Origin of the sequence: Sulfitobacter marinus, assembly GCF_900116285.1 — a bacterium.
Taxonomy (GTDB): Bacteria; Pseudomonadota; Alphaproteobacteria; order Rhodobacterales; family Rhodobacteraceae; genus Sulfitobacter; species Sulfitobacter marinus.
In genome coordinates this window covers 455,833-571,175 of sequence record NZ_FPAJ01000002.1, presented here as the reverse complement: position 1 = coordinate 571,175, position 115,343 = coordinate 455,833, and the positions used below count along the sequence as shown (strand labels likewise).

The following is a 115,343-nucleotide window of genomic DNA, read 5'->3' as shown; positions in this document are numbered from 1 at the left end:
CGAGTGATCGCAATATCCTCGATGGCCGGATTGCGCGGGCTGCCCGGTGCCGCCGCCTATTCCGCGTCCAAACACGGGATGATCGGGTTGGTACGGTCGCTGGCCGAGGATTACATGGGCCAACCCTATACGTTCAACGCGATTTGCCCCGGCTATGTGAACACGCCGATCATCACCCGCAACACCGCATCAATTTCAGAACGCGCCGGCATATCCGAAGAGAAAGCCCGCGCGATCATGGTAAACTCAAACCCGCATAAGCGGCTGATTGAGGTCTCCGAAGTCTCAGCGGCAGCAGCGTGGCTGACCGGCCCCGGATCGCAAAGCATCAATGGACAATGCATTCAGATCACCGGCGGCCATATGTAACAGGGGTTCAGGTTTCATTAACCAACGTCCTGCTAAGGTCGAAAGATGGTTAATTTCCTTCTACTCCCCGCCCGCCTCTTGCGCGTTCCTCGTTGTTCAAACGGGGCGCGCGCAGGATGACACTGTCCTTCAAAAGCCGCCGCAAGGCTGCCAGATTACGCGATAATGGCGCAGGCTTTCCGCCGCTGCAGCGGCCCCAGCAGAACCCGCCCGGGTTTGTCTGGCGATCGCGGCGCAAATCAGCAGCCCCCGCGCCCCGTCATACCTTTGATTTCAGCTTCGCCTTGCGCCCGCGTCGCGCGTTACGCTGACTGCAACAACCCTTGCCGCTTGCCGTCGGCCCAGACCTGCGCCGCCGCGCCGAAACGCTGGAACAACGGCCGCGATACGGGATCATTTGCAGCATCCCATTCAGGATGCCACTGCACTGCAAGGGTAAAACCAGCCGCACCCCTAACATAGATTGCCTCAGGCGTCCCATCATCGGCGAAACCGTCGATGACAATCCGTGCGCCCGGCTCCTTGATACCCTGCCCATGCAAAGTGTTGGTCCGCACCTTAGTCGCACCCAAAACATCGTGAAAAACACCACCTTGGGTGAATGTCACATCATGGCGCAGCTCGAATTTCTCTTCGATCGTGCCGTCCGGGGGCATCCTGTGGTTCATGCGCCCCGGCAGATCACGTATCTCGGGGTATAGCGACCCGCCCATCGCGACATTGACCTCCTGAAAACCGCGGCAAACCCCGAAAAAAGGTTGCCCCCGGTCGACACATCTGCGGATCAGCCCCAAAGCAAGCGCATCACGCGCCCGGTCAAAGGTGCCATGCGCCTCCGTCTCCGCCTCGCCATATTCCTCGGGGTGGACATTCGGGCGCCCGCCGGTGAACAAAAATCCGTCACAGGTCTCCAGCAGTTCATCCACAGATACCAGCGCCGGATCGCTGGGGACAATCAGCGGCATACATCCCGACACCTGCGCCACAGCCACAGTGTTCATCGTGCCAGCGGCGTGGATTGGGTACTGATCGTTCAAAAGACTTGTGTTGCCAATGATACCGACGACAGGACGTGACATAGACAGCCTCAAACTTACGATTAGCTCAAAGCTTAGCGCGTCCTCCACGCGACCTCAACACCTCTTAAAATGCTATTTTTAGGCTTCCGCCTTCAACCCAGCAGCAGCAATCCCGGCCAATCCTGCCAGAACGTCATTGTCAGAAGTGTCGCCCGTAATACCAACCGCACCAATCACGGCGTCCTGATCATCGCGCAACAAAATCCCGCCCGGCACAGGCACAACTGCACCACCAAAGGCACCATTTACGGCCGACATGAAATAGGCCTGCGCCTCGGCTCGCGCCATTTGCGCACGCCCGGCCATGCCCAACATCACCGCGCCATATGCCTTGCCATGGGCAATCGCAAACCGTCCCGGTGCGGCACCGTCCTCGCGCTCGAACGCCTGTACATGGCCTCCTGCGTCCAAAACAACCACCGACAAGGGCTTTAATCCCAGCTCGCTGCCCTTTTTAAACGTCTGCGCAATGATAATCCGCGCCTGTTCCAAGGAAACCGTCATCCTAAACCCTTTTCATTTTGCCAAATAAACTCCGGGGAGCGCGAGGGGCTGGCCCCTCGCTCCCGTCCCGTCAACCTTGTGCGGCTTTCAATTCAAGCCGCCGCGCATGCAACACAGGCTCGGTATAGCCCGACGGCTGCACGCGGCCCTTCATCACCAGATCGCAGGCCGCCTTGAACGCAATCCCGTCAAACCCCGGTGCCATGGGGCGGTACAGCGGATCACCCGCATTCTGCCCGTCCACAACGGCCGCCATCTTTTTCAGCCCAGCCATCACCTGATCCTCGGATATCACGCCATGATGCAGCCAATTTGCCAACGCCTGCGCGGAAATCCGGCAGGTCGCGCGGTCTTCCATCAGGCCCACATCATGGATGTCTGGCACTTTGGAACATCCCACACCATGATCGACCCACCGCACCACATAGCCAAGAATACCTTGGGCGTTGTTCTCGATCTCTTGGGTGATTTCAGCATCGGACAGATTGCGCCCAGTCAGCACCGGAATGTGCAGCAGCGCGCCCAGCGTCGCACGGGGGCCGCCTGCTTTGATCTCTTCTTGGCGCGCCAGCACGTCGACCTGATGGTAGTGCATCGCATGCAAGGTCGCGGCGGTGGGCGATGGCACCCAGGCACAGTTTGCACCGGCTTTGGGGTGGCCGATCTTGGCCTCCATCATGGCTGCCATCATGTCGGGCATGGCCCACATGCCCTTGCCGATCTGCGCCCGGCCCTGCAAGCCGCAGGCCAGCCCGATATCAACATTGCGGTCCTCATAGGCGGCGATCCATTCGGCGTTTTTCATCTCACCTTTGGGCACCATTGGCCCTGCCTCCATCGAGGTGTGGATTTCGTCACCTGTACGGTCGAGGAAGCCGGTGTTGATAAACGCTACCCGTGATTTTGCGGCGCGGATACATTCGGCCAGATTGGCCGAGGTCCGGCGTTCTTCGTCCATAATACCCAGCTTGACCGTGTTGGCAGGCAGACCCAGCGTGTTTTCCACATGGGTGAAAATCTCGTCGGCAAAGGCGACCTCGGCGGGCCCGTGCATCTTGGGCTTGACCACATAGACCGAACCCGCAACGGAATTGCGCATCCCGCCGGTCTTTTGCAGGTCATGCATCGCGATCAATGTGGTGATCATCGCGTCCATCAGCCCCTCGCCCACTTCCAGACCGTCACGGTCCAGCACGGCGGGGTTGGTCATCAGGTGGCCCACATTGCGGATTAACATCAACGACCGCCCTTTGAGGGTCAGCGCAGATCCATCCGGCGCGGTGTATTCGCGATCGGGGTTCATGGCGCGCGTGATCTGCTGTCCGCCCTTTTCAAAGGTCTCGGACAGATCGCCCTTCATCAGGCCCAGCCAGTTGCCATAGGCAACAACCTTGTCTTCGGCATCCACGGCGGCAACGCTGTCTTCGCAATCCATGATCGTGGACAGCGCGGATTCCATCAGCACGTCCGACACATGGGCAGGGTCGGTTTTGCCAATGGCGTGTTCCGCGTCGATCTGCACCTCGATATGTAGGCCGTTATGCTTTAGCAAAACCGCAGTAGGTGCATCCGCCGCACCGCGGTAGCCCGCAAATTGCGCCGCGTCTTCAAGGGTGCCTGCACCTGACAACGCCAAAGCACCGTCCGAAACCGTGATCCCGGAAACATCGGCCCAGGACCCTGATGCTAGCGGCGCGGCCTCGTCCAGAAACGCCTTGGCCTTGGCCACAACCCGTGCACCGCGCGCGGCGTCATAGCCCTTGCCCTGCGGCAGATCGCCCAAGGCATCGGTGCCGTAAAACGCGTCATACAAGCTGCCCCAGCGGGCGTTGGCGGCATTCAGGGCAAAGCGGGCATTGGTGATCGGCACCACAAGCTGCGGGCCGGGCACAGACGCGATTTCAGGGTCAACGCCACTGGTATCGATCGAGAATGCAGGCCCTTCGGGCACCAGATAGCCGATCTCGCGCAGGAAGGTGGTATAAGCCACCGCATCATGATCTTGCCCTGCGCGTTCCTTATGCCAAGCGTCGATCTTGGCCTGCATGTCTTCGCGTACTTGCAGCAGATCGCGGTTCTTGGGGCCAAGCCCATGCACCAGATCGGAAAACCCCGCCCAGAAATCATCTGCATTCACACCGGTGCCCAGCAATGCCTGGGTCTCGATAAAGCGGACCAATTCGTCCGCGACCTGCAAGCCGTTCTTATCTGTGCGTTGGGTCATTGAATGCTCCTTGGGTTCCGTCAGCGATCGCTTTTGGAAATTCTTAAGAGGTAACACCCCCTTGGGCAAGCAGTATTGGTAAAATTATATTACCAATCCATCCTAGGCAGCGTTTTTCAATGAGACCTAACAAAGATCCATAAGACATAGGAAAAGGCAGGCCCTGTTGCCAGAACCTGCCCGAAATCTTTAAAATCAAAAACCTTTAGTTGCTGTCGGTCGTCACAGTTCCAACGGGTTCGGCCGTTGCGTCCACGCTCGCGGCGCCTGCGTCTTGTTCAATCACTGAAGCCTCTGTCGCCATGTCTTCACGTCCGTTGTCCACAACAAAGAACAACAGCAGCATAACCATCAGGACGCCAAATATCATCGCGCCCCTGATCCCCAGTAGGGCGGGCTTGTGTTGATGCTCTTGCTTGTCGATATTCGTATCGGGTGCTGACATAATCATTCTCCGGTTAATCGTTTCCTATTCCCGCCTTGCGGGTGGTTGGTTGCAGGATTAACGTCCCATCCGAACACTAAGTTCCGACACAAAGGAAAAATCATGCGCGAAGACGCCCATCAGACGATATACTTAGCCGATTACACGCCTTACGGCTTTATTATCGACAGCGTCGCGCTGCAATTTGACCTTGACCCGCACATCACCCGCGTCAAAAGCGCCATCGCCTTTCATCCCAACCCCGAGGCCACAGACCCCACGTTCCTGCTGAACGGGGAAAATCTGAAACTGATCAGCGCAAAAATCGATGGCAAGCCTGTCACACCCAAATTCACCGCAGAGGGCCTGACCTGCGACGTGCCTGATGGGCCGTTTTTATGGGAGGCCGAGGTTGAAATCGACCCGACCGGCAACACCGCGCTTGAGGGGCTTTATATGTCGAACGGCATGTATTGCACCCAATGCGAGGCCGAGGGCTTTCGCAAGATCACCTACTATCCCGACCGGCCCGACGTGATGGCCGTGTTCACCGTCACCATCAACGGCCCGCATCCGGTGCTGCTGTCCAATGGCAATCCGATCAGCACGGACACCCACAGCGCGCAATGGCACGATCCGTGGCCTAAGCCCGCGTATCTGTTCGCCCTTGTTGCCGGCGATTTGGTCGCACACCCGGGCAGTTTCACAACCAAATCTGGCCGCGATGTTGCACTTAACCTCTATGTGCGGCCCGGCGACGAAGGCAAATGCGCCTTTGGCATGCAGGCGTTGAAGGATTCAATGAAATGGGACGAAGAGGTCTATGGCCGCGAATACGACCTTGATCTGTTCAACATCGTTGCCGTGGATGATTTCAACATGGGCGCGATGGAAAACAAGGGGCTGAACGTCTTCAACTCCTCCGCCGTGCTCGCCTCGCCTGCAACCTCGACCGATATGAATTTCGAACGGATCGAGGCGATTATCGCCCATGAGTATTTCCACAACTGGACAGGCAACCGCATCACCTGCCGTGACTGGTTTCAGCTGTGCCTCAAGGAAGGGCTGACCGTTTTCCGCGACAGTCAATTCACCTCCGACATGCGGTCGGCCCCTGTGAAACGCATCGGCGATGTAATCGACCTGCGCGCCCGTCAATTCCCCGAAGATCAAGGGCCGCTGGCCCACCCCGTGCGCCCGGCAAGCTTTCAGGAAATCAACAACTTCTACACCGCCACGGTTTATGAAAAAGGGGCCGAAGTCATTGGCATGCTGAAATCACTGGTCGGTGATCAGGCTTATTCAGACGCGGTTGATCTCTATTTCGACCGCCATGATGGTCAGGCCTGCACGATCGAGGATTGGCTGAAAGTGTTCGAAGACACCACTAGCCGCGATTTGACGCAATTCAAGCGCTGGTATTCCCAAGCCGGCACCCCCTGTCTGTCGGTGACCGAAGACTGGGATCACGGCAAGCTGACGCTGAACTTTAAGCAGCACACCCCGCCCAGCGCCGCCACGCCGGACCCGCAGCCGCAAGTGTTGCCCATCGCCGTTGGCCTGATCGACCAAGACGGCGACGAGGTTGAGCCAACCGTGGTGCTTGAGATGACCCAAGCCGAACAAAGCTTTGTCTTTGACAACTTAGGTACCCGCCCCATCGCATCCGTGCTGCGCGGCTTTTCCGCCCCTGTTGTGCTGACCCAAGACCTAAGCGATGCCGACCGTGCCCATCTGTTGGCCCATGATACCGATCCCTTCAACCGCTGGGAACAGGGCCGCATCTTGGCCCGCAAGTCGCTGATCGCGATGATCCTTGAAGGGAAGAACCCGAACAAGGATTGGCTGCAAGGCATCCGCGCTGTGATCGGCGACGAACATCTTGATCCTGCTTACCGCGCCTTGATGCTGGGCCTGCCGTCGCAATCCGAACTGGCACGCGCCTTGGCCGAAGACGGCCATACCCCCGACCCCGACATCATCTATGCCGCAGTAGAGACCACCAGCGATGCGATGGCCAAATCCTACGCCAATCTGGTGCCGACGCTTTATATGCGCCACACAGTGACCGAAGCGTACCAACCCAATGCTGCGCAATCGGGCAAACGGGCGCTGGCCAATGCCGCCCTGTCGCTGCTCACCCGCACCGATGGTGGCACCGCAGCGCAAAAACAATATGACGCCGCTGATAACATGACCCAGCAGCTTAATGCCTTGGCCAACCTCATCCGCGTGGGCAAAGGCAGCACCGCCTTGCAAGTCTTTGAGGCACAATGGCGAAACGACCGTCTGGTGATGGATAAATGGTTTGGCCTCCAAGTCACCGAAGCGGACCCCGAAGACGCGCATGAAGTCGTAGAAACCTTGACCAAACATGCCGATTTCAACTGGAAGAACCCCAACCGGTTCCGGTCGGTACTGGGGGCCTTTGCCGCCAATCACGCCGGGTTCCACCATGCATCGGGTGCGGGTTATCGTCTGCTGGCCGACTGGCTGATCAAACTTGACCCCGTGAACCCGCAAACCACGGCGCGCATGTGCTCTGCCTTCCAGACGTGGAAACGTTATGATGCAAACCGGCAGGATATGATTAAAACCGAACTTGATCGCATCCTCGCGCAACCAAAACTTTCGCGCGACACCAAAGAGATGCTGACCCGCATAAGAGGCGCATGATAGATGCAGGCCGCCCGCCCCAGACCCGCGATATCCAGCGGTGAATATGGTGGCTGAAAGCTATAACTACGGACGGCGGGGGCGCAACTCCCTCGGCATTTCTGTTCTCATCTTACTTTGGGCTGCGTTGCTTTACGCTTGGGTGTCTCTCGACGCCGCGCCTCTGATCATCGGTGTCATCGGGATATGTTCGCTCCCCGCACTCTATGATGTTGTGGCGAACCCCGCTGCGGGTCTCAGCCTCAGCCCCACCAGCCTTACGTGGCATAGCGGCAACCGCACCGCCGAGATAAGCCTGCCCGAAATCAGCCATATTCGCCTTGATACGCGGCTCGACTTTTCGACCCGCGCGACTGTCATCCTCAACACGGGCCGCAAGCTCCGCATCCCGTACGAGGCGACCCCACCGCACAAGGCCTTTGAACAGGCTTTGAACGCGCGCAACTTGAAAACCGAACGCCATCACTTCAGCCTCAAGCAATGACCGCCTCGCTTCTCTGGCTCTAAAATATCCTCGCCGAAGGCATTCCGTCGTCGCATCCATCACAAAGCTGTGTTTTCAGCCACCTATCGCCCGACAACACCCTTGTTTCGGGTGTCCAGACCTTGCCAGAATTTAGCCGTAAAACACGCGGAAGCTGTAAAAACTTCTCAGATGAACCTTGGCAAAGCCATGTTTGCGCCCGAATCTCGGACCAGATTGATCTGACAGGATGCACACTCGAAAACTGGCGAACGGAAATTGGACGACAAATGCTGCAGATCAAGAACTTCTTCAAACGAAAGCAAACGTCTTTGACGCCGCAAGGTACTGCAGACAATGCCGCAACACCTTCTGTTCCTGGGGTATCGGAACAAGCCTCCCACGCCCCAAGCCGCCTGCACAGCGCCCGTCAGACCACCGGCCCCGCAGATGGGTCCACCGGCACAGGCAACGGCGTGCTAAAAATCGACTGCCCCAACCCCACAGCCGAGGAAAGCGCCCGTGACGGGTTTCAACAAACTGGGCAACGTCTGGTCCGTCAGGAAAACTGGGCAGCCCTCAGCCAACGCATCCGCGAATATGACCTTGCTGGCACCCTGACTTCGGGGTTGATGCCCGTCGCCGACCTGATCGCCTTTGGCGCGCGCGCCGATGTGGTTCTGGCCGCCGAACATGCCATCCGCGACAGCGACCGCCGCGTCGCCAAGGAAGTCCTGACCGGCATCGAAGAATTTGAACATGTGCTGGAAGAGCACCCCGATGACTACATCATTGCCTGCATTGTTGCGCAGGCCCATATCGATATCGGCTGGGCGTGGCGTGGCACCGGCTGGGATCAGGACATCGCCCGGCGTAATCGCGATGCGTTCGAGGCACATCTTGCCCGCGCTGACGATATTATTACGCCCTTTCTGGCGCAACATGCCAACAGTCCTTTGCTTGCAGCCACACATTGTGCGCAGGTCAGCGGCCCGGCCAGCAAGGATCGCGTGGCCGACAGATACGAACATTTGATCGACCTCAACCCGCTGAACCCCGGCCCGATGCGCGCGATGGGCAATCATCTGTTGCCACGCTGGTTCGGCAGCTACGCACAGCTTGAGCTTGAGGCCCGGCGCACGGCCGCCCGTACCCAACAGATTTGGGGCGCTGGCGGTTACACCTGGGTACAGTTCGACGCGATTTCATGCGATGACGAGGCATGTGCCAATCTGGATTTGCCGTTCTTTATCGACGGGCTACACGATATTTTGGGACGCAATCAAAACGCATACACCGCCAATCTTCTGGCGGCCTATTGCGCCAATACCATTGGTCAGGGTTTCACCGGAAACGACAAGGCAAACGCTGCCCGAGCCCAGATCGCGGGCTGTACCGAATGGATCGTCCGCGAACATCTGACAGAATTGCACCCGATGGTATGGGCCCATGCGGCACATGGGTTTGACAACAATCTGCGCATCAGCTCGCCACGCAAATTTGCAGCAGCGGGCCGTGACGACGCCATGCGCATTATGGCGGGCCTGTTCAAATCTGAAATCGCTGCGGGCAAACATATCGTTTTCACCGAAGACGGCCCCCAAGCGCACGCTTTTTAAACCGGCACGCTTTCGCGGCACGCCGGTTGCTATTGCCCCGCCGCGGCCAAGGCACCTCTTGCAGCACCCCGCCCCCTGTCTTATGACCAAGCGATGTTACCAAAGTTGCCAAAGGTGCCCCGATGCTTGACCTGACCTACGACACCCCCAAAGTCCGCACAATTGCCGGTGCCAAACATGATTGGGAATTGGTGATCGGGATGGAAGTCCACGCGCAGGTGTTGTCCAATGCCAAGCTGTTCTCGGCCGCCTCTACCAAATTCGGGGCCGAGCCGAACAGCAACGTGTCTTTCGTGGATGCGGCGATGCCGGGTATGCTGCCTACATTGAACGAATTCTGCGTTGAACAAGCAGTACGCACGGGGCTGGGCCTGAAGGCGCAGATCAACCTCGAAAGCGCGTTCGACCGCAAAAACTATTTCTACCCTGACCTGCCCCAAGGCTATCAGATCTCGCAGCTTTACCATCCAATCGTGGGCGAAGGTGAAGTATTGGTTGAAATGGGTGACAACACGGCACGTCTGGTGCGGGTGGAGCGCATCCACCTTGAACAGGACGCCGGTAAATCCATTCACGATATGGACCCGAACATGTCATTCGTTGACCTGAACCGTACAGGCGTTGCCCTGATGGAGATCGTCAGCAAACCTGACATCCGTGGCCCCGAAGAGGCCGCCGCCTATCTGACCAAGCTGCGCCAGATCCTGCGCTATCTGGGCACGTGTAACGGCGATATGCAGTCTGGTGCGATGCGTGCAGACGTGAACGTGTCGATTTGCCTGCCCGGCCAGTACGAAAAATACCAGGCGACACAGGATTTCGGCCATCTCGGCACCCGCTGCGAGATCAAGAACATGAACTCCATGCGGTTTATCCAACAAGCAATCGAAGTCGAAGCGAAACGCCAGATCGCCATCGTTGAAGGTGGCGGCGAAGTCACGCAAGAAACCCGGCTGTTTGATCCGGACAAGATGGAAACACGTTCCATGCGGTCCAAGGAAGAAGCGCATGATTATCGCTATTTCCCGGACCCCGACCTGCTGCCTTTGGTCATTGAACAGGCGTGGGTCGATGAGATCGGTGCGAACTTGCCAGAACTACCAGATGCCAAGAAGGCGCGTTTTATCAACGACTTCGGCCTCAGCGACTATGATGCTTCGGTATTGACGGCTGATCTGGATAGTGCGCGGTATTTTGAGGAAACGGCCAAAGGCCGCGACGGCAAGATGGCTGCAAACTGGGTGATCAACGAATTGTTCGGCCGCCTCAAGAAAGATGAAAAGACGATTAATGACAGCCCTGTCACCCCTGCCCAATTGGGCCGTGTGGTCGATCTGATCGCCTCTGACGCCATTTCCGGCAAGATCGCCAAGGACCTGTTCGAGATCATCTATACCGAAGGCGGCGACCCTGCGGTAATCGTCGAAGAGCGTGGTATGAAGCAGGTTACCGATACAGGTGCGATCGAGGCCGCCGTGGACGAGATCATTGCAGCGAACCCCGATCAAGTCGCCAAAGCCCGCGAGAACCCCAAGCTGGCAGGCTGGTTTGTTGGCCAAACCATGAAGGCAACGGGTGGCAAGGCGAACCCGAAAGCTGTGAACCAAATCGTGGCGAAAAAGCTGAACGGCTAAGGGAGACGCGGAATTTTCAAAAATTCCGACCCGTTTTCTTTCAAAGAAAACGGCGCGCCCCGCTGCCCTCAGCCACATCTTTCGAAAGGCTTTCTAATGGACACCCCTTTCCGCTCCTCCCCCCGGATCGTGAAACCTGAATGGATCGATTTTAACGGCCATCTGAACATGGCCTATTATTCGGTCTTGATGGATAACGCCGTCGATGATGCCTATACACAGATCGGTTTTGGGCCCGACTATCAGAAACAGGGCTGCACGACCTATGTGGCCGAATTTCACATCTGCTATATTCGCGAACTACATGAGGGTGCTCAGACCTATTGCACCTTCCAACTGTTGGATTTCGACGAAAAACGGTTCCACACTTTCACCGAGCTCTGGCACGAAGACGGCTGGCTGGCCGCCACCGGCGAGGCGTTGACCTTGCATGTTGATCAGTCCGGCCCCCGCGTCACCCCCATGCCGCAATCGATCCTGTCCAAGCTTGACGCGATGAAGCAAGCCCACAGCAGCCTGCCCTTTCCCGACCGTGCTGGCCGCAAAATCGGACTGAAAAAGTAACCGACAAGAAGCATCACCCGTTAAGTTGCAAAAGTAAAACACCCGACACGTTGTGCGGAAGTTCGTGATAGGCTAAGACGCAGCGAACAACGCCAAAGGACGGTCATGCCCCGCTACGAATACAAAGTCGTTCCCGCACCCAAGAAGGGCCTGAAGAGCAAAGATATCAAAGGCGCAGAAGCCCGCTTTTCCCATGCATTAGAAGTCCAGATGAACAGCCTTGCAAGCGAGGGCTGGGAATATCAGCGTGCGGAAACGTTGCCGTCTACCGAACGTGCTGGCCTGACCGGAACCACCCAAGCATGGCGCAATATGCTGGTGTTCCGCCGCCCAAACGCCGGCGACACAAGTGCGTTTAACCCAGAGCTATTGCCCGCACCGCAAGACGACGCACCGGCGCAAGATGGCCCGACTGGCGACGACAAGTCCGACGCGGAAAGTGCAGAGCAAAACACCGCGCCTGCTTCGACACCAGCCGCCTCTGAACAGCCCAAGTCGAAACAGCCCAAATCTGAACCGTCCACAAAAGACTAAACGTCGAGATCCAGCGCCAGCGCGTGAATACGGCCGATCAACTCGGCCCCCAAGGCCTGATGCACGGCCCGGTGGCGGGCAATCCGGTTCATGCCCTTGAATTTTGCGGACCTGATTTTTACGTTGAAGTGACTTTCGCCCCCCTCTTGAAAGCCCGCATGCCCGCGATGGCTTTCGCTATCGTCCACCACATTCAATTCCGTTGGCGCAAAGGCGGCTTCCAAGCGGTCGGCAATTTCTTGTGTTACTGACATTTTTTCGCAAAGCCCCCTTCAATCTGGCGCTGCAATCTTTAGAGTGATCGTCCTGAGTCGGAAAGGTCCATATCATGCCCAAGCCTGATCCCTTTGGATTCGACATGTCCGTGTCGTCTTCTAAAAAGAAAAACCCCCGTGGCCGCAGGGGTATGTCCGGTGCATCCGAGACATCGCAGCGGCTGTGTTCCCACGAGGGATGTCAAGAGCCCGGCAAGTACCGCGCGCCCAAGGCCCCCGATGTGCTGGACGATTATTTCTGGTTCTGCCAGCAGCATGTGCGGGAATATAACCTCAAGTGGAACTTCTTTGACGGCACCACCGAGGCTGAACTGAACGCGCAGCAATCCAAGGACAAAGTCTGGGAACGCACCACCAAACCGCTTGGCGATCCCGAGGCGCGCGCCTGGGCCCGTTTGGGCATCGAAGACCCCCATCAGGTGCTTGGCAAGAACGCGACCCAAAACCCCGGCAAAGGCCCCGCCGCCGGCCGCCGCCTGCCCCCGACAGAACGCCGCGCCATCGAGATCCTCGAGGCCAAGGACACATGGACCAAACCCGAAGTGCGCAAAGCATACAAGGCACTGATCAAGGTTCTGCACCCTGACATGAACGGCGGCGACCGCAGCCAGGAAGAACAGCTGCAAGAGGTCGTCTGGGCCTGGGACCAAATCAAAGTCAGCCGCAACTTTAAAGACAAATAACCGCGGCATCGCGCTCCCTTGGTCTGGCATGGACCAAGTGGCTGCGGTGCCCGGTTGACGCCCCCAGTTACGACTATCTGCGCATCTGCAGCGCACCGTCATTGCCGCAGATGCGAATTGGGCCTTTCCCTCAGGCTTAAGAAAGATATGTTGCCTAACGAAACCGCCCTGACCCGCAGGCGCGTATGATTATGAAGGACGACACAGCATGGCCGAGACCTCATTGGATCTTAACACGAAACCCACCAAAGAGATCTCCGTTCGCGAAGTCTTTGGCATTGACACAGACATGGTCGTTCACGGGTTCGAGGAACGCACATCCCGCGTGCCCGATCTGGACAGCACCTACAAGTTCGATCCCGATACGACGCTGGCCATTCTTGCCGGGTTTAACCACAACCGCCGCGTTATGGTGCAAGGCTATCACGGCACGGGTAAATCCACCCATATCGAACAGGTGGCAAGCCTGCTGAACTGGCCGTGCGTCCGCGTCAACCTTGATAGCCACATCAGCCGGATCGACCTGATCGGGAAAGACGCGATCAAGCTGGTCGATGGTAAACAGGTCACCACCTTCCAAGAGGGCATCCTGCCTTGGGCACTGCGCAACCCGACTGCGATTGTGTTTGACGAATATGATGCGGGCCGCGCCGACGTTATGTTCGTGATCCAGCGTGTTCTTGAGGTCGACGGCAAGTTGACCCTGCTGGACCAGAACCAAGTGATTGAACCGCACCCCTATTTCCGCATTTTCGCGACCGCCAACACCGTTGGTTTGGGCGATACCACGGGCCTCTACCACGGCACCCAGCAGATCAACCAAGGTCAGATGGACCGTTGGTCGCTGGTCGCCACGCTGAACTATCTGTCGATCGAGGCCGAAACCCAGATCGTTCTGTCCAAGAACCCGCATTACAACACCGACAAGGGCCGCAAGACGATCAAGCAGATGGTCACCGTGGCCGACCTGACGCGCACCGCCTTCATGAACGGCGATCTGTCCACCGTGATGTCGCCACGTACCGTCATCGCATGGGCCCAAAACGCCGAGATTTTCCGCAACGTCGGCTATGCCTTCCGCCTGTCCTTCCTGAACAAATGCGACGAGCTTGAGCGCCAGACGGTTGCCGAGTTCTATCAGCGCCTGTTTGACGAAGAACTGCCTGAATCAGCGGCCAGCGTGAGCTTGGGGTGACCCCAAAAGGAGCCCCCATGCACATCGGATTAATCGGCGGCATCGGAGTTGCAGCAACAGTTGTTTATTACCAGCGGCTCACTGCGGCTGCCCAAGCCTTGGGCGGCCCGTTGCAACTGACCATTTCGCATGGCGACGTCCAAACGCTGATCCGTAACAATCTTGCGGATAACAGGGACGCCCAAGCCAAGGTTTACGCCAAGGCGATTGAACAACTTGCAGCCGCAGGTGCTGATTATGTAGCGATTACCTCGCTTGGGGGGCATTTTTGCTTTGAAGAAACCCAAGCGGTCTCGGCACTGCCTCTGATCTCTGGGGTGGCACCTTTAGATGCTTATTTCCAAAAGCGCGGCATCGGCACGGTGGGTATTCTTGGGACTAAGGTTGTGATGAAGACGGGCCTTTATGGTCAGTTGCGCCAGACCAAAGCAGTGGCCCTTGACGACGAGATTGAACATTTGGCGCAAAGCTATCAGGATCTGGCCGTCGCGGGCCATTGTACCGATGAAAAACGTGCATTGTTTATGGACGCAGGCGCACGGCTGGTGTCTGATCGCGGTGCCGATGCAGTTGTCTTGGCAGGCACCGACCTGAACCTTGCCTTTGATGGGCGCGCCACCGATTATACCGTGATTGATGCGTTAGATGTTCACGTGGATATTCTGGCGCGACTGGCAACAGGGCATATCACTTTAGAACAGGCCATGGGGAAACCAGATGACTAAACCTTCCGACAACCCCGCCGACGCGTTCAAAAAGGCGCTGGCCGAAGCGACCAAGGTCATGTCGCATGATCCGGACGTTACGGTCAGCTATTCCGTTGATCCTTCTGGCATGTCCGGCGACGCGATGCGTTTGCCGCAGGTCAGCCGCCGCATGACCCGTGACGAGGTGTTGCTGGCCCGTGGCACCGCCGATGCGCTGGCCTTGAACCGACGCTATCACAACGGCCAAACCCATTCGAAATACCTGCCCAACGGCGACATGGCCCGCGAGCTGTACGAGGCAATGGAAACAGCACGTTGCGAGGCGGTGGGCGCGCGCAACATGCCCGGCACCGCAGGCAATATCGACGCCAAAATCAAATATGATGCCCTGCGCAAGGGCTATGATCAGGCCAAACAGCCCAGCGACGTGCCACTGGCCACCGCTGCCGGATACCTTGTGCGCCATCTGGCCACGGGCCGCGACCTACCCCCTGGCGCGGCCAACGCGATGGAGTTGTGGCGCGGATATATCGAAGATCAGGCTGGCGGCACGCTAGAGACATTGAACGAAACCTTGGACGATCAAGCCGCATTCGCACGGTTTGCGCGCAAGATGATCGTTGATCTGGGCTATGGCGACCAGCTGGGCGACGACCCGGACCAATCAGAAGACGACCAAGACAGCGCCGAGGAAGAAGGCACAGAAGAAGAGCAAGATCCGGATAGCACCGGTCAGGATGACGATGACGACGAACAGGCCGAAGCCTCGCCCGAGCAGTCGCAGGAGCAACAGCAAGACGAATCCCAAGCGCAAGTATCGATGGATGACATGGCGGATCAGGAGCTTGGCGACGAGGCTGAAATGCCAGATGGCGACGCCCCGATGGAACCGCCTGCCCCGCCGCAGGCATCAGACGCGGACCCCAATTATCTGGTTTATAACACAGAGAATGACGAGGTCATTGGTGCCGAAGATTTGGCTGAACCAGCGGAACTGGAGCGCCTGCGCGCCTATCTGGACCAACAGCTTGAACCGCTAAAGGGGGCCGTCAGCCGCCTTGCCAACAAGCTGCAACGCCGTTTGCAGGCCCAGCAAAACCGGTCTTGGGAGTTTGATCTGGAAGAAGGCACTCTGGACGCGGGCCGTCTGGCGCGGATCGTGGCGAACCCCACCACGCCGCTGTCGTTCAAGATGGAAAAAGACACTGAATTCCGTGACACCTGCGTGACGTTGTTGTTGGATAACTCTGGCTCCATGCGCGGGCGGCCGATTTCCATTGCGGCTATTTGCGCTGATGTTCTGGCGCGCACGCTGGAACGCTGCAACGTCAAGGTCGAGATTTTGGGCTTTACCACACGCGCTTGGAAAGGCGGCCAAGCCCGCGAAGCATGGCTGAACGAAGGCCGGCCCGTGCAACCCGGCCGTTTGAACGACCTGCGTCACATCATCTATAAATCCGCCGACGCCCCATGGCGGCGCACGCGGCCCAACCTGGGTCTGATGATGAAGGAAGGATTGCTCAAGGAAAACATCGACGGCGAGGCGCTGGAATGGGCACACCGCCGGATGATCGCCCGCCACGAGTCGCGCAAAATTTTGATGGTGATCAGTGACGGCGCACCTGTCGATGACAGCACCCTGTCAGTGAACCCCGCCAACTATCTGGAAAAGCACCTGCGCGATGTGATTGCCATGGTCGAAAAGCGCAAGGCGGTTGAACTGCTGGCGATTGGTATCGGCCATGACGTGACGCGGTACTATGACCGCGCGGTCACGATTACCGATGTTGATCAACTGGCCGGTGCCATGACCGAACAGCTGGCCGCGCTGTTTGACACCGATCCCCGCGCACGGGCCCGCGTCATGGGCATGCGCCGCGCGGGCTGAGACGGCAGGACGCTCCGCGGGGAGTTTATTTGGCAAAATGAAGAAGGACTTGCGTCATGTTTCAATCGTTTGAGGTGACATCGAGGCCTGAACAGGGGCCACCACGCTTGGCTGCATTGCGTGCTGAATTGAAGGCCGAAGGGCTGGACGGTTTTCTGGTGCCGCGGGCAGATGCGCATCAGGGTGAATATGTGGCCCCCCATGATGAACGGCTTGGCTGGTTGACCGGGTTCACCGGATCGGCGGGGTTTTGCGCTGCATTGATGGATGTGGCGGGCGTGTTTATCGACGGGCGCTATCGCACGCAGGTCAAGGCGCAGGTGGCGAATGTTTATACCCCCGTGGCTTGGCCAGAGGTGTCTTTGGCAGACTGGCTGCAGGCCGAACTGCCGAACGGCGGGATCGTCGGGTTTGATCCTTGGCTGCATGCTGTAGGTCAGATTGAACAACTTGAGGTCGCCTTGAAAGGCAGCGGGATCGAGATGCGGCGTTGCGAGAATCTGGTGGATCGGATTTGGGAGGATCAACCTGCCCCACCCATGTTCCCCGCCAAACTGCACCCGCTAGAATTTGCAGGGGAATCCCACGCCGACAAATGCGCGCGTTTGGCCGAAGATCTGCGGAATAAAGGCGAAGCGGCCGCTGTGATCACCCTGCCCGACAGCCTGTGTTGGTTGTTAAACATCCGCGGCGCTGACATTGCGCGTAATCCGGTTGTGCACGGTTTTGTTATTTTGCACGAAAGCGGCGCGGTTGATCTGTTTGTAGCGCCTGAAAAGCTCGCTGATCTGGCTGATCATTTGGGCGATGGTGTCACGGTGCATGAACCTGATGCCTTGCTGGGATATCTTGAAACCCTCGCAGGGCCGATCCGGTTGGACAAAACCACCGCGCCGGTGGCTGTTGCCGATGCTGTTGGCGATCGTGCATCATGGGGCGATGATCCCTGCGCCCTACCCAAGGCCTGCAAGAACGAGGCCGAAGTGGCAGGATCAGCCGCAGCACATCTGCGCGATGGGGCGGCGCTGGTCGAATTGCTGGCGTGGCTCGACGCACAAGCGCCCGGCAGCGTGACCGAGACGCAGGTGGTTGCACAGCTAGAGGCCTGCCGCCGCCGCGACAACGCGCTTCAGGACATCAGCTTTGAAACCATCGCGGGCACCGGCCCCAACGGCGCGATCATGCATTACCGCGTGACCGAGGAAACCGATAGCACGCTTGAGGAGGGTCACCTGCTGGTGCTGGATTCCGGCGGGCAGTATCTGGACGGCACGACTGATATCACCCGCACCATTCCCATCGGTGCCGCCCCGCTAGAGGCGAAACAAGCGTTTACCCGTGTGCTTGCCGGGATGATCGCGATGAGCCGCCTGCGCTGGCCGCAGGGCCTTGCGGGCCGTGATATCGAGGCGATTGGCCGCCTGCCCCTGTGGATGGCGGGACAAGATTTCGACCACGGGTTGGGCCACGGCGTTGGCGCATATCTTAGCGTACATGAAGGGCCGCAGCGGTTGAGCAAAATCAGTACGGTGCCGCTGATGCCCGGTATGATCCTGAGCAACGAGCCGGGATATTACCGCGAGGGGGCCTTTGGCATCCGGTTGGAAAACCTGCTGGTTGTGCGCCCTGCGCCCGATCTGCCCGGCGGCGACGCACATCGCAAAATGCTGCATTGGGAAACACTCAGCTTTGCGCCCATCGACACACGCTTGGTTATTGCCGATATGCTGGACAGTGCCGCGCGCGACTGGCTGAATGCCTATCACCGCGACGTCGCGGAAAAGATCGGGCCACGCCTATCCCCTGAGGCAAAACTATGGTTGGATACAGCAACTGCGCCAATCTGAGCGCCACATATTTCAGTCATTTTAGGGAGGCCGGTCCGAGATGTCAGACCATATCAAGATCTTGAAAGCCAATGGCACGTGGACAGTCCGTGCTGGCGGTGCCGTGCTTGCCGAAACCAAAAATGCGCTGAAGCTGCGCGAGGGCGACCGCGATGAGGTGATCTATATCCCACGTGGCGACATCGCCATGGCGTTTCTGGACAAGACCGATAAGATAACCCATTGCCCGCACAAAGGCGATGCGACCTATTATTCGGTCGTCACCAAAAGCCGCACATTGCAGAATGTTGCGTGGTCATATGAAAATCCCAGCGACCAAGTCGCTGAGATCAAAGGGCATCTAGCCTTTTACAACATGCCCGAAGTCACCGTCGAGCAAATCTAAACCTTTAGACGTTCAGCAACCAACTGGTGTCTGCGCCAAGAACGGCGGCATCGGTATTTTGCATGATCACCACCACATTTCCCTCGACGACAATTTCGCTGTCGGTTCCGTTTGCCGCGGCGCGAATTTCGAATTTGCCATCGCCCGGCGCAAATGCCGCGGGGGAGGTTTGGGTTTCTTGCAGGTACAAGCCGTCTTCAGTCGGATCGAAATCGGTCACGATCACCGGCGCTGTGCCCACCTGATCATAGCCGATGGCGTTGATCACATCCGCGCCTTCGCCGCCGGTAACAATGTCGCCGTTGTTGGCGCTGACCGTGTCATTGCCTCCGCCCCCGATAATTGTGTCGGCCAAAGTATCGGAAACACCTGTGACATCACCGGCAAAGTTAAAGTCGTAGCCGCGGATCACATCGTCGCCGGCACCGCCATCCATGCTGTCTGCCCCGGTGCCCGACAACAAAAAGTCGTTATCGTCACCGCCCAACATGGTGTCATTGCCCGGCCCGCCAAAGATCGTATCGTTGCCCGCGCCGCCCGCAATAACATCGTCGCCTCTATTACCAGCCAGCTTGTCGGCACCGTCGCCGCCAGAAAGTGTATCATTGCCCGGCCCGGCATTCAGCGTATCAGCGCCGCTACCGCCTGACATGTCGTCATTACCGCCGCCACCGCTAAGCAGGTCGTCCTGGGTGCCGCCAGCCAGCACGTCATTGCCGCCACCGCCATATAGCGTGTCATTCAGCCCGCCGCCCAGCAGCGTATCATTCCCGATATTACCGTTGAGCAAGTCATTGCCGCCTTGCCCCTCAAGCAGGTCATCGCCCTTCAGGCCGCTCAAGGTGTCATCACCAGTGCCGCCCCACAAGCTGTCGTTGCCTGCACCACCATTCAGCCCGTCGTTCCCAACGTTGCCGTAAAGTTCGTCATTGCCATCATTCCCCGCAAGGTAGTCATTGTCGCTTCCGCCTGACAGCGTGTCATCACCGCGGCCGCCAAAGACAGTATCATCGCCAGCGTTGCCTTGAATATCATCAGTGCCTGATCCGCCATTCGACAGATCGTTGCCCGGTCCGGAGCGCAGCACGTCATTGCCCCGGCTCCCGAATAGAGTGTCGTCCGACCCGTTTCCGAACAGGGTATCGTTGCCACTGCCGCCATCCAGAGTGTCTGCGCCCCTGCCCCCTGTCAGGGAATCACTGCCGCCAAAGCCACCGATGCTGTCATCGCCATAGTTGCCCAACACGACATCGTCGCCGGAACCGCCATCCAACGTGTCGGCACCATTATTGCCCAGCAAGGTATCGTTACCCGCGTTGCCGCGCACAACATCGTCGCCTTCTCCGCCAGAAATCGCGTCATCGTTACCATAGCCTGTCAGCAGATCTGCGCCGTCCCCACCTGCAATGATATCAACACCGGGGCCACCGTTGATCGTATCGTCACCATCATCGCCGTAGCCCAGGTTGTCGCCACCGCCCAGTGAAAGAACGTCGTTGCCGGTACCGCCAAACAAGAAATCGTCGTTACCAAATCCGTTCAATGTATCGTCGCCTGCAAGCCCTTGCAAAAGATCACCGCGGCCCGAGCCATTCAAAACATCCTCATCATCGGTGCCGGATTGGCGGTTCACGTCATCAAGGTCGGCATCATCCAATGCGCTAGGATCAACAACACCAGAAAGGCCAAAAGCAGCGAGTACGGGCAATAAGAGCAGGCTAAGCATCAAAATATCTCCACTAAAATAATTTGCCTAAAACTACGTCGTTATTAACCTTCTGTTAAGGCTTATTTCTGACACAATTGAACATTCGAGGGCTGAATTCGTGAACAATCTCACCCCAAATCAGAAACTGTGTTCGACACAGCCACAATAATCGATACGAATCGCAGTTGCTTTGATCAGGAATGTTCTTCAGCTGCGGTTTCCGCGAGCGCGCGATTATAGGCTTTCAGCGCGTCGACATGGAACAATGCGCCCAGCAATTCCGGCGGGGCATCAGCGCTAAGGGTGACGACAGGAATGAACGCACGGCCTGATTGCTCAAAGATCGGCATCGCGGCCTCAAGGGTGGCGGTGCCATCGATATATGTGCCCTCGCCGATCAGCTCCCAGCAGGCATCATCATCGGCAGCCCTCGGGTCATCACGACTGCGCATAATCCGTGCAGCCATGAACATCGCCAGCAAATAGGCCTGCGGCCCCGCTGCCAAATGCACACCGCGCCGCTCCATCTGTGTCAGAAAGAAACTGCGATCGACGATGCGCGACGCAAAAGCCGTGGACATACTGACCGCGATCATCACGGCCAAACCGGTTTGCCAATCGCCCGTCAGTTCAAACACAATCAGCGTGGTCGAAATGGGCGCGCCCAAGACAGCGGCGGCCACGGCCCCCATCCCCGCCAAAGCATAGAGCGACGTGACCCCCGATACATTGGGAAACACACCCGTTGCGATCAAGCCAAAGGTCAGCCCCGTCAACGCCCCCAGCATAAGAGAGGGCGAAAACACCCCGCCCCCCATACGCCCGCCTAAGGTGATCGACACGGCGATGATCTTGAGCACGGCGAAAACGAATGCCTCGTTCAGCAACATATCACCGGTCAGCGCCCTGGTCGTGGTCTCATACCCCACGCCGATGATATGCGGATACCAAAGCGCAATACAGCCCAGCAACGCGCCTGCAACAGCGGGGCGTAAATAGCGGGGGAGCTTGGATTTTTCCTGAATATAGTTGCCAATGTCTTCGGCCCAGAAAATGCTGCGCATCAGGATCACAGCCACCAGCCCGCAGGTTAGACCCAAAAGCAGAAACGCCGGCAATTCCGCGTAAAACGCGACATCCCCAACCGTGGGCAGAGCAAATTCCGTGAGGCCGCCAAATTCTATCCGGTTGATCACCGTCCCCGCAGCCGAGGCGATGACGATAGGCGCAAAGGCATGCACCGCGAAATGGCGCAACACGACCTCGAGCGCGAAAAGCGCCCCGGCAATGGGCGCGTTAAAACTGGCGGACACACCCGCCGCTACGGCACAGCCCAATAGATCACGGCCGGTGATGCCGCTGGCGTTAATCCGGCGGCTGATCAGGGTCGAAATCACACCTGCAAGATGCACAACCGGCCCCTCGCGCCCCGACGATCCCCCCGTGCTCAGCGTGATAAGGGAGGCGGCAGCCGAGGCAAGACCAGCGCGGGCTTCAACCCTGCCATCATGCATGGCCGCCCCCAAGATGACGTCGCCCACACTGCGCGCACGGGCATCGCGCGTAAATATATGCAAGATCACCCCGACAGTTAGCCCGCCAATGGTCGGGATCAGAACGACCCAATACCAATCAAGACTGCCAATAAAGCTGTGCAGATGTTCGACATCTTCAGTTCCGTAAAGAAACGCCTGTATCAGGTTGATACCCTTGCGAAAAAGCAAGGCTGCGAAACCTGCTGCAATCCCCACGATCAAGGCGATAAACCAAAATGTAACCTTGCCGGGGCCCTTTTCACGCAACACGTCCCAGCCCGTTCTCGCCTTGCTGCAAGCGACATCATATTGCTGGGTCAGATAGGGGCGCGGATTCACGGGCATGGCTACTTTTGATAAAGGCTATACCCTGTCTAAGACACAGATGCCGTTAGGAAAACCCCCGCATTATGCCTTCGCGCTTTAGGCCGCAAATTGATCGCCCAACAGCACCCGCGCTGCGGCCCGTGCTGCTTCTGTAATCGTATCGCCCGATAGCATGCGCGCGACCTCGTCAACGCGCTCGGCTTCGGACAACGCGGTGACGGTGGACAGGGTCATGCCCTTTGACACGGCCTTGGACACCCGCCAGTGATGCGCGCCCAATGCAGCCACCTGCGGCGAATGGGTCACCACCAACACCTGCCCGCCTTGCGACAGCGCGGCCAGCCTGCGCCCGACCGCATCAGCAGTCGCCCCGCCAACGCCACGGTCGATTTCGTCAAAGATCATCGTGAGCCCGCTTTGACCCTTAGTCAGGACAACCTTCAGCGCCAGCAAAAAGCGGCTTAGCTCGCCACCGGATGCGATCTTTCCCAAGGGACCAGCGGGCGCACCGGGGTTGGTGGCCACGGTAAATGACACCGCATCGCGGCCTTCGGGGCCTGCGGCCTCCGGGGTGATCTGGGTCTGGAATACCGCGCGCTCCATCTTGAGCGGTGCAAGCTCTGCGCCGACGGCCTTGTCCAGCTTGCCAGCAGCTTTGGACCGGGCCGCTGATAGGGCATCAGCCGCCGCGTCATATGCGCTTTGTGCATCGCGCACGGCTTTTTCCAACTCGGCCTGTGCCGCTTCGCCTGCATCAAGCGCATTCAGCTTGCCGCGCAATGTATCGGCAAAGCCTGCCAGGTCATCGGGCTGTACATCGTGCTTGCGGGCCAGACCGCGGATCGCAAACAGGCGTTCTTCGGTTTCTTCCAGCTCAATTGGGTTGAACGACATGGTGTCAATCGCAGCGACGACACCTTCCATAGCCTCATCCAGTTCGACCATCGCCCGTGACAGCGCGGCCATCGGGGCCTCAAGCGTGCCATCAGCCCGATCAGCGACACCATCCAACCAGCGCAAAGCATCGCCGAGCTGGGTTTCAGCACCGCCCTGCCCCAGCATTTCGTAGGCGTTCACCACGTCCGAGCGGATCTTCTCGGCCCCTTGCATCAAACGGCGGCGGGCATCCAACTGCGCCTCTTCACCTTCTTGCGGGTTCAGCTTGTCCAGCTCGCCCACGGCATGGCGCAGGAATTCCTCTTCTGCGGCAATGGCATCGCGTTCCTCAGCGGCCTTGGTCGCAGCCTTGCGCGCCGCAGCAAGGGCAGACCAAGCCTGCCGCACCTTGTCGCGCAAACCCGACGCCTTGGCAAAATCATCCAAAATCGCGCGGTGACCTTTGGGGTCCAGCAAACCGCGGTCGTCGTGTTGGCCGTGCAGCTCGACCAGCGTTTCGGATAGCGCCCGCAACACTTCGCCAGAACAGCGACGATCATTGACCCACGCGGTTTTGCGGCCATCGGATGCATTGATCCGGCGCAGGATCAGTTCCGAGCCGCCGGGCAAACCGGCCTCTTCCAATACGGCATGGGCTGGGTGGCTACTGCCCAGATCAAACCACGCCGTGACCTCGCCCTGATCTGCCCCTTGGCGCACCAGATCGGCACGACCGCGCCAGCCCAATACAAAGCCCAAGCTATCAAGCAAGATCGATTTGCCCGCCCCTGTCTCGCCCGTCAAAACGTTCAAACCCGGCTGGAACGCAAGCTCCAGCCGGTCGATGATCAACATATTGGAAATATCTAGGCCGCGTAGCATGGGTCCACTTCCATATGGGACGCTTTGATCGCGCCCGTCAGATCCATTCGCCCTTGATGGTCTGGCGATAAATTGCCGTCAGCCAGTTGTCCCCAAGCGATCGCATTTCCAAGCCTTTGCCGGTCAGCAGCTTATAGCTGGCCTCGTACCATTCCGTAGACTGATAGTTGTGCCCCAAAATCGCACCTGCGGTCTGTGCCTCGTTGGTCAGGCCCAGCGACAGATATGCCTCGACCAAACGGTGCAGCGCCTCTGCAGTATGGCTAGTCGTTTGGAAATCTTCGACCACGACGCGGAAACGGTTGATGGCAGCAGTGTAGTGATCACGGCGCAGATAATAGCGCCCGACTTCCATTTCCTTGGCGGCCAGATGGTCAAATGCCAGATCGAATTTCAACACGGCAGAGCGCGCATATTCGCTGTCGGGATAGACTTCGATCACCTGACGCAAGGCTTGCAACGCCTGAAAGGTCAGCCCCTGATCACGGCCGACTTCGTCAATCTGGTCGTAGTAGCTGAGCGCGAGAAGATAGCTGGCATAGGCCGCATCGTCATCATCGGGAAAGAAATCAATGAACCGCTGCGCTGCCGACCGGCTGTTGGGGTAATCCTGATCCTGGTGAAAGGCAAAAGCCTGCATGATCAACGCCCGCTTGGCCCATTCCGAATAGGGGTACAACCGCTCGATCTCAGAGAAATATTCAGCGGCCTCCGCCGGGCGTTTGCGATTCAGTTCAAATTCGCCCCGCTCGTAAATCTGTTCGGCGCTATAGGTTTCCAGCGGGATTTCTTGGGGGTTGAAAAAGCTGTTGGTGATGCGACCCGTGTCTTGCAGGCCACCACACGCCCCCAACGCAGCAATCACAACCACCGCACCAATCAACCGCTTGCGCGACTTTGCAATTGTCATGCCCTAAACCCTCGCTTCATTATTCAAGCCACGCATTGTGATACGACTTTGCCGGTGACTACCACAATAGATCACGCAACAAAACGATGATTAAACCCACAAGACAAAGTCTTATCGTTATCAACTTGATCTTCGAAGCTAGGAGTAACTAAGCTGAAGAGGAGTTTCAACTCTTCAACAGCGCAGGGTCAGGCAACCTCGGGGATTTCATCCCAAACAAGGCCATAGCCTGGCAAGCACTGCGCCATCTCGGGATCACATTCAATCAAACGAACAGCGCCCGGGGTCGCGAATAACGCCCGCAAAAGCGTGTTGGTCAACGAATGCCCCGCGCGCACGCCTTTATAGTGGCCGATCAAAGGGGCCCCTGCCAAGGCAAGGTCACCCAAGGCATCCAGCATCTTGTGGCGCACAGGTTCATCCGCATGACGCAGACCGCCCGGGCTGACAACTTTGTCACCGTCAAACACGACAGCGTTTTCGCCGGAATTCCCACCAAGCGCCAGACCGTTGGCCTGCATCTCGTCCACATCCGCCTGACGGCAGAACGTACGACTGTCACAAAGCTCGCGCGCGAAAGAACCATTGTTCATCACCAGCGATTTTTGCTGACGTCCAATCGCGGCATCTACGAAATCAATCTCAAAGTCGATCCGCATCGTATCGCTTGGCGCAATCGTTGCAGATGCATCGCCATCCATCACGGTGACGGATTTCAACACTTCGAATGCCATCACTGGGGCAGACAGGACGCGCACACCGCGCTGCATGATGCCGCGCACAAAAGGGGCCGCAGAGCCGTCAAGGATCGGAACCTCGGGGCCGTCGATTTCGATCAGGGCGTTGTGAATACCGCAACCTGCAATCGCCGCCATCAAATGCTCAACAGTGGACACTTGCACGCCCGCTTCGTTTTCAAGCTTGGTGCACAAGGGGGACCGGTTTACCGCATCCCAGCGCGCCGGAATAAGACGATCGCCAATTTCAAGATCCGAGCGGGAGAACCAGATGCCATGATGTGCACCAGCCGGACGGATCGTCACAGTCGCGGGAAGGCCGGAGTGAAGGCCCTTTCCGGTAAAGCTGATTGCCGTCTTAATCGTTGTCTGCACGTGAAACCCCAAATGGTCGGAAACGTCTGTGTAAGGTGAACAATCTCCTATCGGCGGGGTTCCGGATGCTCAATTCAATCATTGCTACGGTCTGAAACATGAGTGTTACAATTGGGCGCAAACACGCGCATAACCGCATAAACACATGTTTCCAAATTATAATATGGACCGAAAATCGCCCTAATACATTTAAACTGTGATCAGTTTTAAATGAAAAAGCTCACGGGTTTTCGCATAACGTTACAAAGTTTCAGCCGCCTGCTGCTACAATCTCCTACGGGATTCGCGGCCCATAATGCAAAAAGACCGCCCCTAAGGACGGCCTTTTCAATCATGTGTCAAATCGTCTTGGCGAGTTAATTCGCCTGACGACGCAGGAACGCAGGGATCTCGATACGCTCTTGGTCTTCGTCATGGGAATCGCGCGGTTGCGGCGCTGCGGAGGAACCCCGTGATTGCACTTGCGGCTGGTGGCGTGCCGGACGCTGCTGCGCCTCTGGCTCGCTGTGGCCGGTCATCCGGTTGATCAGCGAATTGATCCCGAAACGCTTTTCGCTCTGCTCTGGTGCAGGTTGCGGGCGTTGTTCTTGTGGACGCTGCTGACCAGCGGCTGCAGGCGCTGCTTTCTGAGCCGCGGCACGCAGGCGTGCCAAGGCTTCGGGCGATGGCGTACCGGGGGCTGGCGCACGGGGCGCGACAAAGGCTTCTTGATCTTGCGCGTTGTGCGTTTCTTCGCGGCGCGGCTGCAAGGATGTCACCTCGGGGCGATAGGCAGGGGGCGGCAGATCATCTGCTTGCCCTGCATCTTCGGCAAAAATATCGTCATTGCCGGTATCAGTCGACCCGGCTTCTCTAAAAAGCGGCGGCTGCTCGTCTTCGTATTCTTCTTGAACCGCAACAGTCTGAGGGGCTTCCTCGGCGGCGGGTGCAGGTACTGTTTTTTGTTGCAGAGGCTGCGACATGGACCGGCGTGGCACGGGCATTTCCGTGTTCACATCAACCGCATCGATACCCGTAGCGACAACGCTTACGCGCATAAGGCCACCCAGTTCGGTGTCCAGCGTAGAGCCGACGATGATGTTTGCCTCTGGGTCGACTTCTTCGCGGATGCGATTTGCCGCCTCGTCCAGTTCGAACAGGGTAAGATCGTGGCCACCGGTGATGTTGATCAGAACACCCTTGGCACCGCGCAGGCTGATTTCGTCCAGCAGCGGGTTGGCGATGGCTTTCTCGGCGGCTTGGATCGCGCGATCTTCGCCTTCGGCCTCGCCTGTGCCCATCATCGCCTTGCCCATTTCGTCCATCACGGCGCGAACGTCAGCAAAGTCGAGATTGATAAGACCGGGGCGGACCATCAGATCAGTTACGCCTTTAACACCTTGGTACAGCACATCATCCGCCATGCTGAACGCTTCGGTGAACGTGGTTTTTTCATTCGCCAGACGGAACAGGTTCTGGTTGGGAATAATGATCAGCGTATCAACGACCTTTTGCAGGGCTTCGACACCCTCCTCGGCCTGACGCATGCGCTTGTTGCCCTCGAACTGGAACGGCTTGGTCACAACACCAACGGTCAGAACACCCAATTCACGTGCGGCTTGTGCAATGATCGGCGCGGCCCCTGTCCCGGTGCCCCCGCCCATACCAGCCGTGATAAAGCACATGTGCGCGCCAGCCAGGTGATCAACGATCTGCTCAATGCTTTCTTCGGCAGCGGCGGCCCCGACAGAGGCCCGTGCACCAGCGCCCAGACCTTCGGTAACCTTAATGCCCAGCTGAACGCGAAGCTCTGCTTTGGCTTGCTGCAACGCTTGCGCGTCCGTGTTCGCAACCACGAAATCAACGCCATCGAGGTTCTTCTCGATCATGTTGTTCACGGCATTGCCGCCTGCGCCACCAACACCGAAAACGGTGATCCGGGGTTTCAGGTCACCCTGTCCGGGCATGGAAAGATTCAATGTCATTGTGCCATCCGCCTGTAAATTTATTGCCCGCTCACGGGGCATTTAGTCCGTTCATTTGCCCCTAGCGTATAGAGGTTAACGGCATGCGTCACCCAAAAAACACAGTTTTGACACAGTATCTGGGCATTTTTTTGCCGATTCTTACCTGATTTGCCCCGATGCACTGCATCTTGGGGTTACCAGTTGTCTCTAAACCACTTGACCGCGCGCTTTAACGAACGTGCCGGATAGCGGTCTGCTGGAATGTCGAAATCCCACCATTCATCCTGCGGGTGGGCCGCAAACAGCGCCAACCCCACAGCCGAGGCAAAGCCCGGTCCGGTCGCGGCCTGTGGCAACCCGTGCACGCGCAACGGACGGCCAAGGCGGACCTGATGGCCCAATATTTTGGACGCCAACCCGTCAAGGCCGGGGATCTGGCTGCCGCCACCGGTCAAAACAATCTGCTGGCTCGGCAAATGATCAAACCCTGCTGCGTCCAGACGGGCGCGCACTTCCTCCAAAATCTCTTCTACACGCGGACGCATAATGCCGATCAGCTCGGCCCGGCTCACGGTGCGACGGTCATGTTCATAGTCGCCTGTGTCGCCGCCGATATCGATCATCTCGCGGTCATCCATCCCAGTGGCGTGAACCCCGCCATAAAATGTCTTGATCCGTTCCGCGTTATTGGTCGGCACCTGCAATCCCATCGAAATATCGGATGTGATGTGATCTCCGCCCATGCGCACGCTGTCGGCGTATATCATGTGTTTGCGGATAAAGATCGAAACGGATGTGGACCCGCCGCCCAGATCAATACAGGCAGCGCCCAGTTCCTGTTCGTCTTCCACCAGCGACGAAATGCCCGACACATAGGCGGAGGACGCGATCCCCGCCAGTTCGAGATCACAGCGTTTAATACAATGTGCAAGATGCTGCACGGCGGCGGCATCGACGGTCAGCATGTGCATATCGACCGACAGCGCATTGCCCAACTGCCCGCGCGGGTCAGACAGGCCCGACCGGTTATCAATGGCAAAGTTCACGGGCTGCGCGTGCAACACTTCGCGGTTCTCGCCGTATTCGGGAACGTCGCAACTGGCCAAGACCTGCGCCACGTCCTGTTCGGACACGACCTGCCCTTCCAGATCAATCTGCGCATCCAAGCCATAGCTGCGCGGTTCGGCCCCCGAGAAACAGGCGATCACGTGATCCACACGGATGTTGGCCATCTTTTGCGCGGCCTGAAGGGCGGTCCGCACGGCACGTTCGGTTTCTTGCATCGCGCAAATTTCACCAAAGCGCACACCGCGTGAACGGGTGGTCGCTGCACCAATGACGCGGAACCCCGATTGCCCGGCAAGCGATCCGATCTCGCCCTCTTCCGAAATGGGGCTGGCCCCGTCAAACCGCAGGACAAGGCAGGCGATTTTCGAGCTGCCCACATCTAAAATGGCCACAACGCCGCGCTGCATCGCAAGCTTGCGCATGTGGCGCATCGACCGTTGACTGTCGTAAAGATCCATAACGTTACTGTCCCGAAATTTGCCTGATGCGCCACCATTCTTGGGTGGCCTCTTTATTCATTTGTACGGTTGGCCTTTGGGCCAGCCGCATGTCGACCCGTGCAACATCACGTGTCAGAACCTCTTGCGCGCCTTCCAGCGCGATAACCCGCTCCAACGCCTGAATGGCCCCGGTTTCGGGCAGTAGAATGCGCTGTTCGCGGTCCAATACGACATCCCAGCGGCGTGCGCCCATGCGGATAAAGCCACGCAAACGGTCACCCAAGGGGGCCGCAACCCTCAAAAGGTCCAGCGCCTCGGCAATGCTGACATTTGCCGCTTCACCCGCCACTAGCGGCAAGTCGGGGCGATCCGTGCGATGCGCCAATCTGCCTATATAGGTGCCGCTCTCGTCGATCAGCGCCAGACCGTCCTGCGTGCGCCACACGGCAACGGCCACGCGCGGCTGCACCTCGACATGCAACAAACCGCCCGGCTTCACCCGCAAGCTTGCCTGCTGGACGCCCGGCAGTTGCATAATCGTGGACCGCATCGCGGCCAGATCAAGGTCAAAGGAACTGGTGGGGAAATCAATCGGCACGGCGGCGCGCACATTCGCGGCCAGTTCGGGCCCTGCCCCGTCGATCGCCATCAGTTTGACCATGAACTCGGGACGCTGCTGGATGCTGGACCGTAGGCTGGCATAGCCATCGGCAATCTGCCCCCGCCGCGCATCATCGGCCAGATAGACCGTGCCCGCAAAAAGCGCCAAACAAAACGGAACACCAAAACGCAGACCAAACAGGAAGGCCGGGGTCAGCATCAAACGCTGCATGCGCCACGCCCAACGGGACGGTGCCGGATCGGCCTTGAAGGCTCTGGCGGGTTTGACGCGGTTTATCAGCGATTGCATGATGCGTCCTCCACCATCCAGGCGCAAAGTTCGCCAAAGGAAATCCCGACCGCCTGCGCCTGTTCGGGCGACAATGATGTGGGGGTCATGCCGGGCTGGGTGTTTGTCTCAAGCAGGATCAGACCTTCGGCACCGCGGCTTTCATCCCAGCGAAAATCCGTGCGGCTGACACCGCGACAGCCTAGCGCGTTATGGGCGCGCAGGGCGTAATCCATGCACAGTTCAAAAATCTCTTGGGGAACATCGGCGGGCACCACATGGGTTGATCCGCCCTCTTTGTATTTCGCGTCATAATCATACCAGCCGGTGGTCAGGATATCCGTCACCGTCAGTGCGCGTTCACCCATCACCGTGGTCGTCAGCTCACGACCGGCAGCAAAGCGTTCGACCATCACCTCGGCTGGCATATCCGCGTCAAGCTGCGGCGGGCCGTTGTTTTCGATATCAATCAGATAGACACCGACGGACGAACCTTCGTTATTGGGTTTCACCACATAGGGCGGGTCCATCACATGGCGCGCGCGCACATCTGCGGCAGAAGCGATGATGCTTTCCACAATCGGCAACCCGGCAGATCGGAACACTTCTTTACTACGCTGTTTATCCATGGCCAGCGCCGAGGCCAGCACACCCGAATGGCTGTACGGGATGCCCATCCATTCAAGAATACCCTGAACGCAGCCGTCTTCGCCCCAACGGCCATGCAGGCAGTTCAATACAACATCGGGGGACGCGGCGCGCAGATCAGCATAGAGATCGGGGCCGGCGTCGACCTCAATCACGCTGAAATTCCTATCCCGCAAAGCAGCAGCGCATGCACGCCCTGTTGAGAGAGACACATCCCGCTCAGCGGAAGGGCCGCCCATCAATACCACCACTTTCGGGTCTGTCCTGCTCGACATGCCCACTCAATGTGCCTTTTTAACTGGGTCTTATTGACCCTTTTTATTATGTAGTTTGCCGCAACGCGGCACCGTGCCTGAGCGTTCGCGCGTTTATTTTTCGCCGATACGCATAATTTCCCACTCTAGCGTGATACCGCTGGAATCGTAAACCTTTTTTCGCACCTCTTCGCCCAATCCTTCCAACTCTGCGGCAGTTGCGCCACCGGTGTTGATCAAGAAGTTCGGGTGTTTGGGACTCATTTGCGCCCCGCCCAAGGTGGCACCGCGCATTCCGGCGTCGTCGATCACCTTCCACGCCTTCAGATCATGACGATCATCGGCCTGCCCAGTGCTGGAAAACCCAGCCGGATTGCGAAAGGTGGAACCGGCGCTGCGGTCTTTGGTCGGTTGCGTCTCATCACGCTTGCGCAGTTGGGTTTCCATGCGCGCATGCAGCGTGTCTGGATCGCCCTTTGGCGGGGCAAATGTGGCCGAGATCACGACACAGCCGTCGTCCAGCGTGGTCTGGCGATATTTAAAATCAAGGTCCTGCGCCGTGAGCGTGACCAGATCGCCGCTACGCGTAATCGCCTGCGCGCTAACAAAGTGATCGGCCGTATAGCTTCCGTAGCACCCTGCGTTCATCCGCACAGCGCCGCCAATACTGCCAGGGATTGTGCGCAGGAACGTTAGATCCAATCCCGCGTCCGCCGCCTTGCGGGCCACATGGGCGTCCAGTGCCGCCGCGCCTGCAATCACGTGATCGCCGTCAATCTCGATCTGATTAAAGCCGCGGCCCAGCCGGATCACCACCGCACGCAAACCGCCGTCACGCACGATCAGATTAGACCCCACGCCCATCGGGAACACCGACACGGTTTCGGGAAGCGCGCGCATAAACGCGGCAAGGTCATCGGCATCAGCAGGCTGGTACAGATAATCCGCCACACCGCCGACACGCAGCCATGTCAGATCGCTAAGCGGGCGTTGCGAGGTCAGCTTGCCGCGCATGTCGGGGAATGAAATATCTGTCATGCTCTGCGAGGTATCGCTGTTTTCGGCTGCCGTCAAACGGGCGGGTTTTCTGGAAACGGGTCAATCGTCACAATGCGCTTTCAGCGCGTTACTCGGCCGGGCCTTGAAGCGCCATACGGCGCAACCAGCGCATCAGATAAACCAGCGGCCAACGCAGCACCGAACACCCCGCCACCAAAACCAACATGCCGATCCATGGACCATGCTGCATTGTTACATATCCCAAAATCGGAATACCCACTGCCGTCAACGCATATGCCGCACGCCAGTGATTATCCGGGCTGGGGGTCAGGGCAATGATATTGGCGATCACGGCCCATAGACAGGCAAGCGTCAGGGAAAGGGTCATCTTGGCACCTCGATTTTACGTCCGCGCAGCCTTGCCAACAAAAACAGCAAAGGATTGCGGAACATAGACACATAGGCAGCAAGAGCGATCACACTAAATACAAACCCAACTTGTAAACCAATCACAATGATCAAAACCGGGCCCGCGACCAACAGGATCGCCCCCGGAATAAACTGTATGCGCAACGGCAAGGTGGCGACGGTGGCAGACAGGAAAACCCACATTAGACAAAGCCACGCCAGCGTCATGACATCACCTGAGGTTCAGGCCGCCCCACCATTCAGGCCGCACCCTTTTTCAGCGCTTCTAACGCGGCCGGCAGCCCGTTGGCCCAAGCGCTGATCGTACCCGCCCCAAGGCAGACCACCATATCGCCCGGCCCCGCTTGTTCCTGAACCAGACGGGCAAGGTCTTCTTCGCTGTGCACCGCGCGGGCGTGGCGGTGGCCATGACGGATAAGCCCTGCCACCAGATCATCGCGGCTGGCCCCTTCGATGGGATCTTCGCCAGCGGCGTACACTTCGGCAATGCCAACGACGTCAGCGTCGTTAAAACAGGCGCAGAATTCTTCGAAATGGTGGTGCAGACGGCTGTAGCGGTGCGGTTGATGCACGGCAATGACCCGCCCTTCGGTTGCCTGACGCGCGGCCTTTAGCACGGCGGTAATTTCAACCGGATGGTGGCCGTAATCATCAATGATCGTCACACCGTCCACTTCGCCCACCTTGGTAAAGCGGCGGTTGACGCCCCCGAACTCGGCAAGGGCGGTGCGAATTTCTTCGACCTTCATACCTAGGTGCCGCGACACGGCGACAGCGGCCAAGGCGTTGGACACGTTGTGATCGCCCGGCATTGGCAGGGTGCAATCCTTGATCACGATATCTTCGGCCTGAAACTGGATGTCGAAATGTGCCACGCCTGCTTTGTAATGTAGGTTCACGGCGCGCACATCCGCTTGGGCGTTAAATCCATAGGTCATGACACGGCGGTCCGATATTTTCCCCACCAACGCTTGGACTTCGGGGTGGTCGATGCAGCAGATCGCCAGGCCGTAAAACGGAATATTGGACACGAAATCAAGGAACCCTTGCCGCAACCTATCGAAGTCGCCCCAATGTTCCATATGTTCGGGGTCAATGTTGGTTACAATCGCAATGGTCGCGGGCAAACGGTTAAAGGTGCCGTCGGATTCGTCGGCCTCAACCACCATCCATTCGCCCTGCCCCATGCGCGCGTTTGATCCATAGGCGTGGATAATCCCGCCATTCACGACCGTCGGGTCAATGCCGCCATGCACCAGCAATTCCGCAACCATCGTGGTGGTGGTCGTCTTGCCGTGGGTGCCTGCAACAGCGATGTTGGATTTCAGGCGCATCAATTCGGCCAGCATTTCCGCCCGGCGCACAATCGGCAGCCCGGCAAGGCGCGCGGCGTCCAGTTCAGGGTTCCCCGGTTTGATCGCCGAGGAAATCACCACAACCTCTGCGTCTTTGATATTCTCGGCTTGTTGCCCCTCGAACACCATAGCACCCAGTTCGACCAAGCGATCGGTGATCTTTGTCGCCTTCAGGTCAGACCCCTGCACACGGTAGCCGTGGTTCAGTAACACTTCAGCAATGCCCGACATGCCGATGCCACCAATGCCGACAAAATGGATCGGGCCCACATCGGTAGGAAGCTTGGTGGCTGCGTTCATGCTGAGGATCCTTTTTGTGCCAAATATTCTACCAGTTGCCCCAGTTCTTCCGCCGCCCGGGGCTTGGCCGCCGACAGGGCCGCCTCGGCCATTTGCTGGGCACCGGCTGGGTTCGACAGCACCATCTCGATTTGTTTTGTCAGGTGATCCGGCTCGGACAGGTCCTCGGGCACCAAAATAGCTGCACCCGCAGACACCAACCCGCGCGCATTGGCGGTTTGGTGATCGCCCGTCGCTGCGGCATAGGGGATCAGGATCGAAGGGCGGCCAATGATTGACAGATCGGCAACGCTGGATGCCCCCGCCCGGCTAATAATCAACTGCGCCTCAGACATGCGTCGGGGCACATCGTGGAAAAACGGTTGAACGTCTGCGGTGATACCGTTTTCGGCGTAAAACTCAGATACCCGCTGCGCATCTTCCTCGCGCGCCTGATGGCTGACACGGATATTGCGCAGCATCTCCATCGGCAATTGTGCGATGGCGGGCGGAACAACTTCGCTTAGGATACGTGCGCCTTGGCTGCCCCCCATCACCAGCAGTTCCATCGGGTAATCGCCCGGTTCAATATAACCGGCACCGGCCCGATCCAGAACGGCAGCACGCACGGGGTTTCCCACATGATAGGTCTCGACACCGCCGGGTAGGACCGTCGGCCAGACGCCACAGGCAACCGCATCAACGCGTTTGGCAAAAAGCGTGTTCACCCGGCCCAATACGCCATTTTGTTCGTGGATCATCCGGGGGATGCGCAACATCCACGCGGCGGTCAAAGACGGGATCGACGGATACCCGCCAAAGCCGACAATCACCTTGGGTCTGTCAAGCAGCATGCCAAAAACCGCGCTAACGACACCGCCGAAAATGCGAAACGGAGCCAGCGCTTTGGCCATCAGCCCGCCACGGGCAAAGGTCGCGCTGCTGATCTGTTGAATTTCGACCGCATCCGGGAAACCGCTGGTATAGCGTGCGCCCCGCGCATCGGTCGACAGTTTGACGCGCCACCCCTGCTCCAGCATCACCTCGGCCAGAGCCTGTGCAGGGAACATATGCCCCCCCGTACCACCGGCAGCAATCGTTAACAGCGGAGCACGTTTATTCATCGGCCACGCCCCCGACCCAACAGATCAGAAATCTGGCCCTGCGGCCGTGTTCGGGTAAAGGCCAGCAACATGCCAACTGCAATGCCAGATGCAATCACCGACGATCCACCATAGCTCACAAAGGGCAAGGTCATGCCCTTGGCCGGCAGTAACCGCACCGCAACACCCATGTTGATCATCGCCTGAACGCCGAACATGCAGGCCAGACCGGTTCCGGCCAGACGGATGAACGGATCACGTTCACGCATCAGGCGCAGCAATGATCTGACCACCACAACAGCGTATAGAATGATCACAGCCATCACCAAAATCAGCCCGTATTCCTCTGCGGCGACAGCGATAATAAAGTCGGTATGCGCATCGGGCAGCGACCATTTCACCTGACCCTCGCCCACACCTACGCCGAACAAGCCACCCTCGCGGATCGCATCCGTTGCATAGCCAAGCTGCGTGCGCGGGTCCACGTCGGGCGACAAAAACCCGTCAATCCGGCGGGCAAAATGTTCAGAATTCGAATAAGCCACCGTGCCGGCGATCACGACCATTCCGGCCATCCCCACCAGCAACACCAGTGGCGCACCGGCAATGAAATACATCACGCCCCATCCGAACAACACCAGACAGGCCTGCCCGAAATCGGGCTGCAAGGCGAGCATCAGCACAATCGACACACAAAGCGCAAAGGACCATGTCTTGCCAGGCGGCCCGTTGATCTCGGCAGAGGCGGCCATCATCCAGGCCGACACAACCACAAACCCCGGCTTCAAAAATTCGGACGGTTGAAAGGACGCAAAGCCCAGCGAATACCACCGCATCGCGCCTTTGCCAAAGTCTGTTCCAAAAAACGGCAATAACGCCAAGGCGATGAAGGATAGCAAAAACCCGATCACCGCAAGCCTGCGCACCAAGGTCGGCGACATCATTGACGTCAGCAGCATCGCGCCAATCGCCACAAATCCGAATACAGCCTGACGCTGGACATAATGAAAGGACCCGAACCCGTTCTTGGCAGCCAAGGGTGGCGACGCCGCCAGCCCTAACAGCATCCCGACGGCAAAAAGCATGAGGATGCAAAACATGCCCCATTTGTCGATCGTCCGCCACCATTTTGGAAGGATGGGTTCGCCGTCCCGCACCGGAACTGCGCCATAGACCATTTCTGTCATGGTAACTGCCTTACACTGCCTCAACACGCCCCTTTTCGGGATCTGCCTATAACTATAGCGCGAAATGCCCAACGGCGCTAGCCCGTTTTCACTGTCCCTGCGCAAAGCTGCGCATGGGATCGGGGCCTTGACCACCCTGCCCACCTCAGGCAAAGCGCGCAGCATGCAATATGATACCGTGATCCTTGGTGCCGGGGCCGCCGGAATGATGTGCGCGGCCCATGCGGGCGGGCGGGTGCTGCTGGTTGATCACGCCAAGGCCCCCGGTGAAAAGATCCGCATTTCAGGCGGCGGGCGCTGCAATTTCACCAACATGCACTGCACCGCTGATGCTTTTATCTGCGCCAATCCGCATTTCCCGAAATCCGCGTTGGCGAAGTACACCCAGTGGGACTTCATCGAACTCGTCGATGCCCACGGCGTTAAATGGCATGAAAAGACCCTTGGCCAATTGTTCTGCGACACCTCCGCCAAGGAAATCGTCGCGATGCTGCGCGGGTTGATGGACAAGGCCCAGGTGGATCTGCGCCTGCAAAGCACGCTCAGCGGCATCCGCAGAACCGGCAACGGCTATGCGATGGCACTGACCACGCCCGACACCAGCACGAAAATCACTGCCACCCATCTGGTTATCGCCTCGGGCGGCAAATCGATCCCCAAAATGGGGGCCACCGGCCGCGCCTACGAGATCGCAGAAAGCTTCGGCATCCCTGTCACGCCCACCCGCGCGGGCCTTGTCCCCTTCACCTTCACCGATGCCCGCTTTGCCCCGATCTCAGGCACCGCCACGCCGGCCCGGGTAACCGCCGGTGGCACGTCGTTTGACGAGGCGCTCCTGTTCACGCACCGCGGCCTGTCAGGCCCCGCTGTCCTTCAGGCCTCCAGCTATTGGCACGATGGTGCCCCCATCACCCTCAACTTGCTGCCGCAAAACGATTTGTTCCCCAAGCTCCGCGATCAGCGCCAAACCTATGGTCGTCGCAACTTCACGACGGAACTGGCCAAACACCTGCCGGCCCGGCTGGTTGATCACCTTGCGACCCAATTCGATCTGACCGGCAATCTTGCCGATTGGTCCGATGTCCGGTTGCAAACCCTCTGTGACACACTGTCAAACTGGGAAATGACCCCCTCGGGCACCGAAGGCTACCGCACGGCCGAGGTTACACTCGGCGGGATTGACACCGATGCGCTGTCCTCCAAAACGATGGAAGTCAAAAACACACCCGGTCTCTATTTCATCGGCGAAGCCGTGGATGTCACAGGCTGGCTCGGCGGCTATAACTTCCAATGGGCATGGTCATCAGGCATGGCCGCCGCGCGCCATATCGCTGGACAGGCTTAACTTCCAAATGGACTAAAATCCCGGGGGAGCAGCCATAGGCTGCGGGGGCAGCGCCCCCACGCCATCCTCACAAAAACTTCTGCACCTGTGCTATAAAATCATCCCCGCGCCGCTCGAAACTATCATATTGATCAAAGCTCGCCGCCGCAGGGGCCAACAGAACAACATCGCCAGCCTCGGCCTCGGCCACAGCCCGCGCCACGGCAACGTCCATCGTGCCGCAAACTTCGGCCTCGACCCCCAGCTTCATCGCGAATTGCGCCGCCTCGCGCCCGATCACATAAGCCTTGCGCACAGTCTCAAGGGGCTTGGCCAAATCGCCCAAGCCGCCTTCTTTCTCAAGCCCGCCACAAATCCAGCGAATGTTCTGAAAGGCCGCTACCGCCTTTACTGCGCTATCCACATTGGTGGCCTTACTGTCATTGACGAAACGAATGCCGCGCAGCTCACCCACAGTCTGGCTGCGATGCGGCAAGCCGCCAAAACTGTGAAATGCCGCCTCGATCACCTTGGGCGCAAAGCCCAGCGTCCGACACGCCGCATAAGCCGCGCAGGCGTTTTGATGGTTATGCGACCCCGGCAGTCCTTCAACCTTGCGCAGATCAATTGACGCCACCTGCTTACCATTGCGCATTTCGGCCAGAAACCCTTTACGCGCAAAGACATTCCAGCCCAGACCCGCCAGCTTGCGATCCACCGACACACGGATAACGCGGTCGTCCGCTGCCCCCTCGGATAACTGCCCAGCCAGAAAACGGCCCTCCGCCTCATCCACGCCAATGATCGCACGGTCCGGACCGCCCTCGGCGAACAAGCGACGCTTGGCCGCAAAATACCCCCCCATGCCTGCATGCCGATCCAGATGATCGGGGCTGAGGTTGGTAAAGACCGCCACATCCGGCGTCAGATTACGCGCCAGATCGGTCTGATAGCTCGACAGCTCCAGCACCACGACCTCGCCATCAATCGCAGGATCGATATCCAAAACGCCGCGCCCGATGTTGCCCGCCAGTTGCGTGGGCCGGCCCGCATATTCCAAGATGTGATGGATCAGCGCCGAGGTCGTCGATTTCCCGTTTGATCCGGTCACCGCAATCACCTTGGGCATCTGATCGAAATTGTCCCAACCCTTGGTGGCAAAGCTTTGGAAAAACAGCCCGATGTCATTATCAACCGCAACGCCCGCGTCTTGGGCTGCCATGATCACCGGATTGGGCGCGGGATAAAGATGCGGAATGCCGGGGCTGACAATCAACCGCGCCACATCGGCAAAGGCACGGCTCTTTAGCAGGTCAAGGCATTCAAACCCTTCGGCCTGTGCCTTTTCGCGCGCCGCCGGGTTGTCATCCCAACACACAGGCACCGCACCGCCCGCGACCAAGGCCCGCGCCGCAGACAACCCCGAACGCCCCAAGCCCAAAATCGCGACCCGTGCGCCCTGCAAACCCTGAACTGGTATCATGCCCGATCTCCTGCTAGCGATGCTCCTTGAATGCGCCCTAGGAGCCTGACATGTCCCCTCTGCCAGATATTCTGTCCCAGCTCAACGATGACATGCGCCGCGATGATGACTGGGGCGCTGTGGCCAGCTATATCCCTGAGCTCGCACATATCGACCCCGCGCAGTTTGGCATCGCCGTCACCACGGCAGATGGCGAGGTGTTTACCGCAGGCGATGCAGAAACGCCGTTTTCTGTGCAATCGATCACCAAGGTGTTCACCCTCGCCATTGCCTTGGGCCGCTCAGGCGATCAGCTGTGGCGGCGCGTTGGACGCGAACCCTCAGGCAAAGCGTTCAATTCCATCGTTCAGCTCGAACAGGAAAACGGACGTCCGCGCAATCCTTTCATCAACGCAGGCGCGATTGTCACCACCGATGAAATCCTCACCGGCCGCCTCCCCCGAGAGGCCCTGGCCGAAATTCTCCAGTTCATCCGCGCCGCCGCCGGCGATGAAAATATCCACATCAACGATGTGGTCGCCCGCTCCGAAAAATCCCATGGCCACCGCAATTTCGCGCTGGCGCATTTCCTTGCGTCCTGTGGCAATCTCAATAACACGCCGAACAAAACCCTCGGCACCTATTTCCACCACTGCGCCATCGAGATGTCAGCCCGCCAGCTTGCCATGTCCGGACGGTTTCTGATCGAAACAACGAAACTGCCCCGGCTGATCCGGCCGCCACGCATCCGGCGGCTGAACGCACTGATGCTCACCTGCGGGCATTACGATGGCTCCGGCGATTTTGCCTACCGCGTGGGCTTGCCCGCCAAATCAGGCGTGGGCGGCGGCATCCTTGCCATTGTGCCCGGCGTCGCCAGCGTCGCGGTCTGGTCACCGGGTCTCAACCGCTATGGCAATTCGAAAAAGGGCACCGAAGCCATGGCCAGCCTTGCGCGCGACATGGGCTGGTCCATCTTCTAACACCGTTTCATTTTGCCAGATAAACTCCGGGGGGATCGGCCAAAGGCCGATGGGGGCTGGCCCCCTCTTCCCCTTTGAAACATACGACCGGCCTGCGCCTAGCGCACTTTCAAGGTCGCCAAACCGATCATCGCCAGTATCAACGAGATGATCCAGAACCGGATCACGATCTGCGGCTCGGCCCAGCCCTTTTTCTCATAGTGGTGATGGATCGGGGCCATGAGGAAAACCCGCTTGCCGGTGCGTTTGAAATACAGCACCTGGATGATCACCGACAGGGCCTCGACCACGAACAAACCGCCTACAATGGCCAGCACCAACTCGTGCTTGGTGGCAACCGCAATCGCACCCAAGGCACCGCCCAAGGCCAGCGATCCGGTGTCGCCCATAAACACGGCCGCAGGCGGTGCATTATACCACAAAAACCCAAGGCCCCCGCCAAAGATGCCAGCGGTAAAGATCAGGATCTCGCCCGTGCCCGGCACATAATGCACATCCAAATATTCGGTGAAATCGACCCGGCCCACGGCATAGGCAATCACGCCCAACGCCCCAGCTGCGATCATCACCGGCATAATCGCCAGCCCGTCCAGACCATCGGTCAGGTTCACCGCATTGGCAGACCCAACGATCACGATTATTGAAAACGGGATAAACAGATAGCCAAGGTTGATCAGTGTATCCTTGAACACCGGCAACGCCAGCTGGTTTTGCAAATCCGCAGGATGGTACTGCGCGGCCCAGAATGCGGCGATCCCCGCAATGATAAGGCCCAACAAAAGGCGCAGCTTGCTTGAAACACCCGCCACGGTCTGCTTGCTGACCTTGGCGTAATCATCCGCAAATCCTATCGCGGCAAAGCTGACGGTGACGAACAGGATCATCCAGACAAAGGGATTGTCGAGCCGCGCCCATAGCAGGGTCGACGTCAGCAGTGCGCCCACGATCAGCAACCCCCCCATGGTCGGTGTGCCCGCCTTGACGAAATGCCCCTCGGGGCCGTCATTGCGGATCGGCTGTCCCTTGCCCTGATGTCTGCGCAACACCGAAATCAGCGGCTTGCCGAACAGGAACCCGAAGATCAACGCTGTCATAAATGCGCCACCCGCCCGAAACGTGATGTAGCGGAAAAGGTTGAAGAAATCGCCGCCGTCCGACAGCAGGGTCAACCAATAGAGCATTATGCGTCTCCTCACTCAAATTATTATGGGCTTTAGCCCTGTTCTTTATTCGGCTCCGGATGGCCCATTTTACGGATCGCGTCAACGATCAGGCCCAGTCTCATAGACAATGACCCCTTGGCCAGCACCACATCACCACTGTCCAGATGGCTTGCCAATCCGGGTAGCAACTCCGCCGATGTCTCGGCCCATTCGCCCCGCTGATGCGCGGGGATCAGATCATATAGCGACCGCATCAACGGCCCCACACAATGAATGACGTCCAGTTTCTTGGTCGCGTCGAGATGGGCCAATCCGGCGTGTAGTGCGATCTCGTCACTGCCCAATTCCTTCATATCGCCCAGATATGCGATCCGCCGGCCCTTGCTGACACGGCCAATGTCATGGGTCACTTCTGATGCGGCCAACACCTCAAGTGCTGCGGCCATCGATGTGGGGTTGGCGTTATAGCTGTCGTCGATCAGGCTCAGCGTCATGTGAAACTCGACCGGGTCAAGGTGGATCACCTCGCGCACGCCGCGCCCCTTGTAGGGCGTCCAACGCCCCAAGGACACCGCCGCCAGTGCCAGATCGGCCCCCATCGCCTGTGCTGCAGCCAGCGCGCCCAAGGCGTTCATCGCAAAATGCCGCCCCGGCGTGCCGATCTTGAACAGCAGCGGGGTGCCATCGGCATCCGCTTGCACGACTGTCACATCGCCTTGGACCTGCACGTTTTGCAATTTGAACTGGAAACCATGCTCTCCGAATTCGACCTCGCGCAGACGGCAATCTACGGCTTTGGCCATCAAGATCGCCGCATGTTCGATGTCGGCATTAATCACGGCCACACCGCCCGGCGCCAACCCATCGAAAATCGCCGCTTTTTCAACGGCAATACCTGCGACGTCATCGAATGCCTCTAAATGTACGGCAGCGACCGTCGTCACCATCGCCACGTCCGGCTTGGTCAAGATCGCCAGCGGAGAGATTTCGCCGGGGTGGTTCATCCCGATCTCGATCACGGCAAATTCGGTATCAGCGGGCATCCGCGCCAATGTCAGCGGCACGCCCCAGTGATTATTGTAGCTGTCAACGGACGCATGTGCCCGCCCCTGATCGGCGAAAATTGCCAGCAGCATTTCCTTGGTCGAGGTCTTGCCAACGCTGCCCGTCACTGCGACCACTTTGGCCTGTGTGCGGGCGCGGGCCGCGGCCCCAAGCGCCTCAAGCCCCTGCAGCACATCATCGACGATCAGCAAGGGCGCATCATCTGCAACGCCTTCCGGCACATGGCTGACAAGCGCCGCCCCTGCGCCCTTTTCCAGCGCCATTGCCACAAAGTCATGGCCGTCGCGCACATCTTTGAGTGCGACGAACAGATCTCCTGTTTGGATGGTGCGGGTATCAATAGACACGCCATCACAAACCCAGTCGCCAATCGCGCGGCCTCCGGTGGCTTTTGCCGCCTCTGCTGCAGTCCACAAGCTCATGTCAGTCTCCCGTCCAGTGCTGCAACGGCAACGCTGGCCTGTTCCACATCATCAAAGGGCAAGACATCGTCGCCGATGATCTGCCCGGTTTCATGGCCCTTGCCCGCGATCAGCAACGCGTCACCGGGGCCAATGGCATCAATCCCGCGCAAGATCGCCTCGGCGCGGTCGCTGACTTCGGTCGCGTCCGGCGCGCCGGTCATGACGGCCGCACGGATCAGCGCCGGATCTTCCGAGCGTGGGTTATCGTCGGTCACAAAGACCAGATCGGCATGTTCCGCCGCCGCCTGCCCCATCAAGGGGCGTTTGGTCGTGTCACGGTCGCCGCCTGCGCCCACAATCGCCACCAAACGGCCCATCACATGCGGGCGCATCGCCTGAAGCGCCGTGGCGATGGCATCGGGCGTATGGGCGTAATCGACAAATACAGCGCCGCCATTATCGCGTGTCGCGGCCAACTGCATCCGGCCGCGCACGGTGGTCAGATGCGGGATCGTGTCGAACACATCCGCAGGCTCCGCGCCGCACGCAATAACCAACCCCGCCGCCAGCAAAATGTTATCGGCCTGAAACCCGCCAATCAGGTTCAGCCGCTTTTGATAGGTCTTACCGCGCCAGTCGAACCGCAAATCCTGCCCGGTTGCGTCAAAACGCTGCCCCGTCAGATGCAGATCGCCGCCGTCCCGTCCTACGCTAATGACCTCACAGCCGCGCGCACGGGCAATAGCGGCCATATCAACGCCTTTGGGATCATCAATGTTGATGACCGCTGTGCCATCTTCAGGCAACACCCGCGAGAACAACCCGGCTTTGGCGTCGAAATACGCCTCGAATGTCTCGTGATAGTCCAGATGATCCTGCGTGAAATTTGTAAACCCCGCCGCTTTCAGCGTGACGCCGTCAAGGCGGCGCTGGTCCAACCCGTGGCTCGACGCCTCCATCGCGGCATGGGTGATGCCGTTCGCCGCTGCTTCGGCCAAGGCGCGGTGCAAAGTGATCGGTTCAGGCGTCGTATGGGCCAGCGGCGCGGTCCATGCGCCCTCGACACCCGTTGTGCCAAGGTTCACGGCCTGCAATCCCATTTCAATCCAGATCTGGCGGACAAAAGTACTCACGGATGTTTTGCCATTCGTACCAGTCACCGCGATCATCGTGGCAGGCTGTGCGCCGAACCACAGCGCGGCAGAGCGCGACAGCGCCTCGCGCGGGGCATCAGTAACCACCACTGCGGTGCCGGTATCGGCCAGCACATCGGCGGCAAGTGCCGCACCTTTGGCATCAGTCAACACCGCAGCAGCACCCATGCGCAACGCATATTGAATAAACTCGGCCCCGTGTACTGTGCTGCCCGGCATGGCGGCAAACAAATATCCGTCTTTTACCAGGCGGCTGTCCACGGCGATGCCCGTGATCGTCGGATTTGCCTCTCCCCTTGCGGTCAGACCAAGCGAAGAAAGGGGGACGGCCTGTGTGCCCATGGGGGACGCTCTTTTTATCAATTGCTGCTCGACAGCGTTATATCAGCGGCGCTGCCCGGTTCAACAGTTGGTCGAAGCCCCAACAAGGGCGCGATCCGGCGGATCATCTCGGCGGCGACGGGCACAGCCGTCCAACCCGCCGTACGGCGCGGTTCCTCGCCGGATGTTTCAACAGGCTCGTCCAAGGTCACGATCAACACATATTTGGGGTCATGGGCGGGAAACATGCTGGCAAAGGTGTTGATCACCTTGTCTTCCAGATATCCACCACGGGGGCCGGGTTTATCCGCCGTGCCGGTCTTGCCGCCCACGTGATAGCCGGGCACCTCGCCAAAGCTGGCCGTGCCTTCGGTCACAACGGCGCGCAACATCATCCGGGCGTCAGCTGCGGCACCTTCGGACATCACCCTTTCGCCCAGTTTGGGGCCGTTTTGTTTCAGCAAGGTCGGCACGATTTTGCGGCCGCCATTTGCGATTGTCGAATATCCAGCCGCAAGATGCATCGGGCTGGAAGACAAGCCATGCCCATAAGAAATCGTGACGGTGCTGAGCTCTTCCCACCGCTTGGGCAGCAATGGCTTGCCGCCCGAAGCTTCGACGATCTCGAATGGGGTGGGTTCAAAGAAGCCGAGGCTTTTGAGGAATGCCTGCTGCCGTTCTGCGCCGATCTGCATGGCCAGACGCCCCGAACCCCGGTTCGAACTGTTCACAATGATACCGGTAACCGTCTGTTCGCCATAGTTTTTATTCTGGAACTCACCGATCCGGAAACCGCTGACTTTCATCGGACCGGCGGTATCAATCACCGTGTCCGCCGTCACCAGCCCCAGATCAATGGCCTGAGCAGCAGGGAAAATCTTGAACACTGATCCCAGCTCGTACACCCCTTGGACCGAGCGGTTAAACAGCGGGCTGTCCGACGCATCCCCGGTAACAGCCGCATGCGGGCGATCATTTGGATCGAACGAGGGCAAGGACACGGCGCTGATCACCTCGCCGGTATGCACGTCCATCAAGACTGATGTCGCCCCCTTGGCGTTCATCAGTTTCATACCACCATACAAAATACGCTCGGACGCGGCTTGCACCGTCATATCCAGCGACAGCTCCAGCGGCTTGTTCCCATTTGCAGGGTCGCGCAGATAATCGTCAAAGTATTTTTCCGCACCCGCAACGCCAATCACCTCGGCACCGTGTACGCCCTCTTTGCCAAAGCTGGCACCGCCCATGATATGCGCGGCCAGAGGGCCATTCGGATAAAGACGCATATCGCGCGGGGCAAAAAGCAGACCCGGCTCGCCGATTTCATGCACGGCTTGCATTTGTTCTGGGCTGATTTTCTTTTTGATCCAAAGGAACTTACGCTTGCCAGTAAAGTCACGCACCAGACGATCGTGATCCAGATCAGGGAACACGTTCATCAGCTTGCTGGCGGCCCGTTCGGGGTCAATCATGTGATGCGGCTGCGCGTAAAGAGCGTGGGTTTCAAAATTCGTGGCCAGCAGGTTGCCGTTGCGATCAACGATATCGGCACGGGTGGCCGAGATCACGGAACCGGGGGCCGCCGCGCGTGGCTCTGTCGGGTCGGTCGTCGCCATAACGCCCATGCGCGCACCCACCACAGTAAAGGCGCAGAAAAAGAACACACCCAGCACCAGCAACCGCCCTTCGGCACGCTGGCGGGCGCTGTCGCGCATCTGCTCGTGACGGATACGGGTATTTTCACGTTCAATCGCGTCGGGATTTTCGCCCTTTTGGCGGGCCTCAAGAATGCGGGCCAGTGGACGCAGCGGGGTGCGGATCATTCTGTGGCCTCCATCGTGGACACATCGACGCCTTGGGTGATTTCAAACAGCGGTAGTTCGGGCAGCGGCGGATAGCCGACCTGATCAATTGCGCCAAACTGGTCGGGATGCAGCGGCAACAGGCCCAGCCGGTCAAAGTTCAGCTCGGACAGATCGCGCAGACGCTCTGGCCGGTTCAGATAGGCCCATTCGGCGCGCAATACGGCCAGCCTGCTATGGGCCTGACGGATATCCTGACGCAGCTGGTCCGTATCGCTCAGCGCTTGCTGCGTGGCATAGTTTTCACGGTAGGCCCAAAAGGCGAGGCCGATAACCGACAAGGTGGTCAGAACATACAGAACGGCTCTCATGACTGTATTCCTTTGACGATGGGCATGCCGAGCGATTTCGCATCAACCGATCCGGCCGGCGCATCGGTGCGAATGGCAACGCGCAGCTTGGCCGAGCGGCTGCGCGGGTTTTCCTCAAGTTCTTGCGCGTCTGGCCCGATGGCCTTGCGTTTCAGGATTTTGAATTGCGGCGGAACGGGTGCGGCTTCGGGGGCAAAGCGATTGGCATTGCCGCCTGCCCCTGCGCGCGCCGTAAGGAAGCGTTTGACCATCCGGTCCTCGACCGAATGAAAAGTCACCACGGCCAGTTGCCCGCCGGGTTTCAGCGCGCGTTCGGCAGCCATAAGCCCTTCGAACAATTCGCCATATTCGTTATTCACCGCGATGCGCAGCGCCTGAAAACTGCGGGTCGCAGGGTGCGACTGACCAGGTTTTGAACGGGGCAAACAGCCCTCGACCAACCCTGCCAATTGCAGTGTCGTAGTAATCGGTGCCTCTTCACGGGCACGGACAATCGCCTTGGCAATACGACGGCTGGCGCGTTCTTCGCCGTATTGGAACAGAATATTCGCGATGGTTTCTTCTTCGGCCTGATTGACGATATCGGCGGCTGACGTGCCGTTCTGGCTCATCCGCATGTCCAGCGGACCGTCGCGCATGAAGGAAAAGCCGCGTTCAGCCAGATCAAGCTGCATCGACGAGACGCCCAGATCCAGCACAACCCCATCAAGATCTTGGGCATAGGTGTCCATCTTTGAGAACACACCCTGCTGCATGATGATTTTGTCGCCGTAATCCGCCGCCCAGCTTTGCGCCATCTCGAACGCCAGCGGGTCGCGGTCGACGGCAATGACCTGATCCGCACCTGCGTCAATCAACCCGCGCGTATAGCCACCGGCACCAAATGTGCCATCCAGCCAGCGCCCCGTGACAGGGGCAACTGCTGCCAAAAGGGGGCGTAGCAGAACCGGCGTGTGGGGGGCTGAGGGGGTATCAGAGGCAGCGGTCATATCGCTTAGGCCTCCGGCTTACCGTCCAGAAAGGCCATGGGATCGAAGTCTTCTGGCAATTCATCCAGCCATTCTTCTTCGCGGGCTTTTTCCTCGGTATCATAGGTTTCAGGCTTCCAAATCTGGAACGTGTCACCGGCAGCGATAAAAAACGCCTCGCCTTCCAGGTCGATTTTGCTGCGCAGTTTGGCAGGCAGGACCAGACGGCCGGTTTCATCGACAGATGTCGGGAAAGACTGACCGTGGAACAGGCGTTGCAACATCTTGCGTTCCATTGATCCACGCGGCAGCGCGTCGATTTTGTCATCAACCTCGTCAATCGCCTGCATGGTGTAGCATTCAAGATAGCTGCGGCGGCTGTCGCCATAGACGATGACCAGCTCGGGCGTGCCGCCGTTTTGCCAATTCGGATCACCGGCTTCCAACACACGACGAAAAGAGGCCGGGATAGACACCCGCCCCTTCGTATCGACCTTGTGTTGGCTTTCGCCTCTGAACCTGCGGCTCACGTGTCTGTCCCTGGCTACGGCGCGCTTGCGCCAAAAATTCGTTTCCCCTGTGGTAGGCGTAAAAACGGCGGGTTGATCTGCTGCCACTGATCAACCCGCCGCCCGTCCCGCTTTGCGGGAAAGTCCGACTGCACGCGCCACCTGGGGGGATGTCTGCTCGCTCGCGCGCCGGATTCTTGGTCTGATGAAAGCGAGGTGCCTGTATGAACCTGCTAGAGTTTTATTTGGTCGATGGGGTCGTTTGGTGCCCCTTGTCTCGTTCTCATCCGATGCACTAGGGATGCCATGGGAATTCATGGGCGTCTATAGTTTTCTTTGGGAAAAGACACAGGATATGGTTTTACACAGGGCTGAAAAACAACATGTAGGGTGTCGACCCACTCCAATTTGCACCTCATACTGTGCAAATGAAAAAAAATGGCACAATATATAGTATTTCAGGTTTCAGCCCAAAATTTCCCACCAAATCCCAATAAAAATACACCCTCAGATTTATCCACAAGGCATGTTTATTCTTTGTTCTCAAATTGGACAACAAGGTGCAACTGTTTTCAGCGCAAAAACACCAAGCCCCAAGACAATAAAAGGCTTATGAACGAATCACCTGACCGCCAGCACATGCGGCCTCATGAAAATTCCCATGAAGTCCCATAACCCTCAATATCCGCCGGGTGAGGGTTTGAAACATTAAACAAATTTACAAAGCCAAGGGGCCACGTGCACAATCCCAACCCAGCCTAACTTTTCCAAATGGCGTTTTTCTGTTATTTCTGTGCCCGCATACTCATGCAGTCATCAGTTTTTTAAAAAGTAGCCCGTTTTCTCAGCCCTTGGCTGAAGACCTCAAAACACTTTGAAAGGACACTGACGTGAAACATCTTCTCTTTCTCATGGCGCTAGCCACCCTACCCAACGGTGCAATGGCAGAATTTTATACTCGTACCACCGATCAGTTCGGCATCATCGCCACTGATGTCGGCCCGGACTTTCGTGTAGCTGCAATGTGCACGGTATCGGCCGGAGAGGTCGCCAGCAAAGCCGACTGGGCCGAGTGGATTCCGCAGATCGGAAATACGTTGTCAAAAGCGGTGGATATCGCATCGCTCGACAAGGGGGTATCGGTGTGCGGCTTGCGTCATTCCGAAAAGGCAGGCGTTTCTGTAAGTCGTGCAGATACACGCGGCTTTAACCTGGAAATCCGCACCTATAAGGACGGAAAGAAAATCGGCGAAGTGTCCCCATCCGTCATGTGCGATAAGGGCCCCGTCAACTTTTTCGGCATTTGCTTTGAAATGGCCAAGCTTAAAGACAATGATGGCAATGCCGAAGCCGACGGCATCGCGGCCTGCGTAGATGTGCACGCGACGAATGTATCCTCGACCCACTCAATTGTGCTGGGTGCCGGAAAAATGCCCGCAAACATCAAAACAGGCATGCAAGATGAAGCGGCTGCGATAAAGGAAACCACCTGCAGCGAACGTAGCGATTGGGTTGAATAGCAACCCTAAGCCATACCGCCCTTGATCAACCCTTCTGCGATGCGCGCGTAGGCTTGTGCCATCGGGCCGTCGCCCGCGGCGACGGGCGTGCCCGCATCCCCCGCAAGACGGGTTTCCAGATCAATGGGCAAGCTGCCCAATAATGGAACGCCAATTTTCTCGGCCTCGTCCGCAACGCCACCATGACCAAAAATCTGATGTTCTGACCCGCAGTCAGGGCAAACAAACATCGACATATTCTCGATCAGGCCAAGAACGGGCGTTTTGAGGGTGTTGAACATGTCGATGGCCTTGCGCGCATCAATCAGCGCCACATCCTGCGGCGTCGACACAATGATGGCCCCAGACAATTCCGACTTGGTACATAGGGTCAATTGCACGTCGCCCGTACCGGGCGGCAAATCGACCAACAGCACGTCCAACTCCCCCCATTCAACCTGCCCCAACATCTGCTGCAATGCGCCCATCAACATCGGGCCACGCCAGACAACGGCCTTGCCCTCTTCCATCATAAAGCCGATCGACATCAAGGTGACGCCATGGGCGTGCAAGGGAATGATCGTTTTGCCATCCGGCGACGCGGGGCGTTTGTTCACCCCCATCATGCGCGGCTGGCTGGGCCCATAAATATCTGCGTCCAGCAACCCGACCTTGCGCCCTGCCCGCGCCAAGGCCACGGCGATGTTGGAACTGACGGTTGATTTCCCAACGCCGCCTTTTCCGGACCCGATGGCCAGAATACGCTTTACCCCGGTCGGTTTGGTTGGTCCGTCTTGAGGCTTCGGATGGCCGCCAATCTTAAGGCTAGGTGCCGGTGCCTTGGGGGCCGGGCCGTGGGCCGTCAGAGCAACGGTAACCGTGCCTACACCCTTTATCGCCTTCACCACCTGCTCTGCCGCGTCGCGCAAGGGGGCCATCTGCGCGGCAACTTGCGCATTCGGTGCCTCGATCACAAACCGGACGGCATCACCCTCAACCGTCAAAGCACGGACCAAATCATGCGCAAGGATGGATTTCCCATCCGGCAAGGTGACTCGCTGCAGTTCCGCTTCGACTTGGGCTTTGGTAATGGGCATCGGTTATTCCTTCTTATCGACAGCTTTGACATGGCAGTTTCTACGTAAACCACAAGAGGGCGTCACAATACTGCGCATATCACCAGCAAAAGCGCAAAACTTCGCCCAAAAATTAGCCATTTCCGCAATGTTTGCGCTGCATAGCAGCATTGCAAAATTTTTTATTGTGCAGATGCAGCAATTAGGTCAAAAAGGTTTCAGGAAAGCGCTAGTCGCTAACCAACAGAAAGACCAGACGCATCCATCCTCCTCCCGGATGTTTCTGTTTAGGCGGCGACACCTTCCTCCTCCCTGGTGTCGTCGCCATTTTTTTATTTTATCACAAATTTTCAGGACGTTACGTCAACTTTTCGTATGCATTTGCTGCATAGCGGCATTGTCGATCTGTGTATTGTGCAAGTGCAGCATCTTCCTACATATTGGTCACAACAGAACGAAACACAGATCAAATGAAAGAGGTGCTGAGATGGCATACCTTAACGCAACTACCGCTCCTTCCTTGGCAGATCGCTTTAACGCCGTCATGTCCATGATCGCCACGCGCCGCAAGCAGGCTCGTGTGTACCGCGCCACTTTCAACGAGCTGAGCTCTTTGTCGAACCGCGAATTGGCCGATCTGGGCATGTCGCGTTCGCAAATCCGCAGCATCGCTCTGGAAACAGGCCGCAACGCTGCCTAAATGAATTGAGATCGGACACACGCTTCCTCCCGGATGTGTGTCTGTAGAAGGCCCGCGGTTTCTTCCTCCTCCCTGAAACCGAAGGCCTTTATAAACGTCTCCTTCCTCCTTTCCTCCCGATTGGATTGGAGACGTCGATAAAGTCGGCGGTGCTTTCCTCCCAAAGCACCGCCGTTCTTGTATCTGGAGGATGCATATTCCCTGCGTTTGGCTTTGAGCCCATCATTTATGTGCGGGGCTATGGTCCGCTTTGCGGACTAAGCCGACCTTGACCACCACGTCCTTGCTCATCTTCGGAAAGCGGCTAAGTTGACTGAAATTGGTAGGGTTTTTCAATGTTCGATCAGTATTTTGCGGGTATTCTTGTCGCTTTTGGCGTTTTCGTGATGGGAATGTTTAGCCCTGGCCCAAACATAATGTCGATCATTGGAACATCCATGGCCGTCGGTCGCTCATCCGGCAAGGCGTTGGCATTGGGCATTGCCAGCGGTTCGTTCATCTGGGGAACCTTGACACTCTTCGGGTTAACGGCGCTGTTAACGACTTATGCAGGTCTTTTAACCTTCATTAAGATTGCAGGTGCCTGTTACCTTCTTCTTCTTGCTTACAAAGCATTTGCGTCTGCCTTGAAGGGCAAAACCATGCAAGTGAAGGGCATTACAGTCGACGGTGGTTTTGGGCGCTATTACCGCAGGGGACTGCTGATCCAGATGACTAATCCAAAAGCCGCATTCACATGGCTTGCGATCCTATCCCTTGCTCTGGATCAAACCGCACCGTTCTGGGTCGGGGGTATAGTGGTCGCCGGAACTGGGATAATCTCGATAGTCGGTCATCTGGCATATGCGATAGCGTTTTCAACGGCACCGATGGTCAATGGATACCGAAAGGCACAGCGTTGGATTGATGGTGCGCTCGGCTCGTTCTTCACTTTCGCAAGCTATAAAATTGCCACCTCAGATCTCTAATTTCGCTGTACGTATGGGCTCAAACCTGACCTTCACAATCCGCGGAAAAGCAAGTGAACCCGGTAACAGATCAGAAAACCAACACCAGTATCCCCCTACCCCCGTTCAGCACGTTTGCTAGGCAACCCCGGCCAACACCGATCCAAAAACCTACACCCGCTGAAAAATCTGTTGGTTTTGCCCGTCAGCCGTGGTTAAACCTGCATATTACCTTGGCAATAAAGGCATTGCGCGCTGCTGCTTGGGTGAGCGGAGCCTTTCTGCTCACACTCCGGCCTTACCGGCCCCGCGCGTGCAACTGGCTCCTTTCATATGTCATCAGGCGGCGCGCCGCCAAAGTCGAAGGGTAAAACCATGCTACACAACGATAATCTTGAACAATGGGACCGCGAGAATTTCTTTCACGCCTCGACCCATCTGGCTGAATTCGCACGAGGCAACATCCCGCAGCGCGTGATCAAAACTGCCTCCGGCGTGCATATCGAGGACCGCGATGGCAACCGGATGCTGGATGCTTTCGCCGGATTGTACTGCGTGAACGTCGGCTATGGCCGCCCCGAGATCGCCGAAGCGATTGCCGATCAGGCCAAAGAACTCGCCTATTACCATTCCTATGTCGGCCACGGCACCGAGGCGTCGATCACCCTAGCGAAGATGGTGATGGACCGCGCGCCCGATCACATGTCCAAGGTGTATTTTGGCCAGTCTGGGTCCGATGCGAACGAGACCAACATCAAATTGATCTGGTATTACAACAACATCCTTGGTCGTCCGAAGAAGAAAAAGATCATCTCGCGCTGGCGTGGCTATCACGGTTCGGGCCTGATGACCGGATCGCTCACGGGGCTTGACCTGTTTCACAAGAAGTTCGATCTGCCGCTGGCACAGGTGATTCACACCGAGGCACCGTTCTATTTCCAGCGCAAGGATCTGGGGCAAAGCGAAAGCGAATTCGTCGCCCATTGCGTGGCCGAACTTGAAGCGATGATTCACGCCGAAGGGGCCGACACCATCGCCGCCTTTATCGGTGAACCCGTTTTGGGCACCGGCGGCATTGTACCGCCCCCCGCCGGCTATTGGCCCGCCATCCAAGAGGTGCTGGACCGTCACGACATTCTGCTGGTCGCGGATGAGGTTGTTACGGGTTTTGGCCGTCTGGGCACCATGTTCGGGTCCGATCACTATGGCATGCGCCCCGATCTGATCACCATCGCCAAGGGGTTGACCTCTGCCTATGCGCCGCTGTCCGGGTCAATTGTGTCTGACAAAATGTGGGCCGTGCTGGAAAAAGGCACCGATGAAAACGGCCCCATCGGCCACGGTTGGACATATTCCGCACACCCCATCGGGGCCGCTGCGGGTGTTGCGAACCTGGAATTGATCGACAAACTGGGTTTGGTCGAAAACGCAGGCACTGTCGGCACATATCTGAACACCCAGATGCGCGCCGCCCTTACTGATCATCCCCACGTGGGTGACGTGCGCGGCGAAGGGATGCTCTGCGCAGTCGAATTTGTAGCCGATAAGGACAGCCGCAGCTTCTATGATGCCGCCGACAAAATCGGGCCTCAGATCGCTGGCAAATTGCTAGAGCAAAGCAACGTCATCGCCCGCGCCATGCCCCAAGGGGACATCCTAGGCTTTGCCCCACCGTTCTGCCTGACCAAGGACGAGGCCGATCAGGTTGTTACCGCGACCCATCAGGCCGTGGCATCCGTTCTGGGCTAAATCTGCGCTGACATACTCATGGGGCGTGGCATCGACCGCGCCCCATGATCCCATCCTTTAAAACGGCACGTCGTCCGATCCGGTCAGAAACCGCGATACGACCTTTTTAATCCCGGCTTTTTCAAACTCGACCTCAAGCTTGTCGCCTTCGATCCCGATCACCGCGCCATACCCGAATTTCTGGTGGAACACGCGTTCGCCCATGGTGAAACTACTGACCGCCGCCATATCTATGGTCACATTACGTGTTTCCTTGGGCTGGCTCATCCCGCGATCATTGCTGCGCGATTGCAGACGCCGCCACCCGGGGGAATTGTAAACATTCGCCTCGGCGGCCTTTTCGTGCAGATCGGATTTCGGCATGGCAGCACCATACCCACCGCCATAGAGGCCAGGCGGGGTTAGGACATCCACATGTTCCTCGGGCAATTCATCGATAAACCGCGATGGCATCGCGCTTTGCCATTGGCCAAACACCCGCCGGTTCGCCGCGAATGAAATGGTGCAGATTTCCTCGGCCCGCGTGATGCCGACATAGGCCAAACGGCGCTCTTCCTCGAGGCCCTTGATACCGCTTTCATCCATGGACCGCTGCGACGGAAACAGCCCGTCGTCCCATCCCGGCAGGAAGACGGCAGGGAACTCGAGACCCTTGGCGGCGTGCAGCGTCATGATCGACACTTTCTCGCCCTCGCCGTCCTGTTCGTTGTCCATAATCAGGCTGACATGTTCAAGGAACCCTTGCAGATTTTCGAACTGCTCCAAGGCCTTGACGAGTTCCTTGAGGTTTTCCAGCCGCCCCGGTGCCTCTGGCGTTTTGTCGTTCTGCCAGAACCCCGTATAGCCGGATTCGTCCAGAATAACCTGCGCCAGCTCGACATGGCTGATCTCGGGCGGGCCGTATTCATAGCGGGCAGTCGGCGCGCCATCATCAATCACAGAATTATCGTCAATCTCGGTGCGAATGCGCGGCCCGCGCGCCATCTCGCCCCAGCGTTCGATCCCATCAATCAGCAGCCGCAACTGCGCAGCCCCTTTGCCGCCGATCCCGCCATTGGCCAGCAAAATCCGCGCCCCTTCCACTAGGTTCACGCCGTTTTCACGGGCTGTTTTCTGGATATTCTGTTGCGCCTTGTCGCCCAGCCCGCGTTTAGGTGTGTTCACAATCCGCTCGAACGCCAGATCATCATCAGGGCTGGTCACAACGCGGAAATAGGCCATCGCATCGCGGATTTCCAAGCGCTCGTAGAATCGCGGCCCGCCGATGACGCGATAGGGCAAACCGATGGTCAAAAACCGGTCCTCGAACGCGCGCATCTGGTGCGAGGCACGCACAAGAATCGCCATTTCGCTTAGCCCAAATTTTTGGAAAGCAGGTTCGAGAGAAAGACCCTCCTCCTGTCTGGTGGTCAACTCCCACAACAAATCACGCCTGCTGTCATCTACCAAGAAGCTCTCGTACTCCTTTAGCCGTCCTAGTAATTCTCCAATACTATTAACCCCCCTCAAAGCTTCGAGTTCTCCAAGGCGAGATATCTCATCCTTTACTTGCTCTGTGCGGGAGTTCTCCCTTCGTGTTGCCAAGGCAGAGCGTCCGCTTTGATGAGCTTCGATATCATCGCTTATCCAGCGGGCCTCTTCCTCGCCGTCCCAATGGCCAATAAGACGAACTTGTTCACCTTTCCTGGCCGCCGTCCAAAGCGTTTTGCCCAACCGCCCCTCGTTGCCCGCAATCACGCCAGACGCAGCGGCCAGAATATGCGGGGTAGACCGGTAGTTCTGTTCCAGCCGCACCACATGGGCCCCGGGAAAATCCGTCTCGAACCGCAGGATATTGCCCACTTCGGCCCCCCGCCAGCCATAAATCGACTGGTCATCATCACCCACACAGCAGATGTTTTTATGCCCCGACGCCAGCAACCGCAGCCACAGATATTGGGCGACGTTGGTATCTTGGTATTCGTCAACAAGGATGAATTTGAACCAGCGCTGGTATTGCTTCAGCAGGTCCTCGTGTGTCTGGAAAATAGTCACCATATGCAGTAGAAGATCACCGAAATCGCAGGCGTTCAGCTCTTTCAGGCGTGCCTGATATTGCGCGTAAATCTCGGTGCCGCGGTTGTTGTACAGCCCGGCATCGGCACTTGGCACCTTTTCCGGCGTCAACGCGCGGTTCTTCCACCCGTCGATGATCCCTGACAGCATCCGCGCGGGCCAACGTTTGTCGTCAATCTCTTCGGCCCTGATCAACTGCTTGAGCAGTCGCAGCTGGTCGTCCGTGTCCAGAATGGTAAAATTCGACTTCAACCCCACCAGCTCCGCATGGCGGCGCAACAGTTTGACGCAGATCGCATGAAATGTGCCCAGCCATGGCATGCCTTCGATGCTTTGCCCCAACATACCACCCACGCGGTTCTTCATCTCGCGCGCGGCTTTGTTGGTGAAGGTCACCGCCAAAATCTCGTTCGGTCGGGCGCGGCCGGTGTTCATCAGATGCACGATCCGCGCGGTCAACGCCTTGGTCTTGCCGGTCCCCGCGCCCGCCAACATCAACACAGGGCCATCCATCTGTTCAACGGCGGCCCGTTGCGCAGAGTTCAGCCCGTCCAGATAGGGTTGCGGGCGCGCGGCCATGGCGCGGGCTGATAAAGATGCGCCTTCAAAGGCGTCCATTTCGTCGAAATCATTCATGGCCCATAACCTAGCGCGCAAAGCCACCAAATGAAAGACACGTTCGCAAAATGTTCTTTGCCGGAATTTGCGAAATCCCGCCTGTTTATCCTGCGGTGTCCGCGGCCCCTTCGTCGCAAAAGGCGGCTGGACAATACGCCAGCGCCCTGAGCAAATACGCCCATGGATTTACACGCAAGCTATCCCGAATTATCCGATCTGCGCCGCCGCGCGAAACGGCGGATACCGAAATTTGTCTGGGAATACCTCGACAGCGCCACAGGGGCCGAAGCGACCAAGCAACGCAACCGGCAAGCGCTGGACTGCATCGGATTCATGCCCTCCATATTGCATGGCGAATTCTCTCCCGATCTAAACACCCCCTTGTTCGGAAACGACTTTACCCTGCCCTTCGGGATCGCCCCCCTTGGCATGTCAGGCCTGATGTGGCCCGATGCCGAGGGGCATCTTGCCCGTGCCGCCGCGCGCGCGCGCATCCCCTATTGCCTGTCGACCGTCGCCACTCAAAGCCCCGAAGACCTTGCCCCCCATATTGGTAAAAACGCTTGGTTTCAGATGTATCCGCCACGAGACCCGGACATTCGCACCGACATGCTCAACCGCGCCAAAGCGGCGGGTTTCAACGGGCTGATCTTAACCGTCGATGTTCCAGTGGCCAGCCGCCGCGAACGGCAAACGCGGTCTGGTCTGACCAATCCACCCCGCCTGACCCCGCGCCTGATGGCGCAGGTGGCGACGCGCCCTGCTTGGGCTGCGGGCATGGCGTGGCGTGGAATGCCGCATATGCGAATGCTGGATAAATACAAAAGCACAAGCACCGAAGGCCTGTCTTCGACCGCCCATGTCGGCTACCTGCTGCGCACCTCGCCAGATTGGGACTACGTCAAATGGCTGCGCGACGCCTGGGAGGGGCCTTTCATCATAAAGGGCGTGCTGCGCCCCGAGGACGCCACCGCGTTGGAAGCCATAGGTGCAGACGGTATTTGGGTGTCAAACCACGCAGGCCGGCAATTCGATGCGGCCCCGGCTTCCATCGATATGCTGCCCGCGATACGCGCCGCCACCACCCTGCCTATCGTCTTTGACAGCGGCGTTGAAACCGGCCTCGACATCCTGCGCGCCTTGTCTTTGGGGGCGGATTTCGTGATGATGGGGCGCGCATTCCACTACGCGCTGGCAGCTCTGGGGCCAAAAGGCATCGACCATCTGATAGATATCTACACCAAGGATCTGATCGCCAACATGGGTCAAATGGGCAGTAAAACACTGCGTGACTTACCCCAGCCCGTCGATCTTGCGCCGCCCGGTTTGCTTCCAAATGGGCTTAAATCCCCGCCGGAGGCATAAACTTCCTTGCACCTTGCGGCAAACAAACGCAACTATGCTGCACTGCCGCAAAAACCAACCCGGGTCCGGCCCCTACCGCCGCGCCCAAGTCAGCGTAACCAAGGCGAGGCCCGATGACCGACTTCAAAAAAATTCTAATCGCTAACCGTGGTGAAATTGCCATTCGCATCATGCGTGCGGCGAATGAGATGGGCAAAAAGACGGTCGCCGTCTTTGCCGAGGAAGACAAACTGGGCCTGCATCGTTTCAAAGCCGATGAAGCATATCGCATCGGCGCGGGGTTGGGGCCCGTCGCGGCGTATCTGAGCATTGATGAAATCATCCGTGTCGCCAAAGCATCAGGCGCGGATGCGATCCATCCGGGCTATGGTCTGCTGTCGGAGAATCCCGATTTCGTGGATGCGTGCGAACAAAACGGCATCACCTTTATCGGGCCGCGCGCCGAAACCATGCGCGCCCTTGGTGACAAGGCCAGCGCGCGCCGAGTCGCGGTCGAGGCGGGTGTGCCGGTCATCCCCGCCACCGAAGTCTTGGGCGACGACATGGATTTGGTCCGCAAACAAGCGGCCGAAGTGGGATATCCGCTGATGCTTAAGGCGTCCTGGGGCGGCGGCGGGCGCGGCATGCGGCCGATCAACTCCGAAGACGAACTTGAAGAAAAGGTTCTCGAAGGCCGCCGCGAGGCCGAAGCCGCCTTTGGCAATGGCGAGGGCTATCTGGAAAAGATGATCCTCAAGGCCCGCCACGTCGAAGTTCAAATTCTGGGCGACAAACACGGCGAGATTTATCACCTGTTTGAACGTGATTGCTCCGTGCAGCGCCGCAACCAAAAGGTCGTTGAACGCGCCCCCGCCCCCTATCTGACCGAAGAACAGCGCGCCGAGATTTGCGAATTAGGCCGCAAGATTTGCGCCCATGTGCATTACGAATGCGCCGGCACTGTCGAATTCCTGATGGATATGGAGGACGGCAAGTTCTACTTTATCGAGGTAAACCCCCGGGTTCAGGTCGAACATACCGTCACCGAAGAAGTCACCGGCATTGATATTGTGCGGGCGCAAATCTTGATTGCCGAAGGCAAAACAATTGCCGAGGCGACGGGCAAAGCCAGCCAAGCCGATGTCCAATTGAACGGCCACGCGCTACAAACGCGGATCACCACCGAGGACCCGCAAAACAATTTTATCCCCGATTACGGCCGCATCACCGCCTTTCGCGAGGCCACGGGCATGGGCATCCGTCTGGATGGTGGCACCGCCTATTCCGGCGGCGTGATCACGCGCTATTACGACAGCTTGCTGGTCAAGGTCACCGCCAAGGCGCAAACCCCCGAACAGGCCATCGCGCGGATGGACCGTGCCTTGCGCGAATTCCGCATCCGTGGCGTGTCGACCAACATCGCCTTTGTCGAGAACCTGCTGAAACACCCGACCTTCCTCGACAATACATATCACACCAAATTCATCGACCAGACGCCCGAGCTGTTCACCTTTGAAAAGCGCCGCGACCGGGCGACCAAGGTGTTGACCTATATTGGCGATATCACGGTAAATGGGCATCCTGAGACCAAAGGCTTTGAGCGTCCCGCCGCCACAGTGCGCGCGCCGATGCCGCCCCAGCCAAAGGCCGAGCCGCAGATGGGCACCCGCAACCTGTTGGAACAAAAAGGACCGCAAGCGGTCGCCGACTGGATGGGCCAGCAGCGGCAATTGCTGATCACCGACACGACCATGCGCGACGGGCATCAATCCTTGCTCGCCACCCGGATGCGCAGCCATGACATGATCAAAGTCGCCCCTGCCTATGCTGCCAATCTGCCCGCGCTGTTCTCGGTGGAATGCTGGGGCGGCGCGACATTTGATGTGGCATACCGGTTCTTGCAGGAATGCCCGTGGCAACGCCTGCGCGATCTGCGCGCTGCAATCCCGAACATTATGACGCAGATGTTGCTGCGCGGATCGAACGGTGTGGGGTACACTAATTACCCCGATAACGTGGTCCAGGAATTCGTGCGCGTCGCCGCGACCGAAGGTGTCGACGTCTTCCGCGTATTCGACAGCCTGAACTGGGTTGAAAACATGCGCGTCGCGATGGATGCCGTGATTGATAATGGTAAAATCTGCGAAGGCACCGTGTGCTATACCGGCGATATCTTTGACCCCGATCGCTCTAAATATGACCTGAAATATTATGTCTCGATGGCCAAGGAACTCAAAGCTGCCGGTGCCCATGTCTTGGGTCTGAAAGACATGGCCGGCGTGTTGAAACCAAACGCCGCCAAGGTGCTGATCAAAGCGCTGAAATCCGAGGTCGGCCTGCCGATCCACTTCCACACCCATGACACCGCTGGCGTTGCAATTGCCACCATCATGGCCGCCTCCGAGGCCGGTGTTGATGCGGTCGATTGTGCAATGGACGCCCTGTCGGGCAATACATCACAGGCCACGCTGGGTTCTGTCGTCGAGGCACTGAAACACACCGACCGCGACACCGGCCTATCGATGGATGCTGTGCGCGAGGTGTCTAACTATTGGGAAGACGTCCGTGGCGAATATGCTGCGTTTGAAACCGGCATGCAGGCCCCATCCTCCGAGGTGTACCTGCACGAAATGCCCGGTGGCCAGTTCACCAACCTCAAGGCGCAGGCCGCATCGATGGGGCTGGACGAACGCTGGCCCGAGGTCGCCAAAACCTATGCTGACGTGAACCAGATGTTCGGCGATATTGTTAAGGTCACACCGTCGTCGAAGGTCGTCGGGGATATGGCCCTGATGATGGTGTCCCAAGGGTTGACCCGTGACCAAGTCGAAGACCCTGATGCGGAAATGTCCTTTCCCGACAGTGTCATCGACATGATGCGTGGCAATCTAGGGCAACCTCCCGGTGGGTTCCCTACCAGCATCGTGAACAAGATCCTGAAGGGCGAAAAACCCAACACCGAACGCCCCGGCGCGCATCTGCCCCCTACCGATCTTGAGGCCACCCGCACCGATCTGAAAGAGCAGCTGGAAGGGGCCAATGTCGAAGACGACGATCTGTCGGGGTATCTGATGTATCCCAAGGTGTTCCTTGATTACATGGGCCGCCACCGCACCTACGGCCCCGTTCGGGTGCTGCCGACCCGGACGTTCTTTTACGGCATGGAACCGGGCGAGGAAATTACCGCCGAAATCGACCCCGGCAAAACGCTGGAAATCCGCCTGCAAGCGCTGAGCGAAACCAACGAGGATGGCGAGGTTAAGGTGTTCTTTGAGCTTAACGGCCAGCCGCGCGTCGTGCGCGTGCCAAACCGTCTGGTCAAAGCGACCACAGCACAGCGGCCCAAGGCTGAAACCGGCAATCCCAACCACATCGGCGCACCAATGCCCGGTGTTGTGGCATCGGTCGGGGCGGTCGTGGGCCAGCAGGTCAAAGCGGGCGACTTGCTGCTGACCATCGAAGCAATGAAGATGGAAACCGGCATTCACGCCGAACGTGATGCCGTCGTCAAAGCGGTGCATGTCGTTCCCGGCGGCCAGATCGACGCCAAGGATCTGCTGGTAGAGTTGGAGTAGGCGCATGCGTCTCTCCGCCCTCACCCTGATTGTGCCCAGCTATGACGAAGGCATCGCATTTTACTGCAATGTCATGGGGTTTGAGCTGACGCAAGACGAGGACCAAGGTCACAAACGCTGGGTGCGCGTCACCCCGCCGGGCGGCGACACAGGGTTTATCCTGGCCGAACCAGGAGACGCAGCGCAACGCGCGGCGATCGGCAACCAAGGGGCGGGGCGCGTCTGGCTGTTTCTGGAAACCGATAACTTCGCTGCTGACCACGCACGCCTGTCGGCGACTGGGGTAACATTCGAAGAAGCCCCCCGCCATGAGCCGTATGGCATTGTAGCCGTCTTTCGCGACGCATTTGGCAACCGCTGGGACCTGATCGAGCCGCGCTGAACATTAGTCTACGCCGTCCGCGCCCTGTCCCGACCGGCCAGATGCAATCTGTCGCATTGTTTGGCCGCTGATCTGCCCTAAATTAGGCGCGTACTTCAGGCTAACCGGACCCGCCTCATGCCCTATGAATGGAAAACTGCGCCCAATGCCCGCCGGCAGGAACTGCGGCTTTGGCCGCATCAGTCGCTGCCACCCAAAGGGTTTGCCGCGTTCATTCTGGTGACCTTTACGATGATCCTGATCCCGACGCTGCCGCTGCTGGGCACCGCGCTGCTCTGGACCTTACTGCCTTTTGTCCTGGCGGCAGTGGCGGGCATGTATTTCGCCCTGCAAGGCAACCATAAATCCCGCCAGATCGAAGAGGTGTTCACCCTCACCGACGACACAGTGCACCTGTCCCACACCACGCCAAGGGGCGATGTGAAGGAATGGGACTGCAACCGCTATTGGACGGTGGTCACGAAATACGAAAAAGACGGCCCCGTGCCGCATTACGTCACCCTGCGGGGCAAAGGCCGCGAAGTCGAGATTGGCAAATTCCTAAGCGAGGAAGAGAGGATCGCCCTGTTTGACGAATTGAACCGCTCGCTGTTGCGCACTTAGCTCAGGCGGTCTTTGACCTTGGGGCCGACAGCGCCGAAATCCATCTGGCCGGTGTATTTGCCCTTAAGCAAACCAATCACCTTGCCCATATCGCGGATCGACGTTGCACCAACTTCGGCAATGGCATCATCCACAGCTTTGGCGCTTTCTTCTTCGGTCAGTTGCCGGGGCAGGAATTCTTCGATGATCGCGATTTCCTCACGTTCACGGTCTGCAAGGTCCAGACGGCCACCTTCTTCATAGGCGCGCACCGATTCCATCCGCTGTTTGGCCATCTTGCCCAGAATCGCCAGAACCTCCGCGTCGCCGACACCCTCTTCGCCACCATCTGCACGCGCAGCGATGTCTTTGTCCTTGATGGCGGCGTTGATCAAACGCAACGTAGACAGCCGGTCTGCGGCCTTGTCTTTCATCGCCTGTTTCATCGCGTCCGTGATGCGTGTGCGCAGTTCCATTGCTATCGTCCTTCGACCAATGCGGTGTAAGCTGCGCAACATAGACAATTCCCACAAAACAGGCAATGGCACAGGCCTCAGGTAAGGCATTGCTTTTAAACGATATATCATTTTCCACATGGTATTGACCCAGCCCGCCGCCGGCTTTAGATTGCACCCGTTTAGCCCCACCCATCTGCCTTTGGAGGCCCTCCCATGACTGCGCCCGCATCCACCCGCCCGACCGCCTGCCTAGCACTTGCGGACGGATCGATTTTTTACGGCATGGGCTTTGGCGCAACCGGGCAAACCGTGGCAGAGCTGTGTTTCAACACCGCGATGACCGGCTATCAGGAAATCATGACCGATCCGTCCTATGCCGGGCAGATCGTCACCTTTACCTTCCCACATATTGGCAACACGGGCACCAATCCTGAAGACGACGAAACCGGTGATCCGGTCGCCGCAGGCATGGTCGTGAAATGGATGCCGACCGACCCCAGCAGCTGGCGCTCGGTTCAGCCGCTATCCGAATGGCTGGCCAGCCGGGGCCGCATCGCAATCGGCGGCGTCGATACGCGTCGCCTGACCCGCGCCATCCGCCAGCAAGGCGCACCTCATGCCGCCCTCGCCCATGACCCGGACGGCAATTTCGACATAGAAGCACTGGTCGCAGCCGCCCGCAGTTTTGCAGGCCTCGAAGGGGCCGATCTGGCCAAAGACGTGACTTGCGCACAATCCTACCGCTGGAACGAGATGCGGTGGGCCTGGCCCGACGGTTACGCCCCGCAAACCGACGCCAAACACAAGGTAGTTGCCGTGGATTACGGTGCCAAGCGTAACATTCTGCGTTGTCTTGCCTCGGCTGGCTGCGACGTGACTGTGCTGCCTGCATCCGCCACATATGAAGATGTGATGGCGCATAATCCCGATGGCGTATTTCTGTCCAACGGCCCCGGCGATCCGGCGGCGACAGGCGCTTACGCCGTTCCCATGATCAAGGAAGTCATCGCAAAGACCGACCTTCCGGTGTTCGGGATTTGCCTTGGTCATCAGATGCTTGCCCTCGCTCTTGGCGGTGGCACAATCAAGATGAGCCACGGCCATCACGGTGCCAACCACCCCGTCAAGGACATCGAAACCGGCAAGGTCGAGATCACGTCGATGAACCACGGTTTTGCGGTCGATGCACAATCCCTGCCCCAAGGCGTTGTCGAAACCCATCAGTCGCTGTTTGACGGGTCGAACTGCGGAATCCGCATGGAAGGCCGTCCGGTCTGGTCCGTCCAGCACCACCCCGAGGCAAGCCCCGGCCCGCAAGACAGCTTTTACCTGTTTGAACGTTTCGCCGCTGCGATGGCCGAACGCGCGCTTGAGACCGCATAGTTTGCCAGCCATTAAGACCTGATTAAGCTTACCCGCTGCATCCTGTCCCCTTGCATCTAAGGGGATTCTCGGTTGAGCGACCTGCATCTAAAGTTTACCACGCCCGAACCGGCAACCCGGGCCCAATCGCATCTGCCCTTGGGCCGGATACTGGTGAATTCGGGTGCCATTGATCAGGCCGATCTGGTGCGCGCCCTGCAAGAGCAAGAACGCCTGAACGTCCCGCTGGGCGAGTGCCTGATCGCCAGCGGTACGATAACCCCGGCGCAGCTATGTGCCGCGCTGGCGACACAATATAACCTACAACATATTGATCTTGCCGTTGATCCGCCAAAACGCACCATGGCGCAGCATCTGGATGCGCTTGATTGCTTGAAGTATGGCATCGTTCCGTGGCGGTCCTTGGGTGACACGATTATGATCGCCATCAGCAACCCGGATCAATTTGAACAGATTGCCCGTCAGCTCGCCTCCCCAGGGGTGAGCCTACTGCCGGTCGTTGCCGACAAGAAACAGATTTCCGAAAGTATAACAGCACTTTACGGCGCAGACCTTGCCCAACGCGCCGCCACTCGCGTGCCCCCGATTGAAAGCTGTCGCACCTGGCGCGAAGACGCCAGAGGCCGGCGCGCATGGTCCGTGGGCATCTTGGCCTTACTGGCAATCGTACTGATATTGGAACCTGCTTGGGGCTTTACCACTATCCTCTTATGGGCGCTTTGCAGCAGCATCATGACCGTCTCCTTGCGTACAATCGCCCTGTTCACCCATGTCTTTGAACCCAAGCTTCCCCCTCGCCCGACACTCGACATCGGACCCGAACCGGATCAAATCTCTCGGCCCTATGTTTCCGTCCTTGTCCCCCTGTTCCGGGAAAAGGAAATTGCGGGGGCCTTGATCACGCGGCTGGCAAAACTGACCTATCCCAAATCATTGCTTCAGATCATGCTGGTGCTTGAAGAAGGCGATGATATGACCCGCGACACCATTGCCCGTACCGCGCTGCCCGCATGGTTTGACGTGATCGAGGTTCCGCAGGCGAATAATTTGCGCACAAAACCTCGGGCTATGAATTATGCTTTGGATTTTTGTAAAGGCAGCATTATTGGCGTCTGGGATGCCGAGGACGCACCCGAAGTAGATCAAATCGATCGCATTATTCAGCATTTTGCCCACGCCCCCAAGAATGTCGTATGCGTTCAGGGGATGCTTGATTATTACAACGCGCGCACCAATTGGATTTCACGCTGTTTTACCATCGAATATGCCGCATGGTGGCGCGTGGTTCTGCCGGGCATTGCGCGGCTGGGGCTTATTGTTCCCTTGGGCGGGACAACGCTATTTTTCCGCCGCAGCGTGCTTGAGGAACTGCGCGCCTGGGACGCCCATAACGTGACCGAAGATGCCGATCTGGGGGTCAGATTGGCCCGGCACGGCTATAAAACCGACCTTTTGCCCACCGTCACCTATGAGGAGGCAAATTTTCGCGCCTGGCCGTGGGTCAAGCAGCGTTCCCGCTGGCTCAAGGGTTTTTTGACGACATGGTGCGTGCACATGCGCCAGCCGCTCAAGCTGATAAAGCAGGTGGGGTTTCTGCGTTTTCTCGGGCTGCAAATCTTGTTCTTGGCCACAGTAAGCCAATTCCTTTGTGCGCCTTTGCTTTGGTCTTTTTGCGTTACCTTGGTGGGCCTGTCCCACCCTGTCGAAACCGTCCTCGGCGCTCAGATACTTAAAGGGTTGTTCTATTACTTTATTTTCGCAGAGCTCCTGAATATTTCCATCGCCATTCGCGCAGTGCGCGGCAGTAAACACAGACACTTGATACCTTGGGCGTTCGGCTTGCCGTTTTATTTTATACTGGGCACATTCGCCGCGTATAAGGCGCTATACGAGTTCATCTTTGACCCGTTTTACTGGGACAAAACCGAACACGGCGTCCCCCACAAAACCGAAGAACAATCCGACGCACGAACGCCCGTTCCCGCCGGTTAGCCCTCTTCTTCGCGCCGCGCAGCTTCTTGTTTGAGGCGGGTCGTGAAGGCCACCGAAATATGCAAACGCAGCGCTTCGTCCGCGCCATCCTCGTCACGCTGTTCAATCATACGCACGATCTTGTCATGCTCGGCTTGGGCAATATGGCCGCGCCCCTCAACCGCGAGCGACGATGTCGCCATCAATGCCATCGACCGATGTACCAAATCCAATTGCTGCACCAGATACCTGTTGTGGGACGCCAAATGGATTTGCCTGTGAAACCGCCGGTTCGCCCGCGCCAAAGCCGCCGGATCGTCGCGCAGGTCGTTATCTGCCTCGACCATATCGCGCAGTACGCGGACTTCTTCGACAGTCGCATGACGCGCAGCAAGCCGCGCGGCCAGCCCCTCCAACTCTCCGCGTACAACATACAGCTCGGCGGTCTGGTTGTGATCCAACGACGCCACAATCAGACTACGGCCATCGCGGGTCAGCAGGGATTGTGTCTCAAGCCGTTGTAATGCCTCGCGAATTGGGGTGCGCGAAACACCGAACCGTTCCGCCAGCTCGCTTTCAACCAAACGATCGCCTGGTCTATAGGTGCCCAAATCGATCGCCTCAAGGATCATGGCATAGGCATCTGTCGGTCCGGGTCTGGGCGCGGTCATCGGGTCACTTTCATTTTGCTTGTGGGCACTCTATCCCCCGCGTCCATTTGCGCAAGCCCGTGATCTTGCGCATGGCTGCGACCAAGCGTAGCTAGGGCATATGCCAAAGCACGCTTTTTCTCACGTGAATACTTGGGTCTTTGACCTGGATAACACGCTTTACCCGCCCTCGGCGCGTCTGTTCGACCAGATAGAACAGCGGATGACCCATTGGGTGATGAATGCCCTTGATGTGGACCACGCCCGCGCCAATTACCTGCGCAAACATTACTGGCACAGCTATGGCACAACGCTGGCCGGGCTAATGCGCGAACATGATATGGACCCGGCCCCCTATCTGCATGATGTGCACAACATTTCCTTTGACGCGCTGGCGCCCGACCCCGTGCTGGCCGATCGCATCCGCGCCCTGCCCGGACGGCGCATTATCTACACCAATGGCACCGCACCCTATGCCGAAAAAGTGGTTGCAGCCCGCGGTTTGACCGATCTGTTTGACGCGATCTATGGCGTTGAACATGCACAGTTTTTACCCAAACCCGAACGCGCCGCGTTCGAGCATGTGTTCACCGCTGACAAGCTGGACGCCACCAAGGCGGTCATGTTCGAAGATGACCCCCGCAATCTGGCGGAGCCGCACGCCATGGGCATGGGCACGGTGCATGTGGCCGCTGAGCCCGAGGCCGCCGATCACATTCATTTCCACACGGATGATCTTAGCGCTTTTCTCGGGCGGATCACGGGCTAGCTTTCAGGGATGACGATGGATTGCGATATTCTGATTTCGGGTGGCGGTATCGCCGGTCTGACGGCGGCAGCGGCCTTTGGCAGCGCCGGTTTCAAGGTGATCTGCGTAGACCCCGCCCCGCCGATCACCGATGGTGATACCGACGGGGCCGATCTGCGCTCGACCGCGATGCTGCAACCTGCACGCCGCGTGCTTGAGACAGCAGGCATCTGGAGCCATCTCGAAAACCACGCAGCCCCCCTGCAAATTATGCGCATTGTCGACGCTGGCGGCACCGAAGCAGAGCCCCGCGTCATCCGGGAATTCAACGCGGCCGAGATTTCGGATCAGCCCTTTGGCTGGAACTTCCCCAACTGGCTGCTGCGCCGTGCCCTCCTGGATAGACTGGCCGAACTACCAAATGTCGACTTTCGGCCCGGCACAGGGACCACATCACTGTTCACCCGCACTGCCGAGGCCCGCGTCGGCCTCAGCGACGGCAGCCGCATTACCACGCCTTTAGTGATCGCCGCAGATGGCCGCAACAGCCCCATGCGCGAGGCGGCGGGCATCGATTTGACCACCTCCGGCTATGGCCAAAGTGCTGTGGTCTTCGCGGTTACACATCCCGTGCCCCATGAAAATGTATCGACCGAAATCCACCGCACCGGCGGGCCATTCACTTTGGTGCCCTTACCCGACCGTGACGGGATGCCCTGTTCTGCCGTGGTCTGGATGGATAGTACGGCAGAATGCAAACGGCGTATGGCGCTGGATGCAAACGCGTTTTCCGACGAAGCCACCCTGCGCAGCTGTCATTTATTCGGCCCACTGACACTGGCCACTGCGCGCAACGTCTGGCCGATTATCTCCCAGCATGCCGCGCGTCTGTCCGGTGAACGCATCGCCCTGATCGCCGAGGCCGCCCACGTCATGCCCCCCATCGGCGCGCAGGGTTTGAACATGTCGTTACAAGACGTCGCGACCCTGCTGGAATTGGCACAGGCAAACCCCGCCGATTTGGGCAGCCAGAAAATGCTGGGTACCTATCACAAGGCGCGCTTTGCAGACATTATGCTGCGGGTGCGGGGCATTGATCTGCTGAACCGTGCCAGTCAGGCCAGTGCCCCCATTGCCCGCGATGCCCGCGCAACCGGGCTGAATGCACTATACGCCATGGCCCCGGTGCGCAAAATGCTCATGGAATTGGGGTTGGGCATGCGGCAAGGTTAAGACCATGCCGCATTACACTGATTTTACAGAACCTTATCTACTACACGCGCCAAACGGGCCAGCGTCGCATCGACGTCATAAAGCTTGTCTAAGCCGAACAGCCCCAAGCGGAACGTCTGGAAATTATCCGGCTCGTCGCACATCAGCGGCACGCCGGCGGCAATCTGCATCCCCTCCGCCGCGAAAGCCTTGCCGTTTTGCACCGATGGATCCGTGGTATAGCTGACCACAACGCCCGGCGCGCCAAAACCTTCGGCGGCAACCGACACTACACCGCGATCGGCCAGCATCTTGCGCACCCCGTCGCCCAAACGCCACTGCGCCTCTTTCAACCGCTTAAACCCATAAGCTTGGGTTTCTTTCATGGTGTCGCGGAAACCGCGCAAGGCATCGGTGGGCATCGTAGAATGATAGGCATGCCCGCCATCTTCATAGGCCTTCATGATGCTGTGCCATTTGCCCAGATCAAGCGAAAAACTGTCCGACTTGGTTTCGGCCAACCGCGCCACGGCATGCTCCGACATCATCACCAATCCGGCAGAGGGCGACGCGCTCCAACCCTTTTGCGGGGCCGAGATCAACACATCCACGCCAAGTGCCTTCATATCAACCCAGGCACAACCCGACGCGATGCAATCCAGCACCATCAACGCGCCCACCTCATGGGCCGCATCAGACATCTGCTTGATATAGTCATCCGGCAGGATCACGCCCGCGCTGGTCTCTACATGGGGCGCGAATACCACCTGCGGCTTTTGGGTCCGGATCGTATCGATCACCTCATCAATCGGGCATGGCGCAAAGGGCGCAGGCGTGCTGTTGCCCTGCATCCGCGCCTTGAGAACGGTGGCATTGCCGGTCAAATCACCACTTTCGATGATCTGGCTCCAACGATAGGAAAACCAGCCGTTGCGTACGACAACCGCCTCGGCGTTGCGGGCGAACTGGCGGGCCACGGCCTCCATCCCGAACGTACCACCACCGGGTACAATCGCCACGGCGTCAGCGTTATACACCTCTTTCAGCATGGCGCTGATGTCGCGCATCACGCCCTGAAACGCCGCCGACATGTGGTTCAACGACCGGTCGGTAAAGACGACCGAGAATTCTTCGAGGCCAGTGGGGTCTACAGTATTTAACAAAGCTGGCATGGGGGTCTCCTTTTCTTTGCGCGCAAGATACAGCGCCGCCTGCCAAAGTTATAGGCCCAATGGCCCCGCAAGACGTTCTTCACTTAGCAGCACATTGGCCTCAACTGCCCCGGCCCCCGGCAAGGTCATAATCCGCCGCCGCAAGACACGTTCAAAATCGGCCAGATCCCGCGCGACAACCCGCAAACGGTAATCATAAAGCCCTAAAACATGTTCAACCGTTTGCACTTCGGGGATCGCAGTGACCGCACGCTCGAAATCCTCAAGGCTCACACGCCCTTTGGTGGCCAGCTTGACCCCCAGAAACACCGTCACGCCAAAACCCAAGGCCTCACGGTTCAGGCGCAAGTGCTTACCGCGCAAAATGCCCGCATCTTCAAGCCGTTTGATCCGCCGCCATGTGGCAGGCTGGGATAACCCCAAATGCCGCCCCAAAGCCCCGGCACTTTGTGTGGCATCCCGCGCCAGTGACCGGATCAGATGATGGTCAATCTCGTCCAGCTGGATCATAGCGGCAGCGCCTCGTCTGATTTGATCCGCGCCACATGCATCAACGCCTCAATATCGGCGATATGGGGAAGGGTCAGGATCTTGCCACGGTAAATCGACTGATAATGCGCCATATCGCGGGCAATGATCGACAGGCGCACGTCAACGCGCCCCAGAAACGTCTGGATTTCAATCACTTCTGATACGTCGCGTGCTGCGACCAGAAACGCATCAAACGCATTGCCCTGGGTCTTATCCAGTGTGATCCGCAGCGACACCTCAACACTATAGCCAAGGGCCGCCCAATCCACGCTCATCCCGACGCCCTCGACAATGCCTGCCTCTTGCATGCGCACAATGCGCCGCGCGACCTTGCCAGCGGTCAACCCCACCCGATCGGCCAACTCACCCGGGCTTAGCCCCGCGTCTCCCTGCCAATGACGCAAAATGCGCCTATCTTCGTCATCAAGCATGATTTTTCCATATTTCCATATAACCACGCATTACCATCTTCATTTTGCCAAATAAACTCATAATCCGACAATGGTATCACTCAGTTCATCAGTTATAACACTTTCAGATTTCAACGAACCCGAAAGGACGCCCCAATGCGCGTTTATTATGACCGTGACTGCGACGTTAACCTGATCAAGGATAAAAAAGTCGCCATCCTCGGCTACGGCTCCCAAGGCCACGCCCACGCCCTGAACCTGCGCGATTCCGGCGCGAAAAACCTCGTCGTTGCCCTGCGCGAAGGTTCCGCCTCCAAAGCCAAAGCCGAAGGCGAAGGCCTCAAGGTTATGGAAATTTCCGAAGCCGCTGCTTGGGCCGATGTGATCATGTTCACAATGCCCGACGAATTGCAGGCCGAAACCTACAAAAAATACGTCCATGACAACATCCGCGAAGGCGCAGCCATCGCATTCGCCCACGGCCTGAACGTGCATTTCGGCCTGATCGAGCCCAAAGAAGGTGTTGACGTAATCATGATGGCCCCCAAAGGCCCCGGTCACACCGTGCGCGGCGAATACTCCAAAGGCGGCGGCGTGCCCTGCCTTGTTGCCGTCGACAAAGACGCCTCCGGCAAAGCGCTGGAAATCGGCCTGTCCTATTGCTCCGCCATCGGTGGTGGTCGCTCCGGCATCATCGAAACCAACTTCCGCGAAGAATGCGAAACCGATCTGTTCGGCGAACAGGCGGTTCTGTGTGGCGGCATCGTTGAACTGATCCGCATGGGCTTTGAAACACTGGTCGAAGCCGGCTACGAGCCCGAAATGGCCTATTTCGAATGCCTGCACGAAACCAAGCTGATCGTTGACCTGATCTATGAAGGCGGCATCGCCAACATGAACTACTCGATCTCGAACACTGCTGAATACGGCGAATATGTTTCCGGCCCGCGCATCCTGCCCTACGCCGAAACCAAGGCCCGTATGAAGGACGTTCTGACAGACATCCAAAACGGCAAATTCGTACGTGACTTCATGCTGGAAAACTCTGTTGGCCAGCCGTCGTTCAAGGCAACACGCCGCATCAATGACGAGCACCAGATCGAACAGGTCGGCGAAAAACTGCGCGGCATGATGCCGTGGATTTCCGCCGGTAAAATGGTCGACAAAGCCAAAAACTAAAACAGCCGAAGGCCCGGGATACCCACCCCGGGCCTCTTTCTTTTAAGGTAAAACCACCCCCCAACGTCTTTTCAGACCCCAAGCCCCGGGCGTTATCTCAGCGTTGCCCACCAAAGGTCGCCCAATGCAAAACGCCCCCCAAATTACGGCCAGCAGCTGGCTGATGATTGCCCTACTGGCCTTCATCTGGGGCGGGACATTCATGGTCACCGAAATCGCCCTTACCGGCATGACCCCGTTCTGGATCGCGGCCAGCCGCGTTAGCTTCGCGGCACTTGTGATGACAGCCATATGGTCCCTGCGCGGGTTCCAGCTGTTTACTGCGCCGCCAACCAAGACCGACCTCACCGCCCTGCTTTTCATAGGCGCCACCAGCTCTGCTGTGCCTTTCTCCCTGCTTGCCTGGGGCCAGCAATATGTAACATCGGGGTTTGCTGGCGTCTCAATGGCCGCCGTTGCTCTGATCATTCTGCCGCTGGCCCATTTCTTTGTGCCAGGCGAACGGATGACGCAGCGCAAAACGCTTGGTTTTGCCATCGGCTTTATCGGCGTAACAATTCTGATCGGCTCCCAAGCGTTCGAAAGCACCGGGGCCGCCCTTGAAACCGCTGGCCGTTTCGCCTGTATCGGTGCGGCCAGTTGCTACGCCCTCAGCTCCCTCGTGATGCGCCGCCTGCCACAAGTTGACGCCATCGGCCTCGCGACAATCCTGCTTATCATCGCAAGCGTCATCATCATCCCCACCGCATTCTTGGTCGAAGGGGTCCCGCCGCTCCCATCTGCCGAAATCCTGGCTGTGCTGGCATTCCTCGGTCTGATCCCAACCGCCGCCGCAAATTTCCTGCGCGTCTTGGTGGTGCGCAGCGCAGGGCCGGTTTTCATGTCTTTGGTAAATTATCAAGTGCCCGTCTGGTCTGTCTGCCTCGGTGCGCTGATCCTCAGCGAACCTTTGCCTGCCTCGCTTATCTGGTCCCTCGCCCTGATTTTGGCAGGCGTCGCCCTCAGCCAATACGGCGCGCTCCGCAGATTGTTCACCAAGCAGCAAACCTGATTCCAAATGGCAAAAAATCCTCGCCGAAGGCATCGACGCGCAAGGTACGGACCACCCCTTTGAACTGGCACGGTAAGGCCGCAACAATCACACCCAAATAAATCGAATGCGCTTTTGCGCGCCTTTAGGTCCGAACGGATTGGGTCACGGCGTCGACAACCATATCGACCGCCCGCGCCATCAAGGCCGCATCTTCATGCTCGGCCATCACGCGGACCAATGGCTCGGTGCCCGATTTTCGGATCAGCAAACGCCCGTTGCCAGCCAGATCGGCTTCGGCTTGCGCAATTGCCGCCTTGACCTGCGCGTCATCCAATGGTGTCTGACCTACGGCAAAGCGTACATTCTTCAGAAGTTGCGGAACGGGTTCAAAGCTGTGCAGCAATTCAGACGAAGCTTTGCCCGACCGGATCATTTCAGCCAAGAACTGCAGCCCCGCCATCAGCCCGTCGCCGGTGGTTGCGTGGTCGGTCATGACGATATGACCGGACTGCTCTCCGCCCAAGTTGAACCCGCCTTCGCGCATCCGCTCCACGACATAGCGATCACCGACGGCGGTGCGTTCCAATTGCACGCCGTGGCCTTGCAAGAACCGCTCAAGACCGAGGTTGCTCATCACAGTGGCCACCAAGGCATTGTTGTTCAGGCGCTTTTCCGCGGCCCAGCGCGACGCCATAAGCGCCATAAACTGGTCACCATCACCGACATTGCCAGCCTCATCGATCAAGATGACCCGGTCGGCATCGCCATCCAGGCAAATACCCACGTCGGCCTCGTGCTCAACCACAGCCGCGGCTGCCCGTTCGGGGTGCGTCGATCCGCAATTCTTGTTAATGTTGAACCCGTTTGGCTCAACCCCGATCGAAACCACATCGGCCCCCAATTCCCACAGGGCTTCGGGTGCCACACGATGCGCCGCGCCATTGGCACAATCAATAACCACCTTTAACCCGTCCAGCCGCATGCTGCGCGGGAACGATGATTTCACCCGCTCGACATAGCGAAAACGTGCGTCGTCAATCCGTTTAGCGCGGCCGATCTTCTCTGACGGGATCAGCTCGACACCGTTGGCGATCAGGTGCTCGATCTCGGCCTCGACCGCATCGCTCAACTTGAACCCATCAGGGCCGAAAAACTTGATCCCGTTGTCGGTGGCGGGGTTGTGGCTGGCCGAAATCATCACGCCCAGATCCGCCCGCATCGACCGCGTCAACAGCCCGACCGCCGGGGTCGGTACAGGGCCAAGCAGCAGAACATTCATCCCCGAAGATGTCAGCCCCGCCGTCAGCGCGTTTTCAAACATATAGCCTGACAACCGCGTGTCCTTGCCAATTACGACCCGGTGCACACCGCTGCGGCTTTTGCTGAAATAGCGGCCCACTGCTGCGCCGATTTTCAGGGCAACCTCGGCGGTCATCGGATAGACATTCGCCGTGCCGCGAATACCGTCTGTTCCAAATAGCTTCGTCATAAAATGCTCCCAGAATATGCGGCATGCCATAGCGAGACAGCTTGGTGGGTTTCAGCCACGTCATGTACACGCACCAATTGCACACCTTGCGCCAAGCCTGCAAGGGCAACGCCTATTGACCCGGCGGCGCGGTCTGTTGCCTTTGGTGCATGACCCAAAGTGCCAATAAACTTTTTCCGGGACGCCCCCAGTAAAAGCGGCGTGCCAAGCCCATGAAACAGGCTGATCCGCGCCAGGAGCGCAAGATTGTGATCCAGCGTCTTACCAAATCCGATCCCCGGGTCAGCAAGGATCGCACTGCGCGCAATTCCGCCGACCTCAAGCCTTCTGATCCGACGTTCAAGCGCATCATAGACGTCCAACAGAACGTTTGAATAGCTGGGGTTCAAGTGCATTGTTTCGGGGTCACCTTGCGCATGCATCACACAGACCGGCAGCTGATGTTTTTGGCAAAACGGGCCAAGGGCTGGATCAAAGCTGAACCCGGAGACATCATTGACCAGATCAGCCCCCATCGCCACCGCAGCTTCGGCCACCGCCGCTTTGCGCGTATCAATCGAAATCGGCAGGCCCAGGCCCGCTGCACGCAGCGCGCTAATGGTGGGGGCGGTACGGTTGATCTCGACTTCAACCGGCACAGTCTGCGCCCCCGGCCGTGTGGATTCGCCACCAACGTCGAGAATATCCGCGCCCGCTTGTGCCATCGCCTGCCCTGCCGCCACCGCATCACCTAGGCCCTCATGTCGACCTCCGTCCGAGAAACTATCGGGCGTCGTGTTCAGAATTCCCATGATGCGGGGCCGGTCCAACGACAGGCCTGCAATCGGCGGCCGGGGTGTGGTCAGCCGTCCTGCCACCTCTGGCGGCAAGTCCTGCGCGGCGATCACCCGAGCTGGCGCGTCGCGTGACAGGACCTCGACATGGGTAAACCATCCCCACCCGGCTGCCAGCTGCACGGCACTATTGGGCCGTGCAGGCCCGATCTGAACAAGCGGTCTGAAATAGTCGATCATGGCGCTAAATCTGGTCCTGATCGACAGCCACCATACGCAAAGGCACCGATGCCTGTTTTGGCAAGTCGGTGCCAAAAACCAGCATCTCGGTCGCGTCGAATGTGGCGGCAAACCACGCGGCCAAAGCGACCGCATCACGCGGCTGTGCCGATGGGGTATCAACGCTGTCCAACACGATCTTCGACGGGGCCCAAACGCTGGTCTGGCCATTCTTCATCGCCCAGTCCAATTCTGTCCGAGTTGAAACAACAACACATCGATTGTCCTTGGACGCCAAAACCCATGCGTTCTGTTCAATGGCAAGCAGATCGATCCGGCGCTGCGCCATTTTATGGGCGACCTGCGGTGCGGGGGTATCGGACGCCCCAACACACAGGATCAACGGACGGCCCAACTGTTCAAGCTGGTCCAGCCACCCCGTCAGATAGGGCGAAGTAATCGCGGCATTGCACAGATACACCAGCTCGGGATGCGGCACCTCGGCGGCATCGGAACGCGTGTCGGGGGCGTCATCACGGGCGCGGACGATTTCAACGCCCAAGGCACCGGGGCCCCGATCCAGCTTTTCGATACGGACGAACACACGCATCGCCTGACGTTCCAGCAAAATCCGGTCGGCGACACGTTCGGCAAGGGTTTCCAGCAAGTTCAGCCGTTCGTCCGCCAATTCATAGGCAATCGCCTCGGTCACGCGGTCATAGGATAGAATGCGATCCACGTCGTCGTCCACGGGGCCGGTCAACGGTTGCACCTCGACAACGATGTTAAAACATATGCGCTGCGTCACACCACGTTCGGCCTGAAAGGCACCGATTTCCACCTCGACGATGTGATCACGCAGGGAAATACGGTCAAGCGGCTCAGGCCCCGCGGTGGCGGCGGCACGCTCGGACGGGTGCGCAAAGGCAAGCCTTGTGTCGGTGGTCATCATGCGGGCCTTTACATTTTCACGGTCAAGGCGATCCTAGACCGCTTGCCTGCATGTAACAAAGCCAGTTGCGGCTGGCTAGACCTCAAAGACGACGGCGGCTGACGCTTAGTTAGACGCGGTGCGTACACCATCGCGGTAAAACAGATGAACGCCGATTTTCGCAGTGCGGGTAAAAACACGCGACCAGCGCGGGCTGACGGCGGTGGTGTGGTAATATGTGGCCCCATCAGTCAGCGATGGCACCTTGCCATCCAGCACCGCACGCGCGATTTTGCTGACGCGGTCATAGGCACGTGGTTCGGCAATCACTTCGGCATAGCCGTCACAGGTGTAGGTGAACTGGCACTGGTATTTTCTGCCGGTACCCTGATGGATCACCTTGCAAAGCGACCCGGGGAATTCATCGGATTTGACACGGTTCAGGATCACCTCGGCAACAGCGAACTGTCCTCTGACCGTCTCGCCGCGCGCCTCAAAGTAAAGCGCCTCGGACAGGCATTTCCACTGTTCTCCGCCAGACGCCTTTGGCTGCTCTGACAGCCAGCTGCGGGTAAACTCGATCTCGTCGGCCGATGTGTTCTCAGCGATCATACGCTCGAGCCGCTCTGATCCGACGGCTTGCAGCCCTTTCGACTCAATCTCGGCCAGGGTTTCAGCCTGTTGAGAATTGGCAAACGCAGCCAATGGCATCGAAAGGGACAGCGCCGCTGCGGCGCAGAAAGACAGGAATGTAGAACAACGCATAGAGCGCCTCGCAGGTAATTTCAGAGACGCCGATTAGACAATGGGATCGCTTACGTAAACCCTAAGTGGGCAAATTGCGCGAATTACCGCCCAAAAATACCAAATATGGACAGATGAGATCCGAAAACTACCCTATCTTGTGTTCAATTGCGAGTTGAGCCGCCGCCAATCGGGCCACAGGAACCCTGAAAGGCGAGCAGGAAACGTAGTCGAATCCTGCTTCTCGGCAAAATGCAATCGATTCGGGGTTGCCGCCATGCTCTCCACAGATCGACAAAGTGATGCCCGGCTGGGCCGCCCGACCGCGCGATGCGCCCAGCTCCAACAGCTCGCCCACGCCGTCTTGGTCCAGCATATGAAACGGGTCTTCGGGGAACACCCCTTGCTGCACGTAAGTCGACATAAACCGTCCCGCATCATCGCGGCTTAGGCCGTATGTCATCTGCGTCAGGTCGTTTGTCCCAAAGCTGAGGAACGAACAATGCGGCGCAATTTCACCGGCGCGCAGGGCAGCACGTGGTGTTTCAACCATCACCCCCAAACGATAGGTGAACGTGGCACCGCGTTCGTTGCGCACATCCGTGGCGATCTTGTCGATGCTGGCCTTGACCAATTCGACCTCTCGCCGCGCCGAAACCAGCGGGATCATAATTTCGGGCACCACCGGGTCGCCATCGCGGCTGGCCTCGATCGTGGCCTCGAAAATCGCGCGCGCCTGCATCTCGTATATTTCGGGCACGGTCACCCCCAGACGCACGCCGCGCAAACCCAGCATCGGGTTGTATTCCGACATCGCGTCGATCCGGCGGATCACGTCAGACAAGGGCAAATCCAACGCTTCTGCCAGATCGCGTTGCCCTGACCGGTTGGCGGGCAGGAATTCGTGCAAGGGCGGATCGAACAACCGGATGCATACGGGCTGGCCCTGCATAATGCGGAAAAGTTGAATAAAATCATCTCGTTGCATCGGCAACAGACGTTCCAGCACCGCCCGGCGCTCTTCGCTACTGTCCGCAAAGATCATCTCGCGCATCACGGTCAACCGGCTGGGATCAAAGAACATATGTTCAGTCCGACACAGCCCGATCCCATGGGCATTGAAGTTACGGGCGGTCTGGGCATCGGCAGGTGTGTCGGCATTGGCGCGAATACCGATATCCGCCGCCTCCTCCGCCCAATCCATCAATTTCTGGAATGTCGCATCCAGCAGCGCCTCAAGCATTTGCGCGGCCCCCGCCAGAACTTCGCCCTTAGTGCCGTCAATGGTGATCTCGTCACCGGCTTTGAACACGCGGCCATCCGGGGCGATAATCTGCCCTTTGACCAGATCAAACGTCATAGACGACGCGCCAACGACACAAGGCAGGCCCATGCCCCGCCCGATCACGGCGGCGTGGCTGGTGATCCCGCCGCGTTCGGTCAGCACCGCTTGGGCTGCATGCATGCCGCGAATATCCTCGGGCGATGTTTCGCGCCGCACCAGAATGCATTTCTCGCCCCGCGCCGCGCTGGCCTGCGCGTCATTCGCGTTAAACACGATCTTGCCCGTCGCAGCACCGGGGCTGGCGGCAATCCCGCGCCCGATCAGGTCACGCTTAGTGCGCGGATCGACCTGCCGGTGCAGCAATTCGGTCAACGTGCGCGGCTGCACACGCATCAATGCTTCTTCGCGCGAAATGATGCCTTCCTCGGCCAGCGCCACCGCAATCCTGACCGACGCCCGTGACGACCGTGACACGCGCACACCATCAAGGATAAACAGCTCTCCATCCGAGATTACAAATTCCAGCTGCATTTCGGCACGCAACCGCACGCGCATCAATTCGGCGTTTTGCTTCAACGTTTCAAAGGCTTCCGGCGCGTGCTCCTCAAGCGAGGGGCCACGTGGATCGCGGGTCAGATACATCGCATCTGCATCACTTTGCAGGGCGTCACGCCCCTGCGACTGGCTGAGATAGCGCCCCGTGATCTGCGGCAATCCGGTTTCGCTATCGACCAGTTGCAACACACCCGACCCGCACAAGCCCGTTCCGACACCAAATGCCATTTCCTGCACGATCAGCCCAAGTCCCGCATCGGCAGGCGCGCCCTTTGCCTGCCGCAACAGACGTGCCGACGTGCCTTCCCACGCCCGGGCCATTGAACTCAGCACCGCCGTTAACTGCGTCACGCGATCTTGGGGGAATGCTTCTTCGGTCTCCTGCTCATAGGCGCTCAGGGATTGTTCCAACGCGTCGCGCCCGTCACCGACCACGTCGTCGAACATATCGGGGTCAAGCCGCGCAATGTTGACGGCATAGGATTGCACGAACCGCGTATAGAGCGCCGAGGCAGGCCCCTCGCCCATACGGTCGCAATATTCTTTGAACCGCGCGTCGTTCATGCCGATGTTCAGAACAGCCCCCGGCCCGCCCCAATCAGGGTCCTGACTGGACGGGCGCACACAAAGCAGCGCCCCTTTGGGAAATTCGTCCGCAACAGCCTGCAAATCCGGCATCCGGCCATTTGCGATCTCGTGCACCACATTGAACGGCAGCGTGACCGTACGCGGCACCGGCAGATCCAAACGCACCAGACGTTGCAAACACTTTGCCCGCCCGCCATGGGTTTCTGTGGCGATGGGGGCGGTCTGGGTTACCAGCGTTGTCATGGGCGTTTTCTGCACTGCGGCACCTTTTTGTTTGTGCGCAGCATAGGCTTTCAGTGTTGTCTGGCAAGGCTTGATGCGCCCTGCCAGACCAAAGAAGGTGACTGTTAGCCGTCGATTTTGGTCAGGTCCGCGACCGAGCTACAGATGGCGCGGATGCGGCTGAGCAGGTTCAACCGGTTGCGCCGCACGGTGCTGTTGTCGGAATTTACCTGCACCGCATCGAAAAACGCATCAATCGGCCCGCGCAAGGATGCCATGGCGGACATGGCGGCGGTAAAGTCTTGCGCCGCCATCGCCGGATTGATCTGCGCTTCGGCTTTATCAAGCGCGTCGAACAATGCGCGTTCTTCGTCGGTTTCCGCAAACTTGATGTCTGCACCATAGGAGTATTCGACCCCATCCGCCGCTTCCGCTTGGGACAGGATGTTATTGGCGCGCTTGAAGCCTTGGATCAGGTTTTCACCGTCGTCGGTTTTCAGCGTTTCGCTAAGGGCTTTGGCGCGTTTGACCAGAAGGGTTAGGTCGTCGTTTCCTTCCATCGCAATGCAAGCATCGATGATGTCGTGACGGACGCCTTGGTCCTTGAGGTAAACCTTGAGGCGGTCGTGGAGGAAGGAGAGGAGGTCGGCGGCTCTATCCTTCGCGACCTCAAGTTTTTTCCTTAAATTTTCGCCAGTTGTTTTGAGTTCTTCGGCTTTACTACCGAATTCACTTCTCATTTTGTCGCCAACAAATTTTGCCAAATCCGGTGTCATACGATTGGAAGGCAACTGATCCAACAATTTCGCGCGTTCGTTGAACTCGGCCATAACGTCGATTAATTGTTCACGATCTTTTTCATCGTAACCGATATGCTCCGCAATCAATGCCATCAGGTGTGAGTACATAAACGGGTGTCGAACATCATTCTCAACCAAAATCCGAATAACACCCAACGCAGCACGTCTCAGCGCAAAGGGGTCTTTCGACCCTGTCGGCTTTTCATCAATCGCCCAGAACCCGGTCAGCTTGTCGAGCTTCTCGGCCAATGCCACGGCGATAGAAACCGGCGCGGTCGGTACATCGTCCGACGGGCCAAGCGGCGCGTAGTGGTCTTGGGCGGCGTCGGCGATGGCGTCGGATTTGCCCGCAGCCTTGGCATAATAGCTGCCCATAAGCCCCTGAAGTTCGGGGAATTCATAGACCATTTCGGACGACAGATCGGCCTTGGCAAACCGTGCGGCCTCGCGGGCCTCGACTGCATCGGCACCGACCATCGGGGCCAGTTCGCCCGCCAGTGCTTCCATGCGCGAGATCAGCTCGGCCTGTGTGCCCAGCTTGTTGTGGAAGGTCACGTTCGACAGACGGTCGACCCATGTCTGCATGCCCGCATCAGATTTGGCGATGCGCAGGTCGTTCTCCCAAAAGAATTTGGCGTCCGACAGACGGGCGGAAAGCACCTTTTCATTACCCGCCAAGATCGTAACACCGTCATCAGCAGTGGTGCGGTTCGCGACAGTGATAAAACGCTCGATGCGGCCAGACTTGGGGTGGCGCACGGAAAAGAACTTTTGATGTTCTTTCATTGAGGTCTGCAAAACCTCGGGCGGCAGATCAAGGAAATCATCGCCAATCCGGCCCATCAACACCACAGGCCATTCCACCAGCCCTGCGACCTCGGCCAGCAGACCTGCGTCCTCGACAACCTCAAGCCCATTGGCAAAGGCCATATTGGTCGCGTCATGCCAGATCGCATCGCGCCGTTCGGCCGGGTCCAGCACCACAAAGGCGCGTTTCAGCTTGGCGGTGTAGTCGTCGAAATTGCTGACGGTGATGGTGTCAGGCGCAAGGAAACGGTGACCACGCGTGGTGGCCCCTGCTTCGATTCCGTCAACTGTCATTGGCACAACCTGCGCGCCGTCCTCGGCTGTCAGGATGCACAGGATGGAATGCAGCGGGCGCACCCAACGCAAGGAACCGGTGCCCCAGCGCATGGATTTCGGCCATGGGAAATTGCGGATCGTGGTTTCAAGCACCTCGGCCACAATCTCGGACGCGGGGCGGCCCGGCTTTTTGATCATCGCGAACAGGATGTTGCCCTTGGGCGTTTCACGTTCTTCCAGTTGGTCGCGGGTCAGACCAGCACCGCGCAAGAACCCTTCGATGGCTTTTCCCGGCGCGTCGGCCTTGGGGCCTTTGCGTTCTTCGGTGATGGACGGGCTGGCGTCCAGCATGCCCTCAACGGTCAGGGTCAAACGGCGCGGCGTGGAAAATGCAGCGGCTGAGGCATAGGTCAGCCCCGCCTCGACCAAGCCATTCGTTATCAGTTTTTTCAAATCATCAGCGGCCCGCGCCTGCATCCGGGCGGGAATTTCTTCTGAGAAAAGCTCAATCAGCAGGTCGGGCATCAGTGGTACCTTTCGGTTGCCGCGTTATGTGGTGCGGCTAAGATTCTTTTGCGCTTCGCGCGAGGATATTTAAGAGCCAGAGAAGGCCCCTTATTGGCCGGATTTCGCGGGGCAGCTTTCGCCCACGACGGTGCCGTCATAGGATTTTTCACCGCAATCGTTCAGTTCATGCCAGATATAGCCCTGACCGTCTGATGTGATGGCGACAACACGGTCCACGCCGTAATGGACGTTCTTTTGGCTTAGGAACGTTTGGGCCGTACCGGCGTCCAGCGCTTCCCCAATCGCTTTGGCATCGAAACAGTCAAACCACCCCGGCGCATTGCGCGGTTCGATCTTGTCGGTCGCCACATAGGTTTCCGACAGCGTGGCAAGGCTGGCTGTGGTGTCAAAACAGGCGCGGTAGCGGATCGGAGAGCTATCCGCGTCAATGGCACGAAAGTTTTCTGTCGCGATGGGTTCGGGCAAGCCTGTTGCGAGCGACACCAATTCAACGCCGTTTGGCGGTGTTGGGGCGTCTTGATAGTAGCCGTAGATCTGGAGGTAGTAGAGCGTCACGCCCGCAATCGCTGCTGCGGCCAGGATCACGCCCCCGACGATTTTGCCGTTCATGCTGCGTCCTCGCTCCAGCCGCCTGCGCGGGTTTGAACAAAGGCGTCAGCGCAGGCTTTGGCCAAGGTCCGGACGCGCCCGATATAGGCCTGGCGTTCCGTCACCGAAATAACCCCGCGTGCGTCAAGCAGGTTAAAGATGTGGCTGGCCTTGATACATTGATCATAGGCCGGATGCGCCATGATAATGCGTTTGCCGGTTTTGGGGTCTTGAGCGTCTTGGGACAGGATCGCGTTACATTCGTTTTCCGCCTCGACAAAGTGGTTCAGCAGCACCTCGGTATTGGCCACGTCAAAGTTCCAGCGCGCGAATTCTTCTTCGGTCTGTTTGAAGATGTCACCATAGGTCAGCGGGATCGGCGCGTCGGGGCTGTTGAACGGCATGTCCATCACGTGATCAACGCCCAGAACATACATGGCAAGGCGTTCAAGGCCATAGGTCAGCTCGCCCGAGACCGGGTGGCAGTCGTGTCCGCCGACCTGTTGAAAATAGGTAAATTGCGACACTTCCATGCCGTCGCACCAGACTTCCCAGCCCAAGCCCCATGCACCCAGCGTCGGGCTTTCCCAGTCATCCTCGACAAAACGGATATCGTGCAGCGCCATATCGATGCCGATCGCCTGAAGAGATCCCAGATACAGTTCCTGCAGGTTGGGCGGGCTTGGTTTGATCAACACCTGATACTGGTAATAATGCTGCAAGCGGTTCGGGTTTTCGCCATAGCGGCCATCGGTTGGGCGGCGCGACGGCTGCACATAGGCGGCAGCCCACGGGTTGGTGCCCAAGGACCGCAATGTGGTTGCCGGGTGGAACGTGCCTGCGCCGACTTCCATGTCGTAGGGTTGCAAGATTGCACAGCCCTGCCGCGCCCAATAGGTTTGGAGAGCAAGGATGATTTCCTGAAAGGAACGGGGACGCTGAACCGGGTCGGACATGGGATATAGGCCTTTACTGCTGCGCGCCTTACCTACGGCGCGCTCGGCCAAGGGTCAATTGGCAGCTTTGTGATGATTTCATACCTATTTCACAGCGAACGGCCATAGCATTTTCCCTGTGTTCCTGTTTATCTGCCTTGAATTTAAACGCACGAGAGCACTTTCACCATGAAGCGATTGATCGCAGCCCTGTTTGCCGCCCTACTTCTGACACCTTATTCCGTGATGGCCCAATCCCCGAGCGACGTGGTCTGGCTGCAGGTTGAAGCACAACCAACCCTAACCGCCGCGACCCAGCGGGCGCAGGCCTATAGCAACAACATCGACGATGTGAACGGGTTTTCGCTAGGCGGTGGCTGGTATGCAATTGTCGTCGGCCCCTATCGCCGCGACGATGCAGAGTTGCTGTTGCGCCGGTATCGTCGCGAGGGGTTGGTGCCCGGTGACAGCTTTGTGCAAATCTCGAGCCGGTTCCAACAGCAGTTCTGGCCCGTCGGCGCGAATGTGCTGAGCATCCCCTTGATTGCCCCGGCCGAGCCTGAAGTGACAGCCCAAGCCCCCGCAGCCCCGATTGCCGAGACGACGCTGCCCCCTGTCAGTGACAACACTCCGACCGTTGCAGAAATTTCTAAGCCCGAACCACCCGTTGACGAGACAGTGTCGGAGGCACGCCGCAGCGAGCGGGCGCTGTCGCGCGAGGAGCGCCAGCAATTGCAAATCGCGCTGCAATGGGCAGGTTTCTACAACGGTGCCATTGACGGCGCATTCGGGCGCGGCACGCGCGGGTCGATGACTGACTGGCAAGCCGTCAACGGCTATGACCCCACTGGCGTGCTAACCACATTGCAACGTGCAGCGCTGAACAAACAATATAACGCCGTGCTGGAGGGGCTTGGCCTGCAAACTGTCCGCAACACGGATGCGGGCATCGAGATGCTCTTGCCCACCGAGATTGTGAGCTTTGAAAAGCTCGACCCGCCGTTTGTGCAGTACAATGCGACCGGTGATATCAACGCGCGGGTTTTGTTGATCAGCCAGGCGGGTGATGAGGACACGCTGGCCGGTCTTTACGAGATCATGCAAACCCTTGAAATCGTCCCCCAGGACGGGCCGCGCGAACGCAAATCCGACAGCTTTGAATTGATCGGGGAAAATGGCGGCATCATCAGCCAGACCCAAGTATCGCTGGAAGATGGCGAAATCAAAGGCTTTACCCTTGTTTGGCCCGCGGGTGACGAAGACCGCCGCCGCCGCGTGATGTCAGAGCTTTCCAAAAGCTTTACCCGCATTCCCGGCGTGCTGGACGCAGTTGCAGCGGGCGGGGATGATCAGGCGATTGATCTGGTGTCCGGCCTGCAGGTCCGCCAGCCCAAGCTTTCACGCTCGGGCTTTTTCATCGACGGTGTCGGTACCATCGCGACAACATCTCAAGCAGTACAAAATTGTGGTCGCATGACGCTGGAGGATGAAACGGAGCTAAGTGTGGTTGTGAATGACACCGCCAATGGTATTGCCCTGCTAAAACCCAGTGACCGTCTGGCACCGATGGAGGTCGCGATGTTCAACCCGCTTTTGCCACGGCTACAATCCGAAATCGCAGTCGCCGGTTACCCCTACAAGGGCGTGCTGGGCACGGCGACGGTCACATACGGCGCTTTGGCCGATGTGCGCGGATTGAAGGGCGAAGATAATGTCGTAAGGCTTGAGCTTATCGCGCAATCTGGCGACGCGGGCGGACCGGTTTTTGACAGCAATGGTCAGGTCTTGGGCATGCTGTTGCCCCGCGAAGATGGCGCGCAACACCTGCCCGAGGACGTGAACTTTGCCGTCGATGCCACGCAGATCAGTGATCTGGCGCAACAGGCGGGCATCGCAATAGAGACAACCCAAGGATCAGGCACCTTGCACCCGGAGGATTTGCGCGCCAAAGCCAAAGGCATGACCGTCTTGGTCAACTGCTGGGAATAACAAAGTCGACGGGGCGCGGAATTTTTTGAAAATTCCCCGCCGTTTTCCTCCAAGAAAACGTCTTAGCCGGTGATGTCAGGTGTCAGATAAATCAACGTCGGGCGACCGGCGCTGAACGCTTTTTTCAGCACCTGCGGCAGATCACTCAGCGCCTTGGGGGCCACCGACAAGGCACCAAAGGCCTCGGCCAGTTTACAGAAATCCGGATTATGCGCGACCACAGCATTGGGCGCGATCTGCGCGCGTACCATGCTGTCCTCGATTTCGCCCAGCTTGGCGTTATCCCACAGGATGATGGGCAGCGACAGGCCCAGCTCAACAGCAGCCCCAAGTTCCTGCATGGTATAGTGAAACCCGTAATCGCCGATGATTGCCAAGGTCGGCGCATCAGGCCGCCCGATCGCGCCACCAATGGCAGCGGGGGTCGCGTAGCCCAAAGTGCCGAAACCGTAAGGGTGATGCCAGTGACCCGGCGCATCCATATCCCACACCTCTTTGGCGGCATAGGCGAATTGGGTCATGTCCGAATAGATCATCGCATCTTTGGGCACTGCGGCGTGCAGCGCATCAATGACCGGCAGCAGGCCGGGACGCTCTGCCTCAATCTCTGACCGCCAGCGTGCACGCGCCTCAGCGACCTCTTGCGCGGTCCAGCCAGATTGAGGCCGGTCAATATCCATTTCGCACAAGCCGGACACAAACGCGGCGGTATCCCCTTGCACCTGGACCTGCGCCCCTTGGGCATCAGTCAACACGGCAGGGTCCAGATCAACCCGCACCAAGGGCGCAGTGTGGCCCAGATGCGCGCGCCATATGTCCACCTCGGCCAGTTCGGTGCCAACCGCAATCACCAGATCAGCGCTGGCGATCACATCCGCGCTTCCGGGCCGTGCCAAGCTTGATCCAAAGTGCAAGGGCGCATCAGGGGCGACCATCCCGCGTCCGGCGTAGGTGGTAAAGGACGCAGCCCCCGTGCGGCGCATCAGGGCATTCACGTCACCTGCCCCCTTTGCCCCGCCGCCGAAAACGAACAGCGGACGCTTGGAGGCCATCAACAGATCACGGACCTTTGCAATGTCCTGCGCAACGGGGCCCAAGGGGCGCGCTTTGCCGTCCCCCGATGTGGAGTGGCCCTGCGCTACAGCCTCAAGCGCCGCAATCGGCACCTGAATATGCTTGGCACCGGGGCGCTGCGTGGCAAATTCGCTCAGCGCGCGGTCGATCAGCGTATAGGCGGCACTGGCGGTGCGCGCTTCCTCGGACCAGTCGCAGACCGTCGCTGCGGCGGCTTGCTGGTCTTTCATCTGATGCAGCTGGCCTTTGCGCGCGGCCGTTTCATCCAGACAGGACGACAACACCAGCAGGGGTACGGAATCGCTGGTCGCCTGGCCCATCGGCGTCATGATATTGCACAGCCCCGGCCCGGTGATCACATAGGCCACCCCCGGTTTTCCCGTCGCCCGCGCATAGCCGTCAGCCATAAATCCGGCACCCTGTTCATGGCGGGCCAGCACATGGGTCAGGCCGGAATCCTCGATCCCGCGATACATTTCCTGATTATGCACGCCGGGAATGCCGAAAATCACCTCAATCCCGCGGTCCTTGAGCATATGCGAGATTTGCGCACCCAAAGGACGGGTTTGCGCGGTCGTTGTCTTGGCCATCAGGCTCTCCAGAATTTAAAGGTGAGGATGACGTAAACCGCCATCAGTTCCAGCCGTCCGATCAGCATTGCGGCGGTCAGTATCCATTTGGCCGGATCGTTCAGCGTGCTGAAGTTGCCCGCTGGTCCGATGATATCCCCAAGACCCGGCCCGATATTGGCCAGCGCAGCCGCAGCCCCCGATACAGAGGTTACAAAATCCAGCCCCGTCATGCTGAGCGCGACGGCAACAAGGCCCAGCGTCAGGGTGAAGAACATGAAAAACGACATTACCGAGATCATGACATCCCCGCTGATCGGCCGCCCGTCATAGCGTGGAGTAAAGACGCCGTGGGGCGAGCGGATGCGCTGCAACTGCGCGCGGATCGACGCAAACAGCAGTTGATAGCGGAAAATCTTGATTGAACAGGCAGTCGATCCCGCGCAGCCGCCGATCAATCCGGTGAAAAAGAACAGTGCGACGGGAAACGATCCCCACTGCATATAATCCACCGACGCGTAGCCCGTGCCCGAGATGATCGAGGTGATGTTGAACAACGCCTCGCGCAGGGATTGTTCCCAATGCTGCGGGAATACCCCTTGGATCGAGATAAAGATCAAGATCACCAGCACAAAGACCACCAAGATAAACCCGCGCACCTGCGGGTCGCGGTGCAGCGCCATTGGGTGCCCGTTCAACAGCTGCACATAGCGGACAAACGGCAATGCGGCGAGGATCATAAAGAACGATGCAGCATATTCGGCCGACCCCGAGAATGTGCCGAAAGACGCGTCATAATTCGAGAAACCGCCGGTCGAAACCGTCGTCAGCGCATGTACCGTTGCATCGAACAGATTCATGCCAAGCGCCAGATAGGTCAACGTGCAAGCAAAGGTAAGCCAGACATAGATAACCGAAATCTGACTGGCGATTTGACCCGCGCGCGGCAGGATTTTCCCAAAGGTATCAAACGCTTCTGACTTGAATATCTGCATACCACCGACCCGCAATTCGGGCAGAAACACCATCGCGACCACAATAATACCGATCCCACCCAGCCATTGCAGGATACCGCGCCACAGCAAAAGCCCCTTGGGCAAGCCATCAAGCCCAGTGAAAACCGTCGATCCTGTGGTGGTCAGGCCCGACATGGCCTCGAACATCGCATCGATAAACCGCGCCTCGGTCGCGCCCAGCATAAAAGGTAAGGCCCCAAACAGCGGCAACATGACCCAAACGCCGGTGGTCAGCAAAAAGGTCTGCTGAATTGTCAGGCCTTCTTTGACGCCATTAGCGCAGGCCAGCGCAATCATGCTGCCCCCTAAAAGGGTGATCAGCCCAGACTCCACAAACACGGGCCAATGGCCGCGCCCTTCTGCGATATCGACCAACATCGGTACAATCATCGCGATGCCAAGCACGGCAAGCAAAAGCCCGATCACATATCCAACTGGTCGCATGTCCAACATAGGGGCAGCGTTGGCGTGGCAAAGCGACGGTGTCAAGGATCAGACGTCCCGAAAACGAAAACGGCCCGCGCTGATGTCAGCGGGGCCGCATTTTCTACCGGGGTGGACCTGATTAGATATAATACAGGTCACGGAACACGTGATGCACGATATCATCACGCTTGATGCCCATTTCCGCCAGCTCTGCGTCGGATTTTGCGTTCAACATCTCAACCTTTTGCAAGCGGGCAGAGTTGCTGCTGGCTGCGATCATTGCGTTACCAAGGGCGGCAAAGAATGCCCCGATTGCCGTAAATGGTGTTTTCAGGGAGAAGCCACCGGTGTGGGAAATTGTGCTGCTATAAGCCATGATAGACCTTTCTTTGCTAGGCATTTCCGCCTGTTACGCTCTGTTGACTTCAACATATAGCACCCGACCAAGATGAGAACTGACCATTCTGCATAGCAGCATCCCGATTGCGCCGCACCGCAGCATAAAGATTGCCAAAAATGCGACAGACGCCCCAAAACACCGCCCAAAACGCGGGCAGTGTGAAAACTTGGGCTATTTACGGCGTGAATTTACCCGACGTGAAACAGCGTGGTGAACAGCTTGGGGTCGATGCTTTGCGCGGCAAAGGTGTCACCTTGGGTCAGAATGCTGATCGCATCATGGCTGTGCAGGCTTTCCTGGTGGCTTGCCACAACGCGGAAATCGCCAATACGCGGGTCGGCTTGCAATTGTTCGCAGAACAGACGCGCCGCGTCCTCGACAAAGATCGGATTGGCAGCGTTCAGTTCGGCAAAGGCCTGCTCGTCCTCGCGTTTGACCATCACTTGGGTCTCGGTCGGCACGGCCCGCCGCGCGGCCTCGATCAAGTCCTCGAACCACAAGCACGGCGCGTCATAGTTCACATCTACCGAAATGCGCGCCACGGACCGTTGCGAATGCGGTGTGGCCAACTGCCCGCGTGTGGCACGGGCATGTTCGGACAGTTCCAGCGAACAGGGGCAGGTAGAGGAATAAACATAGTCCAGATGCATGATCTTTTTGCGCAGGCCTGCAATTTCAACCAGCTCCAACACGATGTCGTAATACTGGTAGCCCGACAAGCCCGACCGCAGGCTTTCGATTTTCATCGGAAAGGAAAACCGCATCTGAATGCGCGCATCCAAGCTTTCCAGATCGGCCTTGTAGTCATCAAGCGCTGCTTCCATGACCTCAAAGCTGAATGTCTGGTCGCCATGTTTATAAAAGCTGCGCATAATGCGGGACATGTTGATGCCCTTTTTATCCGCCTCGAGGCTGACCGATCCGGTGACCGAGGTTTCAAGCGTCAGATCACCATCATCGCGGGTGTGAAACCGCAGTGGCAGGCGGAAATTCGAAATTCCCACGTGCTGTATCTGCTGCTTGGCCCCGCGGATCAGGCTGGACGGGCCGTTTTGCAGATCAGGCAAGGTCGCTTTATAGTTATCACCAACCGCAAAATCTTCTGGATAGATGCGGTTGAATTCAGGGTACGCGTCCACCTTGGTCAACAGGCGTGCCAACGCCGGGTCCAACGCATCCATATCCGCTTGGCTTGCCTTGGACGCCCAAGCGCGCAAGGTATCCAGCGCCGCCACAGCGGCCTCGCGGTCAGGTTTCGTGGAACCAGGTGCGATGACATTCATGATAAGCCCCCTTTGGTAGCTTGACCATATATAGGGCAATCACCGCACCGTTTCCATCAGGCAGCTGACAATAGTGCACAGCCGCACCCGAATTTTACACAGAGCGATCCAAGGCCTGTTTGATATCCGCAATCAGATCGTCCACATCCTCAAGCCCCGCCGACATGCGCACGAGGCCATCGGTGATGCCCAACACGTCCTTTTGGTCTTGCGGCAACCGCTGGTGCGTCGTCGTGGCCGGGTGGGTGGCAATGGATTTTGCATCGGCAAAGTTGTTGGAAATTGTCAACAGTTCCAGCGCGTTCAGGAACTTGAAACAGGCGTCTTTGCCGCCCTTCACCTCAATCGCGAAAACGGTGCCGCCAGACGGGGCTTGCGCCAGCGCCAGGTCATGCTGCGGGTGTGACGGGTGCGTCGGATAGCGCACGGCGTGCAGGCGCGGGTGGCCATCCAATGCGTTCGCCAGCTTCAGCGCGGCATCAGATTGTGCCCGCACACGCAGATCAATGGTTTCAAGCGCTTTCAGGTGCGTCCAAGCGGTGAACGGGTTCATCGCGCCGCCTGTGTGCTTCATATAGGCTTCGATCGGGCCTCGGATCAGATCCTTGGTGCCGCAGATCGCACCGCCGAGCAAACGCCCCTGTCCGTCCACATGTTTGGTGGTCGAAACAATCGCAATGTCGGCCCCGCAAGCACGTGCATAGGAATAGACCGGCGTGGCCATCGCGTCATCCGCCAGAACCAACGCGCCTACAGCATGGGCCTTGGCCACCACATGGCGCATGTCCACTACTTCCAATGTGGGGTTAGATATACTTTCAAAGAACACCAACCGCGTGTCGGCCCGGATCGCCGCGTCCCACGCCGCATTATCCGTGCCATCCACCAATGTGATTTCAACCCCGAACCGCGCAAGGATGTCCTCAAGCACGTACAAGCACGAGCCAAACAGCGCGCGGGCGGCAACCACGTGATCACCGGCTTTCAGCAACGCCGTCAGCGCCCCGTTTACCGCCGCCATACCAGAGGTGCAGGCAAAACAGTCCTCGTACCCCAGCATGCCAGCAATACGGTCTTCGAACATGCGCACGGTGGGGTTGCCATAACGCGCATAGATGAATTCATCATCGCCCAGCGATTGGAAACGCGCCTCGGCCTGTTCGGCGGTCTCGTAGACGAACCCTTGGGTCAGGAACATCGCTTCTGACAGTTCGTTATACTGGCTGCGGCGGGTGCCCATGTGGATGGCCTTGGTGCGTGGCTTCCAATCGTTGCTCATCTTTATCATCCTTCTGGCCCGACAGTTCGGGCATAAAAAAACCCCAGACGCGGTCAAGCGAAAGGGGGCTTTCATCCTGACCTTTTAGCGGTATTTCAGCAAGTCGCCCTGCCCGTGGCCCGCAATCCGGTAACAAATCGCCACGCGACATCTGTTACGCCCGTGTGCGCACCACGTCAACAGCCCGCGTTATCGCGGGCCGCGCTTTCGCTTGCAGGTGCCACCGAAACGGGCAGTATGGGGCCAACACCGCATTCCAGAGGTACCCACGCCATGTCCGCACCGATTGATCTGTATTACTGGCCCACGCCCAACGGCTGGAAAATATCCATCGCGCTTGAGGAAATGGCCCTGCCCTATGCCACGCATCTGATCAACATCGGTGCAGGCGATCAATTCGCGCCCGAGTTTCTAAAGATCGCGCCCAACAACCGCATGCCCGCAATTGTTGACCCTGACGGGCCGGATGGCGCGCCCGTGTCGATTTTTGAATCCGGGGCGATCTTGCAATACCTTGCCCGCAAGACCGGCCAGTTCGGCGGCACAACCGAGCGTGAAAGGATCGCTGTTGAAGAATGGCTGATGTGGCAAATGGGCGGGCTGGGGCCGATGGCGGGGCAAGCGCATCATTTCCTGAAATACGCCCCGCACATGGATCCACCCAACGATATCCCCTATGCCAAAGACCGATATCGCAGCGAAACGGCGCGCCTTTATGGCGTGTTGGATCGGCAGCTTGCCAATAATGAATTCGTCGCAGGCGATTTCATCTCGATCGCGGATTTCGCGATTTGGGGCTGGGCGTCCCTGTGGGAAGGTCAACAGCAAACGTTGGACGACAAGCCCCACATGGCGCGCTGGCTCGATCTGATGGGCGCGCGCAAAGGCGTACAAGCAGGCCGCGCGCTTTACGCGGAAAAGCGTGCTGATTTCCGCGCCGACAAAGACGCGCAATCGACATTGTTCAAAACCAAATGATACGCCGCAGGGCGGATCAGGTTTCGTCTTGTTCGATGCTGTAGGTTTGAAACAACTTGCCCTGCGCCATGAAGAACGCAAACACCGCAGCCGTCAGCCCAAACGTCTTGAAATAAACCCATGTTTCGGTGCTGGCGAAACGCCAGATCACTTCATTGGCCAGCGCCAGCCCGAAAAAGCACAACATCAACCGCTTGGTCAGGATCATCCAGCCCGCGTCTTGCAGCGGCATCATCTCTTCCATCACATATTTCAGATAGGACTGCCCGCGCGCCAGACCAATGGCCAACAGTCCACCAAACAGCAGGTAGATCGCGGTTGGTTTCATCTTGAAAAACCGCTCGTCATTCAGCCAAACGGACAAGCCGCCAAACAAGGTTACCAAAATAACTGTGGCCACCTGCATACGACTCAGCTTGCCAGTTAGCGCCCAAAGCGCACCGGTGGCCAAAATCAGCAGAGGTACAAAAGCAGCCGTAATCAGGATAAAGCCGCTGTATTCCGTGCCCCAGACCGTGAACACATCGTCCTTATAGCGTAGATAGGCCACAAAAAAGATCAGCACAGGCCCGAACTCAAGGGCCGATTTCAACAGCGGGTTAATCTGGCGTTTTTCGGTCATCTTACTCTCCAATTATCCGCCCATCTCGACGATTACAGCACCTGCAGCGATCAATGCCATCAATGCCACGCGGCGCGGGCCTACGGTTTCTTTCAGGACCAGCCAGCCAATGATAGCCGCAAACACGGTCGAGGTTTCGCGCAGCACGGCGGCTTCGCCCACCTTGTCCAGCCGCGTCGCCAGCATAATCGATCCAAAGCTAAAGAACGCCACAAATCCACCCGCCACACCGCGTGTCATCAGCGGGCCAAGCGCGGGCGGGTTGGGCATCGTCACATAGCGCCGCCAAGCAATAACAGGCATCACCAGCCCGTCGATCATGAAAAACCACGCCAGAAAGGTGAACGGGCTTTGCGTCGCGCGAATGCCGTAAGCGTCAAAGGTTGTGTAGAGCGCCACGAACAGTCCCGTCAGAACCGCCAATGCCAGCGCCACGTTCAACGTGTCCCGTTCGGATACCAGATAGATCATATTATACAGCGCCAGCCCGAAGATGCCTGCCATCAGCACCCCCACGCCCATCCACTGCATCAGGGTAAAGCTTTCGTTAAAGATCAGATAGGCCCCGATCACCGTGAACAACGGCCCTGTGCCGCGCACAACGGGATAAACCACGGTATAAGCCCCCTTGGTATAGGCCCAAGCCTGAAGCAGTTTGTAGATCACGTGAATGACAAACGCGCCGGCAAAGATCACCCACATATGCGGCTCGGGCCAAGGCACGACAAACAAGGCAAAGGGGGCCGCCATCATGCCATAGGAAAAATCAATCGCGCCGCGCGTCAGCCACGGGTCATGCCGCCCCTTTTGCAACGCGCCAAACACTGCATGCAAAAATGCGGCCAGCAACGCCAGATATAGGGCGACCTGATGCCCCGTCTGCGTGCCTTCGATCTGGACCAGCCATTCTGTCACGGGCGTTTGCCCCGCATATTTCCAGTCACTGAGGGTCCAACCCCATCAAGGCATCCGCGAATTCCTGCGGATCAAACGGCTGCAAATCGTCAATTTGTTCCCCGACCCCAATCGCATGGATTGGAAGGCCGAATTTGTCGGCCAGCGCCACCAGAACACCGCCCTTGGCGGTACCGTCCAACTTGGTCATGACCAGCCCCGAGACATCCGAAATTTCCTGAAACACCTTGACCTGATTTAGCGCATTCTGGCCCGTTGTCGCATCCAGCACCAACAGCGTGTTATGCGGGGCCGACGGGTCTTTCTTGCGGATCACGCGGACGATCTTGGCCAATTCCTCCATCAGGTCGCCACGGTTTTGCAGCCGCCCGGCGGTGTCGATCAGCAGCAGATCAGCGCCATCGCGTTCGGCCTGCCCCATCGCATCAAAGGCAAGGCTGGCCGGGTCCGATCCCTGTGCAGCCGTCAACACGGGCACGCCTGCGCGCTCGCCCCAGACCTGCAATTGTTCGACAGCCGCGGCGCGGAATGTATCGCCTGCCGCAATCACGACATTCTTGCCTGCCGCCTTGAACTGGCTGGCCAATTTTCCAATAGTCGTCGTCTTGCCAGACCCGTTCACGCCCACAACCAACACCACCTGCGGCGTCTTGGAATACAGCGGCAAGGGCTTGGCTATCGGGTCCATGATCCGTGCGACCTCTGCCGCCAACAGACGTTTGATTTCCTCGACCGACAAACGTTTTCCAAAGCGGCCTTCGGCCATGTTTGCAGTGACGCGCAGCGCCGTATCAACCCCCATATCGGTCGAGATCAACAGCTCTTCGAGCTGCTCCAGCATCTCGTCGTCCAACACCCGGCGCACCACGGGTGCCGCGGTGCTGCGCCCCATCAAACGGCCCATCAAACCCGGCTTGCGGGCCGCTTCCTTGGCAGGTGCAGACGCTGGCAAATCCGGCACAGCGGGCTGGATCGTATCACGCAACGGGACAGGTTCAGGGGCCGCCTTGGCCGGAACATCGGCAGGCAGCGGCGCGGCATCATCCTCGACGGCATCAGGCAAGGCCTCTACCGCGATGTCGGGTGTGTCCATCACCTGATCCACCGGCAACGCGTCATCGGTATCAGGCGTGTCAACCGCGCCACCATCCTCGACGATCGCCTCAAGGCCGTCGTCGATTTTTGACGATGATTTGAACAGTTTGCTTTTTAGCTTATCGAAAAAGGCCAAGCGTCGTCTCCGCAAAAAATATCAGGCGTTTGCTATGATCTATAGGCTCATATGGCCAGAGGGAAGGGCACCAGCCAGAATTGCCCAATTCAGCGCCGCAGCACCCCGAGGAGCCAAGCATCCCGATACACCAGCCGCGCCGATAGGACAGGAGATAGGGCCTTATTCTTCGGGCGGTTTGCGTTTGGCAGCCCGCGCCGAGACTATTGCCGACACCAGATCATCCGCGCCAAATGGTTTTTGCAGCAAAGTGACCTTGGCGTCCAAACGCCCGTTCTGGATGATCGAACTCTCACTGAAACCGGACATGAATATAACAGCGGCCTCCGGGAACATCGGGCTTAGACGTTTGACCACCTCGTTACCATCCATGCCCCGTGGCAGGATGACATCGCTCAGGATCAGGTCCACATCAGTTAGCGTTTCAGCAATTTTCAACGCCTGCGGTCCATCCTCGGCATCATGCACGACACAGCCCATGGCCACGAGCATGATTTTGAACATGGTGCGCAAATCCGAATTGTCCTCGATCAAGAACACCACCATCCCGGTGAAATCGGGGCGCTGCTTGGTCCGCTCGGTCTCGTCATCGGACACATCATCATCGGCTGAGCGGGGCAGATACATCTTTACCGAAGTACCGATACCCAGCTCGGAATACACCTCAAGATGGCCGCCCGACTGTTTTGCAAATCCAAAGGCCATCGGCAGCCCTAGACCTGTTCCCTTGCCAACACCCTTGGTCGTAAAAAACGGTTCGATGGCGTGCTGGATTGTCTCTTGGGACATGCCATAGCCGGTATCGTTTACCGAAATACAAACATATTCACCCGGGATCACATCCATATGGGTGGCGGCGTAATCCTTGTCCAACCTGCAATTGGCAATCTCGATTGTCAGCAGCCCGCCATCAGGCATCGCGTCGCGGCTGTTGACCACCAAATTCAACAGCGTTGTCTTCAGCTTTTCGGGGTCCGCAAAGGTGCCCCATAGATCATCATCCGAGACAATTTCTAGATCAATAGCCTCACCCACAGACGTGCCGAACAATGCGCTAGAGTCCCGCATCAGTTCAGCCGCATCAAATCGGGTGGGTGACAGCGGTTGCTTGCGCGCAAAGGACAGCAATTGCTGTGTCAACGTCGCCCCGCTGCCCACCGCCGATAGCGCTACTTCTAGAAATTCGCGCTCTTCCGGGCCTTCCAAGGACAAAAGGGCGAGTTCGATATTGCCCGATATAATGGCCAGCAAGTTATTGAAATCATGCGCAACCCCGCCGGTGAGCATGCCAATCGCATCCATCTTTTGCGCTTGCAGTAGCTGTTCTTCGATTATTTTCTGCTCGGTGACGTCCAGAATAATGATCTCAAGTACAGAGTTACCCGTCACCTTATCGATGAACGGCCGGATAATATGCCGGAAGTACCGTATTTCATCGTCTTGCAACGTGAACTTCAGAACCCCTTCGGACATCTTTCCTTTGTGAAGAAGCGCCCGGATTGCGTTCAGCTTTTCAGGATTCTCGTCGCGCAGGAAGGTACCCAAAAATTTGCCCCGCACATCAACGTCCAAAACCTCTTGGACGGTCATCTTAAAGGCGCTGGCGAACGTCGGGTCACAGTCAATAAACCTGTCTTGGGTGGCATCCAGCGTCGCATAACCAAGCCGCGCAAACAGCGCCACATGGGTCAATTTGGCCATCGACGCCTCAAGCACCGCCTGTGACGATAATATCTGATCGCGCATCCCGTGGATCGCATCCACAAGCCCCGTAAGTTCGTCCCGCCTGCGCGGCGAAGACCCGTCGTTCAGGTCGATGTTAAGCGCGCCCCAATCCCCCGAATGATCCTTGAGCGTGTTTGATATGGTCAACAAGGGCTGCAACAGTGTTTTGTCCAGCAACCGCAACGTCAAAAATGCCGTGAAAAACACAAATACGGCGGATGTCAGAATGGTCGCAATAATCCGCACCAAAATGAATTCCAAAATCTCGGACTCCGAGACCTCCAGACGCAAGGTGCCGATATTAACATCGCTGGATTGTCCGGCACCATAGAGCGGCAGTTCAAGAACATAGCCCACCAGATTACCGCCCAGCGTCCCTGCCGACAGATCAATATACTTGCCATCTGAAACTCTGGCACCTGTTACGGCACCGAATTTCACATAGCTGTCCAGCAATTGCTGCGCATCCTCAAGATCGTACTGCCAGACATGGTCTTGCATCGTTGCCAAAGTGGCATTGGCAAGATTATCAACCCGTTCTTTCAGGCGCGCCTCGGCAATGCTGAAATAGATCAGCGATGGCAGCAGACAAGCCACCAAAAGCAGGCCCAGCATCGGGCCTGATATTGCCCGCCAGATTTCACGCCGGATCCCGGTTGAAAAACTGCGCAGCTTCATTTCGGTCCCCACTTCATCACTGCGGGGGCCAGAATATTCTCCATTGTTCCGTCGGCCTTCATCTGGCGGATCGCAGCAGCCAAATCCTGCACCAGATCGGTATGTTCGGCGCTTAGATGGATATACAGATCCGTATCAAAGCTATGCTCAGAGAACTTGATACCGCTTATCCCATCTTGCTGCGCCTGATACCGCGCTTGCAAAAAATACATATAGGCCACATCAATGCGGCCTTTCACGAGCATATCCATCAGCCGTCGTGAACTTTCTGCCGGATACAGATCTGGCACATCTTGCAAAGTATCTTCGGCCTGTTTCCAACCTTTGACATACCCAACGCGGTAACCGTTCAGGTATTCCCTGTTCATCATCATGATGTCGTCGCGCAGATATACCCCGCCAGCCTTGCCGGTATAAATTGTCTCTGGGACGCGGACCAGCGGCTCCAGTATTGGCACGTCCAACTCTGGCGTGGCGAAATAACCGTCAAACTCTCCGGTAAGGCTGCCCATTAGTCCGCGCGAGGGCGACGTAGCCTGATATGTTAGCCCGATACCGGCGCGGGCAAATGCTTCTTGAACGGTGCGGTCAAGATAACCGTCTTTTGCGATTGTTGTCAGCGGCGGATATGGCGCTGCAGCCAGATGTAGTTCTCGGTCCGATGCCTGCGCGGCCGGCACTACAAACCCGACCATAAAACATAAACCAAGCGCTGCGACGCGCCTTAACAAAGACCCTCGTGGACCCTCGCGCGCGCCCTTATCAACGCGCCGGTCAGGTGGCGCTAAGCGCAAAGGGGTTACCATTATGTTAACGTCTCCGCAAAGTAACGCTCGCCCAAGAGACCCATCAAAGGCAAGTTTCCGCGCCAAATTGCCCCAAAGACTAACAAAAAGCAACTTTCTGCTGCGCAGAATTAGTCACCGACACTTATTGCTGACAAAGAACAGGCAGCACCTGCACAGAGACGTGCATGATGTCGCGCGGTACAGACCAGCAAGGCGGCAGGCGCAGCCCGATTATTTTGACCGCGTTACCATAATTGCCACCGACAGGTTCGGCACGATTGCTGCGCGCTATATCTCGTCCGAGAAATGCTTCATCACCAAGCGGATCGGATTGGGTGCGGCCTGCCCCAGCCCGCAAATCGATGCGTCGACCATGGCTTGCGACAGTTCCTCAAGCAGCGGTTGATCCCAGTTATCCGCCTGCATCAGCTTGACCGCCTTTTCACAGCCCACGCGGCAAGGCGTACATTGACCACAGCTTTCATCTTCAAAGAACCGCAACATATTCAAAGCCGCCGCTTTGGCGCTGTCATGTTCGGACAGCACAACAACCGCTGCCGAGCCGATGAACGACCCGTGTTCTTGCAATACATCAAAATCCATCGCGATATCGGCCATTGATGCGGGCAACAAACCTGATGACGGTCCGCCCGGTTGATAGGCCTTGAACACATGTCCGACGGCCATGCCCCCTGCCACCCTGATGATGTCGGTGATGGTTGATCCGGCTGGCATGACATACATGCCGGGTTTGGCCACGCGTCCCGAAACCGAGAAACTGCGCAGCCCTTTGCGCCCATTCTTTTCCGTGCTGTTCATCACTTGCGGCCCCTCGCGGCACACCCGTGTAACCCAGTGCAATGTCTCAATGTTATGTACCAATGTGGGGCGGCCAAAGATGCCGACCTGCGCCACATAGGGTGGCCGATGGCGCGGCATGCCGCGCTTGCCCTCGATGCTTTCGATCATCGCGGATTCCTCGCCGCAGATATAGGCACCAGCCCCGCGCCGCAGATCAATATACCCCGGTTCAACCAGTCCTGCCTCTTCGAGCGCTGCGATTTCTATCCGCAAAAGCGCCAGCACCTGCGGATACTCGTCGCGCATGTATAAGAACACTTTTTCCGCCTCGACCGCCCATGCGGCGATCAGCATCCCCTCAAGGAATTGATGTGGCACGCGTTCCAGATACCAACGATCCTTGAACGTGCCCGGCTCGCCCTCGTCGCCGTTTACGGCCATATAGCGCGGGCCCGGATTTGCCCGCACGAACCCCCATTTTTTGCCCGACGGGAAACCAGCCCCGCCCAGACCGCGCACGCCGGCCTCAAGCAGTTGGTCTTGAACCGCTTCCCAATCTCCGCTGTTGCGCAGGGTCGTGAGGGTTTCATACCCGCCAGCACCTACATAATCGGAAAACACTTCGTAATCAGGCAGATGCACGTGGGTATCGCCCGCATCAATCACGGCTTCGACTTTCTCCAAGGTCGCGTTGTCGACAAAGTTATGGCCGATCTCAAGCGCGGGCGCAGTGTCGCAGCGGCCCATGCAAGGCGCGCGCACAACACGCACCTCGGCGGCGTCCAACCCATCCTCAAGCGCCGACTTCAACGCTTGCGCGCCTGCCATTTCGCAGGCCAGTGAATCGCAGATGCGGATGGTCAACGCGGGCGGAGGTGTCTCGTCCTCTTTCACCACATCGAAATGCGCATAAAAGGTCGCGACCTCATAGACCTCGGCCATGCTCATGCGCATTTCTTCGGCCAAGGCACGCAGATGCGCAGCAGACAGGTGGCCATATTCGTCTTGAATCAGGTGCAGATGTTCGATCAGCAAATCGGCACGACGAGGTTTGTCGCCCAACAATGCCCGCACTTCGTCCCAGGCCGTATCGTCCAACTGGCGGCCCTTGGTGTGGGAACGTCCCTTGCCTTTGCCGGATTTCCACACGCCTTTTTCGGGGTCTTTGCCGCCGGATTTTTTGTGCTCATCCAATGCCATATCGGCCCCCTCACCTTGATGTTCCGGCTACGCTAGCAAACTTGCACCGCCCCTCATAATCAAAAAACGACCCTTCCCTAATACTTTACGCGGTGCTTGTGACAGGTTGCGCCCTTTTGCGCGCCGCATTTCGCCTATAAGAAACTTGTAGCCCACAAAGGGAGCCGCCCTGATGATCTGGTACGCCATTGCCAGCCTGACCCCCGCCGTACTTTTGGCGCTGGCCTGCCTTTTTGGCGGGGTCTGGCCGCTGGCAGCTTTGCTGTCGATCACCCTGCTGGTGTTTACGCTGGACCGCATCACGCGGCGCGTCCTCGTGCGTGATAAATCCGGGCGTGGCATCAGCCTCACCTTAGCCGCCGCGCATTTTGTGCTGTTGCCCTTGGGGGTCTGGGCGCTGGCGGGCGACCAGTTGAACGCCACGGATAAGGTACTGATTTTCCTGGGCTTGGGAATGTTCTTTGGCCAAGTCTCGAACTCCAACGCGCATGAGCTGGTCCACGCCAGCAACCGCTGGACCCGCCGTATCGGCACGGCGATCTATTGCTCGCTGTTATACGGGCATCACGTCTCCGCGCATCTGCGCGTGCATCACATTCACGTCGCCACCGATGCCGACCCGAACTCGGCCCGTTTGGGCGAAGGGTTCTATGCCTTTGCCCTGCGCGCGCTGCGGGGGGAATTCGTGGCCGGGCTGCATGCCGAAACCAAACACCGCGCGCGCGCAGCAGCGCTGCCGATCTGGACGCACCCTTATGTCGCATATGTTGCGGGGGCTGCACTAACCCTTGGCGTGGCCGCGATCATCGCTGGTTGGGCTGGCGTTTTGCATCTGCTCGCCGTCGCTCTTTATGCGCAGATGCAATTGCTGATGTCTGATTATGTGCAGCATTACGGGTTGCGCAGAAAACCCCGCGCAGATGGCCGGATGGAGCCCGTTGGCCCCCAGCACAGCTGGAACGCACCGCAATGGTATTCATCGGCGATGATGCTGAACGCCCCGCGCCATTCCGACCATCATATGCGCCCCGCCCGCGCCTTTCCCGCGCTTGAAGTCTCGCCGGACAGCATGCCCATCTTGCCGCGATCACTGCCCGTGATGGCCGCGCTGGCGCTGGTGCCACCCATATGGCGGCGCGTCATGGATCGCCGTGTCGCCCGCTGGCAACAAACCGCGTAACCGCTGGATCAGCCGCATCGTTTCTGGCAAGCTTGCCCTATGAAACATGTGCTTATGTCCCTTGCCTTGCTCAGCACCACCCCGCTGGCGGCGCAAACCGCAATGACAGCGCAGGAATTTGATGACTACACACGCGGTAAAACATTGTTTTACAACAGTAACGGTCAAGCCTATGGCGCTGAACGCTATCTGAGCAACCGCCGTGTGGAATGGTCGTTTCTGGATGGGGAATGCAAACCGGGAGCGTGGTATGAGGACAATGGCCAGATTTGCTTTACCTACGACGACAACCCCGATCCGCAATGCTGGACCTTTGAGAAATCCAGCCAAGGCCTGATCGCACGGTTCGAGAATAACCCCGCCACGACCGAGCTATACGAGGCGGAAGACATCGACGAAAAGCTGCTGTGCCTCGGGCCAAAGATCGGCGTTTAATACCAGCGTTTAAAACAGGTTACCTTGCTCGGGCGGCTTCTTTGCGGCCTTGCGTGCTGCCTGTTTTCCGCCGATCTGCATGCGGCCGTCGGCGAATTCAATCTCAAGCGATGTGGCGTCTTGGGCGGCCTTTTTGGTGGTGACCAAACCACCATCCCCGCGCACCACGGCGTAGCCGCGCGCGAGGGTCGATTTATAGCTGAGCATTTCATGCAAGCGGTCCAGCCCCGCGATTTGCTTGCGCCAGCCTTGGGTTTGACGTTGGCCCGCATCCGAAAGACGCTGCGCAAGCGCTTGAAACGCTTCGGTTTTGCGCTTGTGGTCTTGCACCAGCGCCTCGGGCCGGAACCGCGATGACAGCGCGGCCAACCGTCGCTGTTCAGATTGCAAAGCCCGCGTCAGGGTACCCGGGCGCAGCACGCCAGACATGTCCGCCAGCCGAACTTTACGTTTTTGCACGCCTGCGGTCAGCGCAGGCCCAAGCCGCCCGCCCAGAACGTCCAGCTTTTGCCGTGGCCCATCCAGCAGACTGTCGGCCCGTGGCAAGGCCCGCGCCATATCGCGCAAACGCTGATCGCGGCGCATTAATCCTTGGCTTAGCGCCCGTGTCATCCGCGCCTCTTGCCCGTCGAGCCAAGCGACGAGTTCATGGCGTACAGGCACGGCCAGCTCTGCCGCAGCGGTGGGCGTAGGCGCGCGTTTGTCCGACACATAATCAATCAAGGTCGTGTCCGTCTCGTGCCCCACCGCCGAGATCAGCGGAATATCCGATGCCGCCGCAGCCCTCGCCACGATCTCCTCGTTAAAGCCCCAGAGGTCTTCGACCGACCCGCCGCCCCGCGCCACGATCAGAAGATCAGGACGCGGAACTGCCCCGCCCGGCGTCAGCTTGTTAAATCCTTCGATGGCCCGCGCGACTTCGGGCGCGCATTTCGCCCCCTGCACGGCCACGGGCCAGATGAGCACCTTGCGCGGGAACCGGTCGCGCAACCGGTGCAGAATATCGCGGATCACAGCGCCCGAGGGCGAGGTAACCACCCCGATCACATCCGGCAGATAGGGCAGCGCCCGTTTGCGTTCCGGCGCGAACAGCCCCTCGGCCTGCAACGCCGCCTTGCGTTTTTCCAGCAACGCCATCAGCGCGCCCATGCCCGCCGGTTTGATGTCTTCGATAACGATCTGGTATTTCGACTGCCCACCAAAAGTGGTGATGCGACCCGTGGCAATCACCTCCATCCCCTCTTCGGGTTGGGTTTCCAGCCGCGCCGACACACCTTTCCAGATCACGCCGGAAATCACCGAACTGTCATCCTTGAGATCCAGATAGATATGCCCCGATCGCGGGCGGCTGACGCGCCCGACCTCGCCACGAATCCGAACATGGCCGAATTCTCCCTCGATCACCCGCTTGATCGCGCCCGAAAGCTCGGTCACGGTAAATTCAGGGCTGTTCTGGCCCTCGCGGGGATCGTCGATCAGGTCCATGCAGGCGTCTTTCGTCTCTATCTTGTGTCTTTACCTGTCCCAGCTTAGAACGCGCAGCAACCAAGGCCAAGGGAGTGCAGCCATGAACATCCTCATTTTGGGCAGCGGCGGGCGCGAACACAGCCTTGCTTGGGCCGTATTGCAAAACCCCAAATGCGACAAGCTGATCGTGGCACCGGGCAATGCGGGCATCGCGGCGATTGCTGAATGTGCATCCCTTGATATTAACGAAGGCGCGGCTGTGGTCGGGTTTGCGGATGAAAACAGCATTGATTTCGTGATTATCGGCCCCGAGGCACCGCTTGCCGCTGGTGTCGCGGATGACCTGCGCAACGCAGGTTTTCTGGTGTTTGGCCCGTCGAAAGCTGCCGCAGCGCTTGAGGCTTCAAAGGCGTTCACCAAGGAAATCTGCGATGCCGCGAACGCGCCCACAGCCGCCTATGGCCATTTCACCGATGCCGCATCGGCCCGCGCCTATCTGGCCGACCACCCTGCCCCCATCGTGATCAAGGCCGACGGTCTGGCCGCTGGCAAAGGCGTGATCATCGCCGAGACCGATGCCGAAGCGCTGGCGGCGGTTGATACCATGTTCGACGGCACCTTTGGCGACGCCGGTGCTGAGGTCGTGATCGAAGAGTTTATGGACGGCGAAGAGGCATCGTTCTTTGTGTTATGCGACGGCGACACCGTGCTGCCCATCGGCACCGCCCAAGACCACAAACGCGTGGGCGATGGCGACACCGGGCCGAACACCGGCGGCATGGGGGCCTATTCCCCCGCGCCCGTTCTGACAGACGAAATCGCCGAACGCGCCCTGGCCGATATCATCCGCCCCACCATGGCCGAAATGTCAAAACGCAGCATGCCTTATCAAGGTGTGCTTTATGCAGGGCTGATGATCAAAGACGGGGTGCCCCGGTTGGTGGAATACAACGCCCGCTTTGGCGACCCTGAATGTCAGGTGCTGATGATGCGGCTGGGTGCGCAGGTCCTTGACCTGCTGCATGCTGCCGCTGAAACCCGTCTGTCAGAGATGAGAGTCAACTGGGCCAATGATCACGCAGTCACGGTGGTAATGGCCGCGTTGGGCTATCCCGGTGACTATGACAAGGGCAGCGTGATTGGGGGCCTTGATGCTTTGCCCGAGGACAGCCGCAATATGGTGTTTCACGCAGGCACAGCCGAGAAAGACGGACAGATCGTTTCTGTGGGTGGACGTGTGTTGAACGTCACCGCGCGAGGCGACAGCCTGGCCGAGGCGCAGGCGCGGGCTTATGAAATGGTCGAAGCGGTTGATTGGCCCGGTGGTTTTTTCCGGCGTGATATTGGCTGGCGTGCGCTGACGTAATCAGATGTCGGACTGGGGGCTAGCCCCCGGACCCCCAGGATTTTGGACCATTTGGAATGAAGGCCTGCGTCTATCGTGGATGGATCGTACAGTCTTTGGCTTGTGCAATGTTTTTTGCGGTAAACGGTTCTTTGAATGGGGCGACCTTTAGCGTTCTGTTTACAAGGCTGACTGCAACCATTGTCGTATCGTCAGAGTTGCGCCACGGCATCTGCGCCAAAATCATCTGGGGCGTATTTTCGCAGATGCGAATGCCACCTGCGATGTCCCGGTCGCCAATGCGGTGATTGGTCAGGTTGGTGGTCGTGGCGATCGGCAACAGTTCCGTGCCATCAAAGGCCAAGATCACCAGTTTTCCTGCAAGATGGGGTGTTACCACCATCGCGATCTCTAACCGGCCGTCGCCGGTGAAATCAGCGGCCCCGACGGGGGCCAGCCAGCGGTTTTTGCGTCCGATGTGATCTGTCATGGCCAGACGGCCATTTGGCCCATAGACGGTCAACCGCGCACCTGCGGTTAGGCTGCTTTCAACCACTATAATTTCGGGTGATCCGTCGGCATCAAGGTCGGCGAGCCTTGGGGCTGTATCCTCGAACACCAGTGTTTCGGGCAGGATAAAGCGCCGCTTGGTACCATCATCCAACGTGATCTCAAGCGTGCCCCATTCGACGGCATCGCCCAGCACGCCGTGATCATAGCGCGTTGTCGGGTCGGCATAGCGTGCGGCAGTAATGGATTGAGCCGCAGCCCAGCAGGGCACCAACACCATCAGCGACACGCACAACATTTGCTGCGCGTGGCGGGCGATACGTTTGGGCAGGTGCGCCAGCTGACGCCGCGCCCCCGCCGGCATCAGATTTGCTTTTCCGGCATTTGGACGCGCAAACCGTCCAGCGCGTCTGTCACCTTGATCTGGCAGGTCAGCCGCGAGCGTTCTGGATCAGGCTCATAGGCGAAATCCAGCATGTCTTCTTCCATATCGTCCTTGGCCGGTACTTTGTCGACCCAAGCCGGGTCCACATAGACGTGACAGGTCGAGCAGGCACAGGCCCCGCCGCAATCGGCCTCAATCCCCGGAATATTGTTGTCGCGCGCACCTTCCATGACGGTCATGCCATTGGCCACATCCACCACATGCTCTGTGCCGCTGTGCTCTACGTAGGTGATTTTGGCCATCATGACCCCCTGTGCAATAAATATCGCCACATATGTAGCCAGCCCTGCCCCCCTTCGCCACCCCCTTTTGCGCGGCAGTTTATGCACGAATTCGTCAAACCCGCAGCGTTTGGGCATTGCGCTAGGCATCGCCGAAAAAACGGGCTAGATTGCGACAAAACCCAAGACCGGTAAAGGCAGGGCAGACAGGTGATTTCAGGATCAAACGTGTTAATGGGCTGCATGGGCGCACTGTCCTGCGTTGCGGTGTCAGGCTGCGATGTTTCGCCCGCCGATATCCCACCGCCAGAGCCGGGCGTGATCGAGGCAACCACCCAAGGCCCCACGGGTGCAGCGCCCGGAACCTGCTGGGGGCGCACCGTCTCTCCCGCTGTGATTGAAACCGTGACCGAGCAGGTACAGGTCCAGCCCGCGCAGATCAGTTCAACCGGAGAGGTTCAGGCCTTTCCCATCTACCGCACCGAAACCCGGCAGCAGATCGTAAAGCCCCGCGTCGATAACTGGTTCGAGACCCCATGTGCCGCGCAAATGACCCCTGAATTCGTTGAGACCTTGCAGCGCGCGCTTGAAGCGCGGGGCGTCTATGACGGAGAGATTTCAGGGAATTACGACGCGCCCACCCGCGCCGCCATGCGCGTCTATCAGATCAGTGCAGGCGGACCGGACAGCCCGGTTTTGGCGCTAAGCGCCGCGCGTCAGTTGGGCTTGATCGCAGTTGATCGCGCCACATTGGAGTGAGCGTCGATCAGCCATGAAAGGCCGCGACGGTTTTCAGTGTTGAAAAGCCATACAGCGCCTCAAACCCCTTTTCTCGGCCATGTCCAGACAGACCGACACCGCCAAAGGGCAGCTCAACCCCGCCACCAGCGCCGTAGTTGTTCAGGAACACCTGGCCGGCGCGCAATTGTTTGGCCAGCCGCATCTGCCGCGCCCCGTTTTGCGACCACACCGCCGCGACAAGGCCGAATTCTGTGCCGTTGGCGATGCGCACGGCCTCTTCCTCAGTATCGAAGGGGATGATCACCTGAACGGGTCCAAAAATCTCCTGCTGGGCCAGCACATGATCAGGGGCGACACCGGCAAACAAGGTGGGCGCGACATAGGCACCGTTTTCGGGGGCATCGGGCATGATCTGTCCACGGCCAACAACCTCAAGCGCGTCCCCTTGCTCCAGATACCCGCCCACGATGGTTTTCTGCCGGGCAGAGATCAACGGCCCCACATCCAGATCGGCCAGGGCTGGCCCGACGCGCAACGCGTTATACCGCGCGCCCATCTGCGACACGATGCGGTCATAGACCCCACGCTGCACCAATATCCGCGAGGCCGCCGAACAGGTCTGGCCCGCGTTCTGGATACCTGAATTCACCAAAAACGGCAGCGCCGCATCAATATCGGCGTCGTCAAACACCAATTGCGGCGACTTGCCCCCCAGTTCCAGCGTGACAGGCACGACATTGCGGGCGGTGGTTTCCTGGATCAATTTGCCGACGCCCACCGATCCGGTAAACGACACGTGATGCACCCCCGGATGACGGGTAAGCGCGGCACCCGCCTCGGCCCCCAATCCCGGCACCACGTTCAGTGCACCGCCTGGCAGGCCTGCCGCATGGGCGATTTGGGCAAAGGCCAGCGCCGTCAGGCAGGCTTCCTCGGCCGGTTTCAGCACAGCAGCGTTACCCATCGCCAGCGCGGCCCCGACCGAGCGTCCGATGATCTGCATGGGGTAATTCCATGGGATGATATGCCCCGTGACCCCATGCGGTTCACGCAAAGTATAGACGGTATACCCGTCCAGATAGGGGATCGTTTCGCCATGCAATTTATCGCAAGCACCGGCGTAAAACTCCATATAGCGGGCCAGCGCCAAAACATCGGCGCGCGCCTGTTTCAGCGGCTTGCCCACGTCCAATGCCTCAAGCTGGGTCAGCTCTTCGACGTTGTCCAAAACGCCCTGCCCGATCTTGGCCAGAACCCGCCCGCGTTCGGCAGCCGTGGCGCGTCCCCAATCCCCTGCCAAGGCCGCACCGGCGGCCTGAACGGCGCGGTCGATGTCTGCATCTGATCCGCGCGCAATCTCGCATAAATGCGCCCCGTCAGAGGGGTTGAGCAGCGACACACGCCCGCCCCCCAGCGATGGCACCCACGCGCCCCCGATAAAGCAAAGGGTCGGGTCCAGACCGAGGGGCGTGATGGGCATTGCGATTTCTCCGCTTTCAGACATTTGCGCGCACATCAGCACAGATTGGCGGTCTTCGCGAGAGGGGAATAGGGCAGATGGCCAAAATCAATCACGCGCGCGTGAACCTTTTGTGCAGTTGGCGCGTTTGTTAGATATCCCTGTGCTTATTGGAAAACCTTGTGGAACACCTGCCCTCAATCCGGCGCTCTTTGCAAATGCTGGTCCTGATCTCGCTATTTGTGACGGCCTATTTTGCCAAAGACCTTATCCTACCGATTTTGCTAGGTTTTCTGCTGGCCCTCACCCTTAGCCCTGTATCGCGTGGTCTGTTCCGAATTGGCGTGCCGCATGTGGCGTCAGCAATCGTGTTGGTGGTCGCAACCGCGTTGGTGATCTTGTCGATCGTGCTGCTATCAGCCGGGACAGTCGCATTGTGGAGCGACGAAATTCCCCAAATGGGCAATGAGATCAAACAAAAGCTTGCCGGTGTTAGCCAGGCAGTCGAAAATATGCGTTCCGCCAGCGAAGAGGTGGAAAAGATCGGCAATGGCGGCGTCCAAGACCCCAAAGAGGTTGTCGTGCGCCAGCCCGGTCTGCTGGACACCGCGATGGATACGGTCAGCACCACGGGTGCGTCGCTGGCTGTTATCTTGATCCTTGCGCTGTTCCTGCTGTCATCGGGGGAAATGTTCTATCTCAAGCTGGTGCAGTCCATGCCAACGCTTTCGGGTAAAAAGCGTGCGCTGCAAACGGTGTATGATGTCGAAAAACGTGTATCCCGCTATCTGCTGACCATCGCTTCCATCAATGCCGGTCTTGGGATTTGCGTCGGTCTCTATTTGACAGCCTTGGGCATGCCGTCCGCCTATATTTGGGGGGTTGCCGCGTTTATGTTGAATTTCCTGCCCTACATTGGCGGGTTTGGCGGCGTGTTGCTTGTCGCCGGGTTTTCAATCGTGACCTTTGACAGCCTTGGTTATGCGCTGCTGGCCCCGTTGGGCTATCTGATGCTCACCATGGTCGAGGGGCAGATTGTCACCCCGTGGCTGGTTGGCCGGCGGCTTGAGATGAATACCGTCGCCGTATTTCTGACTGTCGTTTTCTGGGGCTGGCTATGGGGCATTGCAGGTGCGTTGGTCGCCGTACCGTTCTTGGTGGTTTTCAAAGTCATCTGCGAAAACTTTGAGCCCCTGCATACCATCGGGCATTTCCTGTCCGCAGAACAGGTCAAACCCGAGGATAGCAGGGAACAACAACGCGCCGGATTAGCCAGCGAGTGAGGGCAACCAAAGCACAATGGCCGGGAAAGCCACGAGCAAGCCAATTGTCACAGCATCAGCAACAAAGAACGGCATCACGCCTTTGAACACGTCCTGAACGCTTAGGTCAGGGCGTACACCCGCAACGACAAAGCAGTTCAACCCGATGGGTGGGGTGATCAAACAGAACTCGGCCATCTTGACCACCAAAATGCCGAACCAGATTGCGCACATCGGGCCTGACATGCCAAAGGCACTGTCCGCAGCCGACACGAATTCGCCCCCGTTTAATGCCATGACAGCAGGGTACACCACCGGCAGGGTCAGCAGCAGCATGCCAATGGCATCCATGAACATCCCCAACACGGCATAGGCCAGCAAGATACAGATCAAAATCAACGTCGGTGACGCCTCAAGCCCGGAAATCCAATCGGAAAAAGCACCGGGAAGATCCGCAAAGCCAAGGAAACGCACATAGATCAACACGCCCCAGATGATGGTGAAAATCATCACCGTCAGCTTGGCAGTTTCCAGCAAGGCGTCCTTGAGCTCGGTCCAGCGCATGCCACGATACAGTGCCATCAGGAACACGATGAATGCGCCCACGGCACCGCCCTCGGTAGGGGTACCCCATGCGTCGCCGAAGGGGTTGTAGACGAAGAAGATAATGATGATGACCACGGCAAAGATCGGTAAGGCCGCAGGCAGGGATTCAAACCGCTGTCGCCATGTAAAGCCGCCCACGGGGGGCCCGACGTTCTTCCAGATGGCCGCAATACCTACGATCAGGATCGCATAAACCACTGCCGAAAACGCACCGGGAATAAAGCCCGCCAGCAACAGCTTGCCCACGTCCTGTTCAACGATGATGGCGTAGATCACCAAAATGGCCGAGGGCGGGATCAGTGATGCCAATGTACCACCAGCAGCAACCACGCCCGCCGCGAATTTCTTATTATAGCCGATGGCCAGCATTTCCGGGATCGCGATCCGTGCGAACACCGCCGCCGTCGCCACCGAAGCACCTGACACGGCCGCAAAACCAGCCGTCGCGAACACGGTCGAAACCGCCAAGCCGCCCGGTAACCATGCGATCCAACGTTTCGCGGCCTCGAACAAGGCGCGGGTCAGCCCCGCGTAATAGGCCAGAAACCCGATCAAAATGAAGGTCGGGATCAGGCTAAGCGTTTGGCTGGACACCTTGGAATGGGGCACCTGCCCCGCGGTTTTGATCGCGACCGTCAGCGCCCAATCCAGCTCGGACCATTGCATGCCCTTTTTGGCCCAGAATATCCAAACAAGGCCGACCACCCCCGCCAATGCCGCAGCAAAAGCCACGCGCATGCCAAGAACAACCATCAACAACATGCCGCCCGAAACCCATAGGCCGATTTCAATAGAATCCATGATCAGTCCCGCCCATCTAGATGTTCCGCTTCGGCCATAGCCTGTTCTGCGGCAGATTGTACCAGCGGTACAGCAACGGGGTGTTCCAACCCCAAAACAAATGCGCGCCCGTAGCCCCAGATTTGCAGCAGCAATCGCAAGGCAAGCACGCTGAACGCCAGCGGCACAATCAGTTTCGCGGGCCAGATCGGCAGGCCGATATCAATCGAACTATCCCTGCTCCAGAACGGTGCCGCGAAATCAAAGCTACGCTGAAAATGTGCCCATGATCCCCAGATCAACGCCAGCATCAGGATGAAAATCAACACCACCGAGAAAAACTCGGCCGCCCAAAGAGCGCGCCCCTTAAGTTGGCCGATCAGAATATCCATCCGCACGTGGCCACCGTTTCGCTGGGTATAGGAAATCCCCATTATGGCGATCAGCGGCATGGCAAATTCAATCCAGTCCACATAACCGGCCAAGGGTGTCGCGAAAAACTTGCGCCCGCCCACCGACCAAACGGCCAGCACCATCAGCATGAAAACCGCGACGCCCGACGCGAGGGCAAAGGCAGTTTCAAGACGCAAAAGTCCTTTGTCGAGACGGCTGAGCAAGCTGCCATCTTCAAGCACGGCAGAGGATCCGGCCATGACGCTTTCCTTTCAAAAAAGGGGGGCAAAAACGCAAAAAGGGGCCACGCCTATGCGCAGCCCCCGTGATACACCTTAGTTAGAGGCGCGTTCTTTTTCCAATGTGGTCATCACAAGGTCATACAATTCCTGACCCGGAATGCCTTGGGCTTCCATGTCCTTGATCCACGCTTCGCGGGCAGGATCGGCAGCCTTGGCTTTGAATTCCGCGATGACTTCGGGCGCGAACATCACTTTTTCAACGCCTTTCTCTTCCAAAACGGAATCCCAACGGGCCAGCAATTCGCCGTAGTTGGCCAGGTAGTGATCCAACGCCTCGTCGACCGAGCTGTCGAGCGCCGTTTTCTCAGCGTCAGACAGGGCATCATAGGCGTCAATGTTCACCACTACCGGGCAGTTGACAGTGCCGGGGTTCAGGTTCGCGGTCCACCAGTCGGCTTTGTTGATGGTGCCAAAGCTAAGATGCGCATGCTGCGCAAAGGCGACCGTATCAACAACACCCGATTCCATGGCGTTATACGCCTCGGATGACGTCACGGATGTTGGCACCGCGCCAACGGCTTCGAACGCTTTGCCCAGACCGCCGGTTGCGCGCACGCGCATGCCGTCGAACTTGGCCAATGTGTCGCGCGGCTCGCCCGTGCCTACAAGGTTATATTGCGGCATTGGCGACGTCATCAGCATCCGCGCGTTCCACTGTGCCATCTCTTTGGTCACAGCGGGGTGCGCATAAACGGCGCGGGATACGGCGACTTCTTCTTCGAGGTTGCTTACACCCAGAAAAGGCAGCTCAAGCACGGTGATCGCGCGGTTTTTGTCCGCATGGTAACCCGCACAGAACTGGGCCATCTCGAAGGCACCGATGGAAATACCATCCAGGTTATCGCGGTTCTTGGACAGGCCGCCATAGCTTACGTTGATGGTGAATTCACCGCCGGTTTTTTCGGACACCAGCTCGGCGATTTTTTCAACATGCTCGGTAAAGGCGCGGCGCTTGCCCCATACTGACGCGTTCCATTCGGTTGCCGCGGCTTGCGATGCAAATGCAAAAGTCAGGGCGCAAACTGCTGCGCCGTTCAAAAGGTTGTTCATGTGGTTTCTCCCTTGATGCGGACCTATGGGTTCCGCTTGCCGAAACATTAACCGCGCAGCACAAGTCTGCCAACCCCAGAACACCCTTGGGCCTTCGCCGGTTCACGCGGTTCGAACGAATCCAGTTTTCGCCGCCACCTGTACGTGTAAAATGCCGTGTCGCGTTAACATGTAATCAGCGGCAAAATTGGAGTATTTTCCCGCATCGCTGGCAAAAATTTACAAACAAGCGCGGAATACGGAAAAATCTTTACACACAAACCCCGCCATTACAGATACTTATTCACATCTTTTCAGTTGGCGCTATGATCCGATACGGGAGAACCGAGCCAACCGTCAGGTTGAAGCGGTCATTTGTGTGTTAAGATCCTTGAGGGAGGAAAAAATGTCCAACGCAGCCAAAACCTATCCGCCATCCACCGAAATGGCAGAGGGTGCCCATGTAAACGCGGCCAAATATGACGCGATGTACAAAGCGTCGATCGAGGATGCAGACGGGTTCTGGCGCGAACAGGCACAACGCGTTGACTGGATGACGCCCTTTACCACCGTCAAGGACGTGGATTTCACCTTTGGTCAGGTGAAAATCAACTGGTTCGCGGATGGAGAGCTGAACGTCAGCGCCAACTGTATCGACCGCCATCTGGAAACCCGCAGCGATCAAACCGCGATCATTTGGGAGCCCGACAACCCCGAAGAAGCCGCGCAACACATCACCTATAAAGAACTCCACGCGCAGACCTGCAAAATGGCCAACATCCTGCGCGATTTGGGCGTGGGCAAAGGCGACCGGGTCGTGATCTATCTGCCGATGATCCCCGAAGCGGCCTATGCGATGTTGGCTTGCGCGCGGATCGGGGCCATCCATTCTATCGTCTTTGCCGGTTTTTCGCCCGATGCTTTGGCATCACGGGTCAACGGGTCAGAGGCCAAAGTCGTCATTACCGCCGACTACGCCCCGCGCGGCGGCAAGGCCACCCCCTTGAAAACAAACGCCGACCAGGCGCTGCTGCATTGCAAAGACAGCGTCAAATGTTTGGTTGTGAAACGCACCGGCGGTCAGACGACATGGACCGAAGGCCGCGATTTCGACTATAAGGCGCTGGCAAAAGACGCCGCCGACATATGCGCCCCCGAAGCCATGAATGCCGAAGATCCGCTGTTTATCCTCTACACTTCAGGCTCGACCGGCCAACCCAAAGGCGTGGTGCATTCCACGGGCGGCTATCTGGTCTATGCCGCGATGACCCACGAGGTCACATTTGATTACCACGACGGCGATGTCTATTGGTGCACGGCCGATGTGGGCTGGGTCACGGGCCATAGCTATATCGTCTACGGCCCGCTGGCCAATGGCGCGACCACGCTGATGTTCGAAGGCGTGCCAACCTATCCGGACGCCAGCCGCTTCTGGCAAATCTGCGAAAAGCACAAGGTTAACCAATTCTATACCGCCCCCACCGCCATCCGTGCCTTGATGGGCAAAGGGGCCGAATTTGTCGAAGGCTGCGATCTTAGCAGTCTTAAACTGCTCGGAACCGTGGGCGAGCCGATCAACCCCGAAGCGTGGAATTGGTACAATGATGTTGTCGGTAAGGGGACTTGCCCCATCG

Annotated in this window: 97 protein-coding genes and 1 pseudogene (2 of these 98 only partly in view); 37 read left to right on the top strand and 61 right to left on the bottom strand. The window is 58.2% G+C overall.

Features of this window, described 5'->3' with window-relative positions; all coding sequences use genetic code 11:
- Positions 1–369: the 3' portion of an SDR family NAD(P)-dependent oxidoreductase gene (locus tag BM347_RS08200; protein WP_093915921.1), read on the top strand. It extends 384 nt beyond the left edge of the window; only the last 369 of its 753 coding nucleotides appear in the window; the start codon falls outside the window, past its left edge; the stop codon is at positions 367–369.
- Positions 370–671: 302 nt separating this feature from the next.
- Here the strand turns inward: BM347_RS08200 and BM347_RS08190 are convergent, their stop codons facing one another.
- From BM347_RS08190 to BM347_RS08175, 4 genes are all read right to left on the bottom strand, one after another.
- Complete coding sequence (locus BM347_RS08190) at positions 672–1,448, bottom strand: gamma-glutamyl-gamma-aminobutyrate hydrolase family protein (RefSeq protein ID WP_093915919.1); 777 nt, start codon at positions 1,446–1,448, stop codon at positions 672–674.
- 78 nt (positions 1,449–1,526) lie between these two features.
- Complete coding sequence (locus BM347_RS08185; RefSeq protein WP_093915918.1) at positions 1,527–1,952, bottom strand: GlcG/HbpS family heme-binding protein; 426 nt, start codon at positions 1,950–1,952, stop codon at positions 1,527–1,529.
- 70 nt (positions 1,953–2,022) lie between these two features.
- Entirely contained in the window at positions 2,023–4,176 is a 2,154-nt protein-coding gene (locus BM347_RS08180; RefSeq protein WP_093915917.1) for a malate synthase G, read from the bottom strand.
- 205 nt (positions 4,177–4,381) lie between these two features.
- Complete coding sequence (locus tag BM347_RS08175) at positions 4,382–4,627, bottom strand: hypothetical protein (protein ID WP_093915916.1); 246 nt, start codon at positions 4,625–4,627, stop codon at positions 4,382–4,384.
- 96 nt (positions 4,628–4,723) lie between these two features.
- On the opposite strand from BM347_RS08175, the gene pepN reads away from it, so the two are divergent.
- From pepN to BM347_RS08145, 6 genes are all read left to right on the top strand, one after another.
- Positions 4,724–7,276, top strand: coding sequence for an aminopeptidase N (pepN, locus tag BM347_RS08170; RefSeq protein ID WP_093915915.1), 2,553 nt, complete (start codon positions 4,724–4,726; stop codon positions 7,274–7,276).
- Positions 7,277–7,325: 49 nt separating this feature from the next.
- Positions 7,326–7,760, top strand: a complete 435-nt coding sequence (locus BM347_RS08165) for a hypothetical protein (protein WP_245764221.1) — start codon at positions 7,326–7,328, stop codon at positions 7,758–7,760.
- A 269-nt stretch (positions 7,761–8,029) separates the two neighbouring features.
- Positions 8,030–9,358 carry a hypothetical protein gene (locus tag BM347_RS08160; RefSeq protein WP_245764220.1) on the top strand — a complete coding sequence of 443 codons (1,329 nt, stop codon included), beginning with the start codon at positions 8,030–8,032 and terminating at the stop codon, positions 9,356–9,358.
- A 122-nt stretch (positions 9,359–9,480) separates the two neighbouring features.
- Positions 9,481–10,992, top strand: a complete 1,512-nt coding sequence (gene gatB, locus BM347_RS08155) for an Asp-tRNA(Asn)/Glu-tRNA(Gln) amidotransferase subunit GatB (RefSeq protein ID WP_093915913.1) — start codon at positions 9,481–9,483, stop codon at positions 10,990–10,992.
- 96 nt (positions 10,993–11,088) lie between these two features.
- Entirely contained in the window at positions 11,089–11,556 is a 468-nt protein-coding gene (locus tag BM347_RS08150) for a thioesterase family protein (protein ID WP_093915912.1), read from the top strand.
- Between the two features lie 105 nt (positions 11,557–11,661).
- The gene (locus tag BM347_RS08145) at positions 11,662–12,090 is read left to right on the top strand and encodes a DUF4177 domain-containing protein (protein WP_093915911.1); all 429 of its coding nucleotides are present in this window, start codon (positions 11,662–11,664) and stop codon (positions 12,088–12,090) included.
- On the opposite strand, the gene BM347_RS08140 is transcribed toward BM347_RS08145, so the two are convergent.
- Positions 12,087–12,344 (bottom strand): BolA family protein, encoded by a 258-nt coding sequence (locus tag BM347_RS08140; RefSeq protein WP_093915910.1) that lies wholly within the window; start codon positions 12,342–12,344, stop codon positions 12,087–12,089. The two genes, BM347_RS08145 and BM347_RS08140, sit on opposite strands and share 4 nt — an antisense overlap.
- A gap of 74 nt (positions 12,345–12,418) precedes the next feature.
- Here BM347_RS08140 and BM347_RS08135 point away from each other — a divergent pair, with 74 nt between their 5' ends.
- From BM347_RS08135 to BM347_RS08110, 6 genes are all read left to right on the top strand, one after another.
- Entirely contained in the window at positions 12,419–13,048 is a 630-nt protein-coding gene (locus BM347_RS08135; protein WP_093915909.1) for a J domain-containing protein, read from the top strand.
- 208 nt (positions 13,049–13,256) lie between these two features.
- The gene (gene cobS / locus BM347_RS08130; RefSeq protein ID WP_093915908.1) at positions 13,257–14,243 is read left to right on the top strand and encodes a cobaltochelatase subunit CobS; all 987 of its coding nucleotides are present in this window, start codon (positions 13,257–13,259) and stop codon (positions 14,241–14,243) included.
- A 17-nt stretch (positions 14,244–14,260) separates the two neighbouring features.
- Positions 14,261–14,968, top strand: a complete 708-nt coding sequence (locus BM347_RS08125; protein ID WP_093915907.1) for an aspartate/glutamate racemase family protein — start codon at positions 14,261–14,263, stop codon at positions 14,966–14,968.
- Positions 14,961–16,838 carry a cobaltochelatase subunit CobT gene (gene cobT / locus BM347_RS08120; RefSeq protein WP_093915906.1) on the top strand — a complete coding sequence of 626 codons (1,878 nt, stop codon included), beginning with the start codon at positions 14,961–14,963 and terminating at the stop codon, positions 16,836–16,838. Before BM347_RS08125 ends, cobT begins: the two co-directional genes overlap by 8 nt.
- 56 nt (positions 16,839–16,894) lie before the next feature.
- Positions 16,895–18,685: an aminopeptidase P family protein gene (locus tag BM347_RS08115; RefSeq protein WP_093915905.1), complete on the top strand. Its 1,791-nt coding sequence runs from the start codon at positions 16,895–16,897 to the stop codon at positions 18,683–18,685.
- A 40-nt stretch (positions 18,686–18,725) separates the two neighbouring features.
- Positions 18,726–19,070, top strand: a complete 345-nt coding sequence (locus BM347_RS08110) for a DUF427 domain-containing protein (RefSeq protein ID WP_093915904.1) — start codon at positions 18,726–18,728, stop codon at positions 19,068–19,070.
- Positions 19,071–19,074: 4 nt separating this feature from the next.
- Here BM347_RS08110 and BM347_RS08105 read toward each other — a convergent pair whose 3' ends face one another.
- From BM347_RS08105 to ftsW, 15 genes are all read right to left on the bottom strand, one after another.
- Positions 19,075–20,796 (bottom strand): calcium-binding protein, encoded by a 1,722-nt coding sequence (locus BM347_RS08105; RefSeq protein WP_093915903.1) that lies wholly within the window; start codon positions 20,794–20,796, stop codon positions 19,075–19,077.
- Positions 20,797–20,972: 176 nt separating this feature from the next.
- Complete coding sequence (locus BM347_RS08100; protein WP_093915902.1) at positions 20,973–22,658, bottom strand: chloride channel protein; 1,686 nt, start codon at positions 22,656–22,658, stop codon at positions 20,973–20,975.
- A gap of 78 nt (positions 22,659–22,736) precedes the next feature.
- Positions 22,737–24,398: a DNA repair protein RecN gene (gene recN / locus BM347_RS08095; protein ID WP_093915901.1), complete on the bottom strand. Its 1,662-nt coding sequence runs from the start codon at positions 24,396–24,398 to the stop codon at positions 22,737–22,739.
- Positions 24,399–24,435: 37 nt separating this feature from the next.
- Positions 24,436–25,308, bottom strand: a complete 873-nt coding sequence (locus BM347_RS08090; protein ID WP_093915900.1) for an outer membrane protein assembly factor BamD — start codon at positions 25,306–25,308, stop codon at positions 24,436–24,438.
- A 188-nt stretch (positions 25,309–25,496) separates the two neighbouring features.
- On the bottom strand, positions 25,497–26,420 hold the full coding sequence (gene lpxC, locus BM347_RS08085) for a UDP-3-O-acyl-N-acetylglucosamine deacetylase (protein WP_093915899.1): 924 nt from the start codon (positions 26,418–26,420) through the stop codon (positions 25,497–25,499).
- 356 nt (positions 26,421–26,776) lie between these two features.
- On the bottom strand, positions 26,777–28,384 hold the full coding sequence (gene ftsZ / locus BM347_RS08080) for a cell division protein FtsZ (protein WP_093915898.1): 1,608 nt from the start codon (positions 28,382–28,384) through the stop codon (positions 26,777–26,779).
- 176 nt (positions 28,385–28,560) lie between these two features.
- Positions 28,561–29,865 (bottom strand): cell division protein FtsA, encoded by a 1,305-nt coding sequence (gene ftsA, locus BM347_RS08075; RefSeq protein WP_093916115.1) that lies wholly within the window; start codon positions 29,863–29,865, stop codon positions 28,561–28,563.
- A 31-nt stretch (positions 29,866–29,896) separates the two neighbouring features.
- On the bottom strand, positions 29,897–30,784 hold the full coding sequence (locus BM347_RS08070; protein WP_093915897.1) for a cell division protein FtsQ/DivIB: 888 nt from the start codon (positions 30,782–30,784) through the stop codon (positions 29,897–29,899).
- Positions 30,772–31,686, bottom strand: coding sequence for a D-alanine--D-alanine ligase (locus BM347_RS08065; RefSeq protein ID WP_093915896.1), 915 nt, complete (start codon positions 31,684–31,686; stop codon positions 30,772–30,774). Before BM347_RS08065 ends, BM347_RS08070 begins: the two co-directional genes overlap by 13 nt.
- Positions 31,687–31,779: 93 nt before the next feature.
- Positions 31,780–32,703, bottom strand: coding sequence for a UDP-N-acetylmuramate dehydrogenase (gene murB, locus BM347_RS08060; protein WP_093915895.1), 924 nt, complete (start codon positions 32,701–32,703; stop codon positions 31,780–31,782).
- An 88-nt stretch (positions 32,704–32,791) separates the two neighbouring features.
- Positions 32,792–33,052 (bottom strand): DUF2484 family protein, encoded by a 261-nt coding sequence (locus BM347_RS08055; RefSeq protein ID WP_093915894.1) that lies wholly within the window; start codon positions 33,050–33,052, stop codon positions 32,792–32,794.
- Positions 33,049–33,300 (bottom strand): DUF2484 family protein, encoded by a 252-nt coding sequence (locus BM347_RS08050; RefSeq protein WP_093915893.1) that lies wholly within the window; start codon positions 33,298–33,300, stop codon positions 33,049–33,051. The genes BM347_RS08055 and BM347_RS08050 overlap by 4 nt, the downstream gene beginning before the upstream one ends.
- 32 nt (positions 33,301–33,332) lie before the next feature.
- On the bottom strand, positions 33,333–34,748 hold the full coding sequence (murC, locus tag BM347_RS08045) for a UDP-N-acetylmuramate--L-alanine ligase (RefSeq protein WP_093915892.1): 1,416 nt from the start codon (positions 34,746–34,748) through the stop codon (positions 33,333–33,335).
- Positions 34,745–35,851 carry a UDP-N-acetylglucosamine--N-acetylmuramyl-(pentapeptide) pyrophosphoryl-undecaprenol N-acetylglucosamine transferase gene (locus tag BM347_RS08040; RefSeq protein WP_093915891.1) on the bottom strand — a complete coding sequence of 369 codons (1,107 nt, stop codon included), beginning with the start codon at positions 35,849–35,851 and terminating at the stop codon, positions 34,745–34,747. The genes murC and BM347_RS08040 overlap by 4 nt, the downstream gene beginning before the upstream one ends.
- Positions 35,848–37,017: a putative lipid II flippase FtsW gene (ftsW, locus tag BM347_RS08035; protein ID WP_093915890.1), complete on the bottom strand. Its 1,170-nt coding sequence runs from the start codon at positions 37,015–37,017 to the stop codon at positions 35,848–35,850. The genes BM347_RS08040 and ftsW overlap by 4 nt, the downstream gene beginning before the upstream one ends.
- A gap of 163 nt (positions 37,018–37,180) precedes the next feature.
- Here ftsW and BM347_RS08030 point away from each other — a divergent pair, with 163 nt between their 5' ends.
- The gene (locus BM347_RS08030; protein WP_093916114.1) at positions 37,181–38,362 is read left to right on the top strand and encodes a BaiN/RdsA family NAD(P)/FAD-dependent oxidoreductase; all 1,182 of its coding nucleotides are present in this window, start codon (positions 37,181–37,183) and stop codon (positions 38,360–38,362) included.
- Positions 38,363–38,429: 67 nt separating this feature from the next.
- Here the strand turns inward: BM347_RS08030 and murD are convergent, their stop codons facing one another.
- A complete protein-coding gene (gene murD, locus BM347_RS08025; protein WP_093915889.1) occupies positions 38,430–39,824 on the bottom strand; it encodes a UDP-N-acetylmuramoyl-L-alanine--D-glutamate ligase in 1,395 nt (464 codons plus the stop codon).
- A gap of 50 nt (positions 39,825–39,874) precedes the next feature.
- On the opposite strand from murD, the gene BM347_RS08020 reads away from it, so the two are divergent.
- A complete protein-coding gene (locus BM347_RS08020; RefSeq protein ID WP_093915888.1) occupies positions 39,875–40,786 on the top strand; it encodes a glutaminase in 912 nt (303 codons plus the stop codon).
- 98 nt (positions 40,787–40,884) lie between these two features.
- Here the strand turns inward: BM347_RS08020 and mraY are convergent, their stop codons facing one another.
- The 7 genes from mraY to mraZ are packed head-to-tail and all read right to left on the bottom strand — an operon-like array spanning position 40,885 to position 48,567.
- Positions 40,885–41,967, bottom strand: a complete 1,083-nt coding sequence (mraY, locus tag BM347_RS08015; protein WP_093915887.1) for a phospho-N-acetylmuramoyl-pentapeptide-transferase — start codon at positions 41,965–41,967, stop codon at positions 40,885–40,887.
- A gap of 32 nt (positions 41,968–41,999) precedes the next feature.
- Positions 42,000–43,436: a UDP-N-acetylmuramoyl-tripeptide--D-alanyl-D-alanine ligase gene (locus tag BM347_RS08010; protein WP_093915886.1), complete on the bottom strand. Its 1,437-nt coding sequence runs from the start codon at positions 43,434–43,436 to the stop codon at positions 42,000–42,002.
- The gene (locus BM347_RS08005; RefSeq protein WP_093915885.1) at positions 43,433–44,914 is read right to left on the bottom strand and encodes a UDP-N-acetylmuramoyl-L-alanyl-D-glutamate--2,6-diaminopimelate ligase; all 1,482 of its coding nucleotides are present in this window, start codon (positions 44,912–44,914) and stop codon (positions 43,433–43,435) included. The genes BM347_RS08010 and BM347_RS08005 overlap by 4 nt, the downstream gene beginning before the upstream one ends.
- 17 nt (positions 44,915–44,931) lie before the next feature.
- Positions 44,932–46,719, bottom strand: coding sequence for a peptidoglycan D,D-transpeptidase FtsI family protein (locus BM347_RS08000; protein WP_093915884.1), 1,788 nt, complete (start codon positions 46,717–46,719; stop codon positions 44,932–44,934).
- Complete coding sequence (ftsL, locus tag BM347_RS07995; RefSeq protein WP_093915883.1) at positions 46,716–47,069, bottom strand: cell division protein FtsL; 354 nt, start codon at positions 47,067–47,069, stop codon at positions 46,716–46,718. Before ftsL ends, BM347_RS08000 begins: the two co-directional genes overlap by 4 nt.
- Positions 47,066–48,058 carry a 16S rRNA (cytosine(1402)-N(4))-methyltransferase RsmH gene (gene rsmH, locus BM347_RS07990; protein ID WP_093915882.1) on the bottom strand — a complete coding sequence of 331 codons (993 nt, stop codon included), beginning with the start codon at positions 48,056–48,058 and terminating at the stop codon, positions 47,066–47,068. Before rsmH ends, ftsL begins: the two co-directional genes overlap by 4 nt.
- Before the next feature lie 5 nt (positions 48,059–48,063).
- Positions 48,064–48,567, bottom strand: a complete 504-nt coding sequence (gene mraZ / locus BM347_RS07985; RefSeq protein WP_093915881.1) for a division/cell wall cluster transcriptional repressor MraZ — start codon at positions 48,565–48,567, stop codon at positions 48,064–48,066.
- A gap of 869 nt (positions 48,568–49,436) precedes the next feature.
- On the opposite strand from mraZ, the gene BM347_RS07980 reads away from it, so the two are divergent.
- Complete coding sequence (locus BM347_RS07980; RefSeq protein WP_139226467.1) at positions 49,437–50,066, top strand: hypothetical protein; 630 nt, start codon at positions 49,437–49,439, stop codon at positions 50,064–50,066.
- 5 nt (positions 50,067–50,071) lie between these two features.
- Here the strand turns inward: BM347_RS07980 and BM347_RS07975 are convergent, their stop codons facing one another.
- Positions 50,072–51,142: an Mrp/NBP35 family ATP-binding protein gene (locus BM347_RS07975; RefSeq protein ID WP_093915879.1), complete on the bottom strand. Its 1,071-nt coding sequence runs from the start codon at positions 51,140–51,142 to the stop codon at positions 50,072–50,074.
- Between BM347_RS07975 and BM347_RS17680 the strand changes: the two genes are divergently transcribed.
- The 3 genes from BM347_RS17680 (at position 51,135) to BM347_RS07960 (ending at position 54,517) form a co-directional block, all read left to right on the top strand.
- Positions 51,135–51,821 (top strand): DUF1127 domain-containing protein, encoded by a 687-nt coding sequence (locus tag BM347_RS17680; protein ID WP_245764219.1) that lies wholly within the window; start codon positions 51,135–51,137, stop codon positions 51,819–51,821. The genes BM347_RS07975 and BM347_RS17680 overlap by 8 nt on opposite strands.
- Positions 51,822–52,156: 335 nt before the next feature.
- Positions 52,157–52,789: a LysE family translocator gene (locus BM347_RS07965; protein ID WP_093915877.1), complete on the top strand. Its 633-nt coding sequence runs from the start codon at positions 52,157–52,159 to the stop codon at positions 52,787–52,789.
- A gap of 354 nt (positions 52,790–53,143) precedes the next feature.
- Positions 53,144–54,517, top strand: coding sequence for an aspartate aminotransferase family protein (locus tag BM347_RS07960; protein ID WP_093916113.1), 1,374 nt, complete (start codon positions 53,144–53,146; stop codon positions 54,515–54,517).
- Between the two features lie 57 nt (positions 54,518–54,574).
- Here BM347_RS07960 and BM347_RS07955 read toward each other — a convergent pair whose 3' ends face one another.
- Complete coding sequence (locus BM347_RS07955) at positions 54,575–57,208, bottom strand: ATP-dependent helicase (RefSeq protein WP_093915876.1); 2,634 nt, start codon at positions 57,206–57,208, stop codon at positions 54,575–54,577.
- Positions 57,209–57,370: 162 nt separating this feature from the next.
- Here BM347_RS07955 and BM347_RS07950 point away from each other — a divergent pair, with 162 nt between their 5' ends.
- From BM347_RS07950 to BM347_RS07935, 4 genes are all read left to right on the top strand, one after another.
- Positions 57,371–58,555, top strand: a complete 1,185-nt coding sequence (locus BM347_RS07950; protein ID WP_093915875.1) for an alpha-hydroxy acid oxidase — start codon at positions 57,371–57,373, stop codon at positions 58,553–58,555.
- A 113-nt stretch (positions 58,556–58,668) separates the two neighbouring features.
- A complete protein-coding gene (locus BM347_RS07945) occupies positions 58,669–62,109 on the top strand; it encodes a pyruvate carboxylase (RefSeq protein ID WP_093915874.1) in 3,441 nt (1,146 codons plus the stop codon).
- A gap of 4 nt (positions 62,110–62,113) precedes the next feature.
- Positions 62,114–62,491, top strand: a complete 378-nt coding sequence (locus tag BM347_RS07940) for a VOC family protein (protein WP_093915873.1) — start codon at positions 62,114–62,116, stop codon at positions 62,489–62,491.
- A 117-nt stretch (positions 62,492–62,608) separates the two neighbouring features.
- Positions 62,609–63,094: a DUF2244 domain-containing protein gene (locus BM347_RS07935; RefSeq protein WP_093915872.1), complete on the top strand. Its 486-nt coding sequence runs from the start codon at positions 62,609–62,611 to the stop codon at positions 63,092–63,094.
- On the opposite strand, the gene BM347_RS07930 is transcribed toward BM347_RS07935, so the two are convergent.
- Positions 63,091–63,549: a GatB/YqeY domain-containing protein gene (locus tag BM347_RS07930; protein ID WP_093915871.1), complete on the bottom strand. Its 459-nt coding sequence runs from the start codon at positions 63,547–63,549 to the stop codon at positions 63,091–63,093. The two genes, BM347_RS07935 and BM347_RS07930, sit on opposite strands and share 4 nt — an antisense overlap.
- A 195-nt stretch (positions 63,550–63,744) precedes the next feature.
- Between BM347_RS07930 and carA the strand changes: the two genes are divergently transcribed.
- On the top strand, positions 63,745–64,914 hold the full coding sequence (carA, locus tag BM347_RS07925) for a glutamine-hydrolyzing carbamoyl-phosphate synthase small subunit (protein WP_093915870.1): 1,170 nt from the start codon (positions 63,745–63,747) through the stop codon (positions 64,912–64,914).
- 72 nt (positions 64,915–64,986) lie between these two features.
- Positions 64,987–66,906: a glycosyltransferase family 2 protein gene (locus BM347_RS07920; RefSeq protein WP_245764218.1), complete on the top strand. Its 1,920-nt coding sequence runs from the start codon at positions 64,987–64,989 to the stop codon at positions 66,904–66,906.
- On the opposite strand, the gene BM347_RS07915 is transcribed toward BM347_RS07920, so the two are convergent.
- On the bottom strand, positions 66,903–67,556 hold the full coding sequence (locus BM347_RS07915) for a GntR family transcriptional regulator (protein WP_093915869.1): 654 nt from the start codon (positions 67,554–67,556) through the stop codon (positions 66,903–66,905). The two genes, BM347_RS07920 and BM347_RS07915, sit on opposite strands and share 4 nt — an antisense overlap.
- 100 nt (positions 67,557–67,656) lie before the next feature.
- Here BM347_RS07915 and BM347_RS07910 point away from each other — a divergent pair, with 100 nt between their 5' ends.
- Both BM347_RS07910 and BM347_RS07905 read left to right on the top strand, forming a co-directional pair.
- A complete protein-coding gene (locus BM347_RS07910) occupies positions 67,657–68,304 on the top strand; it encodes a pyrimidine 5'-nucleotidase (protein ID WP_093915868.1) in 648 nt (215 codons plus the stop codon).
- A gap of 9 nt (positions 68,305–68,313) precedes the next feature.
- Positions 68,314–69,516: a UbiH/UbiF family hydroxylase gene (locus BM347_RS07905; RefSeq protein WP_093915867.1), complete on the top strand. Its 1,203-nt coding sequence runs from the start codon at positions 68,314–68,316 to the stop codon at positions 69,514–69,516.
- A gap of 23 nt (positions 69,517–69,539) precedes the next feature.
- On the opposite strand, the gene BM347_RS07900 is transcribed toward BM347_RS07905, so the two are convergent.
- From BM347_RS07900 to BM347_RS07890, 3 genes are read right to left on the bottom strand one after another with little or no spacing between them, the layout of a single operon-like run.
- A complete protein-coding gene (locus BM347_RS07900) occupies positions 69,540–70,667 on the bottom strand; it encodes an aminotransferase class V-fold PLP-dependent enzyme (RefSeq protein WP_093915866.1) in 1,128 nt (375 codons plus the stop codon).
- 48 nt (positions 70,668–70,715) lie between these two features.
- A complete protein-coding gene (locus BM347_RS07895; protein ID WP_093915865.1) occupies positions 70,716–71,177 on the bottom strand; it encodes an Lrp/AsnC family transcriptional regulator in 462 nt (153 codons plus the stop codon).
- On the bottom strand, positions 71,174–71,629 hold the full coding sequence (locus BM347_RS07890) for an Lrp/AsnC family transcriptional regulator (RefSeq protein ID WP_093915864.1): 456 nt from the start codon (positions 71,627–71,629) through the stop codon (positions 71,174–71,176). The genes BM347_RS07895 and BM347_RS07890 overlap by 4 nt, the downstream gene beginning before the upstream one ends.
- A 135-nt stretch (positions 71,630–71,764) precedes the next feature.
- Between BM347_RS07890 and ilvC the strand changes: the two genes are divergently transcribed.
- On the top strand, positions 71,765–72,787 hold the full coding sequence (ilvC, locus tag BM347_RS07885; RefSeq protein WP_093915863.1) for a ketol-acid reductoisomerase: 1,023 nt from the start codon (positions 71,765–71,767) through the stop codon (positions 72,785–72,787).
- A 124-nt stretch (positions 72,788–72,911) separates the two neighbouring features.
- On the top strand, positions 72,912–73,838 hold the full coding sequence (locus BM347_RS07880) for a DMT family transporter (RefSeq protein ID WP_093915862.1): 927 nt from the start codon (positions 72,912–72,914) through the stop codon (positions 73,836–73,838).
- A 124-nt stretch (positions 73,839–73,962) separates the two neighbouring features.
- Here the strand turns inward: BM347_RS07880 and glmM are convergent, their stop codons facing one another.
- The 8 genes from glmM to BM347_RS07840 form a co-directional block, all read right to left on the bottom strand.
- Positions 73,963–75,309 (bottom strand): phosphoglucosamine mutase, encoded by a 1,347-nt coding sequence (gene glmM / locus BM347_RS07875; RefSeq protein ID WP_093915861.1) that lies wholly within the window; start codon positions 75,307–75,309, stop codon positions 73,963–73,965.
- The gene (gene folP, locus BM347_RS07870; protein ID WP_093915860.1) at positions 75,306–76,322 is read right to left on the bottom strand and encodes a dihydropteroate synthase; all 1,017 of its coding nucleotides are present in this window, start codon (positions 76,320–76,322) and stop codon (positions 75,306–75,308) included. Before folP ends, glmM begins: the two co-directional genes overlap by 4 nt.
- A gap of 4 nt (positions 76,323–76,326) precedes the next feature.
- Positions 76,327–77,250, bottom strand: coding sequence for a dihydroneopterin aldolase (locus tag BM347_RS07865; protein ID WP_093916111.1), 924 nt, complete (start codon positions 77,248–77,250; stop codon positions 76,327–76,329).
- Between the two features lie 108 nt (positions 77,251–77,358).
- A complete protein-coding gene (locus BM347_RS07860; protein WP_093915859.1) occupies positions 77,359–77,997 on the bottom strand; it encodes a cell wall hydrolase in 639 nt (212 codons plus the stop codon).
- A 127-nt stretch (positions 77,998–78,124) separates the two neighbouring features.
- Positions 78,125–80,647, bottom strand: a complete 2,523-nt coding sequence (locus BM347_RS07855) for a putative PEP-binding protein (RefSeq protein ID WP_245764217.1) — start codon at positions 80,645–80,647, stop codon at positions 78,125–78,127.
- A gap of 104 nt (positions 80,648–80,751) precedes the next feature.
- The gene (gene glyS, locus BM347_RS07850; protein ID WP_093915857.1) at positions 80,752–83,034 is read right to left on the bottom strand and encodes a glycine--tRNA ligase subunit beta; all 2,283 of its coding nucleotides are present in this window, start codon (positions 83,032–83,034) and stop codon (positions 80,752–80,754) included.
- Between the two features lie 90 nt (positions 83,035–83,124).
- The gene (locus tag BM347_RS07845) at positions 83,125–83,646 is read right to left on the bottom strand and encodes a DUF6446 family protein (protein WP_093915856.1); all 522 of its coding nucleotides are present in this window, start codon (positions 83,644–83,646) and stop codon (positions 83,125–83,127) included.
- Positions 83,643–84,581, bottom strand: coding sequence for a glycine--tRNA ligase subunit alpha (locus BM347_RS07840; protein WP_093915855.1), 939 nt, complete (start codon positions 84,579–84,581; stop codon positions 83,643–83,645). The genes BM347_RS07845 and BM347_RS07840 overlap by 4 nt, the downstream gene beginning before the upstream one ends.
- A gap of 168 nt (positions 84,582–84,749) precedes the next feature.
- Between BM347_RS07840 and BM347_RS07835 the strand changes: the two genes are divergently transcribed.
- Positions 84,750–86,549 carry a serine protease gene (locus tag BM347_RS07835; protein WP_093915854.1) on the top strand — a complete coding sequence of 600 codons (1,800 nt, stop codon included), beginning with the start codon at positions 84,750–84,752 and terminating at the stop codon, positions 86,547–86,549.
- Between the two features lie 62 nt (positions 86,550–86,611).
- Here BM347_RS07835 and BM347_RS07830 read toward each other — a convergent pair whose 3' ends face one another.
- From BM347_RS07830 to BM347_RS07810, 5 genes are all read right to left on the bottom strand, one after another.
- Positions 86,612–88,159, bottom strand: coding sequence for a thiamine pyrophosphate-binding protein (locus BM347_RS07830; RefSeq protein WP_245764229.1), 1,548 nt, complete (start codon positions 88,157–88,159; stop codon positions 86,612–86,614).
- Between the two features lie 53 nt (positions 88,160–88,212).
- Entirely contained in the window at positions 88,213–89,661 is a 1,449-nt protein-coding gene (locus tag BM347_RS07825) for a TrkH family potassium uptake protein (protein ID WP_093915852.1), read from the bottom strand.
- 112 nt (positions 89,662–89,773) lie between these two features.
- Entirely contained in the window at positions 89,774–90,010 is a 237-nt protein-coding gene (locus BM347_RS07820) for a hypothetical protein (protein ID WP_093915851.1), read from the bottom strand.
- A gap of 212 nt (positions 90,011–90,222) precedes the next feature.
- Positions 90,223–91,317, bottom strand: coding sequence for a GTP cyclohydrolase FolE2 (gene folE2 / locus BM347_RS07815; protein WP_093915850.1), 1,095 nt, complete (start codon positions 91,315–91,317; stop codon positions 90,223–90,225).
- Between the two features lie 94 nt (positions 91,318–91,411).
- The gene (locus BM347_RS07810; RefSeq protein ID WP_093915849.1) at positions 91,412–92,596 is read right to left on the bottom strand and encodes an aminotransferase class V-fold PLP-dependent enzyme; all 1,185 of its coding nucleotides are present in this window, start codon (positions 92,594–92,596) and stop codon (positions 91,412–91,414) included.
- Positions 92,597–92,869: 273 nt separating this feature from the next.
- On the opposite strand from BM347_RS07810, the gene BM347_RS07805 reads away from it, so the two are divergent.
- Positions 92,870–93,574: a glutathione S-transferase N-terminal domain-containing protein gene (locus tag BM347_RS07805; RefSeq protein WP_093915848.1), complete on the top strand. Its 705-nt coding sequence runs from the start codon at positions 92,870–92,872 to the stop codon at positions 93,572–93,574.
- Between the two features lie 16 nt (positions 93,575–93,590).
- Here the strand turns inward: BM347_RS07805 and BM347_RS07800 are convergent, their stop codons facing one another.
- The 6 genes from BM347_RS07800 to BM347_RS07775 form a co-directional block, all read right to left on the bottom strand.
- Positions 93,591–94,196 carry an inner membrane-spanning protein YciB gene (locus BM347_RS07800; RefSeq protein ID WP_093915847.1) on the bottom strand — a complete coding sequence of 202 codons (606 nt, stop codon included), beginning with the start codon at positions 94,194–94,196 and terminating at the stop codon, positions 93,591–93,593.
- 12 nt (positions 94,197–94,208) lie between these two features.
- Positions 94,209–95,111, bottom strand: coding sequence for a DMT family transporter (locus tag BM347_RS07795; RefSeq protein WP_093915846.1), 903 nt, complete (start codon positions 95,109–95,111; stop codon positions 94,209–94,211).
- A 25-nt stretch (positions 95,112–95,136) separates the two neighbouring features.
- Entirely contained in the window at positions 95,137–96,342 is a 1,206-nt protein-coding gene (gene ftsY / locus BM347_RS07790) for a signal recognition particle-docking protein FtsY (RefSeq protein ID WP_093915845.1), read from the bottom strand.
- A 162-nt stretch (positions 96,343–96,504) separates the two neighbouring features.
- Positions 96,505–98,745 (bottom strand): response regulator, encoded by a 2,241-nt coding sequence (locus BM347_RS07785; RefSeq protein WP_093915844.1) that lies wholly within the window; start codon positions 98,743–98,745, stop codon positions 96,505–96,507.
- Positions 98,742–99,440 (bottom strand): substrate-binding periplasmic protein, encoded by a 699-nt coding sequence (locus BM347_RS07780; RefSeq protein WP_175498531.1) that lies wholly within the window; start codon positions 99,438–99,440, stop codon positions 98,742–98,744. Before BM347_RS07780 ends, BM347_RS07785 begins: the two co-directional genes overlap by 4 nt.
- Before the next feature lie 381 nt (positions 99,441–99,821).
- The gene (locus BM347_RS07775; protein ID WP_093915842.1) at positions 99,822–101,534 is read right to left on the bottom strand and encodes an NAD(P)H-dependent oxidoreductase subunit E; all 1,713 of its coding nucleotides are present in this window, start codon (positions 101,532–101,534) and stop codon (positions 99,822–99,824) included.
- A 172-nt stretch (positions 101,535–101,706) separates the two neighbouring features.
- Here BM347_RS07775 and BM347_RS07770 point away from each other — a divergent pair, with 172 nt between their 5' ends.
- A complete protein-coding gene (locus BM347_RS07770) occupies positions 101,707–102,714 on the top strand; it encodes an alkane 1-monooxygenase (protein ID WP_093915841.1) in 1,008 nt (335 codons plus the stop codon).
- Positions 102,715–102,753: 39 nt separating this feature from the next.
- The gene (locus BM347_RS07765) at positions 102,754–103,149 is read left to right on the top strand and encodes a hypothetical protein (RefSeq protein ID WP_093915840.1); all 396 of its coding nucleotides are present in this window, start codon (positions 102,754–102,756) and stop codon (positions 103,147–103,149) included.
- Between the two features lie 9 nt (positions 103,150–103,158).
- On the opposite strand, the gene xseA is transcribed toward BM347_RS07765, so the two are convergent.
- Entirely contained in the window at positions 103,159–104,634 is a 1,476-nt protein-coding gene (gene xseA / locus BM347_RS07760) for an exodeoxyribonuclease VII large subunit (protein WP_093915839.1), read from the bottom strand.
- An 82-nt stretch (positions 104,635–104,716) separates the two neighbouring features.
- Here xseA and purD point away from each other — a divergent pair, with 82 nt between their 5' ends.
- The gene (purD, locus tag BM347_RS07755; RefSeq protein WP_093915838.1) at positions 104,717–105,982 is read left to right on the top strand and encodes a phosphoribosylamine--glycine ligase; all 1,266 of its coding nucleotides are present in this window, start codon (positions 104,717–104,719) and stop codon (positions 105,980–105,982) included.
- Between the two features lie 70 nt (positions 105,983–106,052).
- Here purD and BM347_RS07750 read toward each other — a convergent pair whose 3' ends face one another.
- The gene (locus BM347_RS07750; RefSeq protein WP_093915837.1) at positions 106,053–106,835 is read right to left on the bottom strand and encodes an FG-GAP-like repeat-containing protein; all 783 of its coding nucleotides are present in this window, start codon (positions 106,833–106,835) and stop codon (positions 106,053–106,055) included.
- On the bottom strand, positions 106,835–107,158 hold the full coding sequence (locus BM347_RS07745; protein WP_093916110.1) for a 2Fe-2S iron-sulfur cluster-binding protein: 324 nt from the start codon (positions 107,156–107,158) through the stop codon (positions 106,835–106,837). The genes BM347_RS07750 and BM347_RS07745 overlap by 1 nt, the downstream gene beginning before the upstream one ends.
- A 189-nt stretch (positions 107,159–107,347) precedes the next feature.
- Here BM347_RS07745 and BM347_RS07740 point away from each other — a divergent pair, with 189 nt between their 5' ends.
- The gene (locus BM347_RS07740; RefSeq protein ID WP_245764216.1) at positions 107,348–107,896 is read left to right on the top strand and encodes a peptidoglycan-binding domain-containing protein; all 549 of its coding nucleotides are present in this window, start codon (positions 107,348–107,350) and stop codon (positions 107,894–107,896) included.
- Between the two features lie 7 nt (positions 107,897–107,903).
- On the opposite strand, the gene BM347_RS07735 is transcribed toward BM347_RS07740, so the two are convergent.
- Positions 107,904–109,358: an aldehyde dehydrogenase family protein gene (locus BM347_RS07735; RefSeq protein WP_093916108.1), complete on the bottom strand. Its 1,455-nt coding sequence runs from the start codon at positions 109,356–109,358 to the stop codon at positions 107,904–107,906.
- 197 nt (positions 109,359–109,555) lie between these two features.
- On the opposite strand from BM347_RS07735, the pseudogene BM347_RS07730 reads away from it, so the two are divergent.
- Positions 109,556–110,512: pseudogene (locus tag BM347_RS07730) on the top strand (AI-2E family transporter); the annotation flags it as partial.
- 93 nt (positions 110,513–110,605) lie between these two features.
- Here BM347_RS07730 and BM347_RS07725 read toward each other — a convergent pair.
- From BM347_RS07725 to dctP, 3 genes are all read right to left on the bottom strand, one after another.
- Positions 110,606–112,006, bottom strand: a complete 1,401-nt coding sequence (locus BM347_RS07725) for a TRAP transporter large permease (RefSeq protein WP_093915835.1) — start codon at positions 112,004–112,006, stop codon at positions 110,606–110,608.
- Positions 112,007–112,008: 2 nt separating this feature from the next.
- Positions 112,009–112,638 (bottom strand): TRAP transporter small permease subunit, encoded by a 630-nt coding sequence (locus tag BM347_RS07720; RefSeq protein ID WP_093915834.1) that lies wholly within the window; start codon positions 112,636–112,638, stop codon positions 112,009–112,011.
- 75 nt (positions 112,639–112,713) lie between these two features.
- Positions 112,714–113,730 carry a TRAP transporter substrate-binding protein DctP gene (gene dctP, locus BM347_RS07715; RefSeq protein ID WP_093915833.1) on the bottom strand — a complete coding sequence of 339 codons (1,017 nt, stop codon included), beginning with the start codon at positions 113,728–113,730 and terminating at the stop codon, positions 112,714–112,716.
- A 385-nt stretch (positions 113,731–114,115) separates the two neighbouring features.
- Between dctP and acs the strand changes: the two genes are divergently transcribed.
- Positions 114,116–115,343, top strand: partial view of an acetate--CoA ligase gene (acs, locus tag BM347_RS07710; RefSeq protein WP_093915832.1) — the 5' portion only. It continues 725 nt past the right edge of the window; the window shows 1,228 of its 1,953 coding nt (coding positions 1–1,228); its start codon is at positions 114,116–114,118; its stop codon lies off the right edge, out of view.

Bases quoted from the DNA above. Each gene is read 5' to 3' on its own strand.
- BM347_RS08190 (WP_093915919.1), bottom strand. From the start codon at position 1,448: ATGTCACGTCCTGTCGTCGGTATCATTGGCAACACAAGTCTTTTGAAC.
- BM347_RS08185 (WP_093915918.1), bottom strand. From the start codon at position 1,952: ATGACGGTTTCCTTGGAACAGGCGCGGATTATCATTGCGCAGACGTTT.
- BM347_RS08180 (WP_093915917.1), bottom strand. From the start codon at position 4,176: ATGACCCAACGCACAGATAAGAACGGCTTGCAGGTCGCGGACGAATTG.
- BM347_RS08175 (WP_093915916.1), bottom strand. From the start codon at position 4,627: ATGATTATGTCAGCACCCGATACGAATATCGACAAGCAAGAGCATCAA.
- pepN (WP_093915915.1), top strand. From the start codon at position 4,724: ATGCGCGAAGACGCCCATCAGACGATATACTTAGCCGATTACACGCCT.
- BM347_RS08160 (WP_245764220.1), top strand. From the start codon at position 8,030: ATGCTGCAGATCAAGAACTTCTTCAAACGAAAGCAAACGTCTTTGACG.
- gatB (WP_093915913.1), top strand. From the start codon at position 9,481: ATGCTTGACCTGACCTACGACACCCCCAAAGTCCGCACAATTGCCGGT.
- BM347_RS08150 (WP_093915912.1), top strand. From the start codon at position 11,089: ATGGACACCCCTTTCCGCTCCTCCCCCCGGATCGTGAAACCTGAATGG.
- BM347_RS08145 (WP_093915911.1), top strand. From the start codon at position 11,662: ATGCCCCGCTACGAATACAAAGTCGTTCCCGCACCCAAGAAGGGCCTG.
- BM347_RS08140 (WP_093915910.1), bottom strand. From the start codon at position 12,344: ATGTCAGTAACACAAGAAATTGCCGACCGCTTGGAAGCCGCCTTTGCG.
- BM347_RS08135 (WP_093915909.1), top strand. From the start codon at position 12,419: ATGCCCAAGCCTGATCCCTTTGGATTCGACATGTCCGTGTCGTCTTCT.
- cobS (WP_093915908.1), top strand. From the start codon at position 13,257: ATGGCCGAGACCTCATTGGATCTTAACACGAAACCCACCAAAGAGATC.
- BM347_RS08125 (WP_093915907.1), top strand. From the start codon at position 14,261: ATGCACATCGGATTAATCGGCGGCATCGGAGTTGCAGCAACAGTTGTT.
- cobT (WP_093915906.1), top strand. From the start codon at position 14,961: ATGACTAAACCTTCCGACAACCCCGCCGACGCGTTCAAAAAGGCGCTG.
- BM347_RS08115 (WP_093915905.1), top strand. From the start codon at position 16,895: ATGTTTCAATCGTTTGAGGTGACATCGAGGCCTGAACAGGGGCCACCA.
- BM347_RS08110 (WP_093915904.1), top strand. From the start codon at position 18,726: ATGTCAGACCATATCAAGATCTTGAAAGCCAATGGCACGTGGACAGTC.
- BM347_RS08105 (WP_093915903.1), bottom strand. From the start codon at position 20,796: ATGCTTAGCCTGCTCTTATTGCCCGTACTCGCTGCTTTTGGCCTTTCT.
- BM347_RS08100 (WP_093915902.1), bottom strand. From the start codon at position 22,658: ATGCCCGTGAATCCGCGCCCCTATCTGACCCAGCAATATGATGTCGCT.
- recN (WP_093915901.1), bottom strand. From the start codon at position 24,398: ATGCTACGCGGCCTAGATATTTCCAATATGTTGATCATCGACCGGCTG.
- BM347_RS08090 (WP_093915900.1), bottom strand. From the start codon at position 25,308: ATGACAATTGCAAAGTCGCGCAAGCGGTTGATTGGTGCGGTGGTTGTG.
- ftsZ (WP_093915898.1), bottom strand. From the start codon at position 28,384: ATGACATTGAATCTTTCCATGCCCGGACAGGGTGACCTGAAACCCCGG.
- ftsA (WP_093916115.1), bottom strand. From the start codon at position 29,865: ATGCGCCACATGCGCAAGCTTGCGATGCAGCGCGGCGTTGTGGCCATT.
- BM347_RS08070 (WP_093915897.1), bottom strand. From the start codon at position 30,784: ATGCAATCGCTGATAAACCGCGTCAAACCCGCCAGAGCCTTCAAGGCC.
- BM347_RS08065 (WP_093915896.1), bottom strand. From the start codon at position 31,686: ATGTCGAGCAGGACAGACCCGAAAGTGGTGGTATTGATGGGCGGCCCT.
- murB (WP_093915895.1), bottom strand. From the start codon at position 32,703: ATGACAGATATTTCATTCCCCGACATGCGCGGCAAGCTGACCTCGCAA.
- BM347_RS08055 (WP_093915894.1), bottom strand. From the start codon at position 33,052: ATGACCCTTTCCCTGACGCTTGCCTGTCTATGGGCCGTGATCGCCAAT.
- BM347_RS08050 (WP_093915893.1), bottom strand. From the start codon at position 33,300: ATGACGCTGGCGTGGCTTTGTCTAATGTGGGTTTTCCTGTCTGCCACC.
- murC (WP_093915892.1), bottom strand. From the start codon at position 34,748: ATGAACGCAGCCACCAAGCTTCCTACCGATGTGGGCCCGATCCATTTT.
- BM347_RS08040 (WP_093915891.1), bottom strand. From the start codon at position 35,851: ATGAATAAACGTGCTCCGCTGTTAACGATTGCTGCCGGTGGTACGGGG.
- ftsW (WP_093915890.1), bottom strand. From the start codon at position 37,017: ATGACAGAAATGGTCTATGGCGCAGTTCCGGTGCGGGACGGCGAACCC.
- BM347_RS08030 (WP_093916114.1), top strand. From the start codon at position 37,181: ATGCAATATGATACCGTGATCCTTGGTGCCGGGGCCGCCGGAATGATG.
- murD (WP_093915889.1), bottom strand. From the start codon at position 39,824: ATGATACCAGTTCAGGGTTTGCAGGGCGCACGGGTCGCGATTTTGGGC.
- BM347_RS08020 (WP_093915888.1), top strand. From the start codon at position 39,875: ATGTCCCCTCTGCCAGATATTCTGTCCCAGCTCAACGATGACATGCGC.
- mraY (WP_093915887.1), bottom strand. From the start codon at position 41,967: ATGCTCTATTGGTTGACCCTGCTGTCGGACGGCGGCGATTTCTTCAAC.
- BM347_RS08010 (WP_093915886.1), bottom strand. From the start codon at position 43,436: ATGAGCTTGTGGACTGCAGCAGAGGCGGCAAAAGCCACCGGAGGCCGC.
- BM347_RS08005 (WP_093915885.1), bottom strand. From the start codon at position 44,914: ATGGGCACACAGGCCGTCCCCCTTTCTTCGCTTGGTCTGACCGCAAGG.
- BM347_RS08000 (WP_093915884.1), bottom strand. From the start codon at position 46,719: ATGATCCGCACCCCGCTGCGTCCACTGGCCCGCATTCTTGAGGCCCGC.
- ftsL (WP_093915883.1), bottom strand. From the start codon at position 47,069: ATGAGAGCCGTTCTGTATGTTCTGACCACCTTGTCGGTTATCGGCCTC.
- rsmH (WP_093915882.1), bottom strand. From the start codon at position 48,058: ATGACCGCTGCCTCTGATACCCCCTCAGCCCCCCACACGCCGGTTCTG.
- BM347_RS17680 (WP_245764219.1), top strand. From the start codon at position 51,135: ATGGGCATCGGTTATTCCTTCTTATCGACAGCTTTGACATGGCAGTTT.
- BM347_RS07975 (WP_093915879.1), bottom strand. From the start codon at position 51,142: ATGCCCATTACCAAAGCCCAAGTCGAAGCGGAACTGCAGCGAGTCACC.
- BM347_RS07965 (WP_093915877.1), top strand. From the start codon at position 52,157: ATGTTCGATCAGTATTTTGCGGGTATTCTTGTCGCTTTTGGCGTTTTC.
- BM347_RS07960 (WP_093916113.1), top strand. From the start codon at position 53,144: ATGCTACACAACGATAATCTTGAACAATGGGACCGCGAGAATTTCTTT.
- BM347_RS07955 (WP_093915876.1), bottom strand. From the start codon at position 57,208: ATGAATGATTTCGACGAAATGGACGCCTTTGAAGGCGCATCTTTATCA.
- BM347_RS07950 (WP_093915875.1), top strand. From the start codon at position 57,371: ATGGATTTACACGCAAGCTATCCCGAATTATCCGATCTGCGCCGCCGC.
- BM347_RS07945 (WP_093915874.1), top strand. From the start codon at position 58,669: ATGACCGACTTCAAAAAAATTCTAATCGCTAACCGTGGTGAAATTGCC.
- BM347_RS07940 (WP_093915873.1), top strand. From the start codon at position 62,114: ATGCGTCTCTCCGCCCTCACCCTGATTGTGCCCAGCTATGACGAAGGC.
- BM347_RS07935 (WP_093915872.1), top strand. From the start codon at position 62,609: ATGCCCTATGAATGGAAAACTGCGCCCAATGCCCGCCGGCAGGAACTG.
- BM347_RS07930 (WP_093915871.1), bottom strand. From the start codon at position 63,549: ATGGAACTGCGCACACGCATCACGGACGCGATGAAACAGGCGATGAAA.
- carA (WP_093915870.1), top strand. From the start codon at position 63,745: ATGACTGCGCCCGCATCCACCCGCCCGACCGCCTGCCTAGCACTTGCG.
- BM347_RS07915 (WP_093915869.1), bottom strand. From the start codon at position 67,556: ATGACCGCGCCCAGACCCGGACCGACAGATGCCTATGCCATGATCCTT.
- BM347_RS07910 (WP_093915868.1), top strand. From the start codon at position 67,657: ATGCCAAAGCACGCTTTTTCTCACGTGAATACTTGGGTCTTTGACCTG.
- BM347_RS07905 (WP_093915867.1), top strand. From the start codon at position 68,314: ATGACGATGGATTGCGATATTCTGATTTCGGGTGGCGGTATCGCCGGT.
- BM347_RS07900 (WP_093915866.1), bottom strand. From the start codon at position 70,667: ATGCCAGCTTTGTTAAATACTGTAGACCCCACTGGCCTCGAAGAATTC.
- BM347_RS07895 (WP_093915865.1), bottom strand. From the start codon at position 71,177: ATGATCCAGCTGGACGAGATTGACCATCATCTGATCCGGTCACTGGCG.
- BM347_RS07890 (WP_093915864.1), bottom strand. From the start codon at position 71,629: ATGCTTGATGACGAAGATAGGCGCATTTTGCGTCATTGGCAGGGAGAC.
- ilvC (WP_093915863.1), top strand. From the start codon at position 71,765: ATGCGCGTTTATTATGACCGTGACTGCGACGTTAACCTGATCAAGGAT.
- BM347_RS07880 (WP_093915862.1), top strand. From the start codon at position 72,912: ATGCAAAACGCCCCCCAAATTACGGCCAGCAGCTGGCTGATGATTGCC.
- glmM (WP_093915861.1), bottom strand. From the start codon at position 75,309: ATGACGAAGCTATTTGGAACAGACGGTATTCGCGGCACGGCGAATGTC.
- folP (WP_093915860.1), bottom strand. From the start codon at position 76,322: ATGATCGACTATTTCAGACCGCTTGTTCAGATCGGGCCTGCACGGCCC.
- BM347_RS07865 (WP_093916111.1), bottom strand. From the start codon at position 77,250: ATGACCACCGACACAAGGCTTGCCTTTGCGCACCCGTCCGAGCGTGCC.
- BM347_RS07860 (WP_093915859.1), bottom strand. From the start codon at position 77,997: ATGCGTTGTTCTACATTCCTGTCTTTCTGCGCCGCAGCGGCGCTGTCC.
- BM347_RS07855 (WP_245764217.1), bottom strand. From the start codon at position 80,647: ATGACAACGCTGGTAACCCAGACCGCCCCCATCGCCACAGAAACCCAT.
- glyS (WP_093915857.1), bottom strand. From the start codon at position 83,034: ATGCCCGACCTGCTGATTGAGCTTTTCTCAGAAGAAATTCCCGCCCGG.
- BM347_RS07845 (WP_093915856.1), bottom strand. From the start codon at position 83,646: ATGAACGGCAAAATCGTCGGGGGCGTGATCCTGGCCGCAGCAGCGATT.
- BM347_RS07840 (WP_093915855.1), bottom strand. From the start codon at position 84,581: ATGTCCGACCCGGTTCAGCGTCCCCGTTCCTTTCAGGAAATCATCCTT.
- BM347_RS07835 (WP_093915854.1), top strand. From the start codon at position 84,750: ATGAAGCGATTGATCGCAGCCCTGTTTGCCGCCCTACTTCTGACACCT.
- BM347_RS07830 (WP_245764229.1), bottom strand. From the start codon at position 88,159: ATGCTCAAGGACCGCGGGATTGAGGTGATTTTCGGCATTCCCGGCGTG.
- BM347_RS07825 (WP_093915852.1), bottom strand. From the start codon at position 89,661: ATGTTGGACATGCGACCAGTTGGATATGTGATCGGGCTTTTGCTTGCC.
- BM347_RS07820 (WP_093915851.1), bottom strand. From the start codon at position 90,010: ATGGCTTATAGCAGCACAATTTCCCACACCGGTGGCTTCTCCCTGAAA.
- folE2 (WP_093915850.1), bottom strand. From the start codon at position 91,317: ATGAATGTCATCGCACCTGGTTCCACGAAACCTGACCGCGAGGCCGCT.
- BM347_RS07810 (WP_093915849.1), bottom strand. From the start codon at position 92,596: ATGAGCAACGATTGGAAGCCACGCACCAAGGCCATCCACATGGGCACC.
- BM347_RS07805 (WP_093915848.1), top strand. From the start codon at position 92,870: ATGTCCGCACCGATTGATCTGTATTACTGGCCCACGCCCAACGGCTGG.
- BM347_RS07800 (WP_093915847.1), bottom strand. From the start codon at position 94,196: ATGACCGAAAAACGCCAGATTAACCCGCTGTTGAAATCGGCCCTTGAG.
- BM347_RS07785 (WP_093915844.1), bottom strand. From the start codon at position 98,745: ATGAAGCTGCGCAGTTTTTCAACCGGGATCCGGCGTGAAATCTGGCGG.
- BM347_RS07780 (WP_175498531.1), bottom strand. From the start codon at position 99,440: ATGGTCGGGTTTGTAGTGCCGGCCGCGCAGGCATCGGACCGAGAACTA.
- BM347_RS07775 (WP_093915842.1), bottom strand. From the start codon at position 101,534: ATGGCATTGGATGAGCACAAAAAATCCGGCGGCAAAGACCCCGAAAAA.
- BM347_RS07770 (WP_093915841.1), top strand. From the start codon at position 101,707: ATGATCTGGTACGCCATTGCCAGCCTGACCCCCGCCGTACTTTTGGCG.
- BM347_RS07765 (WP_093915840.1), top strand. From the start codon at position 102,754: ATGAAACATGTGCTTATGTCCCTTGCCTTGCTCAGCACCACCCCGCTG.
- xseA (WP_093915839.1), bottom strand. From the start codon at position 104,634: ATGGACCTGATCGACGATCCCCGCGAGGGCCAGAACAGCCCTGAATTT.
- purD (WP_093915838.1), top strand. From the start codon at position 104,717: ATGAACATCCTCATTTTGGGCAGCGGCGGGCGCGAACACAGCCTTGCT.
- BM347_RS07750 (WP_093915837.1), bottom strand. From the start codon at position 106,835: ATGCCGGCGGGGGCGCGGCGTCAGCTGGCGCACCTGCCCAAACGTATC.
- BM347_RS07745 (WP_093916110.1), bottom strand. From the start codon at position 107,158: ATGGCCAAAATCACCTACGTAGAGCACAGCGGCACAGAGCATGTGGTG.
- BM347_RS07735 (WP_093916108.1), bottom strand. From the start codon at position 109,358: ATGCCCATCACGCCCCTCGGTCTGGACCCGACCCTTTGCTTTATCGGG.
- BM347_RS07725 (WP_093915835.1), bottom strand. From the start codon at position 112,006: ATGGATTCTATTGAAATCGGCCTATGGGTTTCGGGCGGCATGTTGTTG.
- BM347_RS07720 (WP_093915834.1), bottom strand. From the start codon at position 112,638: ATGGCCGGATCCTCTGCCGTGCTTGAAGATGGCAGCTTGCTCAGCCGT.
- dctP (WP_093915833.1), bottom strand. From the start codon at position 113,730: ATGAACAACCTTTTGAACGGCGCAGCAGTTTGCGCCCTGACTTTTGCA.